The organism is Mycobacterium scrofulaceum (assembly GCF_001667885.1).
GTDB lineage: Bacteria > Actinomycetota > Actinomycetes > Mycobacteriales > Mycobacteriaceae > Mycobacterium > Mycobacterium scrofulaceum_C.
The window spans coordinates 55505-163929 of record NZ_LZJW01000057.1 but is presented as its reverse complement, the minus strand read 5'-3'; the positions used below and the strand labels follow the sequence as shown (position 1 = coordinate 163929).

The window sequence follows — 108425 nt, the reverse complement described above, 5'->3', positions numbered from 1 at the left end:
AACGCGCAGCGATCCATCGACGAACGGGTGCTGCCGGCCGTCCTGCTGTTGAAGGCCGTCGGCGTCGCCGCGCAGCGGTTCGGTGAGTTCAACGGGTTCTGGCGGGAAGACGGGTTCGAGCCCGCCAACGGCGTCCACGTCGGGGTCGGGATCTCGCTGCGCGGCGACGCCGACGGCCTTCAACAGCAGGACGGCCGGCAGCACCCGTTCGTCGATGGATCGCTGCGCGTTCCTCGTCGTCAGCCACGACAGCGACTTCTCCAGCCTGATTTCTTCGGCCAGGTAGTAGTGCGGGATCTCCCGCTTGGACCGGCTCATCGCCGCGGCGATCGACTTGCGCATCTGTGTCGCGCGGTCGGCCGCGGTGGGCTTGGTTCCCGGCTGCGCGACGGGCTTGGGCGCGGCCGGCTTGGCCGCCGCGGCGTGCTCGACGTCGTTGATGGTGACCGCCCCCTGCGGGCCGGTGCCCGTCACCGCCTCGATGTCCACGGACAGCGACGTCGCCAACCGCCGCGCGGCGGGCGACACCCAGCGCCGGTGGCCCGGGGCGGCGGTGGGAGCACGCGAGGGGGGCGGCGCCGTCGGCGGCGCGGTCGCCGGTTTGGCGGCGGCCTTCGGCGCCGGGCGGGGCTTGGGCTGCTTCTCGGCGGGCTCACCGGGGGCCGTCAGGGTGGCCAAAGTCGTTCCCACCTGGACGGTTTCGCCCACGGGCACGACGAGTTCGTCGACGATGCCCTCCTGCCAGCATTCGACTTCGACCGCGGCCTTGGTGGTCTCGACGATCGCCACGACCTGGCCGCGCGTCACCTTGTCCCCGGGCTTGACCAGCCACTCGTTCAGGGTGCCTTCATCCATGTCCGAGCCGAGCGAGGGCATCTTGAACTCGATCACGACTGCTCCCCGAACAGGCTCTGCACGGCGGCGACGATCTTGGCGGCCTGCGGTAGGGCCGCCTCTTCCAGGTGCTTGGCGTAGGGCATGGGCACTTCGACGCTGCACACCCGGGTCACCGGCGCGTCCAGGTCGTAGAAGGCGCCCTCCATCACGCGCGCGGTGACCTCCGCGGCGAGGCTGCCGGTGCGCCAGGCCTCGTCGATCACCACCGCGCGATGCGTCTTGCGTACCGACTCGAGGACGGTGCCTTCGTCGAGCGGGCGCAGGACGCGCAAATCGATGACCTCGCAGTCGATTCCGGTCAGCGACAACTCGTTGGCGGCGTCGAGGGCCTTCGGCAGGCAGCCGCCGTAGGTGATCAGCGTGACGTCGGTGCCGCCGCGCCGGACGGCCGCCCGCGAGATGTCGGTGCGCGTGAGGACGTCGACGTCGGTGGAGGTGTTGTAGAGCTGAACGTGCTCGAAGATCACCACCGGGTCGGGGTCCTCGAGCGCGGGCGCCAGCATGCCGTACGCGTCCTCGACGGTCGCCGGGGCCAGCACCTTGATGCCCGGGATGTGGGCGTACCACGGTTCGAGGCTGTGCGAATGCTGCGCGGCGAGTTGGCGACCGGCCCCGGTCGCCATGCGCACGACGATCGGCACGGAGAACTGCCCGCCGGACATATGGCGCAGGGCCGCAGCGGTATTCACGATCTGGTCGAGTGCAAGCAGGCTGAAGTTCACCGTCATGACTTCCACGATCGGCCGTAAACCGCCCAGCGCCGCGCCGATTCCGATTCCGACGAAGCCCAGCTCCGACAGCGGCGTGTCCCGCACCCGGTTCGGGCCGAATTCCTCCAGCAGCCCCTTGGAGGCCGCATACGTGCCCCCATAACGCCCGACGTCTTCCCCCATCACCACGACGCGCGGGTCGTCGCGAAGGGCGTCACGCAGGCCGTCATGCACGGCGGTGCGGTAGCTGGTCTTCATCGCGCCGGCTCTTCCGTCAGCACGTCGCGCTCGAGATCCGCGACGTCCTCCCACGTTCCGGCCTCGGCGAACGCCACCGCGGCCTCGATCTCGGCGACGGCCGCGTCTTCGATCTCGCGCACGTCGGCGTCGGAGAGGGTGCCGTCGCCCACGCACTTGTCGGTGAACGCCTGGATCGGGTCGCGCTCACGCCACCGCTCGACTTCGGCCTTGTCCCGGTACAGTTCGGGGTCGAACATCGAGTGCGCGCGGAACCGGTAGGTGCGGAACTCGATGAAGAACGGGCCGCCGGTGTCGCGGACATGGTCGACGCCCCGCTGCGCGGCCGCATGGCACGCCTCGACGTCCATCCCGTCGACCGCCAGCGTGGGTACCCGGTACGCGGCCGCCTTTACGGTGAGGTCGGTCTGCGACTGGGCGCGGTCCAACGCGGTGCCCATCGCGTAAAGGTTGTTCTCGCAACAGAACAGCACCGGCAGGTTCCACAGCACCGCCATGTTGAGCGACTCGTGGAACGCGCCCTCGGCCACCGCGCCGTCACCGAAGTAGCAGGCGGTCACCCGCTTCTGCTGCAGCATCGCGTCGGCCAGCGCGATGCCCACCGCGAGCGGCAGGCCGCCCGCGACGATCGCGTTGCCCCCGTAGAACCGCTTGGTCGCGTCGAACAGGTGCATCGAACCGCCGCGACCGCGCGAGCAACCCTCCTGCTTGCCGAACATCTCGGCCATGATCGAGGTCATCGGGATGCCCCGCAGCAGCGCGTGGGCGTGCTCGCGATACGTCGCACCGACCGCGTCGTCGTCGGCCAGCGCGCGCAGCGACCCGGCGGCCACCGCCTCCTCACCGACGTAGAGGTGCAGGAATCCACGAATCTTGGCCGCGCTGTACAGTTCCGCGCATTTCTCCTCCATGCGCCGCACCCGGATCATGTCGGACAACAGCTCATGGGCCAGCTTCACGGTGGTCATCGGCGCCACTCCTCCTCATCGCTTCGTCCCCCTCGTCGCTGCGCGACTGGGGGCACCCCCATTGCATCGTCGCCGGCGCGGGTCATGATGGCACCCCCTCGGCGTGCTGGACGGAGCGCTGCTCGATGGTGGAGATATCTCCCTCGGGCAGCCCTAGTTCGCGGGCCTTCAGCAGGCGCCGCATGATCTTGCCGCTGCTGGTGTGCGGCAACGAATCGACGAATTCGATCTCCTTGGGCGCCACCGTGGCCCCGAGCCGTTTGCGGGCGTGGCCCATCAGTTGCAGCCGCAGGTCTTCGTCGGCCACGACGCCGTTCTTCAGCGTGACGAAGGCCTTGACCATCTCGCCGACCGTCGGGTCGGGTATGCCGATGACGGCGGCCTCGGCGACGGCGGGGTGATCGGTCAGCGCGCTTTCGACTTCGAACGGACCGATCAGGTGCCCGGCGGACTTGATCACGTCGTCCTTGCGGCCGACGAACCAGAAGTAGCCGTCGGCGTCCTTCTTCGCGAGATCCCCGGACAGGTAGAGCCCGTCGGCGAAGGCGTTGCGGTAGCGCTCTTCGGCGTTCAGGTAACCGCGGAACATCGACGGCCAGCCCGGCCTGAGCGCGAGTTCGCCCTCGACCCCGGGTTCGTCGACGACCTCGACGGGCCCGTCGTCGTCGCGGCGCACGATGAACGCGTCCACCCCGGGCAGCGGGCGGCCCATCGATCCGGGCTTGATGTCGAAGGCGGGCGTGTTGGCGATCATGATGCCGCCCGTCTCGGTCTGCCACCAGTTGTCGTGAATCGGCAGGCCCAGCAACCGCTTTCCCCACCAGACCGCCTCGGGGTTGAGCGGCTCACCCACGCTGGCGATGAACCGCAGCCGCGGAAAGTGGTAGCGCGCGGGCAGTTCCGGCCCGGCCTTGATCAGCATCCGGATGGCGGTCGGTGCGGTGTACCACACCGAGACGCCCTGGTCCTGCAGGATGTGGTACCAGCGTTCGGCGTCGAATTCGGCCTCGTCGACGATGGACGTGACCCCGTGCAGCAGCGGGCTGATGATGCCGTAGGACGTGCCGGTCACCCAGCCGGGATCGGCTGTGCACCAATAGGTGTCGTCGGGGTGCAGGTCGAGCGCGTACAGGCCGGTGACGTAGTGCATCACGACGGCGCCGTGCACGTGGATGGCGCCTTTGGGTGTGCCCGTGGTGCCGCTGGTGAAATGCAGCAGTGCCGGGTCGTCGGCGGTGGTCGGCTCGATCGTCGAGTTCTCGTCCGCCGCGTCCACCCACTGCCAGAAGTCCAGCGTCCCCGGCGGTGCGCCGCCGTCCCGGCCGTCGCCCACGACGAAGACGTGCCGCAGCGACGGCAGCCGGTCGCGGATCTTGGCGACCTTGCGCTGATAGATCGCCCTCGTCGTCACCAACACGTCGGCCTGCCCGATGTTGACCCGGGTGGCGATCGGCTCCGGACCGAAGGCCGAGAACAATGGGGAGACGACGCTGCCGTTGCGCAGCGCGCCCATCATCGCGATGTAGAGCTCGGGCGTGCGGCCCATCAGCGTGAAGACGCGGTTGCCCTTGTCGATGCCCAAGGAGCGCAGCGCGCTGGTGAACCGCCGGGCGAGCCGGCCGAGTTCGGCGTAACTGAGGTCGTGGGTGGCGATCACGCCGTCCCAGGGCCGATCCGGGACGAACCGCAGGGCTGTGCGCGTCGCGGCCGGGCCCGCGGTGTGGCGATCGACGGCGGCGTAGGCGATGTTGCACAGCCCGGGCCCCATGCCCTCGCACGGATCCGGCACGTCGGACCAGCGGAACCGGGCGCGCTCGTGCTCGTAGTCCGTGAGGTTGGGCCGAACGGAAAAGTCGGTTGCCGTTTTGCGGATGACGTCCATAACAGGGTCCTCGGGTAGCGCGGTCGCCTTCATCGTTTGCCCCGGGGCATCACCGCAATAGAGACAAAGGTCATCAGTCCACCCCCGGGCCCAATGACCCGACGGTGGGGACCAAGGACCCTGGCGCGCGCCGCCCGGATGCCCGAGGGTCCAGGTAGGAAAGGAGGGGCGACGAGCGATGACCCCGACAATGGTCGACACCAAGGTGCTCACCAGGGCGGTGGAGCTCGCCTGCCGGGCCCCCTCGCTGCACAACACCCAGCCGTGGCGATGGGTCGCCGGCGGCCCGACCGTCGACCTGTTTGCCGACCCGGACCGCACGGTGCCCTCGGCCGACGGCTCCGGCCGCGAGTCGATCATCAGCTGCGGCGCGGTGCTCGACCATTTCCGGGTCGCGATGGCGGCCGACGGGTGGGGGACGGGCGTCGACGAGTTTCCCAATCCCAACAACCTGGACCACCTGGCCTCGGTCGACTTCTTCGCGACCGACTACGTCGCCGCCGCGCGGCGCGATCGCGCCGCGGCGATTCTGCGGCGCAGGACCGACCGGCGACCGTTCGGCGCACCGCGGGACTGGGCGTCGTTCGAGCCGATGTTGCGCAGCGCCTTCGACCCCGGCCTGGTGTCCCTCGACGTGCTGGCCGACGACGCGCGGCCGCGGCTGGTCGAGGCGGCGCGCCTCACCGAGGCGCTGCGCCGCTACGACGACGTCTACCACCACGAATTGCGTTGGTGGACAGCGCCGGGCCGGCACGACGACGGCATTCCCACGGCCGCGCTCGTCAGCGACGCGCAGCGCCGCGCCGTCGACGTGAACCGACGGTTTCCCGCCGACGCGAACGCCCGGCCGGCATCGGCGGGTCTGCAGGATCAAGCGGAGGTGCTCGTCCTGTCCACCCCCGGCGACACCCGCGCGGACGCGTTCCGGTGCGGCCAGGCGCTTTCGGCGATCCTGCTGGAATGCACCATCGCCGGGCTGGCGACGTGCACCGTGACCCACGTGACGGAGCTGCCGGCGAGCCGCGACATGGTCCGCGAGCTGATAGCCGACCCCGAAGCGGTGCCCCAGGTTTTGATCCGGGTGGGGACCGCCTTCGCCGGCAAGGGCGGCCCGGAACCGACGCCGCGGCGGCCCCTCGGTGACGTGTTGGAGATACGCCGCTAGGGCGGCTTGAGATTGTGGCGCAACGGTTTCGAAGGGAGTCGACGATGATTGCCGATGCCGGGGACTGGCTCGTCATCAAGAGCGGCACGATCGGGCGCCCGGATCTGCGCGGGCTGATCACCTCCGTGCGTTCCCCCGACGGTGAACCGCCCTACCGGGTGCGGTGGCTGTCCACCGGAGAGGAGGCGACCGTCTTCCCGGGCCCGGACGCCATCGTCGTCACCGCGGCCGAGCAGCGGGCCGCCGACGAGCGGGCGCGGGCGCGATTCGCCGCGATGCAGGCCGCCATCCGGGATCACACCCGAGTCGGATGAACAGTCAAATGCCTTCTACCACTGACGGATGCCCGTCGATCACCGACGCGGACGTCGACGAGCTCGCGTTCGAATTCCTGCACTCGCCCTACGCAGGCGACACCTACGTCGACTGGTGCCTGGACCAGCGTCTGGACGGCTTCCTGCGCCACCGCGACCTGGCGCGGCTCACCCAGGACGGCGACGCCTACGGCCTCATCCTCAACCGGGTCATGGCCTACATGGCCGAGTTGCGCCGCAAGCGCTGACCCGACGAACGACCCGCAACCCTGGGACTTCGGTCCCTACCGCCGATTACGGCGGACTGGTCGGATGAAAGTCGTCACTGGTGACAGGGATCGAGGAGATTTCCCATGACTACCCTTCCCGTCCGCCGCCGTGCGGCAGGTCCGATCCACCGGGAAGTGACCGCGGTGCGCGATGACCAGAGCAGCTGACGCGACCCGGCGCTCGCCGCGCCGCGTATTCCGCGACCGGAGCGAGGCCGGCCGGGTGCTGGCCAACCTTCTTGGGGCCTACCGCGACCGGCCCGACGTGATCGTGCTGGGCCTGGCACGGGGCGGCATACCCGTCGCGTGGGAGGTGGCGGCGGCGCTGCGCGCGCCGCTGGACGCCTTCATCGTGCGCAAGCTCGGCGCGCCCGGGCACGAGGAGTTCGCGGTGGGCGCACTGGCGAGCGGGGGCCGCGTCGTGGTCAACGACGACGTCGTGCGGGGCCTGCGCATCACGCCGCAGGAGTTGCGCGCGGTCGCCGAACGCGAGGGCCGGGAGCTGATTCGGCGCGAGGCCGCCTACCGCGACGGGCGCCCACCGGTGGACGTGGCCGGCAAGACGGTCATCCTCGTCGACGACGGATTGGCCACCGGCGCAAGCATGTCCGCGGCGGTGCAGGCGCTACGCGAGGCCGAGCCCGCGCACATCGTCATCGCCGTGCCCGCGGCCCCCGAGTCGACGTGCCGGGAATTCGCCGGGCAGGTCGACGATGTGGTGTGCGCGAGCATGCCGACGCCGTTCCTCGCGGTCGGCGAGTCGTTCTGGGATTTCCGCCAGGTCACCGACGACGAGGTCCGCGGGCTGCTCGCCACGCCGACCACCGAGGCGCCGCGGGGCGCCGGGGCGCGGACGCCGGCCGAGGTGATCGGCCGGGTGGCCGTCGACGCGCCGGCGGGCGTCCCGCCGCGCGCAGCGCTGGAGGAGCTCATCGGTGACGCTCGCATCGTGCTGATCGGCGAAAGTTCGCACGGCACACACGAGTTCTACGAGGCCCGGGCCGAAATCACCAAGTGGCTGATCGAGGAGAAGGGTTTCTGCGCCGTGGCGGCGGAGGCGGATTGGCCAGACGCCTACCGGGTGAACCGTTACGTTCGCGGCATCGGCGACGACACCGACGCCGACGAGGCGTTGAGCGGTTTCGAGCGCTTCCCGGCCTGGATGTGGCGCAACACCGTCGTCCGTGACTTCGTCGAGTGGCTGCGCGCCCGAAACCGCCTGCACCAGAACAACGCTCAGCGGCAGGCCGGCTTCTACGGCCTGGATCTCTACAGCCTGCACCGGTCGATGCGGGAGGTGATCGGCTACCTCGACAAGATCGACCCCAAGGCCGCCGCGCGGGCGCGGGAGCGCTACGCCTGCTTCGACCACGCCTCGGCGGACGACGGTCAGGCGTACGGCTTCTCGGCGGCCTTCGGCGCGGGCCCGTCGTGCGAGAAGGAGGCGATCGATCAACTCGTCGAGATCCAGCGCAACGCGCTGGCCTATGCGCGCCGGGACGGTCTGCTCGCCGAGGACGAACTGTTCTACGCCCACCAGAACGCGCAGACGGTGCACAACGCCGAGGTGTACTACCGGGCGATGTTCAGCGGGCGGGTCACCTCGTGGAACCTGCGCGACAAACACATGGCGCAGACGCTCGAGGCGCTGCTGACGCACCTGGACCGCCACCACGATGAGCCTTCGGCGCGAATCGTGGTGTGGGCGCACAACTCCCACGTCGGCGACGCGCGCGCCACCGAGGTGTGGGCCGACGGCCAACTCACGCTCGGTCAACTGGTCCGGCAGCGGCACGGCGACGACTCCCGCCTGCTCGGCTTCAGCACGTACGCGGGTACCGTCACCGCCGCCAGCGATTGGGGTGGCATCGCCGAACGCAAGGTGGTCCGCCCGGCGCTCAACGGCAGCGTCGAAGAACTCTTGCATGAAACGGGCAGGGCGGCGTTCCTGGTGTCGCCGCACCTCGACCCGGCGGCCGCCGAGCCGCTCGGCGCGGTGCGTTTGGGCCGCGCCATCGGGGTGATCTACCGGCCCGAGACCGAACGGCAGAGCCATTACTTCCACGTCCGGCCCGCCGATCAGTTCGACGCGATGATTCACATCGACCGGACGCGGGCGCTGGAGCCCCTGGAGGTCACCAGCCTGTGGATCGCCGGCGAGACGCCGGAAACGTACCCGAGCGGCCTCTAGGCCGGGTGGTGATGGAGATGGGGATGCCGGCCGAGCGGGCGCTGAGCCGACGAATCGTCACGCTGACCATGAATCCGGCGCTCGATATCACCACGAGCGTCGGCGTCGTGCGGCCGACCGACAAGTTGCGCTGCTCGGCGACGCGTTACGACCCGGGCGGCGGCGGCATCAACGTCGCGCGGGTCGCGAAGGTTCTTGGCAGCCCGGTGCTGGCGGTGTTCCCGGCGGGCGGGTCGCACGGTGGTCTCGTCACCACCCTGCTCGGCGAGGCGGAGGTGCCGTTCCTGCAGATCCCGATCGCCGCCCAGACCCGCGAGAGCTTCACCGTCAACGAGACCAGCACCGGCCAGCAATACCGGTTCGTCCTGCCGGGGCCCGAGCTCAACACCTTCGAGCAGGAGCAATGCCTCGAGGAACTGCGGGCGGCCGCGCAGTCGGCGGAAGTCGTTGTGGCAAGCGGCAGCCTGCCGCCGGGCGTGCCGGCCGACTACTACCAGCGGGTCGCCGACATCTGCCGGGGGCTGGGCGTCAAGCTGATCCTGGACACCTCCGGCGGCGGCTTGCAGCACATCTCTTCGGGCGTGTACCTGCTCAAGGCGAGCGTGCGCGAGCTGAGGGAGTGCGTCGGCCGCCGGCTCGCCACCGAGGCCGAGCAATTGGCCGCCGCCCACCAGCTGATCGACAGCGGCCACGCGCAGGTCGTCGTGGTGTCCCTGGGGTCCTACGGCGCGCTGCTCGCGACACGCCATGCGAGCCAACGCTTTCCGGCGGTCTCGATGCGAAGCGGCAGCGGCGTCGGGGCTGGCGACGCGATGGTCGCCGCGATCACGGTGGGTATCACGCACGGGTGGCCGCTCACCAAATCCGTTCGTTACGGGATCGCGGCGGGCGCGGCGATGCTGATGACGCCCGGGACGGCGGTCTTCGAGCGCGTCGACGTTGAGCGGTTGTTCGAGCTCGTCGCCGAACCGGCGGAGGTGGGGCCGAACGACTTCGCATCTGAGGCCTAACGGCCCCTGTAGCGCGGGCATCGGCGCAATAGCCTCGAAACCGAATGGAACGATCAGGAGCCGACATGAACCAGCTGGACGCCAAGGCCGTGGTGGTGGGCGTCAACGGCTCGAAGGCCGCGGTCAACGCCGCGAAGTGGGCGATCGACGAGGCGATCGGCCGGCAGCTGCCGCTGCGCCTGGTCTATGTCATCCCCCCGCGACGGGGGCGCGCCGGGTCGGGCCCCACCTCCGAATGGGAGGTCGAACGCGGCGAAATCGCGCTGTCCGAAGCGGAGTGCGCCATTCACGGCGAGCGCAAGGCGGTCGAGATCGAGACCGCGATCGTCTCCGGGGACCCCGCGCAGGCGTTGATCGACCAATCGCAGGACGCGGCCCTGGTCTGCGTCGGCACCGCCAGGCGGGGATGGGCGTCCGACGGGCTGTTGGGCCCCACCGCGGCGGGTCTGGTGGCCCGCGCGCACTGTCCGGTCGCGATCATCCGCACCAATCCGGACGGATCGCCGACCGAACTCGGCGTGATCGCCGTCGTGCTCAACGACGATCCCGACAATGACGAGGTGGTCCACCACGCCATGGAGGAAGGCCGGCGCCGCCACGCCACCGTCCGCCAGATCGACCGGCGGCTGAACAGCTGGGTCCGTCGGTATCCGGACGTCCACGTCCAGACCGTCGCCGCGGGCACCGGCGCCAAGCCCAGCGAAAAGCCCGGCGGCACAATCGAACTCGCGGTGGTCGGCAGTGCCGACGCGGACGAGATCGCGGGGCTGGTCACCCCGAATTGCCATCCGATCGTCGGCTACCCCGACTGCTCGGTGCTCGTGGTCCGCCACTGAGATGGCAGCGACCGCGCGAACCAAGTCGATCGTCGCCGGTATCGATGGTTCCAAAGCGGCGGTCCGCGCGGCCCTGTGGGCGGTCGACGAAGCGGTGAGTCGCGAGGTTCCGCTGCGTCTGCTCTACGCGACCGAGCCCGGGGACGGCGAACAAACGGCCGAGCTCGCGGTCGGCCAGGCGGTGACGGCGATCCGGGCCGCGGGCAAGCCGGTGGCGATCGAGACCGAGATCGTGCACGGACCCGCGGTCGGGTCGCTGATTCGCTCGTCGGCGTCGGCGGCCATGGTCTGCGTGGGGGCCGTCGGGCTGCGCCACTTCCAACCGGGCCGGGTCGGCTCCACCGCCGCGGCGCTGGCCGTCTCGGCGCACTGCCCGGCGGCGATCGTCCGCGGCCGCGACGATCACCGCGCGCATTCCGCGGAGAAGGCGGTCGTCGAGATCGAGGGGTCCCCGGATTCGGTGCTGTTGAGCGCCGCCGTCGACGAGGCCCTGCTGCGCGGTGCGGCCCTGCAGGCGGTCGTGTCGCGGCGAACCGCGCCGACGGAACACGAGGGCGCCGAGGCCGATCGCCGGGCGCTGGCCGATCTGGATCGGCGGCTGGCCCGCTGGAAGCGACGCCACCCGCAGCTGCGCGTCGAGTCCGTGGCCATCCACGCGGGCCTGCTCGGATACCTGGCCGCCCCGCAGGGGCTGGTGGGATTGGTGATCGTCGACGCCCACAATCGTCAGCAGGTGGCCGAACTCGTCGGGCCGATGGGCAGCTCGGTGATGCAGGACGCCGGTTGTTCGCTGTTGGTCGTGAATCGGCAACATTTGTGAGCTCGGGCGATGATGAATATGTGGTATTGAGGACCTACCACCGGCGGAAGGGTTCTTGATGGTCAAGGTTTTCCTGGTCGATGACCACGAGGTCGTCCGGCGCGGCCTAGCCGACCTCCTGGCCTCGGACCCCGAGCTCGAAATCGTCGGGGAGGCGGGCTCCGTCTCCGAGGCGAAGGCGCGGATCCCGGCGCTGCAGCCCGACGTCGCGGTCCTCGACGTGCGGCTTCCGGACGGCAACGGCATCGAATTGTGCCGGGACCTGGTGTCCGACCACCCCGACCTGCGCTGCCTCATGTTGACGTCATTCACCTCCGACGAGGCGATGCTGGAGGCCATCCTGGCCGGCGCCAGTGGCTACGTGGTCAAGGACATCAAGGGCATGGAGCTGGCCCACGCCATCAAGGAGGTGGGTGCGGGCAAGTCGCTGCTCGACAACCGGGCGGCGGCGGCGCTGATGGCGAAGCTTCGTGGCGCGGCTGAGCGCGAAGACCCGCTTTCCGGGCTCACCGAGCAGGAGCGAACACTGCTGGGGCTGCTCAGCGAGGGCCTGACCAACAGGCAGATCGCCGCCCGGATGTTCCTCGCCGAAAAGACGGTGAAGAACTACGTGTCGCGGCTATTGGCCAAGCTCGGCATGGAGCGCCGGACCCAGGCGGCGGTGTTCGCCTCCAAGCTGGACCAACGGCCCGGCCATTCCCACCCGCCGACGGACGCGCCGGCCGACTAGACGCCGTACGCAAGGCGTTGCGTCTTCGACGGCATCTCTTCGCTTGGGCGCTTGACAAATAGCGACTACGCTGATCTTGCCGTCTGACATTGAGCAAAAGTGTCGGGGAGGTTTGACGGGTTGACAAGCGACGACACCGGCTCGGCATTCGCCGGACTCGGCCAGCGTGGCCTGGTCGGCAGGATGCACGAGCAACTCGACGAGTTGCTGGCCGCGCGCGACCAGATGGAGCTGCTGCTCCGGGTCATCGTCGAGATCGGTGCGGGCCTCGACCTCGACGCCACGCTGCACCGGATCATCGGCGCGGCGCGCAAGCTGACCTCGGCCCCGTACGGCGCGCTGGCCATCCGTGACGGTGAGGGCGACCTGGTCTCGTTCGTCCACGAGGGCATGGACCCCGAAACGGCGTCCCGCATCGGGCACCTGCCGTTCGGCAAAGGCCTGCTCAGCCTGTCGCTGCTGGACACGCCGGCGCTGCGCATGGCGGATCTGACCACCCATCCGGCCGCCGCCGGGTTCCCCGAGCACCACCCCCCGATGCGCGCCTTCCTGGCGGTGCCGATCACCATCCGCGGCACCGTGTTCGGCAACCTCTACCTCACCCACGTCGATCCCGAGCGGGTGTTTTCCAACTCCGACGAGGTGGCCGCCCGCGCGCTGGCCTTTGCCGCCGCGGTCGCGATCGACAACGCGCGGGTGTTCGAACGCGAGCGGACGGCCGTCAAGTGGATGGAGGCCAGCCGCGAGATCACGACAGCGCTGCTGTCCAGCGCCGCCCCGCACCGGCGCCCGCTGCAGCTGATCGCCGAACAGGCCCGCATCCTGACCGACGCCGAACAGGCGATCGTCCTGGTCCCCGGTGACCCCGACCTGCCCGACGACGAGGTCGACACGCTGGTGGTCTCCGCGGCGGTCGGGCTGCACGCCGACGAGGTGATCGGCCAACGGGTCCCGGTGGACGCGTCCACCAGCGGCACCGTGTTCCGCTCCGGCGAACCGCTGATCACCGAGACCTTGCGGTACCCGATCCAGGCCTTCACCGACGTCGGGCAACGCCCCGCGATCGTGATGCCGCTGCGCGCCCGCGACGAGGTCGTCGGTGTCATCGCGATCGCCCGCGGCGCCGACCAGCCGCCGTTCGACGACAGCTACCTCGATCTGGTCAACGACTTCGCCACGCACGCCGCGATGGCGCTGGTGCTCGCGTCGGCCCGCGACGACGCGCGCCAGCTGACCATCCTGGCCGAGCGGGAACGCATCGCACACGACCTGCACGACCACGTCATCCAGCGGCTGTTCGCCGCCGGCATGGACCTGCAGGGCACGCTGGCGCGGGCGCGCTCCCCGGAGGTCGCCGACCGGCTCAACCGCACCCTCGACGATCTGCAGACCATCATCGAGGAGATCCGCACGACGATCTTCCAGCTGAAATCGCCGCTGGATAAGAACGTCGACTTCCGGCGCCGCATCCAGCAGGTGGTCGCCGACCTCACCGAGAATCGCGACATCGTCACCACCGTGCGCATGCACGGACCGATGACCGCCGTCGGCGGTGAGCTTGCCGACCACGCCGAAGCCGTGGCCGCGGAAGCCGTCAGCAACGCGATGCGGCATTCCGGCGGGTCGCGGCTGACCGTCGAGATCAGCGTCGCCGACATGTTCGTCCTCGACATCGTCGACAACGGCTCCGGCATCCCCGACGGCAACACGCGCAGCAGCGGCCTGACCAACATGAGGCGCCGCGCCGAACAACTGGGCGGCGCCTGCGAGATCACCGGCCCGCCCGAGGGCGGCACCCGGGTGCACTGGGTCGCCCCGCTCATCGATCAGTAACACCCCGGCGGCGGGACCAAAGGGGGGCGGCCCTCGGGTCTAACGGCCCTGCCCGGCCCGGCCGCCGCGGATTACCGTCGGTGGGGTGAGTGATCGGTCGGTGGACGTCACGGAAACTGCTCAGCTGCTTGACGGACGCGTGGTGTCGTTGCGCCCGTTGACCGCCGCCGACACCGAGGCCGTTTTGGCGCTGCACGAGCACCTGTCCGATCATGACCGGTATTTCCGCTTCTTCACGCTACAGCTGTTGCCGCTGCACGAGCTCGTCGCGAAACAGACCGAGCCGGCGGACGGGTGGTTCGCCCTCGGCGCCTTCGACGCCGACCGTCTGATCGGCGTGGCGCACTGCGTCGCCGTCGACGATCCACGGGTGGCGGAGGTGGCGATCGTGGTTGCGCACGAGGATCATTCGGTGGGCGTGGGCACGGCCCTGCTCAAGCACCTGGCCCCGGTCGCCCGGGCACACGGCATCGAACGGTTCATCGCCGACGTCCTCACCGAGAACCACCCGATGCTGACGGTCTTCTTCGATCTCGGCTGGCCTTGCCGGCCAATCGGTTACGGCTCGGTTCGCCATCTCGAGATCGAGCTGCCCGACGACAAAGGAGCGGGACAATGACGCAAGGCGCGAAGAAACACGGCGTACTGGTGTGCGTCGACGGTTCGGGGGCATCCGACGCCGCCGTGGCCTGGGGGACACGGGAGGCCCTGATGCGTGACCTGCCCATCACGCTGGTGCACGCGGTTCCCCCCGTCGTGGTCGGCTGGCCGGTGGGACAGCTGTACGCCGACATGCCCGACTGGCAGCAGGACAGCGCTCAGCACGTGATCGACCAGGCCCGCAAGACGCTCAATGCCAGCGCCGGCGGCGCCAAACCGCCCGAAATTCGCACGGAGACGGTGTATTCGGCCATTGTCCCGGCGCTCGTCGAGGCCTCCAAGGACGCCCGCATGATCGTCGCCGGCAGCCAGGGGCTCGGCGCGGTGGGGCGCCTGCTGTTGGGCTCGGTGAGCGCGGGACTCGTGCACTACGCCCACTGCCCGGTCGCCGTCATTCACTCCGCCGACGGGGCGGTGCCGGATCCCGCCGCGCCGGTGGTGCTCGGCATCGACGGATCTCCCGCGTCGGAGGACGCGACCGCCCTGGCCTTCGACGAGGCCTCCCGCAGGGGGGTGGGGCTGGTGGCCGTCCACGTTTGGAGCGACGTGGGGGTGTTCCCGATCCTCGGCATGGACTGGCACGACCGCGAGATCCAAGCACGCGAAACCCTGGCCGAACGCCTGGCCGGCTGGCATGACCGCTACCCCGACGTGCACGTCGAGCGAAAGTTGTTCTGCGACAAGCCTTCCGAATGGCTGCTGAAGGAATCCGAGCACGCTCAACTGGTGGTGGTCGGCAGCCGCGGCCGCGGCGGATTTCCGGGAATGTTGCTCGGCTCGGTGAGCTCCGCCGTGGCGCAGTCGGCGCGAGTGCCCGTGTTGGTTGTCCGTTGACCGAAGACGCCGTGCCCGTGAAGGAGGCTGGACATGATCGAACTGCTGCCGGACATGCCGGAGAACGTGATCGGCATCCGGGTGTCGGGCCGGCTGCGCGGCGACGAGCTGCGCGACTTCAAGCCCGAGATCGAGCGGGTGCTACAGACGGGCGAGGTCCGGATCGTCGAGGTGATCGCCCCCGACTACGAGGGATTCGGGCCGGGTGGTTTCCTCGAGGACATCAAGCTCGGTTTGGGCACCGTGCTGCCGCACCATGCGGCGTTCAAGCGGATCGCGGTGGTCTCCGACAAGGACTGGGTCGCCCACGTCCTGCATGCCGTGGCGTGGATGGTCCCCGGCGAGTTCGCCATGTTCTCGCTGGACGAGCTCGACAGCGCGGCCCAGTGGGCGGCCGGGTAGTTCGCCGTCAGCCCCGCACGACGAGCACCGAGCACCCCGCGTTTCCGCTCGGGTGCGCGGTGATCGGCCCCACGATGCGGGCGACCTTGCCCGCATCCTCGCCGCCCACCACCGCGAGCTGAACGGGTTCGGTTGTGTGCGTGAGGAATTCGGCCGCGCCGCGCCTGGCCGCGGCGGGCTGGACGTGCACGTCGCGGTGCTGCGCCACCCAGGGGCCGAGTCGCTGGTTCAGCTGGCTGTACGGAATCTCGCCGAGTCCCCACCGCCAGACACCCATCGCCAGGATCGGCGCCGCACGCAGGCGCGCCTCGCGGAAGCCGTGCTCGAGCACGGCGTCGTTGCTCTCGCCCACCGCGACGGCGACGAATCCGCCGTCCGGCTCGGCGCCGTGGCGGATCACGGCCACCGGGCAGTGCGCCTTGTGCGCCAACGTGTCCGCGGTCGAGCCCAGCACCTTGCGGGCCACCCAGCCCGTGCCCACCGAGCCCACACAAACCATTGCCGCGTCGCGCGATTCGTCGATCAGCGCGTCCTCCGAGGAACCGCGCACGATGTCGCATTCGACCTTCACCGGCTGATCGGTGGCCTGAAGCGCCGCGTCGGCGGCGCGCAGCGCGGATTGGGCGTATTCCACGTCCAGGCTGTCGTCGTCGGCGTTCCGCCGGGGGATGGCGTGGATCAGCCGAAGCGGGACGTCACGGCTGACGGCCTCTGCGGCGGCCCACTTGGCCGCATTGATCGCGGCGTCCGAGCCGTCGATACCCACCACGATCCGCTGCTGCGGATTGTTCATCGCGTCCTCCTGGAGACTGGCCGGCGGGCCCTGCGGGCCCGGCACTGGTCACGTTATGGGGGCGCGGCGCGGTTCAGCAGGGTCGTTCGGCCCCCGTTCGCGGGCATAGGTCACCGGCCTCAGGCGACCTCGACCGTGCGCCCGGGCAGCAGCTGGTGCACGCGGCCGCGGCATTCCACCGTGACCGATGCGCTGTTGCCGGCCTCGGAGGTCAGTTCGGCCGCCCGCCCGCTGACTCGAAGGTGCAGCCGCTGGCCGCGATAGACGAACGGAAACTCGATCGGGTCCAGCGCGTTCGGCCATTGCGGGCTCAGGATCAGCCGGTCGTCGCGGGTTTCCAGTCCGGTGAAGCACCGTTGCAACAGATCGATGCTGCCGGCCATCGCCGCCAGGTGGATGCCCTCCGCGGTGGTGCCGCCCTGGATGTCGACGATGTCGGAGGCGAGCACCTGCACGAAGTACTTCATCGCGTGGTGCCGGTTGGCGCGGGTGAGCACCCACGAGTGGACCAGGGCGGAAAGCGTCGATCCCTCCGAGGTGCGCGCGAGGTAATAGTCCACCGTCTCCGGGATCCGCTCGGGCGCGAAGCGGTAACCGAGCCGGCCGAACAGGGCCAGCAATTCGTCCGACGACAGCAGGTAGAACAGCATCAACACGTCGGCCTGTTTGGACGCCTTGTAGTTGTTCACGCTGTCGTTCTCGGCCTCCAGGATGCGGTCGAGCCGCTGGATGTTGCCGTACCGCTGCCGGTATTGGTCCCAATCCAGTTCCGCCAGTTGGGAATAGCCCTCGAACTGGCTGATGACGTTGTCGTGGAAGGGGACGTACATGCGCCGCGTCACGTGATCCCACCGGCCGAGCTCGTCGCTCGTCAGGCCGATCTTGCCGACGAGGTCCAGGCGGTCCCGCAGCGGCAGCAGGTCCAACGCATCCATCGCCCGCAGGATGGCCCAGACCGCCATGACGTTGGTGTACGCGTTGTTGTCGATGCCGTCGTATTCCTTGCCGGGATAGCCCGAATGGAACTCATCGGGCCCGACGATGCCCTTGATCGTGTAGCGGCCGCGGGACTCGTCGAAGCTGGCCAGCCCCACCCAGAACCGCGCGATCTCGACCAGCATCTCGGCGCCGTAGTCGACGAGGAACTGCCGGTCGCCGGTCACCTGGTAGTGCTGCCAGGTGTTGTAGGCGATGGCCAGACCGACGTGGTGTGCCCGGGCGCTGGCATCCGGATTCCAGCGGCCGGACTCCGGATTGAGGTGCACTTCCTGGCTCACCTCGCGCCCGTCGCTGCCCGACTGCCAGGGGTACATCGCGCCCAGATAGCCGGCCCGGTGTGCCGCCCGGCGGGCCTCCGGCAGCCGCCGATACCGGTAAATCAGCAGCGAGCGTGCCACATTGGGCATGCGCACGCTCAGCACCGGGGAAACGAACAGCGAGTCCCAGAAGACGTGTCCGCGGTAGGCCTCGCCGTGCAGGCCCCGGGCCGGCACCCCGGCGTCGAGTTCGGCGGTGTGCGGTGAGAGCGTCTGCAGCAGGTGCACGAGGTGCAACCGCAGGATCCGCAGCGCGTCGGCGCCGTCGGTCAGGCCGATGGCGCACTGTTCCCACAGCAGGTCCCAGGACCGGGCGTGCTGACGATGCAGCTCGGCGTAGCGGCCGGCGGCATCGAGGTGCAGCTGCGCGGTGCTCGCCGGCTCGGATATCGCGTTGTCCCGGCCGGTGAAGACGGCAGCGATTTTCTCGCAGCTGACGGATTGGCCCGCGGCCACCGTCACCTGGATGTCGTGACCGCCGCGGTCGGGTTCGGCCACGGTCGTGTACTGCGCAGCGGCCCGGACGTCATCGCACCACACGGTCGTGCGGGCGGCCACCGCGATGGCGATGCGCGACTGCGAGGTTTCGGTCCGCAAAATTACCGACTCGTCGGCGAATTCGTCGATCGCCGGTGAGGTGAGGTGCGTGCTGGACAGCGACCGGTAGCGCTCGACCATGGTGTTGCCCACGCTGCCGTCCAGCAGGGACCGGAACTCGACGGTGCCAGACCAGTTCTCCGCGAGGATGGTGGTCTGCATGGCGAGCAGATGCGGTTGGTGCATGGACGCGAACCGTTGCTGGGTCATTGTCGTGATCCTGCCCGCACCGTCGGTGAATCGCAGCGTGCGCGTCAGCGTCGCGTGCCGCAGGTCGAATGTCTGCCGGTAGGACAGCAATTCGGCGTCATCGATGTGAAACCATGGCCCGCCGTTGATCCGGAACGTCAGGGGCAGCCAGTTGGGTAGGTTGACGAGGCTTTCGTTCTCGATCGTCCGGCCGGCGACGCGGTCGGCCAGCGTGTTGTAGACGCCCGCCGCGTAGGTCCCCGGGTAATGCGCCTCGGATGCGGTCGCCTCGGGCGCGCAGCCGCGGGTGGCGACATAGCCGTTGCCGACGGTGCACAGCGTTTCGCGCAGCCGCTCGTAGGCCGGATCGTAACCCTCATAGACCAGTTGCCACGCGTCGTTCGGCGCGGACGACGCCTCGTGCAGGTCGTCGCCCAGCCGCCGGACGAAGTCGCGCACCGCGGACGGATTCGCCAGGCTGGCGAACGCCGCGGACGGGCGATCCCCGTCCTCGTTGTGCCGCACCGCGATTCCCACCCCGTCGAATTCGACCGCATCGAAGGCGTCTTCGTCGGTGATGTCGTCGCCGACGTAGATCGGCAGCACCGCGCCGCCGGCCGATCCCTGGATTTGGTCGAGGATCCAGTTGAGCGTCGCGCCCTTGTCCCAGTCGATGCTGGGGCGAAGTTCAATGACCCTGCGGCCCATCGTGATTCGCAGACATTCCGACCGCGCGAGCTTGCGCACCGTCGCGATCACCCCGTCGACCTGTTCCGCGTCGACGTGGCGGTAGTGGACAGCGACCGCGAACCTCTTGTGTTCCAGGTGGATCCCCGGGACGTCGGTGAGCAGCTCCGTCAAGCGGTCGGCCGCCCGCGACAGCGCGTCGATGGCGCCGAGGGCGTCGGCGTTCTCGTGGTGGGTCCCGTCGGGTCCGACGAGCTCGAAGCCGTGGCTGCCCGCGTACCAGATCCCGTCGACCCGCACGCGGTCGCGGAGATCATCCAGGTCGCGGCCGCTGATCACCGCGACGGGGCACTCCACCGCGAGCGCGCGCAGCGCCTCGGGCGCGCCCTCGACCGGCGCCGCGGCCGCCGGGTGGGCGACGATCTCGGACAGCGTGCCGTCGAAGTCGAGAAACACCGCCGGCCGCCGGCTGGCCACCAGTTCCTTCAGCTGGCTGTAGACACCCATCGCGTCAGCGATGGCCGACAACGGGGCACCCCCGCGCCGCACCGTGATTCCGGCGAAGTCGGCGACGACGGTGTCCGCCCCGTGGGACAGCAATTCGTCTCCGCCGCCGTTGCGTTCGAGGCCGATGACCAGGCCGAAGCCGTGGTCCCGGCCGGCCGCGATTCCCGTTGCGTCGCAGTCGACAAGGACGCAGCGGACCGGCCGCACCCCTAGGCGGGCCACCGTTACGGTCAGCGCCGCATCGCCCTTCGCGGCGGATTCGGCCGGGCAGACGGCGACGCCCACCAATTCGTCAATTCCCGCGGCGCGCAACAGGGGCGCGCAGTCGCGGCCCGAGGAATAGACGGCGGCGGCGATGCCGGCCTCGCGCAGCCGCCGCAGCAACACGGCGGTCGAATCGCGGGCCTCGACGACGCCGGGTGCGGTCTGTTCGATTACACAGTCGAGTCCGAGGATCACCGCGTCGTGGTAACGCCCGTCCACGGTGACAGGCCATTCAGTCACGTCTCTGACGATGTGCCAGGGCCCGGGGCCCGTCAAGGCTCGGCGGCGCAGGGGGGCCTCATGGCCATGCGGTTGGTGACTAAAGCCTCATGATCGACGGTCGGTCGCGCCATAGCGTTTTGGGGGAGGAGAGGGAGAACATCATGTCCGCACTCGCAAACCGCCATGGCATCGTCGTCGGAATCGACGGATCGCCGGCGTCGAACGCCGCCGTCTGTTGGGCGGCCCGCGACGCGGCGCTGCGACACGTTCCGCTGACCGTCGTCCACATGGTGAACGCGATGGTGCCGATGTATCCGGCCCTTCCGCTGTCGACCGGCGTGGCCGTCTGGCAGGAAGAGCAGGGGCGAGAGGTCCTCGAGCAGGCGGTCAAGATCGCCGAGGAGGCCGTCACCACGGGCCGCAAGGTCGACGTCCGAAGCGAGCTGCGGTGTGCGCCCCCGGTGCCCACGCTGGTCGAGATGTCCAAAGAGGCCGAGCTGGTCGTCGTCGGCAGCAACGGACGCGGGGCGGTGGGCAGGCTGCTGCTGGGGTCGGTGAGCAGCAGTGTGGTCCGCGGCGCACGCTGCCCGGTCGCGGTCATCCGCGACGAGGATCCGCTGATGGAACATCCCCAGCAGGCCCCGGTGCTGGTGGGCGTCGACGGCTCACCCGCCTCCGAGGTGGCGGTGGCCGTCGCGTTCGACGAGGCGTCGCGCCGCGGCGTCGCGCTGACGGCGCTGCACGCGTGGAGCGACGTCGACGTCTTCGAATTGCCCGGGGTGGACTGGTCGGCGGTGAAGGGGGAAGCCGAGCGGAGCCTGGCCGAACAACTGGCCGGCTGGCAGGAACGGTATCCCGACGTCACCGTGCACCGGGTCGTCGTGTCGGACCGGCCGGCCCGGCAGCTCATCGAACAGTCGGAGTCCGCCCAACTCGTCGTCGTGGGCAGCCACGGCCGGGGCGGCCTGTCGGGCGTGCTGTTGGGTTCGGTCAGCAACGCCGTCGTCCACTCGGTCCGCATGCCGGTGATCGTCGCGCGGCCGTCCTAGGCCGCGCCGCCGACGTGCCGTATCTCGACCTGCACGAAACCCACACGGGCGTCGTCATTCTCGCCGGTGAGCGCGCCTACAAAGCCAAGAAGCCGGTGCTGACCGACTTTCTCGACTTCCGCACGCCGCAGCAGCGCGAGCGTGCCTGCCGCCGCGAGGTCGAGCTCAACAGCCGGCTCTCGCCCGAGAGCTACCTCGGCGTCGCCCACCTCACCGACCCGCTCGGCGGGCCGGCCGAGCCGGTCGTGGTCATGCGGCGCTACCGCGACGAAGACCGCCTCGCGCACCTGGTGGCCCACGACACCGAAGAGTCCGTGCACCGCGTGCTGGACGCGGTCGCGGCCGTGCTGGCCGGCTTCCACGAACGCGCCGAGCGAGGCGAACGGATCGACGCGCAGGGTCGCGCCGCCGCGATCGAGGGACGCTGGCGAGAGAACCTGTCCGAATTGGAACGGTATGCGGCCGAATCGATTCCGGAGATCTCGCCCGACGACGTCGCCGAGCTGCAGCGCCTGATGGCCCAGTTCGTCGCCGGGCGCGCGTCCCTGTTCGCGCGGCGCATCCGCGAGGGGCGCATCGTCGACGGGCACGGCGACCTGCTCGCCGACGACATCTTCTGGGTCGGCGGCACCCCGGCGCTGCTGGACTGCCTGGAATTCGACGACCGGCTGCGCCACGTCGACTGCATCGACGACGCCGCCTTCCTCGCGATGGACCTGGAGTTTCTGGGCCGCAAGGACTTCGGCGACTACTTCCTGCAGCGCTACGCCGAGCGCGCGGGCCGGGCGGCGCCGCCGGCGCTGTCCGACTTCTACATCGCCTACCGGGCCGCGGTGCGGGCCAAGGTGGACTGCGTCAGGGTTTCGCAGGGCAGCCCGGGTGCGTCCGAAGACGCCGCCCGCCATGTGGCCATCGCCGTCCGGCACCTGCGGGGCGGCACCATTCGGCTTGCGCTCGTCGGCGGCAACCCGGGCACCGGGAAGTCCACCGTCGCGCGCGGGCTGGCGGAATGGTCTGGCGCGCAGGTGATTTCCACCGACGACGTACGCCGGGAGCTTCGCGACTCGGGCGCGATCGCCGGTCGGCCCGGCGTGCTGAACGCCGGGCTCTACAGCCCCGACCAGGTCGCGGTGGTCTACGACACCGCCCTGGGCCGCGCGCGGCAGTTGCTGAGCGAGGGGCGCTCGGTGATCCTCGACGGGACCTGGCGCGACCCGCGGACGCGCGATCGGGCTCACCGGGTGGCCGCCGAGACGCATTCGGCTCTCATCGAATTCGTGTGCTCGGCGACCGCCGACGTGGCGGCCGACCGGATCAAGACCAGGCCCGCGGGCAATTCGGAGGTGACGCCGGAGATCGCCGCCGCCCTGGCCGCCGGGCACGCCGACTGGGACGGCGCGCACCGGATCGACACCTCGCGGCGCCCCGACCTCGTCGCTCGCGAGGCGCACGACCTCTGGGCGCGCGCGACGTAACAGCGGAGGTTCCAACGTCCCGGCCGTCGGGGACCAACGGCCCTGCCCGCACCCGGCGCTTCGGGCATACAGTTTGGCTCACCGAAATCGACGAGATGGTGCAGATGGACGCGAAAGTGCCGACCGAGCAGGTCATCCGGGACGCGGTGACGCTCGCGTGCCGCGCGCCTTCGCTGCACAACAGCCAGCCGTGGCGGTGGGTGGCCGACGGCACCAGGCTGCAACTGTGGGCCGACCCGCGCCACGCGATGCACGCCACCGACCACACCGGTCGGGAGCTGATCCTGAGCTGCGGCGCCGTCCTCGACCACCTGAGGGTTGCCATGGCCGCCGCGGGCTGGGAAAGCGTCACCGAACGCTTTCCCACCGAGGGCAGACCGGATCACCTCGCGACTGTGGGCTTTTTGCCGGTGGAGAACGTGACGCCGCAGTGCCGGCTGCGGGCCGATGCGATCCTTCGCCGCAGCACCGACCGGCTGCCTCTGGGCGCGCCTTCCGCGTGGCCCACCCTGCATTCGGCCCTGAGCCGCGCGGTGACCCCGTACGACGTGTCGCTCGACGTGGTCGACGACGAGGAGCGGCCGAGGCTGGCCGAAGCGTCCCGGCTCACCGAGCAATTGCGGCGAAGCGACACGTCCTACCTGACCGAATTGCGTTGGTGGACCTCGCCCTTCGAGGCTAACGCCGACCACGTACCCGAGAGCGCCCTGCTGTCCAGTTCCGAGGCCGCGCGCGTCGACATCGCCCGCGCGTTCCCGCCGGCGGGTGGGGGCCGCCGCCGCGCCTCGATCGAGGCGGACCACTCCAAGATCGTGGTGCTGTCCACCCAGCACGATGCGCCGGCCGAAGTGCTGCGCTGCGGTGAGGCGCTGTCGGCGGTGCTGCTCGAATGCACATTGGCGGGCATGGCCACCTGCACGCTGACCCACATGACGGAGCTGTCGTTGAGCCGCGACATCATCCGGCAGATCACCGGCGGCTCCGGCGAGCCGCAGCTACTGATCCGGGTCGGCCGGTCACCGGGCAAGGACCCACACGCGAAACCCACCGCCCGGCGTCCGGTGACCGAAGTCCTCGAGATGCGTGGGTGACCGACGTGCGAAGAACGATGCCAAGGAGGTGCCATCGATGACCAGGCACTGGCTGGTGATGGAAACGGACGGGGAAGGGGAGGCACCCTTTGTCGCGCGTGTCGCGGCCGCGGGCCGGCATCTGCCGGGGACCCACCTGACAACCGACCAGCTCATGGCGTCCACCCGCCATCGCACCCACATCGACCTGGAACGGCTGACCGGAATCCGCGAACGCCGCGTGTCGGTGGGCGACGAGGATTCCTACACCTTGGCCACTTCGGCGGCGCTGAACTGCCTGGCCACCGCGCAGCAGGATCCGGGGGAGCTGGACGTGGTGATCAGCTGCAGCATCACCAAGTTCCGCGACGGGCTGACCCAGTGGCTCGAACCGACCATGAGCAGCGCCGTGGCGCGCGGGATCGGGGCGGTGAACGCGATGACGTTCGACGTCTCCAACGCGTGCGCCGGAATGCTGACGGGCACAACGATCTTGAACAACTGGATTCGCCAGGGCGTCGTCGAGCGGGGACTCGTCGTCAGCGGCGAGTACATCTCGCAGCTTTCCAACAATGCCGCTCGGCACATCCGCAACATCATGAGCAAGGAGCTGGCCTGCCTGACGCTGGGCGACGCCGGCGCGGCGCTGCTGCTGGAGCGGGCGCCGGCCGGTTCGGCCGGCATCGCCCTGGCGGGCTTCACCACCGTCGCCGACTACAGTCGGCTCTGCCTGGCGTATCCGCAGGGGGACGACCCGGGCGCTCGGATGTTCACCAATTCGCGCGCCATCCAGAAGGCCGCGATCGCGAACACTCCGCTGCTGTTGAGCGAAGTGCTTGACACCGTGGGCCTTTCCATTCACGACATCGACCACGTCATCACCCACCAGACGTCCGCACGCGCCATCCGCAAGGGAATGGCCCGGATGTCGGAGGTGTTCGGCGACAGCCCGCGCCACGACGCGGTCATCACCGTCGACCGCTACGGCAACACCGCCTCCACCACCCACACGGTGGCGCTCGTGGAGGAGCTCGAGGCCGGACGGATCAAGCCCGGAGAGCGAATCGCGTTGCTGGCCTTGGCTTCCGGGCTGGAAATCGGTGTGGTCTTGTTGACCCTGGACGAGGATGTGGTGAGCCGCTATGGGCACGGTGATTGATCGGATCGACGTCTCGCATCCGCGACTGCGGGGGCGCCACAGCGCGTTGCACCTGGCCGTCGTCGCCGCCAAGGATTGCCTCAAGCGGGCCGGATGCGATGCCGCGGACCTCGACCTCGTCGTCAACGCCGGCATTTACCGCGACCGCAACCTCGGTGAGCCGGCGCTCGCCGCGCTGATCCAGGACGACATCGGCGCCAACCCGGAGGACCCGCACGCGGGCGCCCACGGCACCTTCTCCTTCGACATCGCCAACGGCACGTGCGGGCTGCTGACGGCGCTCCAGATCGTCGACGGGTTCATGCGCAGCCGCGCCATCCGGCGCGCGCTGGTGGTCGCCAGCGACGCCGACCCCGGGCACGGGATGAGCGAGCACTTCGGATTCTCGGCCGCCGGCGCGGCGATGCTGTGCGGCTGGTCCGACGGCGACTACGGCCTCAGCCGGGTCTCCTGGGTGCGCGACCCGAGTGAGGTGGGCGACGAAACGTTCACTGCCACGGTCGGTTTCGCCGACGTCCGCAATGTCCTGCGCTTCTCCGAGTCGGCGACGATGGATGAGCGCTTCGCCGCGGCGGCCGGGCGTGCGGTGTCGGCGTGCCTTGCCGAGCAGTCGGTGCGGCTGTCCGACGTGGACGCGATCGTCGCGGCCCCCGCCCGGCCCGGATACCGTGCCTCGCTGGCCGCCCGGCTGGGCGTGCCGGTCGAGGCGATCAGCGTCGCCGAAGACGAACACATGCACACCGCCGCCCTGGCCGCCGCGTTCGGGCAGCGGGCCGAGCGGTTGCCGGCGGGCGCGCGGGTGCTGTTCGTCGCGGCCGGGGCCGACGTCGTCGCCGGCGCCGCCCTCTATCGTCAGCCACCGCGGCCCTGAGCGTCTCCGCGACCTTCGGCGAGATTGCGCTCAGGGTCGTGGATGCGCCCTCACCCACAGCCGTTACGGCAATCTCGGCGCGGGTGGCTCACTGCAGTTGCACCGCTCGCTCGAGATCCAGGATCTGCCGGGTGGTCTTGACCACCACGTCGGGGTTCAGGCTGATCGAGTCGATGCCGCAGCGAACCAGGAACTCGGCCATGTCGGGATAGTCCGACGGCGCCTGACCGCACAACCCGGAGTGAATCCCGTTGCGGCGGCAGCCCTCAACCGCCAGCCGGATCATCTCCTTGACCCCCTCGTCGCGTTCGTCGTAGTCGAAGGCCACGATCTCGCTGTCCCGGTCGACGCCCAGGGTCAGCTGAGTGAGGTCGTTGGACCCGATGGAGAACCCGTCGAAACGCTTGGCGAACTCGTCGATGAGGATGACGTTGTTGGGAATCTCGCACATCGCGTACACCTTGAGCCCGTTCTCCCCGCGGCGCAGGCCGTGTTTGGCCATCTCCGCCAGCACCAGGTCCGCCTCGGCCACCCGGCGCACGAACGGCACCATCAGCACGACGTTGGTCAGCCCCATCTGTTCGCGCACCCGCTTCATCGCCCGGCACTCCAGCGCGAATCCTTCGGCATAGGCCGGGTGCGCGTAGCGCGAGGCGCCGCGGAAGCCGATCATCGGGTTGCTCTCGGCCGCCTCGAAGCTGCTGCCACCGACCAGGCTGGCGTACTCGTTGGTCTTGAAGTCCGACATCCGCACGACGACGGGCTTGGGCCAGAAGGCGGCGGCGATGGTGCCGATCCCTTCCGACAGGCGCTCCACGAAGAACTCGGCGCCGTCGGAGTAGGCGTACGTCAGCGTGTCGATGGTCCGCCGGGCCTCGGGGTCGTCCACCCGGTCGGGGTGCAGCAGGGCGAGCGGGTGCACCCGGATGTACTCGCTGATGATGAACTCCATCCGGGCCAGCCCCACGCCGTCGTTCGGCAGAAACGACGTCTTGAACGCCAGATCCGGGTTGCCGAGGTTGACCATGACCTCGGTGTGCGGGCGCTCCTGGTCGGACACCTCGGTGTGGTCGACGCGAAAGCCCAACTCGCCGCGGTAGACCCGCCCCGTGTCGCCCTCCACGCACGACACCGTGACGAGCTCGCCGTCGGGCACGCTCGTGGTGGCGTCACCCGCGCCGACGACGGCGGGGATGCCGAGCTCGCGGGCGATGATCGCCGCGTGGCAGGTGCGGCCGCCGCGATTGGTGACGATGGCCGCCGCGATCTTCATGATGGGTTCCCAGTCGGGCGTGGTGATGTCGGCGACCAGCACGTCGCCGGGCTGGAACTCCGACAACTTGCCGAGGTTGTCCATCCGCCGGGCGATGCCCGTGGCGACCTTCTCGCCGACCGAGCGGCCCTCGGCGAGTACGTCCTTGCGCTGGGCGCCCTTGCCCTCGAGCACGTAGCTTTCGATCACCGTCTTGCTGCGCTGCGAGGCCGCGGTCTCGGGGCGCGCCTGGACGATGTAGAGCCGCCCGTCGAGACCGTCCTTGGCCCATTCGATGTCCATCGGCCGCCGGTAGTGGGCCTCGATGGCGCAGGCGTAGCCGGCCAGCTCGAGGACGTCGTCGTCGGTGACGCAGAACCGGGCCCGGTCGGCCCTGGGCGTGGGGATGTTGCGGGTGGTGTTCTTCGTCTCACCCTCGACGAAGATCATCTTGACCGCCTTGTCCCCGATCAGCCGGCGCAGCACCGCCCGGTGGCCGGCCTGATACGTCGGCTTGTGGACGTAGAACTCGTCGGGGTCGACGGCGCCCTGGACCACGTTCTCGCCGAGCCCGTAGGCGCCCGTGATGAATACGACGTCGTGGAAGCCGGATTCGGTGTCCAGGGTGAACATCACTCCCGACGAGGCGAGGTCGGAGCGCACCATCTTCATCACGCCGATCGACAGCGACACCTTGAAGTGGTCGAAGTCCTGGTCGATCCGGTAGTGGATGGCCCGGTCGGTGAACAGGCTCGCGAAGCACCGCCGGCAGGCGTCCAGCAGGCTCTCGGTGCCCTTGATGTTGAGGAAGGTCTCCTGCTGGCCGGCGAAGCTGGCGGTCGGCAGGTCTTCGGCGGTCGCCGAGCTGCGCACGGCCAGGCTGACGTCTTCGCCGTACTCCTCCTGCAGCTGCCGGTAGGCGGCCGTGATCTCGGCGGCGAGCTCCGGGGGAAGCCCTGCGCCGTAGACGATTTCACGCGCCCGCTTGCCCTTGCGCGCCAGCGCGGTGACGTCGTCGGGGTCGAGGTCGTCGAGCGCGGCGTGCAACGCGTCCCAGGCGCCGGCGCGGTCCAGCACGTGCCGGTAGGCCTCGGCGGTGATCGCGAAGCCGTGCGGTACCCGCACGCCCTGCCCGGTGAGCTTCTGGAACATCTCGCCCAGCGAGGCGTTCTTCCCACCGACCAGCGGGACGTCGGAGATGCCGATCTCCTCGAAGAAGCGGACGTAGGTGAAATCGCTCATGGTGTTCTTCCTCCGGTGGATTGCATCGAAACGCTTCGCAGATAGCGCTGTTCGCTTTCGCGCGGTCCGGACGTCGGCGGTCAGCTGCCTCCAGGCGTGCTCGAACGTGCGGTCAGGTCCGTGCCGGATGCGGCGGCGAAAGCATCTGCCTCGCTGCTCAATTGCCCTCCTGTCACCCCGCTCACGATATGCGCGGGCGCGCGCGACCACAGCCGCCGTTTGGCCTCAGTAGTTGAGGACTTACGGCCCTGCCAGCGGCGCAGTGTGGCGCGGAAAGTAACACCGTGGACCAATTGACCGCTCTGGACGCCGGTTTCCTGGAGGTCGAGGATTCCGATCCACACGTCAGCCTCGCGGTGGGCGGGGTGTCGATCGTGGAGGGGCCGGCCCCGACGTACGAGGAGTTCTTCGAGTCGTTCGCCGGACGGGTCGCGACGATCCCGCGCTGCAGGCAGGTCCTGCGGACCCATCCGCTCGACCTGCGACCGCCGAACTGGGTGGACGACCCGCACTTCGACCTCGCGCGCCATTTGCATCGCATCGCGCTGCCGCATCCCGGTGGCGACGCGGAGCTGTTCGAGTTGATCGCGTCGTTGATGGAGCGTCGGCTCGATCGCGAGCGCCCGCTGTGGGAGTGCTGGATCATCGAGGGGCTCAGCGCAAATCGCTGGGCGGTGCTGACCAAGATTCACCACTGCGTCGCCGACGGCATCGCGACGACGCAGCTGCTGTCGAAGTTCAGCGACGACGGCGACGGCGACACCTTCGCCGCCGACGTCGGCGCCGGCCGGAAGCCGGCCCGGTCGGGTCCGGCCAAGGTGGGCCTCAACCCGTTGAGCTGGGCGAGCGGCATCGGCCGCAGCGCGTTCGGCGCGGTGACGGCGGCCGAACACGCGGCGATCGGCGCGGCCGAGCTCGCGGCCGGGCTGCTGCACCCCGCCCCCGAATCGTCGCTACGCGGGCCGGTGACCACGATGCGGCGTTACAGCGCGGCCCGCGCCCGGTTGGCGGACATGCACAAGGTGGCCCGGACCTTCGGGGTCACGCTGAATGACGTTGCGCTGGCGGCGATCACCCACAGTTATCGCGGCGTCTTGCTGGCGCGCGGGGAGCAGCCGGGCCCCGACTCGCTGCGCACCCTCGTCCCCGTTTCGGTCCGCGCGGTGGACCACTTCAACGTCGCAGGCAACCGGGTTTCGGCGATGTTGCCGTTGCTGCCGGTCGACGAGGCGGACCCGGTGCGGCAGCTGAAGCTGGTGCACGATCGGCTCGCTCACGCCAAAGCCAGCGGGCAGAGCGAAGGCGGCAGCGCGATGGTGGTGGCGGCCAGGCGCACCCCATTTGCGCTGTCCGCGTGGGCCATTCGGCTGCTCTCACGGATACCCCAACGAGCGGTGGTGGCGCTGGCGACCAACGTGCCCGGGCCACGGAGCCGACAGCGGCTGATGGGCCGTCGGGTGCTGGAGTTGTTGCCGATCCCGCCGATCGCCCTTCAGGTGCGCACCGGCGTCGCGATGCTCAGCTACGCCGACACCTTCGTCTTCGGCATCACCGCCGATTACGACACCGCACCCGACATCGACGCGCTCGCCGGCGGCATCGAGGAGGGCATGGCGCAACTGGTCGCGGCCGCCCGCAAGAAACGCCGCAAGTCGTCATGACCCGTCGGGTCGGGCGACGCGCTGCTGCGCGGTGAGCAGCAAGTGGTCGAACTCCGCCCGGGCGCCCAGGCGCGCGCCGGCGCGGCGAAAGTCGTCGGCGATCTGCTCGGCGAGCGGGCGCAGCTTGATATTGGCTTCCTGGGACAGCCATTTCAGCAATTCGAAAGCCGCGTCGTCGCTGATGCCGTAGACCAGCATCAGCATGCCCTTGGCCTGTTCGATGCCGGCCCGGTTCTCGCTGATCGCGGCGAGCTTCTCGCTGACCAGCTCCTCCTTCGACTGGCCCGGGGCCGGCGTGACGTCGATGTAAAACCCGTGCGTTCCCACCACGTCGCCGTCATCGTCGAAGATCCGGTCGCCCACCACGACGACGTGGTGCACGTTGCCGGCGGTGTCGACGATGCGATGGCGCGTGCTGAACGCCTGTCGGGCGTGCACGATCTGCTCGATGGTGGCCGCGACCTGGCCGCGGTCGTCCGGATGTTTGTGCGAGAGCACCAGGTCGGTGGTGGGCGTGACGGTCCCGGGCTCATACCCGTGCATCCGCTGCACCTGCTCCGACCACTCCCAGTGCTGGTCGGTGAAGTGGAAGCGAAACCAGCCGGCTGGTTGCGCGGCCCCGCCGACCAGCGCCTCTTCGACGCTGGCCGTCTGGCCGTCGAGTTCCCACTTCATCTCGCACCCGCCCATGCCGTTGTGCCCGCGGTGGGCGGCGGCCCGTGTGCACGACACCAACTCCGACCGCCGCCCCCACCGGGCGATCAGGCGTTGATGACCTCGCGCTGCGAGGCGTTCTCGTTGATGGCCGTCTGGGCGTCGCCCCGGCCGACGGTGATCTTGCGCGGCTTGGCCCGCTCGGCCACCGGAATACGAAGGCGCAGAACACCTTCGCGGTATGACGCCTCGATCTTGTCGGTGTCGAGGTTGTCACCGAGGACCAGCTGCCGACTGAACACCCCGCGGGGGCGCTCGGTGGCCAGCATCTCCCGGTTGGGGTCCAGGGCCGGCCGCTCGGCCCGCACGGTCACGACGTTGCGCTCGATGTCGATGTCGAGCGAGTCGGCGTTGATGCCGGGCAGGTCGAACTCGACGACGAATTCCTCGCCTTGGCGCCACGCGTCCATCGGCATCACCGCCGGCCGGGCGGCGGTGCCGAATACCTGGTGCGCGAAGCGGTCGAGGTCACGGAACGGATCGGTACGCATCAGCATGGTGGTCACCTCTCACTCCAATCTAGGCTGTGGTCTGGCAATTACCTATGTCCAATGACATAGATTTCATATATCACTATCGACACAATCACGCAAGTATGGTAGATAGATTTTCTGAGCCCACAGCTTCTTCGAGGAGACGCGTGATGACCGACCAACGCGGCGATTTCGGCGCCCCGGCGCCCAATCACGGCGTGTACGGCATCTCGGTGGCCGCCGAACTGTCCGGGATCGCGGTGCAGTCGTTGCGCCTGTACGAACGATATGGGCTGATCACCCCGGCGCGAAGCGATGGCGGGACCCGGCGCTACAGCGCCGACGACCTGGCCCGGCTCAAACGCATCAGCGAGCTGGTCGACTCCGGGGTCAACCTGGCCGGCATCGCCCGCATCCTCGAGCTCGAGGACCACAACGCGACGCTCTCCGCCGCCAACACCGACCTGCGGTCCACCAACCGGACGTTGCGGAAGGCCGCGAAAATCGGGGATTCTCCGCGTCAGACCGCCGAACTCTGCGACGAGGACGCTTAGGGCGCCCGCCGATTGCCTTCACCGACTTCGGGTACCCAGCCAGCTGTCCCTAGTGAAGGAGAGGCAATGGCAGAGGTGGCGGAAGCCAAGAGCCAGGTGGTCGACGGCGCACGGCGCGAAGCGGACGAGTACCGCGGCGACGAGCCCCGGCCGCTGGGTGGCTACCTGGCGGTGCTGGCGATCTACGCCACCGTGGTGGCCGTCGCGACCGTGGCCGCGCTGCTCACCGGGCGCACGTTGCCGACGCGGTGGCGCATCCAGGACCTGGTCACGGTGACCCTCGGCACCCATAAGCTCTCGCGGACCCTGACCAAGGACGCGGTGACGAGCCCGTTGCGGGCGCCGTTCACCCGCTTCGCCGGCAGCGGCGGGCCGGCCGAGGTCATGGAGGAGGTCCGCGACGAAAGCCCGCTCCGGCACAGCCTGGGCGAGCTGCTGACCTGCCCGTTCTGCCTGGACATGTGGGTGGCGACCGGCTTCGCGATCGGCCTGGTGTTCGCCCCGCGGTACACCCGCCTGGTCGCCGGCGTCTTCACCGTGTTGACCGGCGCCGACTTTCTGCAGCTCGTCTACGCGATGGCGCAGAAGGCGGCCGAAGGCTGACGCGCTCAGCCGGTCTTCGGCATCGGGATGCCCTCGCTCGCCGCGAATTGCGCGTCCTCCTCGGACGCCAGCCCGATGGAGACCACCGACCGGTCGAACAGTAGGTCCGTCAGGTAGGCCAGTGCGACCGCCCATCGGTTGACGCCCCGCGGAATCGCGTACAGGTGGTACGACCGGGTCACGAATTTCGCGGGCAGCCCGGACAGGTGGATGTTCAGCGGGTTGGCCACCGCGTGCCACGGTCCCAGGTCGACCACCAGCCCGAGGTTGCGGTGCTTGTACTCCTTGGGGCTGCCGTAACCGAGGCTGGCCGCCACGTTGCGGGCCAGCACCTTGCCCTGCCGAGTCGCGTGCTGGGCCGTCGGCGGCGTGATCTTGCCCGGCTGGGTCAGGTCGGGAACGGCGGCCGCGTCGCCGGCCGCGAACACGTCCGGGTGCTCCGGCACCGAAAGATCGGCCCCGACGTTGAGCCGGCCCCGCTCGGTGGGCAACCCCAGCTCCTGGATCAACGGCGCACCCGTGACACCGGTCACCCACGCGACAGTGCGGGTCTCGACGCGCGAATCATCGCTGAGCACAACGTGATCGGCGTGCGCCTCCTTGAGCGTCACGCCGAGCCGGACGTCGATGCCGCGCCGGCGCAGCACCTTCTGCGCGGCGTCGCCCAGTTTCTTGCCCACCTCCGGCATCACCTGCTCGGCGAGATCGAGGAGCAAGAACTTGACGTCGGCGGGGTCGAAGCGCATCTGCTTGGCCGCCGCGTCGGCCAGCGCGCGCAACTGCGCCACCAGCTCGGTGCCGGAATAGGAGGCGCCGACCACGACAACCGTGCGCCGGGCCGCCGCCACCCGCGGGTCGTCCTCGATGTTGGCCAGCTCGAGCTGCTCGACGAAATGGTCTCGCAGGTAAAGGGCCTCGGCGGTGGTCTTCAACCCGCGCGCGCAGGTCGCCAGCCCGGGCACGTCGAACAACCGCGTCACCGATCCGGGCGTGAGCACCAGCCGGTCCCAGGACATCGTGTGGCTGCGTTCCTCCGGGTCGCACCAGGTCAGCGTGTGCCGGTCGAAGTCCACCCCATCCACGCGGCCGCGCACGGCGTGCACGCCCTTGAGGGTGTTGGCCAGCGGGATCGCGACGAACCGGGCGTCGACCACCCCGCCGGCGACGTCGGGCAGCAACGGCGTGTACAGCATGTAATCCACCGGGGAGATGATCGTGATGTCGACCTCCGCGCGCCGTCGGCGCAGAATGCGGGCCAGACGGTGTGCGCAAGTGAAGCCGGTGAAGCCGCTGCCAACGATCACGATTGAGGTCACCAATCCGAGTGTAGGACGGCTTGCCCGCAGAGACCCGCGGCGTCGCGCCGTGATATCGGCGACAGCAACGAAATCTGTTTGGTGCCAGCACATTACGCGTGTTCGCTTTGGACGGAAGATAATCGCGCCGTCCCCGTAGCGGGCACGACCGGGGTTGCGCTTCGTAAAATGGCTCCTAGACTTCGTTTTGTGGGTTGACGCACCGCAACGCCGTTCGCACGCTTGAATGAACGAGGCGTCGCTCTCGCGCAGCAGCGTGCGCGGGGTTCGTAGCCCAGGGGGCAGACCTTCGAGAGGGGGCGCCATGCAAAACGGCAATGCGGTCGTGGTCACTCAGCTGGCCGAGCTGGTTTCCAGCCTCGAACGCCGGGAAACCGACACCAGCGCGGGGCTCAACCAACTCATCGATAACAGCGTCCTGCACGTGGCGGGCTGCCAGTACGCCGGCATCACCCTGGCCGAGCGGAGCAAGTCGGTCATCAACGTGGCCGCCACGCACCGTTACCCGATCCTGTTGGACGCCATCCAGAACCGCTACGGGGAGGGGCCGTGCCTGGATGCCGCCTGGCGGCACCACGTGATGCACGTCGACGACCTCACCGAAGACGAACGGTGGCCGCGGTATCGGCGGTACGCGATCGAGCAGACGCCGATCCGGTCCATCCTGTCCTACGAATTGTTCGTGGACCGCGGCACCCTGGCCGCGCTGAACTTCTACGCCGACTCCCCGCACGCGTTCCCCGACGACTCGGTGGAACTCGGCGGCGTCTTCGCCACGCACATCGCGCTGGCGTGGTCGGTGTTGCGCCGCCAGGACCAGTTCCGCAGCGCCCTGGCGTCGCGGGACATGATCGGTCAGGCCAAGGGAATCATCATGGAGCGGTTCAACCTCGACGCGGTCGAGGCGTTCGAGCTGCTCACCCGCCTCTCGCAGAAATCGAACACCCGGCTCACCGACATCGCGAAGTCGCTGATCGACAACGAACACCCCCTCAAGCGCCGGCACCACTGACGCCGCGTTTCGGTCCGAGCCAGGCGGGTATGCGCCACGCACATGAAGGCTGTCACGTGGCACGGCAAGCGCGACGTACGAGTGGAGTCGGTGCCCGACCCGAAGATCGAGAAGCCCACCGACGCCATCATCGAAGTCACGTCGACCAACATCTGCGGGTCGGACCTGCACCTCTACGAGATTCTCGGCGCGTTCATGAAACCGGGGGACATCCTCGGACACGAACCCATGGGCATCGTACGCGAGGTCGGCGGCGAAACCGGTGACCTGCGGGTCGGGGACCGGGTCGTCATCCCCTTCCAAATCTCCTGCGGCACTTGCTACATGTGCGATCAGCGGCTCTACACCCAGTGCGAGACCACCCAGGTGCGCGAGCAGGGCATGGGGGCCGCGCTGTTCGGCTACTCCGAGCTCTACGGTGAGGTCCCCGGCGGCCAAGCCGAACTGCTTCGCGTCCCACAGGCTCAGTTCACCCACATCAAAGTCCCTGTGGGGCCGCCGGATTCGCGATTCGTCTACCTGTCCGACGTGCTGCCCACCGCCTGGCAGGCGGTGGCCTACGCCAACATCCCGGACGGCGGCACCGTCACCGTGCTCGGCTTGGGCCCCATCGGCGACATGGCCGCGCGCATCGCCGACCACCTGGGCTATCGGGTGATCGCGGTCGACCTGGTGCCCGAGCGTCTGGGCCGCGCCGCGCAGCGCGGCATCCACACCATCGACCTGGGTCGGCTCGACTCCCCGCTCGGGGACGCGATACGGGACCTGACCGACGGACGCGGTTCCGACTCCGTCATCGACGCGGTGGGCATGGAAGCGCACGGGTCCCCGGCGGCCAAGTTCGCCCAGCAGGCCACCGGCATGTTGCCGGACTTCATCGGCAAGCGGCTCATGCAGACCGCCGGCGTGGACCGGCTCAGCGCGCTCTACTCCGCCATCGACATCGTCCGCCGCGGTGGAACGATATCGCTGATCGGCGTGTACGGCGGGACGGCCGACCCCCTGCCGATGCTCACCCTGTTCGACAAACAGGTGACCCTGCGGATGGGCCAGGCCAACGTCAAACGGTGGGTGGACGACATCATGCCGCTGCTGACCGACGACGACCCGCTCGGCGTCGACACCTTCGCCTCCCACGTGCTGCCCCTGGACCAGGCCCCGCACGGCTACGAAATCTTCCAGAAGAAGCAGGACGGGGCGGTGAAGGTCATGTTACGACCTTGAAAACCGTTTAGCGGCAAGGCCTTCCGAACCACCGTTTGGGGCAGGCCCCCGTAGGGTATTGATTGCGCCATGACATCCGCAGAAGCCACCGCCCCCACGCCGACCGGAGAGGTGTGGCCGGGCCGCGCCTACCCCCTGGGCGCCACCTACGACGGGGCGGGCACCAATTTCGCCGTCTTCAGCGAAGTCGCGGAGCGGGTGGAGCTGTGCCTGTTCGACGCCGACGGCAACGAGAGCCGGGTTCCGCTGCCCGAGATCGACGGCTACATCTGGCACGCCTACATCCCCAACATCGAACCCGGCCAACGCTACGGCTACCGCGTGTACGGCCCGTACGACCCGCAGAACGGGTTGCGGTGCAACCCGAACAAGCTGCTGGTGGACCCGTATTCGAAGGCCATCGACGGCAGCTTCGAGTGGAACCAGGCCCTGTTCAGCTACAACTTCGGCGACCCGGACAGCCGCAACGACGACGACTCCGCCGCGTTCATGCCCAAGTCGGTGGTGATCAACCCCTACTTCGATTGGGGCAACGACCGGCCGCCGGACCATCAATACGCCGACACGGTCATCTACGAGGCGCACGTCAAGGGGCTGACGCAGACCCACCCCGACCTCCCCGAGCAGTTGCGCGGCACCTACGCGGGCGTGGCGCACCCGGTGATCATCGAGCACCTCAAGAGCCTGGGCGTCACCGCGATCGAGCTGATGCCCGTGCACCACTTTGCCAACGATTCCACCCTGGTCGACAAGGGCCTGTCGAATTACTGGGGCTACAACACGATCGGCTTCTTCGCGCCGGACTTCAAGTACTCCAGCTCGACCTCGCCCGGCGGTCAGGTGCAGGAGTTCAAGGCCATGGTGCGGGCGCTGCACGAGGCCGGCATCGAGGTGATCCTCGACGTCGTCTACAACCACACGGCCGAGGGCAACCACATGGGCCCGACGTTGTCGATGCGCGGCATCGACAACGCCGCGTACTACCGGCTCGTCGACGACGACAAGCGGTACTACATGGACTACACCGGGACCGGCAACAGCCTCAACGTCGGGCATCCGCACGCCCTGCAGCTGATCATGGACTCGCTGCGCTACTGGGTGACCGAGATGCACGTCGACGGCTTCCGTTTCGACCTCGCCTCGACGCTGGCCCGCGAGTTCTACGACGTCGACCGGCTGGCCACGTTCTTCGAACTGGTGCAACAGGATCCGACGGTCAGCCAGGTCAAGCTGATCGCCGAGCCGTGGGACGTCGGGCCGGGTGGCTACCAGGTCGGCAACTTCCCGCCGCAGTGGACGGAATGGAACGGCAAGTACCGCGACACCGTGCGCGACTTCTGGCGCGGGGAGCCCTCGACGCTCGACGAGTTCGCCTACCGCCTGTCGGGGTCCGCCGACCTCTATGAGCACACCGCGCGCCGGCCGGTGGCCTCGATCAACTTCGTCGTCGCCCACGACGGTTTCACGCTGCGGGACCTGGTCTCCTACAACGAGAAGCACAACGAGGCCAACGGCGAGAACAACAACGACGGCGAGAGCCACAACCGGTCCTGGAACTGCGGCGTCGAGGGGCCGACGGACGACCCCGAGGTCAACGCCCTGCGCGCGCGCCAGCAGCGCAACTTCCTCACCACGCTGCTGCTGTCGCAGGGCGTCCCGATGATCTGCCACGGCGACGAGCTGGGCCGCACCCAGAACGGCAACAACAACGGGTACTGCCAGGACAACGAGATCACCTGGATCGATTGGTCCAAGGCCGACAACGGCCTGCTGGAGTTCACCCGCATGGTCACGGCGCTGCGCGCCAATCACCCGGTGTTCCGCCGGCGCCGGTTCTTCTCCGGCAAGCCGCTCGGCCGCCGCGGCCAGGACGGGCTGCCCGACATCGCCTGGTTCACCCCCGAGGGCACCGAGATGACCGAGGAGGACTGGGGCGCGGGATTCGCGAAGTCCGTCGCGGTGTTCCTGAACGGGCATGGCATCCCCGATCGCGACGCGCGGGGGCAGCGGGTGCTCGACGACTCGTTCCTGATGTGCTTCAACGCCCACTACGAACCGATCGAATTCACTTTGCCGCCAAAGGAATTCGGCGCCGCCTGGCAACTCGTGGTGTTCACCGGTCCGGAGGAGGAGACGCCCGCGGAGGAGGTGCCCGGCGGGGGCACGCTCACCGTGGACGCACACACCGCCGTGGTGCTTCAGGCCCCTGACGGGGGCTGACCCGCCCGGGTGACCGGGGACCTTTCGCCCACGCTTTGGTTACTTTGTGCCCTCAGGCATCGGATGCCTTCCCGCGCACACTGTTCGTTGCGCCGCCCCGGGAGGAAGGGACCGCCGATGGACAGGCCGAGTTGCGACGCGTGCCTGAACGACGTGGCCTGGTGCCGGCGGATTGCCGTGCTGGTGGTGTTCACCCTCGCGACGTTGACGTGGGTGGGTTGGGCGGCCGGCATCGATCCGCTGACCCGGATCTATCGGGCCTGGCCGCAGATGATGCCCTGGACCGGTTTGTGGCTGGTGGCACTCGGTGCGGCCATCCTCTTGCAGTCGGGTCGCCCCTCGAGGGGGCGGGTGTGGGCCGGGCGCGGCCTGGCCGTGGTCGTGGGTGCCCTTGCCGCGATCACCCTCGTGGAATACGCCACCCGCGGGGTGCCCGGCCTGGACCTGATGTGGTTCGGCGACGCGGTGCGCGCCTCCGGACAGGTGTGGCCCGGCCGGCCGAGCCCGCAGACGGCGACCTCGGCCGTGCTCCTGGCAGCCGCCGCGGCGCTGACCCGGGTGGACCGCGGGACCCGCTTGGTCTGGCCCGCGTGCATGGCGGCGGGCGGGGCCATCCCCTTCGTCACGGTCGGGGCCTACCTGTTCAACGCCTTGGCGCTGGTGGGTTACTCGCCCGGAACCGGCCAGGCGCTCATGACGGCGCTCGCGCTGTTGCTGATCGCCGCGGCGACGGCGCTGGCACGCCCCGACCGGTTTCCGGTGGCCTGGCTGCTCGCCCGGCCCGACAGGTCGTCGCTGCTTCGGTTGGTGGGTCTGCTGGCCGCGCTTCCGATCGTCGTCGCGGTGTCGCGGCCGATATTTCTGCGGCTCGGGCTTGCCGAACCCGCGGACTGGACCTTCTCGATCCTGCTGGGCACCCTGATCGTCGGGGTGATCATGTTCGCATTCATCCAGAACGAGCAGCGACTCCTGATCGAAAAGGAGATGGTCAGCAAGGAGCGCGCCGAGGCCGAGGCCCGCTACCGCATCCTCGCCGACAACGCGGTGGACATCGTCGTACACCTGCGCGACGGCGAGGTCGCGTGGATCTCGCCGTCGGTGGAGGCCGCGTTGGGCCGGCCACCGGAAAGCTGGACCGGTTTGGATCTGGACCGCGAGATCCATCCGCGGGACGTTGAGACGGTCAGGGCCGCGCTTGCGAGGGTCGCGACCGGCGAATCCGTCCGGCAACGGTTCCGGGTGCGCTCCGCCGACGGCGGATACCACTGGGTGGAGGGGCACGGGAAACCGTACGTCGACGCCGAGGGCAACATCGACGGCCTGATCGCGGCGGTGCGCATGATCGACGAGCAGGTCGAGGCGGAGCAGCGCCTCGAGCGGTTGGCCCGGTTCGACACCCTGACCGGTTTGGTGAATCGGGCCGAGGCCCTCGGCCGGCTCGCCTGCGCGCTGGAGGAACCGCAGCCGGCCGGAACGTATGTGGGCGTGTTGTTCTGCGACGTCGACCATTTCAAGGAATTCAACGACACGTGGGGACACGGCGTGGGCGACCTGGTGCTCGCGACGCTGGCGGCCCGAGTGCAGGACAGCGTCCGGCGCGGTGACACCGTGGGCCGGACCGGCGGCGACGAGATCCTGGTGCTGTTACCCGGCGTCGGCAGCATCGACGAACTCGGCCGGATCGCCGAGAAGATTCGTCGTCGTGCCGCCGAACCCATCCACGCATCGGGCAAGACGTTCTCCGCGACGCTGAGCATCGGCGCCACGCTCGCCCTTCCCGGCGACTCGGTCGACACGATCACGGCCCGCGCGGACGAGGCCATGTACCGCGCCAAGCTGGGGGACCGGAACACGGTCGTGCGGAATTAGGCAGCAGCCCACAAGGACAGTCGTGGTGGACGCCTCGAGCGGGCTCGGCCGCCGTCGAGGGGCTGAGAAATAGCGGCGCGCGCCGATCCGATGACCTCGGCGTGCGTCCTCGCGCAGAATATGCTTCTGCTGCTTAACCATTTCTCTGCCGCGTAACCGCAAGACGTCTTCGCCGGGTGAGGGGGGTGTGGGTGGATCGGTCGGGCTCCAGCGTGCGCCTGGAAACCGCGCTGCCCCGGTTCGCTCGGGCGATCGTCATGATTGTCCTGACCGCGGCCGCAGTCGCCTGGGTGGGCTGGAGCACCGGCGTGGATCCACTGACGCGGCTGTATCCGACCTGGCCGGTGATGACGCCCTGGACGGCGTTGTGTCTGGGTGCGCTCGCGGCGGCGGTGCCGGCGCAATCGGGTCAGCCCTCTCGCGCCCGGGTGTGGGCCGGGCGAGTCTTGGCTATCGCGGTGGCTGTCGTCGCCGTCGTCGTGCTTGCGGAGTTCGCCACCGGCCGATCGTTCGGCCTGGACGAGGCCTGGTTTGGCGATGCGGTGCGGATGCGGCAGGCGTCCTGGCCAGGGCGTCCGAGCCCGCAGACGGCCCTGTCGCTGCTGGCGGTCGCCGGCACGGTGATCCTGATACGCCTGAATCGCGGTACCCGCCTGCTCTGGCCGCTCTGCGTGGCGGCCGGTGCGGTCATTCCGTTCGTCACCGTCGCGGCATACCTGTTCGACGCTTTGGCATTGGTGGGGGTGTCGGCCTCGACCGGTCAGGCGATGGCGACCGCCTCGGCCCTGCTGCTGCTCCTCGTGGCCGCGTCGTTGGCGCGCCCCGACCGGCCTCCCCTCTCGTTGATTTTCGACCGGCCGGACTGGCGCTCCGTGGTTCGCTTGGTGGGCGTTGTGGCCACCTTCCCCCTTGTTGTGGCGCTGTCCAGAGCGACGTTTTTGGCCCTCGGTCTGCACGGCGAGCATCAGGAGTGGACCCTGTCGATAGTGGTGGGCACGCTCGTCGTCGGGGCGGTCACGTTCTACTTGAGCCAGCGTGAGCAGCGAGAGCTCCTACAAAAAGAGCTGGTGAGCAAGCTGCGCGTCGACGCCGAAAACCGCTATCGGATCCTGGCCGACAACGCCGTAGATGTCGTCGTCCACCTGCGCAACGGTGAGGTTGCCTGGATATCGCCGTCGGTGGTAGCCGCGCTCGGCGGGCCGCCACAGCGGTGGATGGATGCCGGCTTCACCAGTCGCATCCATCCCGAAGACCGCGAAACCGTCGAATCCGCGCTGCAGCGGGTCGCCGACGGTGAGACGCTCATCCAAAGGTTCCGGGTGCTGTCCGTCGATTCCGGGTACCGCTGGGTCGACGGCCACGCGAAAACGTATGTCGACGCCGACGGCAGGACCGATGGTCTTATCGCATGGTTGCGGCTTGCGGACGATCAAGTCGAAACGGAGCGGCGACTCCAACGGCTGGCCCACTTCGACACGTTGACCGGCCTGGCAAACCGCGCCGAGATCATGGGCCGCCTCGAGGCTGCGCTCGCAGAGCCACAGCCTTCCGGGACCTACGTCGGCATTTTGTTCTGCGACATCGACCACTTCAAAGAGATCAACGACACGTGGGGGCACGGCGTCGGCGACATCGTGCTGGCCACCCTGGCGGCACGGATTCGCGACAGCGTGCGCAGCCAGGACGCCGTGGGACGCGTGGGAGGCGACGAGATATTGATCGTGCTGCCCGGTGTGCACGGTGCCGACGAGGTTGCCGAGATCGCCGACGGAGTTCGCCGCAACAGCGGCGAACTCATCGACGTCGGCGGCAACACGATTCGCACCACCCTGAGCATCGGCGCCACGATCGCCGTTGCCGGAGAGCCGGTTTCGTCGGTCACCGCCCGTGCGGACGAGGCGATGTACGAGCAGAAGCGGGCCGACCGCAATGCCCTCACCCGATTCTCGGTCGAGCGATCGTTGCGGCGGACACGCCACGCTTGACGCGCCCGGCGGTGACATGTTGAGCGACTGCTCGATACGCTGTGCCTGCATCAGCTCGTTACAAGAGAGGGCACATATGTCAAGGACAGTTGTGGTGGGCGCCTCGAGCGGGCTCGGCCGCTGCATCGGCGTCGGCCTCGCCGAGCGGGGCGATCAGGTCGCGCTGCTGGCCCGGCGCCGCGAGCGCATCGAGTCGGCGGCCAAGGAGGCCGGCCCGGGCGCGGTCGCCATCGAGTGTGACGTCACTGACGAGGCGTCGTGCCGGTCGGCGATCGCCTCCGCGGCCGACGCCCTCGGCGGCATCGACAACATCGTCTACACCCCGGCTGTCGGCCCGCTGGTCCGCATGGTCGACACCGACGCCGCCACCTGGCGGCGCATCTTCGACACCAACGTGATCGGCGCCGCGCTGGTGACCGCCGCGGCGCTGCCGCACTTGACGGTCTCGGCCGGCAAGGCGGTCTACCTGTCCTCCGACGCGGGCACCTTCGGGCCGCCGTGGCCGGGCCTGGGCGCGTACGGCGTCAGCAAGGCCGCCCTCGAGCGGATGGTGGACGCGTGGCGGGCCGAGCATCCCGACATCGGGTTCACCACCTTCATCGTCGGCGAGTGCCCCGGCGGCGAGGGGGACGCGGCGACGGGCATGAACATCGGCTGGGACATGGACCTCGCCATGAAGGCCGTCCCGCTGTGGGCCTCCCGCGGCTGCATGCCCGGCAAGCTGATGCCCGTCGAGGATCTGATCGACGTGGTGCACACCATCCTGCGGACCAACTCCGCGACGTCGATGCCCGTGGTGGTGGCCCGGGGCGCGCCGGCCAGCCCCGCCGCGTTCGCCGACTCCGCGCAGTCCTAGCGGCGATCGCGAGCGCGGGCGGAGCCCGGGCGCTGCGGGTCGCCGCCGTCGGTCCTAGCGGCCCAGCTTCTCGCGGACCAGGTCGGACAGGAAACGCCCGGCCGAGGTCGGCCGGAAGGCGCGGGCCGCCCCGGTGAGCGCCTCGCGGGCGTCGGGGGGCAGGTCGATGTCGGCGGCGGCGACGTTGAACTCCAGCTGCTCGACGCTGGACGCGCCGGGGATCGCCACGACGCCCGGGTAACTGATCAGCCAGGCCAGCGCGACCTGGGCGGGCTTGGCACCGACGGTGGTCGCGACGTCGCGCAACGTCTGCAACAGGGGCTCGACGCGGCGCAGGTTCTCGGTGCCGAACAGGGAATTGAGCGCCCGAACGCCACCGGGCCTGTTGTCCAGGCCGTATTTGCCGCCCAGCAGCCCCTGCTCGAGCGGGCTGTAGGCGATCACGACGCGGTTCTCCCGCTCGGCGAACGGCACCAGGTCCTCCAGCGGCCCGGCGTGGGCCAGCGAAAAGTGCACCTGATTGCTGACGACCGGCCGGCCCAGCGCGGCGTCGGCCTTCTGCCACCGCGCCAGCGAATAGTTGGAGACGCCGACCGCGCCGATCTTGCCGGCGTCGAGCAAGTCGCGCATGCCCGGCATGATCACCGTGTCGGGGACCAGCGGATTGGACTGATGAATCTGGTAGAGCGGGATGCGGTCGAGGCCCAGCCGCCGCGCGCTGGCGCGCTCGCGCTGCTTGACCACGGCGGGGAACGGCGCCACGGGCATGATCTTGCTGGCCACCGCGACGTTGGCGCGCTCGTCGCCGAGCGCCTCGCCGAGGATCCGCTCGCTCTTGCCCAGCCCGTAAACCTCGGCGGTGTCGAACAGCGTCACCCCCAGCGCCAGGGCGCGGCGCACGATGTCACCCGCGGCGCCGGAGGCGTAGCTGTCCCCGTAACCCCACTCCCGTGACCCGAACTGCCAGGTGCCCAGGCCGATCCGGCTGACCCGGCCCACTCCGTCGACGTCGACATACCTCATGGGCCCACCCTAGCCAGGCAGCTTTCCCAGCACGTAGTTGGCGATGCCCAGGCCGCCCAGCCGCGGCTGACCGCTGTCCGTCGTGCCGCTGCAGGACACCATCAGGTCGACGATCACGTTGGCCTTGGCCGCGATGACGCGGGCCGACCGGATCTGCACTCCCCGCGGCGTCAGATCCTGGGTGGTGACGCCGTTGCCGGCGTCGGCGGGTGCGCCCACCGAAAAGGTGAGCGACTCCCCGTTGCGGGGCGTGAGGGTCACGGTCGAGCCGCCACATTGGCGCCATCCCGCCAGCAACGCCGCCAGCTGCGCCCGGGCGGCGGCCGGGTCGTGGAAGGCCACGACCGCCTCGATGACCTGGGTGGATTTCAGGAAGCTGCGCGAGTCGCGGAACTCCGCCGCGCGGTATCCGGTGACACCGGCACCGGCGTAGGCGTCGGGCGTTCCTGGCGCGATGCTGCCCCAGCATTCCGGCCGGTCGATGGCCCCCTCCGCGCTGGACTGGCCCAGGTTGTCCCACGTCTGGCCGGCTTCGAGGTTCTGGTCGGAGGTGATGTTGCGCAGGGCGTCGGCGCCTGGCAGCAGCGCCGCCAGGTCGTCGGGCGCGACCGGACCCGGGGGCGCCGGGGGTGCCGCGCCGGTTGTCGGGGCGGGCTCGGCGGTCTGGGTCGACGGGGCGGCGCCCAGGGTGGCCCACGCGACGACAGCGACGACGGCGAGGGTCATGAACGCGTACGACAGCGCCAGCCCCACCCGGGCGCGGTCCCGGCCGAGTTCGCCGGTGCGGCGAATCTGCGCCAATCCCGCGTGTCCGAGGATCGCCCCGACGGGCGCGAACACGAACGCGAACACCAGCGACAGCGTCGCCAGCACGTTGACCGGCGGCCGGTAGGGCACGGCGGGCGGGGGCGCGAAGACGGGCGGCGTTTCCACCGGGGATGGCGCGGGCGGAACCCGGCCGAGCGGGTCGTAGGTGTACGGATTCTGCCAATACGGGTCCTGCGGGTTGGTCACGCCAGCGCCTCCTTACCGGCCAACCTGCCCGAAATGTAGCCGAAGCCGGGGCGTCAGAGGCGCGGCTTGGCGACGCCGACCACGTAGGGCACGTCGGCGAGGGTCAGGTACACCCGGTGGGGCCCGATCGCCATGCCCGACAGGGACGCGGATTGGGCCGCGGGCGGCAGCCCCGCCCGGTAGTCGATCGCGCGGATCACCGGGATCGTCCCCGTCGGGAAGCCGGTGAAGCTCGCCGTCTCCAGCACCACCACCTCGTGGTCCGTGGCGGCGTAGATCCTGGTGTCGTCGGTGCCCAACGCGCGGATCGGCGCCGGCAGCCGGGTGCGGGCCAGCACCGTGAGCCCCTCCCCGCCGCGGCGGGAATCCACGGCGTACAGCGTGGCGTCGTCGTGGCCGGCCACGTAGCTGCGCGTCACCGCGGCGCCGTCGCCCGCCGAGACCGCGACGTTGATCCGCAAGGACCCGCGCTCCGCTGGAGGCGACGAAGATCCTTGGTAATGGCGGATTCCGGACGGCGCATAGGCGTGGTAATCGATCTCGCGGCCACGATTGGCGCCGTCGATGGTGTCCGCCGGGTCGCCGGCGATCCGCGCGGTGGGTAGCTTGCGGTCACCGTACTGATCCACCGGTGTCACCGACGTTCCGTCCGCCGATAGCGCGAGCAGCGTGCGCAACCCGGCGTCTTCGGACAGATACGCCGGGGCGGGTCCGGCGTCGAAATCGCCGATCTGGCGCAGGCTTTCGAGGTCGACCTCGGCGACCCTGCCGCGCTCGGGCTGCGGCACGAACACGATGCGGTCGTCCCGCTGGCTGATCTGCAGGTTGCGCCCGGCCGCCATGGGCGCCGACAGCCGCGTCCTGGCGTCACCCGGGCGGTCGCCCGCGCTCACCTCGGCCACCCGCTGATCGCCCGTGAGCGCGACCAGGGCGTGCGTCCGATACGACCACACCGGCTCACGCAAGGGCGCGGCGACCGACCACAACACGACGTCGGGCGCGCTTTCCAGCGACGCCCCCGGCGCCGCGCAGCCGGCCGTCACGACCAGCGCGCCCATGATCGCCGCACGACTGCGCATTCCGGCCACAAGCGTTCTCCTCGTTCGCGACTTGATGAGGAACTACCCACTGGTGGACGGCCGTACCGTTTGGTCGCCGAATTCGTCGGGTAGCCGAACAGGAGCGCGCAACAGCCCGCGCGCGGAATGAAATGGGAAGGACATCATGGCTCACAACGCCATCACGTCGCCCACCGATGTGGTCGACTTTCTTGTCAGTCAGCACCAGCAGATCAAATCGTTGTTCGCCAAAACCTTGGCGGCGTCGGGCGAAGAACGCGAAAAGGCGTTCGTCGAACTGCGCCGACTGCTGGCCGTCCACGAAACGGCCGAAGAAGAAATCGTGCACCCGCGGGCCAAGCGGAAGCTTTCGGACGGCGCCGCGGTGGTCGACGAGCGACTGCACGAAGAGCACGAGGCCAAGACGGTCTTGCAGAAGCTGGAGAAGCTCGACGTGGACAGCGCGGAGTTCACCAGCCTGCTGACGCAGCTGCGCGAGGCGGTCGTCGAGCACGCCGAGCACGAGGAGCACGACGAGTTCTCCAAGCTGGGCCAGGAATTGAGCGGCGAGGAGCTGGAGCGGATGGGCCGCGCGGCCAAGCTCGCCGAGGCGATCGCGCCGACGCGGCCGCACGCCGGAGTCGAGTCGCAGGCGGCCAACCTGGCCGCGGGACCGTTCGCGGCGATGCTCGACCGGGCCCGCGACGCCATCGTCGGGAAGGGTTAGCACGACTCACTGGGGTGCCCCCGCTCGAAGGTCGACGTGAGCGGGGGCGCCCCAGCCCGGGGTAGGTAAGGGAGCGCCATGACCGCCACCAAGGCACCGGGTGCCGCGCGGTACCTGCCCGAGGAGCCGGGACTGGAATCGCTGCGGGCCGCGGCCGAATGTTGCCGCGGTTGCCCGCTTTTCGCCGACGCCACCCAGACCGTCTTCGGCCGCGGGCATCCCGGCGCGCCGATCATGCTGGTGGGTGAGCAGCCGGGCGACCAGGAGGACCGCGCGGGTGAGCCGTTCGTCGGGCCGGCCGGGCGACTGCTCGCCCGGGCGCTGGAAGACGCCGGCATCGATCCCGCGCTGACGTACGTGACGAACGCGGTCAAACACTTCAAGTTCACCCGCAAGGGCGGCAAGCGGCGGATTCACCAGAAGCCGGGACGCACCGAGGTGGTCGCCTGCCGGCCCTGGCTCATCGCCGAGATCGAGGCGGTGCGACCGCAGGTCGTCGTGTGCCTCGGCGCGACCGCGGCACAATCCTTGCTGGGGGCCGACTTTCGCGTCTCCACCCAGCGCGGCCAACAGATGCGGTTGCTCGCCTCCGTCGTCGACGTCGAGCCCGAGCCGACCGTGGTGGCGACGGTGCATCCGTCGGCCCTGCTGCGCGACCGCAGCGATGGACGCGAGGAGGCTTACCGGCTCTTCGTCGACGATCTGCGCGGCGCCGCCTCGTCGAGTCGCTGACGCCTCCCTCTCATCCCTTCTTGTGCGGCATGAACTCCTGTGCCTTGGTCTTGAGGCCGACCTTGACGAAGCCGACGCGGTCCTCGTCACCGGAGAGCACGGCGGCCGTGGCCGACTTGAACTGATCCCAGGTGGCGTGCGGCGGGATCGGCGGCATGTTCGGATCGGTGAACACGTCCAGCACGGTGGGGCGGTCCGCCGACAGCGCGTGACGCCAGGCGTCAGCGAGCTCGTCCGGGTCCTTGATGGCCATCGCATTGAGGCCCAGGCTGCCCGCGAAGGCCGCGAAGTCGACATCCGGAAGCGCTTGGGACTCATGGAATTTCGGGGAGCCGGCCATGGCGCGCATCTCCCAGGTGACCTGGTTGAGGTCGTTGTTGTGCAGGATAGCGATGACCAAGCGCGGGTCCTCCCACTCCTGCCAGTACCGCTTGATCGTGATCAGCTCGGCCATGCCGTTCATCTGCATGGCGCCGTCACCCACGAACGCGATGACCGGCCGGCGCGGGTTGCCGAACTTGGCGCCGATCGCGTACGGCACGCCGGGGCCCATCGTGGCAAGCGTGCCGGACAGTGAACCCCGCATCTGGCCACGGAAGCGCAGGTTGCGGGCGTACCAGTTGGCCGCCGAACCGGAGTCGGCCGTCACGATGGCGTCGTCGGGCAGCTGCGGGGAGAGCTCGGAGTACAGCCGCATCGGGTTGATCGGGTCGGCGCTGACGTGGGCTTCCTTGTCCATCGTCTCCCACCAGCGCGCAACGTTCTTTTCGATCGTCTCCCGCCAGGACCGGTCGTCCTTGCGCCGCAGGTGCGGAATCAGAGCCCGCAGCGCGGATTTCGCGTCGGCGACCAGGTTCACCTCGTACGGGTAGCGCATCCCGATGAGCCGGCCGTCCACGTCGATCTGCACCGCTCGGGCCTGCCCGAATTCCGGCAGGAACTGCGTGTACGGGAAGCTGGAGCCCACGGTCAGCAGGGTGTCGCAGTCGCGCATCAGCTCATAGCTGGGCCGCGTGCCGAGCAACCCGATCGAGCCGGTGACCCAGGGCAATTCGTCGGAGAGCACGTCCTTGCCCAGCAGCGCCTTGGCCGCTCCGGCGCCCAGCAGGTCGGCGACCTCGCTCAGCTCTTCGTGTGCCCCGCGCGCCCCGGTGCCGGCCAGGATGGCGACCTTCTTGCCCGCATTGAGGATGTCGGCCGCGCGCGCGACGGCCGCGTCGTCGGGTGCGATCTCCGGATATTCGATGCCGAGGCTGGAGGGCACCATCTTGAACGCGTGCCCGGGCGGGGAGTACGGCAACTCCTGCACGTCGCTCGGGATGATCAACGCCGTCGGGGCGCGCTGAGTCATGGCGATCCGGATCGCCCGGTCGAGCACGTTGGGCAATTGCTCGGGGACGGTAATCATTTGGACGTAGTCGCTGGCGACGTCCTTGAACAGGTTCAGCAGGTCGACCTCCTGCTGGTAATTGCCGCCCATGGCGGTGCGGTTGGTCTGCCCGACAATGGCCACCACCGGAACGTGGTCGAGCTTGGCGTCGTAGAGGCCGTTGAGCAGGTGGATGGCGCCCGGTCCCGACGTGGCCGCGCACACCCCGACCCGGCCGGTGAATTTGGCGTAGCCGACCGCCTCGAACGCGCTCATCTCCTCGTGGCGCGACTGAATGAATTTCGGCTTGTTGTCCGCGCGGCCCCACGCGGCGAGCAGCCCGTTGATGCCGTCACCGGGGTAACCGAACACATGCTCGACACCCCAGGCGCGCAATCGCTCCAGCAGGTAGTCCGAGACCTCTTGCTTAGCCATTGGTGTTCCTCCTAGACAGACGGTTTTCGATGACGATTCGCTACCTACGCCGGCCGACGCTAAAGCCACGGGCGCGTGCGGTTTGCTGCGAAGGCCCACGGCCGTCCGTTTCGACCGCAGTCTGGCGTGAATGGGCACGCTGAAGCGCTTCCCACACGAGGGGCATACCCACGATCGCCGCCGTTATTCGTCGGGTTTCCTGTGAACGCGCCGCCGGCGCCGCCGTTCGGCTAAAAGCCGTGCGCCGCAGCGTTTCCGGCGTAGCTCGGACCCGGACGCTCCGCGATGCTCGAAACGAGGTGGGCCCTAATGTCCTGCGCCGCGGCCCGTAACCGGGATTCGTCGATGGCCGCGACGCCGGCGGGCAGTTTGCGCACGCAGTCGGGCTCGACGCCCGCGGCGACCGTGTTCGGCCCGCGGTCGGCCTCGCGGACGGCGGGGGTCAGCCCGGCGGAGCCGGCGCCCGCCGCGCCGACGAGCGGCCCGCTCATGCGTTCTCCCGCAGGATTTGCCGGCTCGCGGACAGCACCCGCGCGACCGTGATCAACAGCAGGCCCTCGTGCGGCACGGCGGCGTGCGGATCACCGACCCCGCCGGTCCACAGCGCGACGTGCGGCGCCGGGCCGCGCGGGCCCCACCGGGCGGGAGCGGTGGGCCCGAACAACACCACCGACGCCGTGCCGGTCGCGGCGGCCAGGTGACCCAGGCCGGTGTCCCCGCAGATCACCAGCCGGCTGTCCGACACCAGGGCCGTCAGCGCGGGCAGGTCGAGCAGCCCGGACACCACCGCCGTGCGGGGCAGACCGGCCTGACGGGCAACCTGGTGCGCGAGATCGAATTCGGCGGCGGACCCGGTGATGATCACGTCGTAGCCGTCGTCGCTGAGCGCCGCGGCGACCTCGGCGAAGCGGTCCACGGGCCACTGCCGCGCCGGCGCGGAGGCGCCGGGATGGATCACGACGGCGCCGGTCTGGTCGAACGGAATACCCTCGGGCCTTGGTATCAGGACATCGGTTGCGTCGCAAGGGATTCCGGCCCATTCGAGCAGCGTGCACCAGCGGTTCACCTCGTGCACGTCCGGGCGCCATGGCGGTCCCTTGAGGGTGGGATGGCGTGGATGGCAGTGGGTGAGCACCGCCTGCGGCGCCCAGGCCAGCAGGTGGTCGATGCTTTCCGGTCCGCAGCCGTGCAGGTTGATGCCCAGCGCGGGCGGGCGCGGCAACGGCTGCACGTCGCCCAGGCAGCTGGTGGGCAGTAGTTCGTCGATCGCGCCGGTGAGCATGGCCAGCTCGCGGTAGCGGTCGGGGGCGGCGAGCATGACGCGCGCCCCCGGGTAGCACCGGCGCAGCCCACGCAGCGCGGGCACCGCCGTGAGCAGGTCACCGAGACCCAGGGCGCGCAGCACGACGATGCTGTCGGCCCCGTCGGGGCCGGGATCGAGCGTCAAGGCCACGAAGACTCCGTGGAGGCGCACACCACGAGCTCACGCACCTCACACCCGGCGGGCTGGGAGAGGGCGAACAGCACCGTCTCGGCGACGTCGGCGGGTTGGTTGAGCTTGGCGTCCGCCGGCGGCTTGTATTGCTCGGTGCGCCCCTCGAAGAACGGGGTGTGCATGCCGCCGGGGATGAGCAGCGTCACGCCCACCTGGCCCGCGAGTTCGGCGGCCAGGGCGCGGGTGAAACCGACGACCCCGAATTTTGACGCGCAGTAGGCGGTGGCGTCGCCGACCGCCTTGATGCCCAGGGTCGAAGCGCAGGTGACGATGCGCCCCTGGGTCGCGCGCAGGTAGGGCAGGGCCGCCCGGATGACGGCCGCGGTGCCGACCAGGTTCACGGCGATCACCTGCTCCCACTCCTTGGCCGGAACCTGTTCGAGCGTGCCGCAGGAGTCGATGCCGGCGGCGGTGAAGACGCCGGTGAGCCGGCCGCCGGCCTGATCGGCCAGCGACTCGACGGCGGCCGCGACCGCGCTGGTGTCGGCGAGATCGCAAGCGGCGTAAGGCACTTCGGATGCGGGGGGTTTCTTATCGATGACCAGCGGCAGGCCGCCTCGCCGCGCCACGGCCGCCACCGCGGCCGCTCCCAGCCCCGAGGAGCCGCCGGAGATCAGTACACCGCCGAGCGAGGGTGACGTCATATCAAGACCTTTCGGTTGTTGGGCGGCGGGAACTCGCCGCGGCGATCAAACGGGAGGACGAGTAACCCGCCACCGTGGGCAGGATGATCACCTCGCCGCCGTGGCGATACACCACGTCGGCCTCGGGCAGCTCGGCGGCGACGTAATCGCCGCCCTTGACCCAGATGTCGGGGCGCACCGTTTCCAGCATTCGTTCCGGGGTCAGGCCGTCGAAGATCGCCACCCCGTCGACGCAGGCCAGTGCGGCCAGCACGCGGGCGCGGTCGACGTCGCGCATCACCGGGCGTCCGGCGCCCTTCAGCGCGCGCACCGACGCGTCGGAATTGACCAGCACGATCAGGGCGTCGCCGAGTTCGCGGGCCTGCCGAAGCAACCGGATGTGCCCGGTGTGCAGCAGGTCGAAGCATCCCCCGGTGGCCACCACCACGCGTCCGTCGCGGCGCAGCCGCGCGGCCAGCGCGACCGCGTCGATCGGGTCCTCGGCCCGGGTGCCCTCCCCGAGCATGCCGGAACCGTTGGCGGGCAGCGGGGTTGATACCGCGGCGGCGCCGCCGGCGGCGACAAACCGGGCCGCGTCGGCGACCGCCGCCTGCACCGCCGCGACGGGGTCGGCGCCGCCGCCCAGGGCCACGGCCGCGGCGACGGCGAATCGGTCCCCGGCGCCGCACACGTCGGCCGCCCCGGCCGCCGATCCCGCCGGTATGCCGACATGCCGTGCGGTCGGTCCGGGACCGTACACGCGTGCACCCTGGGCGCCGCGGGTGATGCACACCGCGCCGGCCTCCCATCTGCGCAGCAGCGTCTCTCCGCCGTCGCCCGCCGTGGCGGGGCCGCAGAAGTGGCGCGCCTCTTCATGATTGGGCGTGACCAGCGCGCACCCGGGGACCGGCGCGGCGCCCCGCGGGTGCGGGTCCCACACCAGCGGGACGCAAGCCGCCGCTTCGGTCAGCGCCGCCCGGATGGCCCGCAGCGCGGTGACGCCCGCGCCGTAGTCGGCCACGCAGATCGCCCGGGCACGGGTCAGGGCCTGTGCGGCCTCCGCGGGGAGCGGGCCGTCGACCGGGGCGGCGTCTCCCCGATCCACGCGCAGCATCGACTGACCGCGCGCCCGAATCCTTGTCTTGGTCACGGTGGTTCCGCTCATCGGCAACGGCAGGACGCTGACCCCGGCGGCGGCCAGCAGGTCGTGCAGCCGTCGTCCCGCGTCGTCCGCGGCGATGCCCGTGATCAGCACCACCGGGGTCTCGGTCCTGGCCGCCAGCAGCGCCGCCAGGCCGGCGCCCCCGGGCCGTTGCACCTGGCGTTCCGCGTCGACCACCGGCACCGGCGCCTCCGGGCTGAGCCGGGACGCGGAGCCCAGGATGTCGACATCGAGTATCGAATCGCCGACGATGACAAGGGGTTTGGCGCTCACGATGCTTCCCGTCGCAGCAAGACGTTGTCGAGCGCCACGCACAGCCCGTGCACGAGCATCAGGTGGATCTCCTGGACGGTGGCCGTGCTGGCGGCGTCCACGCAGATCGCGTCGTGGCACATGGCGGCCAGCTCGTTGGGCCCGCGGCCGGTCAACGCCCACGTCACCATGCCCGCGTCGTGCGCCGCCTTGACCGCCGACACCACGTTTCGGCTGGCGCCGCTGGTCGACAGCGCCACCAGTACGTCGCCGGGCCTGCCGTGCGCCCGCACGCCACGCGCGAACACCTCCTCGTAGCCGTAGTCGTTGCCGATGGCCGTCAGCGTTGAGGTGTCGGCGTGTAACGCGATCGCCGACAGAGGATTTCGTTCCTGCTGGAAGCGTCCGACCAGTTCGGCGGTGAGGTGCTGCGCCTCGGCGGCGCTGCCACCGTTGCCGCACGCCAGCAGGCGGCCGCCGCCGGAGAGCACCGCGGCCAGATGCCGGCCCCAGCCGCGCAGGCGGGTCGCCTCACCGCCGTTGCGGCCCACGGCCTCACGCAGCGCCGCGAAGTGCGCCTCGATCATGGCTGTCCTCCTTCTCGCACCGCGTCGAGCAGTTCGGCATCGGTGATGCGGTCCAGGCAGGGGTGGCCCGGCACCGGGCAGACCCGGGCCCGGCTGGCGCGGCACGGCGCGGACTGGTCGCCGAGGAGGCGCACCCGGCGGGCGTAGGGGCGCCACTGGGTGGCCGGCACCACCGGGGCGAACAACGACACGACCGGGGTGCCCACGGCGGCGGCCAGGTGTGCCGGCCCGGTGTTGGGAACGACGACCACCCGGGCCGCCGAAAAGACCGCCGCCAGTTCGGCGAAGCTGGTCCGCCCCCCGAGGTCCAGCGCCCGGCCGTCGGCGACGGCCGCCGTCAGCTCGGCCTCGTCCGGGCCGCCGGTGACCAGCACCCGATATCCCGCGCCAATCAGCGCCGCCACCATCGCCGCGCTCCGGGCGGGGCTTGGCCGCCGCGCCGGCACCGCGGCGCCGGGATGAAAGACGACGAACGGTTGGCGCCCAATGGTTTCCGCCAGCCCGGGGGGCAGCGGCTCGACGGCCCGGATGCGCAGGGCGCCGTCGTCGCCGGGCGGCAGGCGGCAACCGGCGGCCTCCGCCAGCGACAGCGCCCGTTCCGGTTCGGGGATCCCGTCGGGCACCTGGTGGCGCAGGTCGAGCAGGGTGCCGGGGTAGTCGACGCAGATCGCGCCCACCCAGGGCACGCCCGCCATCCGGGCCAGCAGCGCCAGCGGCAGCGGGGATTGATGGAACGACGTGAAGATGTACATCTTGGCGGGCGCGATGTCGCGCAGCTGCTTGATCAGCGCGTCGGCGTGCGCGGCGGTCAGCTCGGGCGCCGCGAAATCCACCCAGGGCGCTTGCCATTCGACGATCTCGTCGACCCCGACGAGCAGTTCTGCGGCGTCCCGGCCGCGCGGCCCGACCAGCATGGTGACGCGCTCGTGGTGGGCGGCCACCGCGCGCACCGCGGGGCCGGTGATCAGGACGTCGCCGGCGCTGTCGAGGCGAGCCACCACCGCCGTGCTCATCGGCACTCCCGGAGCACCAGAGACACGGCGTCGTCCAGCGTCGCGGCCACCCGGGCGTGGGCCCGCGCGTGGTCGATCTCTCCGATCAGGGTGCGGCCGGTCGGCACCAGCACCGCCCCGGCGCCGGCGGCCAATGCGGCCTGCACGTCGCCCCCGATGTCGCCGATCAGCACGCACCGCTGCGGCGGCACCGCGAGCGCTTCGGCGGCCGCCAGCACCAGGCCGGGCCGCGGCTTACGGCACTCGCAGCCGTCCGCTTCGGCGTGCACGCACACCTGCCACGAATCGAACGGGCCGAGAAGCTGATTCACCCGGGCGTTGACCGCGGCAAGCTGATCCGGACTGATCAGCCCGCGCGCCACGCCGGACTGATTGGTCACGACGGCCAGCAACAGGCCGCGCCGGCGCAGCCGCTCCAGCGCGCTCTCCGCCCCGGGGGTGGGCCGCACGCCCTCGGGGTCGTTGAGGTAGGGCCGGTCGACGATCAGGGTGTCATCGCGGTCGAGGAGCACGGCGAGCGGCGGATCGCGCCGCGCGTGGCGAAACGCCCACTCGCCGGCGAGCCGGTGCGCGACCGCGACCGGCGGGATGACCGCGCTGGTCACCGAAAGGCGCGCGGCCTCAAGGGAATTCCGTGGCCCGGCGAGCCAGCGCCGGGCGGTGAACTCCGCCGTCAGCAGCAGCCAGGCCCCCGCCGCGGCGCACGCGACGCGGCCGCGGCCCGACAGGCCGGCCACCACGGCGGCGCCGCCGGCCAGCGTGGTGCCCGCGTGCGCCGGCATCCTGCCCGGTCCCTCGCCGACCATGGCCCGCCACGCGCGGCCGTACTTGCGGCGCATCAGCGCGTTGTCGCGGTTGCCGACCTGAGCGCGCACGCTCGACCACCAGGTGGACGCCGCCACGGGATGGGTCGAGGCGCGCTCCCCGCGCACGATCGCCCCGCCGGCCGCCACGATGCGCACCGCAAGGTCGGAATCCTCGCGGTAGGCCCGCGGGAACCGGTCGTCGAAACCGCCGACCGACACCAGCATGTCGCGGCGGTAGGCCATGTCGGCGGTGATCCATTGCGCCTGGGAGAGCCGCAGGGTGCGGCGCTCGTCGTCGGTGGGTCGTCGGGATCGTCGCGCGGGAACCTCGATCACGGCCTGCGAGCCGGCGGCATCGGCGGCCTCGGCGGCCTTGAGGTCGATGGCCAGCGCCGACTTCCAGTCCGGGCCCGGCTCCACGTCGTCGTCCAGAAAACACACCCACGGCGTGCCGGTGGCGCGCCAGCCCACGTTGCGCGCCGCGGCCGGCCCGCGGCCACCGCTGCGCAGCACCCGCACCGGCAAGTCACCGCCCACCGAAAGCTCGCCGGCGGGCCGCGGCCGGTCGTCGACCACCACCACCTCGGCGGGCCCCGGACCGGATCCGCGTTCCAGCGCAATGAGCAAGCGCCGCAGCGAGTCTCGTCCGACGGTCGGTATGACGATCGCGTAGCCGGCTGTCATCGGCGCCGCCTGACCACGTACGAGCCCAGCGCGAGCACGTCGATCGGGGAACTGCCGAACACCTCCAAGGCGTCGCGCGGGCTGTCCACCATGGGCCGCCCCGCGGTGTTGAAGCTGGTGTTGACCACCACGGGGACGCCGGTGCGCTCGGCGAAGCGACTGATCGTCGCGTGCAGCCGCGGATCCGCGGCCGCGTCGACGGTCTGGATCCGGGCGGTGCCGTCGACGTGGGTGACCGCGGGGATGCGGTCGCGCCAGTCCTCGGCGACATCGTGGACGAACAGCATGTACGGGCTGGGAAGCGGCCCGCGGGAGAAGATTTCGGCGGCGCGCTCCGCCAGCACCATGGGCGCGACCGGCCGGAACTGCTCGCGGCCCTTGACGGCGTTGAGGCGCTCGAGGTTGGCGGCGCGGCGCGGATCGGCGAGCAGCGACCGTCCGCCGAGAGCCCGCGGCCCGAACTCGGCGCGGCCCTGAAACCAGCCGACCAACTGGTTGTCGGCGAGGGCGTCGCCGATCGCGGCGGCCACATCGTCCGGGCGCTCGTAGCTGACGGCCGCTTCCCGCAGCATCGCCTCGATCTGTTCGTCGGACCACCCGCGTCCCAGCAGTGCCGACGGCATCGGCGCGATCGGTTCGCCGAACGACGCGGCCAGGCTCAGCGCCGCGCCGAGCGCCGTGCCGGAGTCGCCGGACGCGGGCTGGACCCACACCCGGTCGAACCCGCTCTCGGCGTGGATGCGGGTGTTTGCAACGCAATTGAGCGCCACGCCGCCGGCCAGGCACAGCGCGTCGCCATCGGCGCGCTCCCGCAGCCAGGCCACCAGGTCGAGCAGCACGTCTTCGATCACCCGCTGCACGCTGCAGGCGAGATCGGCGTGCACCGGCTCGAGCGCCTCCTCGTGCGGCCGGCGGGGTGGCGCCAGTTCCTTCCACGCGATCGGTTCGGTGCGAAAGCCGCCGTCACCGCAGGCGTATACGCGCTCACGAAGCCGCTCGGCGAAGCGCGGCCGGCCGTAGGACGCCATCGCCATGACCTTGTACTCGTCGCTGGACCGCGCGAAACCCAGGTGTTCGGTGAGGCTTTCGTAGAGCAACCCCAGCGAGTGCGGCAGCTGCTGGGAGGCCAGCACGTCGAGCTTGTGGTCGCGGTACACGCCGGCCAGCATGGAGGTGCGTTCGCCGCGGCCGTCCACCACCAGCACGGCGGTGTCGGGGTGCGGGGAGGCGAGCGCGGTCGATGCCGCGTGCGCGACGTGGTGGCGGACGTGGCGCACCGCGGCCGGATTGAGGCCCGGCACGGCGGAAGCCAGAAACCGGGGTGCGCGCTCGGCGTACATCGTGCGCAGGTCCTCCCAGTCCTGGTCCAGGCCGCGCGGGTCGGTCGGCTCTTCGTACATCAGGGCCGGGTCGTACGAGTAGCCGATCGCGTCGATCTCTTCGGCGGCGACGCCGGCGTGCGCCAGGCACCAGCGGATGGCGGCGGTGGGCACCTCCCAGGTCGAGAAGGGGACGGCCTGCTTGCCGTGCTTGCGGCGGGAGAACCGCTCCTCTTCGGCGGCGGCCACTACCCGGCCGTCGACCACCAACGCCGCGGCGGGGTCGTGAAAGACCGCATTGACACCGAGAATTCGCACCATTCCTCCTACAGCGCCAGCTGGTCGGCGGCCAAAACCAGGGCTCGGTCCGGGTCGTCGGCCGTCGCGCGGAACCACGCCACCGTGGCGGCCAGCCCGGTGCGGTAGTCCACCCGCGGCTCCCAGCCCAACCGGTCGCGGGCGACGGTGATGTCGGGGCAACGGCGCTGCGGGTCGTCCTCGGCCGGCGGGGTGAACTGGATGGTCGACCTGCTGCCGGCGAATTCCCGGAGCAGCTCGGCGACCGCCAGCACCGTCAGCTCGGTCGGGTTGCCGATGTTGACCGGGCCGCTGAAGTCCGCGCGTGCCAGGGCGATCAACCCCGCAACGGTGTCGTCGACATAGCACAACGACCGGGTCTGCAGTCCGGTGCCGGACACGGTCAGCGGCTCGCCGCGCAGCGCTTGATGGCAGAACGTGGGCACCATGCGACCGTCGTCCGCCCGCATGCCCGGGCCGTAAGTGTTGAAGATGCGCGCGACCCCCACGTCCACCCGTCCGAGGCGGTGATGGGCGAACGTCAGGGCCTCGGCATACCGTTTGGCTTCGTCGTAGACGCTGCGCGGCCCGTTCGGATTCACGTTGCCCCAATAGCTTTCGGGCTGCGGATGCACCTCAGGATCGCCGTAGACCTCGCTGGTGGATGCGAGCACGAAGCGGGCGCCGCCGCGTTCGGCGACCTCCAGTGCCGTCGCGGTGCCCGCCGAGCCCGCCCGCAGCGTCTCGATCGGTCGTCGCTGATAGTCGATCGGCGAGGCGGGCGAGGCCAGGTGGAACACCGTGTCGAAAGAGGTGCCGACGCTGTCCACCAGCGACCGATCGCAGACGTCGTGCCGCACGAATCGGTATCCAGGAAGCCCGGCCAACCGGTCCGTCGCGGCCGGTGAGCTGGTTGTCAGGTCGTCGACGCTGACCACCTCCACGTCGGCGTCGAGCAACCGGTTACACAGATGGGCACCCAAGAAGCCGGCGCCGCCGGTGATCAACACTCGCGAAAGCGCACGCATCGAGCTCTCATACCCGTGATCCTTCCGGCGAAACGGCGTTTCATCGGGCGCTTTTCGGGTAGCTGCACCAGTCATGGCGACCAAGCCCCTAACTTCTTTTGTCATTGCGACGCGGGACCGCGCGCACGAACTGTGCAACGTGCTCGACCGCCTGCTGGACACGACCGCGTGTCCGATCATCGTGGTGGACAACGCTTCTCGCGACGATTCCGTGCGCGACGTCACACGTATCGCGGCCCGGTCGGGCGGCCGGGTCACGGTCATACCGTTGGACCGCAACGAGGGAGCGGTCGCACGCAACGTCGGTGTGGCGCGATGTGGCACGCCGTATGCCGCCTTCTGTGACGACGACTCGTGGTGGGAGCCGGATGCGGTTTCGACCGCCGAAGGTGTATTCGAAAGGTTCGGCACCGTAGCGGTTTTGGCCGCGCGCACGGTGATGTGGCCGCAGCAGCGCGACGACCCGTTCGTCGCCAAACTGGCCGACTCTCCGCTGGGCAGGGACCCCGACCTGCCCGGCCCCTCGATCCTGGGGTTCCAGTCCTGCTCGGCTGTGGTGCGCAAGTCGGCGTTCGAAGCGGTCGGCGGGTTCAGCCCGATCCTGCATTTTCGCGGTGAGGAGAGCCTGCTGGCCTGGGATTTGGCCGCCAACGGCTGGGATCTGTGCTTCTGCCCCGCGTTGGTGGCGTACCACCAACCATCGGAAACGCGGTCGCCCAGCAGCGTCCAGCACGCGCGCGAGGTGCGCAACGCCATGCTCACGGCGTGGCTGCGCCGACCCGCCGGCCGGTGCGCCGGCGCGACCGCCACGTTGGCCTGGGCCGCCGCCCGTGACACGGCCCACGCGCGGGCGTTGCTCGAGGCGCTGGCCGCGCTGCCTGCCGCATTGCGCGCACGCCGGCGCCTGCCGGACAACGTCGAGCGGTCGCTGCGGATGCTGGAAAAAGCCTGAGCCACAAGGTCACCCGGAGCGTTTGCTTGGGGCGCTCACCTCGCGCCGAACCGGTGCCAGCTTCTCGTAGATGCGTTCGGTGTCGGCCGCGACCCGGTCCCAGGTGTAGCGCGAGCGGGCACGCTCGCGACCGGCCGCACCCAGTGCCACGCGCCGGGCGTGATCGCGGAGCAGGGCGGCGATGGCGTCGCCGAGGCTGACCGGGTCTTTGGGCGGCACCAGCCGCCCGGTGACGTCGTCGACGACGGTGTCGCGGATCCCGCCCACCGCGGTGGCAGCCACCGGCACACCGCAGGCCATCGCCTCCAGCGGCACGATGCCGAACGGCTCGTACCAGGGCGTGCAGGCCACCACGTCCGCGGACCGCAGCAACGCGGGCATCTCGTGGCGGGTGACGGCGCCGAGCAGCCGGACCCGGTCGGCCACGCCCAACTGGGCGGCCAGCCGTTGCAGGTGCCGCGCCTCGGGGTCGGCGGCGAAATCCGACTTCGCCGGGCCGCCGACGATCACCAGCTCGGCGCCCGGGACGCGCGGCAAGGCCCGGATCAAGGTGTCAAACCCTTTGCGCGGCACCAGCCTTCCGACCGAAACGATGCGGGGTTGGTCGCCGCGCGGCGCGACGGGACCGCCCGGGGTGAACGCGTCGATGTCGACCCCGCAGGGCACCACGGAGGTTCGCGACCGTGCGCGGCCCATGCGGACCAGCTCGAAGACTTCGTCCGTGCTGGTGGCCGCCACCCAGTCGGCGTCGCGGGCGATCCCGGCCTCCACGCTGACGCGGCAGTCCGGGCTGGTGTCGTCGAGTCCCTGATGCAGCCGCTTGATGAGGCCCAACGCGTGGAACGTTTGCACGGTCGGGATGCTGTGCGGCCGGGCCGCGCGCTGGATGGCCACCCCCGACATCCAGAAGTGGCCGTGGGCCACGTCGGGGGGATCGGCCACCCACCGCGCATCCAGGTAGCGCGCGAACGCGTACATGTACTGCAACAGTTGGTCTTTGGGTAATACGCGGGGCGGTCCCGCCGGAACGTGCACGACGGAGTAGCCGTGCTCGGTGTCGACGCACTCCGGCAAGTGCGGGTCGTCCCGGCGGGTGTACACCACCACGTCATGGCCGCGCCGGGCCAGCGCGGAGGACAGCTCGGCGACGTGGACGTTCTGGCCGCCCGCGTCCACGCCACCGAGGTGTGCCAGCGGGCTGGCGTGTTCGGAGATCATCGCGATCCTCATGCGGGCTCCCTTCCGATCATCTGCATTGCTCCTCGATCACTTGGTCCCAATCGGCGAGAAAACGCCCGAGTCCGAACCGGGCCGAGGCGAATTCGCGCGCCGCCTTACCGGCCGCGGCCGCGGTGGCCTGGTCGTTCATAAAGTCGCGCAGGCCAGCGCCCAGCGCGTTGACGTCGGCGCTGACAACGCCCGCCTCGCAAGGGATTACGAACGGGGCCATCGTCGTGCCGACGGCAACCGCGGGCATCCCGAGAAACATCGCCTCGATGAGCGAGAGCCCCAGCGAGGTCCAGCGGGCGGTATGCAGGTAGACCCGCCTGCGGGCGATCCGATCCCAGAGCGCCGGCGCGGCGACTTGGCCGCGGCCGATGACGCCACCGCGGTCGACGTGGAGGTCTTCAGTGCCGATGCCCCACACGTCGATCTGCGCGTACGCCGACAACGGTTCCAGCAGGTCGGCGCCGACCACGCGGTTGCGGCGCAGTGGCTCGTTGATCATGGTGGCCGCCCTGAGGATGTCGCCGGTGTAGCGATGGCCCGGGTCGGCGATGCCATGGTCGATCACCCGGGTCGGGGCCCGGCCGTTGTCCCACATCAGGCGGTTGAAGTCGGTGACGTGAACCAGCGGGATGTCGGTGCGGTCGGCGACCACGTGGCGGCTCTGTGTGGGGCTCGGCCGCGGCGCGTTGTGCTCGACGTAGACGGCCGGAAGCTCGGACCCGGGCCGGCGGCCCGCCCAGTGGGCGACCAGCGCGGCCTCGTGCGGGCGTTGCAGCACAACCAGATCGATGTCTTCGCGGCCCAACTCCTCGAGCGGAACCTCCCGCGCGTTGGGCCAGGACCGTCCCGCGAGCCCGATCCCATCTTCGCCGCCGTCGCCGGCCACCGGCACCAGGTAGTGGTGGCCTCCCGCCACGAACGACTGCGTCCAGGAACCATGGACGTGCCACACCAGCACATTCTTTGCTCGTCCCGGGCCAGCCATGGCGAGCGAAATACCCTATAGGTACTTCGTTAAACGGTGCTTCTCCGGGAGAAGCACTTCGTCCCGCGGATCCGGCGGGCCGCCGCGATCATCGGACCTTGGCGGCCAGTCGAATTGACCCACAGTCGCGCGTCTCGGTGCTACACCCAGTCGTGTCCGAGAAGCGAAATGTCAAGGACGTGCGACGAAAAACCGCGGGCGAGAAGCGGTTTGCCGACGGCCGGGTCAGGCGCTCTTGGGCAGCGCGGAGGTCCCCGAAGCGCTGTGGCCCTTCGCCACTCGACGGATCAGCATGCGGGTGGCCTTGTCCAGGATTTCCTGAGCCGCGTCGGGATCGCGCGCGCGTTCGGCGCGGCGCGTCGCCGCGGCGATCGTCAGCCCCTGCTCGTAACCGGTGACCACGCGGGGATCCACGTACGAGCCGCGGGCCACCGCCGGGGTGTTGCCGAGCTCCTCGGCAACCTCCTTCATGACGGCGGACTCGACGCGCTTGGCCACCCGCTGCGAGACGGCCGGATCGGCGTCGGCGAACGCCGTGGCGGCCAGCACCGTGCCGTGCCAGGTGCGCAGGTCCTTGACCGTGAATTCGTCTCCGACCAGTTCCTTGAAGCGGGCGTTGAGGTCGTTGGATCGAACGTCGACCCATCCGGTTGCGGTGCGGCACGACAGCAATCGCGCGGTCCGGTCGGGCCGGCGCATCAGCGCGCGCACCGCCCGAACCACCTCGGGGTCCTCGATTTCCACCGTGCGCCGCACGCCGCTCTTGGCGGGGAAGTCGAATGCCACCGCGTCGCGCCGGACCTGTACGTGCTCACAGAGCAGGGTGGCCAGCCCGTACGACTCGTTCTCTTCGGCGTACTGCTCGCTGCCGGCACGGAAATAGCCGCGATCGAGCAGCCGCAACGCCACCGCGAGCACCCGCTTACGGGTTAAGCCGCTGCGCCGCAGGTCTTTTGCGATGACGGTACGCCAGTGTGGCAAGCGCGTGGACAGTTCCAGAACCCGGTCGAACTTCTCTTCGGCGCGTTCCTGCTGCCATGCCGTGTGGTAGAGGTACTGGCGGCGGCCGGCGGCGTCCACGCCCACGGCCTGAATGTGGCCATTGGGATGCGGCGAGATCCACACGTTCTTCCAGGCCGGCGGAATCACCAGATCCTTGATGCGCTGCAGGGTTTCGGGGTCGGACAGCAGCTCTCCGTCGGGCCCGTAATACGCGAAACCCTTGCCGCGGCGCTTGCGCGCGATCCCCGGCTTGTTGAGCACACTGCGACGCAGCCGCATCTTCCCCTCCAGTCACGTTGACTGGACAATTACCCGCCGTGCGGGCCATTCACACGTGAAGAGAAACGACCCGCCACAACGTCGTGGCGGGTCGCTTCGAGCCGGGATCAACCGGCCATGAATTCCTGGTAGGCCGACTCCAGCGTCGGGGGCAGGGCCTTGACGTTGCACTGCCGTTCCGTGTCGCCGATCGGTGCCAGGATGCCGCGCAGGTCGAAGTACTCCTGGGGGTGCGCGGTGAAGTAGCCCCGCAGGTTCGACTCGGCCTCCGGGCGCGGCTGGCCGTAGGCGGCCCTGACCACGTCGTTGGCTCCGGGGTGCGCCGACAGGTACTGCTCAGCCGAGCCCTGCACGGACGAAACGGTCGCGTTCACCCCGCCGGGGCTGCAGTCGGGCGCTGCGGCCGCCGACGGCGCGCCGACGACACCCATGGTGATCCCCCCGAGCAGGCAGCCGGCACTGATGCCGGCCAGACGCCGGCGCGCGACAATACTGCTGATTTTCATGATCAGTTTGTCCTTCGAAATTGCGAATTGATTCTTGCCAGAGAGGCTCCCGATCCTCGAAAACCAAAGTAGCGGAAGTCAGAAGTGGTCGTGTTTGCCCGCGCGGGCGGAAGGAGCGCGAAACGATCGATGCGGCCACGGAACGCGGGCGTTCACTAAGCGAACGGTCAAATCCGCCCGGCGATGCTGAGAATTCTTAGGGAAACCGCCGCAATTCTTAAGGATTCGTGACCAGGATCGTGACGGAATCGTGACCTGGAGTCACCGCCGCCGAGCGCCTTTCAAACGCCTCGGATCAATTGAAGCGCATCGGCGACCGAATCGACCAAGGGCAGGCCGAGGCCGGTGACCACGCGGGTGAGCCGCCGCAGGGCGGCACCGCCGACCACACTGCAGTGCAGCCGGGCGAGCCGGCACTCGTCCTGGACGTGCAGCAGCACGCGAAGGCCCGCGCTGCCGAGGTAATCCACGCGGCTGAAGTCCAGAATCAGCGGGGCTCGCAGTCGCACGAAGCGGCGGATCGCCGCGGCGAGGAGGTCGGCGTTGGACGCGTCTATTTCGCCGCTGATGCGGAGGACGTTGGCCTGGCCGTGCGCCTGCACGTCCAGTCGTGCCCCGGCGCAATCGATTTCATAACAGTGGAGTCGTTGTTCGTAGGGTTGAGTAGTCATATCGTCGCCCGTCGAATGGGGTGAGTGGGGGAGCGACCGGTGCCCACGGCCGCTCGCGCGAGGCAGCTGTGGATTCAACCTGAGGTGACCATAACCCCACCGCCCCCGGCTGCGTGGGAAAAATGACGTCGCCGGTCGGTGACCTGGCGTGGCCAGCCCTGCCGACCAGCGCGTTCGGTGCGGAATGGCCCGCGCGCCGCGGGCAACTCTTCGTTTTCTGGCTTCGTCGGTCAGGTCCGGGAGAAATCCGGCCTGTGCAGCGTCGCACCGTCGCCGTCGGTGCTCGCCGGCGGCACCGTCCGGAGCCAGGTTTCGACGTCGGGCCCGACGATCACCGCGCGCTCGGGGGCGAGCAGCGCTCCCGCGGCGAGCGCGGGAACGGCGGGCTGCACCACCCGCACCGGGCGGTCATCGCCTTGCTGGGCAAGGACTTTCGAGGTGAGCTCGGGCAACCGGATGGCATCCGGACCGGTGATGGTGCGCGGCGTGTGCGTCTGTCCGAGGGCCGCCTCGACGAGAACGTCGGCGACAGTGTCGGCCGCGATGGGCTGTATCAACCAATCCTCCACGAGGACCTCGTGCCCGTCACAAATCACCGGCCCCGCGGGGCCGGTGGCGGATTCATACCACTGGGTCGAATTCACGATCGTGGTCGGCACCGGGCCCTCGAGCAGGATCTCTTTCGCCGCCCGCTTGCCTTCGAAGTAGGGCAGCCCGTCGAACACCGGATCGTCGATGCCGGCGATCGCCGACATCACCACGCGCTGGACGCCGCGCGCGGAGCAGACACCCATGACGTTGCGGGCCGCCAGCGCCTCGGTGGTGGCGGGGTGACCGTCGTGCGGTTCGGGGTTGGCGACGTCGATCGCGACATCGACTCCTTTGAGCGCCCGGTACAGGCTCTCCCCGTCGAGCACGTCGACGCCGTGGGTGCGGGAAACCTCCACGACCGCGACGCCCCTCGCCTTGAGCCTGGCGACGACGCGGGAGCCGGCGATGCCGGTTGCCCCGATCACGGCGACGGTGGTCAAAACTTCACCCGCTTTCGTTGGTGGTCGCTCATTACTACCCACGCAATCGCGTTCCAAACGATCGATTCCGGCGGCGAAACCGCCTCGTGATCGCGCGCACACCGGCAAGCGCGTTTGACGGGACGGCCGACGGGAACGCCGTATGGGCGAGATGCACAGCAACCAAAGGGAGGTTGATCCATGGGGGATCAGAAGAGCGGACCACAGGAAGCCGTCACGGGCGCCGTCGAAGGCCTGAAGGGCAAGGTCAAGGAGGCCGGCGGGGCCGTTCTCGGCCGCAACGACATGGTCGAGGAGGGTCAGGCCCAGCAGGACAAGGCCGACGCTCAGCGCGACGCGGGCAAGAAGGAAGCCGAAGCCGAGTCGGCACGGGCCGGCGCGGAGGCCGCCGAAGAGCGCCAGAAGGAAAACCAGTAGCACGCTGACGAAGGGGTCCGGTCCCGGCAGGGCCGGGCCCCTTTTGCGCTTCATGGTGGTTTCAATCCGCCCGGCCCGGTTATACCTGGCTACGACCGGATGAACGAGGTGGAAGATGGGCCTGAGCGATCGCGTCTTGAACATCGTCGCGTTTCTGCGCGCGGGCTATCCGGGTGGCGCGCCCGCCCTCGGCTACGCGCCGGTGTTGGCGCTGCTGCCGCGACGGGTGTCCGACGATGAGGTCCTCACCATCGCGACGAAACTGCTGGCCCCCGAGCGTCGTTGCGTCAGCAACGTGGACGTCGGCGTGGAAATCACCCGGGTCACCGACGCACTGCCGTCGGTGGACGAGATCGAGCGGGTCAAGGGCCGGCTGAGCGCACTGGGATAGCCGACCCGCCGAATCACGCGCGTTCGAGGTCGACGACCAGCGGCCGGTGATCGGAAATGTCCATGGGCTCGGCGATGACGGCCTTGCCGCGCAGGCGGCGATCGTCGGTCAGGATGTGATCAAGCTGGCGGTTGGGGGCGTGCGCGGGGAAGGTCGCGGCGGCGGCCAGCGCCCGCATGCCCGACCAGCGCCGCACCGTCTTGGGTGTCATGTTGAGGTCCCCGGTCAGCAGCCGCGGGCCGGGAAAGCCGCGCAGGTCGTGCACCAGCCGGCGCAGCTGACGCCGGTTCCAGCCGGGCACGAAGGACAGGTGCGTGTTGGCCACCGTCAGCTCGCCCATCGGGGTGTCCAGCCGCGCGATGACCGCCGCCCTGGGCTCCTCGTCGACCACCATGACGCGGTTGGGTCCCGGAAGGTACATGGGAAAGCGCATCGGAATGCGGGGCAGCCGCACCACCTGCCAGCTGGCCACCGGATACCGCGACAGCAGCGCGATTCCGTAGGCTGCCGTCCCCGGTTGTTCGCGACCCGTGGCGGCCATCCAGGTCGCCCCGGGCGTTCCGGAGATCGCGGCCACGAACCGGTGCTCGACGGCACCCATGGCCTCGGCCGCCACCGCGGTGAGGTCGGCCCGCTCGGACCGCGGCTGATCGCAGTCGACCTCTTGCAGGCTGAGCACGTCGGGATCCAGGCGGCGCACGCAGTCCCGCAGCCGCTGCACCTCCACCCCGTCGCCGACGGTGCGGCCATGCAGGATGTTGAAGGTCGCCACGCGCATAGGGTTACTCTTACCCACTTTCACCGGTCGGGCAGTCACGGGCGCGGTCAGCGGAAGACGACTTCTCCGACGGCCAGCAGCCGCTGCAGGACGAACGGCGGCAGAATGGGCGGTGTGTCATCGCGCCCAGGTCGCAATTGGCTCCGATAGCATTGCGCTGCTTGGCGTTTGCGATTCACGGCCAATCCGGGTGCGGGGACCGAGCGGGCGCGGTCCCACGGCACCACGGGGTCACCCGGCGTGGCCCAGTGCCACATCCAGACTGGATATTCCAGCAAGGTGACGCCGGTGCGCACGCATGCCGCGGCGGCCGCGCGTCCCACCGCCTCGTAGTCGGGATGCCCGTCACCCCGCCAGGTGGCGGCACACCAGGTGCCGGGTCCGGCGGACCGCAGTATCTCGGCCAGGCCTTCGGTCAGCCGGTCCTCGTGGTCGGCCAGCTCGCCGTCGGGCAATCCCAGCCGCAGAGGCTGGGCGACCCCCAATATGCTTGCGGCCCTGCGTAGTTCGTATCGACGGGTCGTCGACAGCCGAATCCGGCCGGATATCGTGACGCCGGACTGGGCGGCGCCCCCGTCGCTGACCGACACCACCCGGACGTCGACACCGGACGCGCTCAGCGCCGCGATCGTCGCACCCAGGCCGAGGGTCTCGTCGTGCGGATGGGTCGCCACGACGATCAGGCGGCGGCACCCGGTGAGATCGAGCGGCGGCAGGGGAGCGCGCTCAAAAGCGGCCAGCCACAAGGGTGCGGGGGTGCCGCCGTGCGTCAGTGGCTTGGCCGCGAAGCGGGCGCGGTTGCTGATCGGCGCGGTCCTCATCGCGGCCTCAGCCCTGGCAACCGGCGAGCCGACCGAGCTCGGCGAGATCGCGCTCGGCGTGGCTTTGCCGAATGTAGATGCTCAGGTCGGCGACGCGCTGGGCGTGCCGGCCATCCTGGCAGAGCGGGCCCGGCCCCAGCGCGCGGCCGGTGCGGGTGATCGCTTCGTCGACCGCGTGTTCCACCACCGTGCGGACGCGGCGGGCCAGCAGTTGAGCGGTGCCGGCCCGATCGAAAGGGTCGGAGTCGACTTGGGCCGCCGCGGCGGCCAGGATCGCGTCGCTGGCGGCCAGCGCGGCGTCCACGGCGCCCAGGTGTGCCAGCGAATAGGCGTCGGCGGATTCGCTTTTGGCGCAACGGTATAGGGGATCCGCGACGCGGCGGGCACCCCCGAGCCAACAGGCGGCCACACCGATCGCGCCGTGCCAGAACCCGGGCCGGTTCACGTAGTCGCCGGGATCGCCCACCGCGACGGCGTGCGTATTGGTGAACTGCACGGGCCGGGTATCGCTGCCGGCCATGCCGGCGTTCCACCAGGTGCTTGGCAACGGTTTGACGCTCGCGTCAGTCACCTGCACGGCGAACAGGCCCCGGGTTCCGTCCTCGAGGCGGGCGGTCACCAGGGCGTGGGTGCAGAAGCCGGCGCCCGAGCACCATACCTTGGTGCCCGACAGCGTGAAGGCGCCGTTGATGTGGGTGGCGGTGAGCACCGCGTCCGGGGATTCAGCCGCCCATACTCCCCATAGGTGGCCGGATTCCGGCGGTTTCCCGCCCAATTCGTGAAGTATCGCCACGGCGTCGAGATGTGATTCGGCGACCCTGGCCGCCACGATGTTCTCTTCCGCGAGCGCTGAAAGGCGTTGCCAGCGTTCGGCGGTGCGTCCCGATGCGGGCAGTGGCAGCTCGAGTCGGCCCGACTCCAGCCAATGCCTGACCAGTCCCGCCGTCACGCGCAATCACCCGCCGCCGATCTCCCCAGTTGCCCGAGGTGGTGAGCAGACCCGTGTGGCGCCCGAGCCAGGGTCCGCGCCGACGTGCCGGCGGAAAGTTCGGTGTGGCGAGGAAAGCGGTACGCGCCGCACAGGTGAGTCAGCTCCGCCCGGTCGTTGCGGGCGGGGATCATGACAGCGGCTTCGTAGGCGCTGAGCCAAGCAGTCGACACGACAAAAGACTTGCCCAATTGGCCGCATGTTAAACGGTCTTAGCAATTCGCGGGCGCGTTAGTGCAGGTTGTAGGGGCCGCCAGTGGGGTATGACCTAGGCACCATGACAACGATCAAAACCCACGTCGATGCACCCCCGTCCAGCGCACAGCTGCGGGAGGCGCTGCGCGGTGCGGCGTCGGCGCTGAAGGAGAACGGCCCGCCCTTCGCGTTGGCGGGCAGTTACGCGTTGTGGGCGTATGGCGCCCCGGAGCCCACCCATGACGTGGACCTGGTGGTGGCCGAGTCCGACGTGGACGAGGCGGTGGCGACGCTGCGCGGTGCGGGCTTCACCGTTGAACGCCCGCCGGAGGACTGGTTGTTCAAGGCGCGCACCGGGGACACCGTCGTGGATGTGCTGCACCGCCTCAACGGCGTGCGGGTGGACTCGTCGACGCTGGACTGCGCCGAGCAGCAGGACGTGCTGGCCATCAGGATGCCCGTATTGCCGCCGACGATGGTGCTCATCCAGCAGCTGCGGTCCCTCGGCGAGCATTACTGCGACTTCGCCAAGCTGCTGCCGGCCGTGCGGGCCGTCCGTGAGCAGCTGGACTGGGAGCGGATCCGGGCGCGCACCGCCGACAACGATTACGCGGTCGCGTTTCTCGTGCTGGTCGAGCGGCTCGGCCTCACCGCTCAGTGATTGCGCAGCTTGGCTACCAGTTTGTCTTTCGTGAGGCTCGAATAGCCTGACATGCCAAGCTCTTTCGCCCGCTTCCGCAACTGCGGAACCGTCCAGTCCTGATAGGACCCCGACTTCCCGCCCTTGCGCGAAACCGAGGACTTGCCGCGCGCGGCGGCCGCATTGGAGATTCGGGCGGCCTTTTCCTTGGAGTCGCCCTGCTTGCGCAGGTCCTTGTACAACTTTTCGTTCTTGATCGACGAGTTCGGCATGATTCACCCTCCTGTCCACGATCAGACTTCTGAAGAGTGCCCGCCGTACCCGCACCGAAAACCCCAGGTATTGAGCGTGGCCGGCGACTATCCCGCACCGAGTTGAATACCTACCATTGAGGCGGGTAGTCGAAAGTGGTGATCGGGGCGACTGGCGAGAACGGCGAATTGCGCGGCGTGGTGGCGATTGGCGCCTCCGCGGGGGGAGTGGAAGCGCTGTCGAGGCTGGCGGCGGGGTTGTCCCCGGACGTGCCGTACGCCTACCTGGTGACCCTGCACATCCCCGCCGGCGCGCCAAGCGTTTTGGCTCGCATCGTCGACCGCAGTGGTCCGCTGCCCGCCGTGACCGCCGAGCATGGCGCCCCGCTCCGACCCGCCCACATTTACGTGGCCCCGCCCGACCGCCACCTGCTGGCCGCCGACCATCGGTTGGTGCTGTCGCAGGGTCCGACCGAGAACGGGCACCGGCCGGCGATCAACGCGCTCTTCCGCTCGGTCGCCCTGGCTTTCGGTCCCCGCGCGATCGGCGTCCTGCTGTCGGGCGTGCTCGACGACGGGGTGCTGGGCTTGGGTGCCATCCGGTCCCGCGGCGGCACCACGATCGGTCAATCACCCGACGACGCGTTGTTTCCCGCGATGCCGGTCAACGCGCGCGACGCGGGCGTGCTTGATCGCGAGGCGGCGGCCGCGGACATCGGGGCCGTCCTCAAGGAGTTGTCGCACCAATCGTTGAAGGACCTGACCATGGAACGCGACGCAGCGATGGAACTTGAGAATCGGATCGCGATGATGTCGCGATTCTCGACCGACTTCGACACCCAGCAGCTGGGCGCCCCGTCCGGGTACACCTGCCCGGACTGCAACGGCTCGCTGGTGTCCATCAGCGAGGGCAACTTCCGCTGCCAGGTGGGGCACGCCTGGACGGCCGACGCGCTGCTCGCCGCGCGGGACAGCGAGGTCGAGGGCGCGCTCTGGGTGGCCCTGCGCAGCCTGCAGGAGAAGGCCCGCTTGGCGCGGCAACTGGCGGAGAAAGCGGGGACCGGTCCGCTCAACGTGCGCTACACGGGCCTCGCCGAAGAAACCGAGCGGGCGTTGCAGGTGCTCAGCGACCGGTTGTCGAGCGGTGGTGATCCCGATGGTTGAGCGGAGCCCGTCCATCCGGGTCGACACAGATCCACAACACGATGTGCCGGTCCTGGTGGTGGACGGCGTGCTCGACAGCTCCACGTACCGGGGCCTGCGCGACACCGTGATCAAGGCCGCGCTGGATGAGCCGCGCGCGGTGATCGTCGATGTCGACCGGCTCCGCGTGCCGACGGACTCGGCCTGGACCGTTTTCACCAGCGCCCGCTGGCACGTCAGCACCTGGCCGGACGTACCCATCCTGCTCGTGTGCCCGGAACCGTCGGTCCGGCGGGCGATCATCGGGGCCGGCGTGGCCCGCTACGTGCCCGTCCACCCGAGCCGCGAGCGGGCGATGGAAGCCGTCCGCAGCCGGTCGCTACAGGGCAGGCGCCGCGCGCGCACCGAGCTGCCCCGCTCGGACGGCACCCTCGGGATGGCCGGGGCCGTCGTCACCGACTGGCTCACCGAATGGCGTCAAAGCGAGGCCATTCCCATCGCGACCACGGTGGCCACCGTCTTCATCGAAAACGTGCTCGACCACACCGACAGCGCGCCGGTGCTGGTGGTCGAGAGCTATCGAGAGACCGTCACCGTCGCCGTGGAGGATGGCAGCGACCAGCTGCCCGTCCGGCACGAGGATGCCCGGCGCGGCGCCGAGATCGTGTCCGGTCTGGCCATCGTCGCGGCGCTGTGTCGGGCGTGGGGTGCCACCCCCACGTCGTCGGGTAAGACCGTCTGGGCGATGGTCGGTCGCGAGGATCGAATCTGACGGCCGCGAGTAATGTTCAAAGTCTTCGGCCACGCTCGATGCGGACGGGACTTGAATGGATGGCACGACCGATGAGGCTTTCGAGGCCCTGCTGCGCTACATGCGGGACTCTCGCGGCTTCGACTTCACCGGGTACAAACGCACGTCGCTGATGCGCCGCGTCCGCCACCGAATGGATCAGGCGGGCTACACCACCTTCGAGGAATACCTCGACTTCCTGCAGGCCAGTTCGGACGAATTCGCCGCGCTCTTCAACACCATCCTGATCAACGTCACCGCCTTCTTCCGCGACCCGGAGGCGTGGGAGTACATCGCCTCCGAGGTCATCACCAGGATGCTGGCCGAGCGCGGTCCCAGCGATCCGATCCGGGTCTGGAGCGCCGGATGCGCGTCCGGCGAGGAGGCCTACACGCTGGCCATGTTGCTGGCCGAGGCGCTGGGACCCGAGGGCTTCCGGCAGCGGGTCAAGATCTACGCCACCGACATCGACGAGGACGCGCTGACCGAGGCGCGCGCCGCCTCGTATGACGCCAGGGCCGTCGAGGCGGTGCCACCCGAGCTACTGTCGCGCTATTTCGAACAGGTCAACGGCCGCTACGTGTTTCAGAAGGAGCTGCGCCGCGCGGTGATCTTCGGGCGCAACGATCTCGTCAAGGATGCGCCGATCTCCCGTGTCGACCTGCTGGTGTGCCGCAACACGCTGATGTACCTCAACGCCGAGACGCAGCGAAACGTTTTGGGCCGCCTGCATTTTGCGCTCGCGCCGCAGGGCACGCTTTTCCTCGGGCACGCCGAGATGTTGCTCAGCCACGGGGACCGGTTCACGCCGCTGGACCTCAAGCACCGCATCTTCCGTAAGGCGATCGGAAGCCACAGCGGCGTGGAGCGCTACGACCCGGCCGGGGCGTTCTACGAGCGCAACATCGACCTGACGGGCCTGACGACCGTGCGCGACTTGGCTTTCCGCGCCAGCCCGGTGGCCCAGATCGTGGTCACCGGCGAGGACACCGTCGCGATGATCAACCAGCAGGCCGAGACGCTGTTCGGGCTCTCGGCCCGCGACATCGGCCGCCTGCTGCGCGACCTCGAGGTGTCCTACCGTCCGGTGGAGCTGCGCGCCTATCTGGAGCAGGCCAAGGTGGAGCGGCGCTCGGCGCGGATCCAGGACGTGAAATGGCAGCGGCCGGGCGCCGAGACGGTGTGGTTCGAAATCCACGTCAACCCGCTCGTCGACGCCGAGAACGGGCTGCTGGGCGTGTCGATCGTGTTCTTCGACGTCAGCGCGACGCGAGCCCTGCTGGACAAGGTGGTCCAGACCAACCGCCAGCTGGAGGTGGCGTACGAGGAGCTGCAGTCGACCAACGAGGAACTCGAGACCACCAACGAGGAATTGCAGTCCACCGTCGAGGAATTGGAGACCACGAACGAGGAGCTGCAGTCCACCAACGAAGAGCTCGAGACGATGAACGAGGAGCTGCAGTCCACCAACGACGAACTGCACACCATCAACGACATGTTGCGGGAACGCAGCCTCGAACTGGACGAGGCGAAGGTGTTCCTGGATTCGCTGGTCGACTCCGTCCAGATGGGCATGCTGGTGGTGGACCGCGAGATGAAGGTGATCCTGTGGAACCGCGGCTGCGAAGAGCTTTGGGGTCTGCGGTCCGACGAGGCGGTGGGAACCGCGCTGACCGCCTTGGACATCGGCCTGCCCATGGACGGCGTGCGGCCGTTGATCGGCAATGCGTTCGTGGACGCCGACGGCTCCGGTGAGACGGAAGTGGACGCGATCAACCGCCGAGGACGACCGACCCGGGTGCGCGTCACGTGCACGTCGTTCCGGTCGGGCAAGGGGACGGTCGGGGGCGCCCTGTTGCTCATGGAGGTCGTGAGCTAGCCGCGTCAGTGCCCCCACCGCGCGGCCGCCTCCTCGGCCGCCTGGTGCGCCAACTGCGCGCGGCGCCGCGACTCCGCGGCCCGGCGGCGGGCCGTTGCCACCGTGTCGGCGGTGGCACCGCGCCCAGCGGAGAGGTCCCTGCGTCGACGGCTGAGCTCTTCGGCGCGCTCTCGCGCGAGGTCCGCCCGGCCCGCCGCGGTGTTCTTCGGGTCCTGATCCGATGGCGCCGGTGCGGCCGCGTCGCCTTCCTCCATTGGGGCTTGCCGCCACACACCCCGACCTTCGTCGGGCAGTGGCGCGCCCTTGGCGACCTCCGTCAGCACCCGGCCAATTCGGTGAATCGGCAACACCACGTCGGCCCCTGCGCGCGCCGATGCCACCGGCATCGACGAGTGCTGGGCGGTGTCCGGACTCTCCGCGATGACGATCGCGCCGGCCCGCTTCATCGCCGCGGTGCCCGCGGCCCCGTCCTGCCCGGATCCCGACAACACCACCGCAACGCTGCGCGGTCCGTACGATCTGGCAACCGACCGCAGCAGGACGTCGAAGCGGCGCACCCCCAGATCCCTGATCGCGCGCAGATGACAGCGGCCGTCCGGCGTGATCTCGAGATGCATACCCGGCGGACAGACCACCGCCTGACCCGGGCAAACCGGCCGCCCGTCGCGTGCCCAACGGACTTGCTGCGCGGTCTGGCGCCGAAGAATCGCCGGCAGGACGCTGTCGTGGTCGCCGAGGTGCTGCTGCACGACGATGGCGGCCGGAAAGTCGCCCGGCAGATCACTCAGGACCGTCGACAGGGTGTCCAGACCCCCCGCCGACGCCAGCAGGACTACCACTTCGACGGCGGGCCGGTGCGGGTCGCTCGCCACCCCCTAAGTCTTCCAAACCGACGGCCGCGCCACAGTCCGGCGAGCGATCCGGTCCCCCTGCGCTATCCGCGATGCGAAACGGCGGCGCGCCAGGCGAAGCCGCCGCACCGCCGTAGTTTCGCGGATACCGGGCCGGGTACGCCCCCACGCCATGGAGACCCGAGGGGGTAGGAAGTGAGGATCGCGATCGTCAGCGGCGACGACATCGTCGGCGACGACCCCCGGCAACTGTCCGCCGCGCTGGCGGCGCGTGGGCATGAGGTCACCGAGTTCGTCCGGGGCAAGGGCCGCGGGCGTGCGGTAACCGGCGCCGACGGCCACCGCACCCTATCGGTGCCGGTCGGTCCCCGCGCGCCGAAGTCGGCCTCCGACGTGCTGCCGTACGTCGGCGACTGGGCGGGCGCGCTCTCGCGCGAGTGGTCCGCCGAGGCCCCCGACGTGGTCCACGCGTACGGCTGGCTCGGCGGTCTGGCCGCCCAACTGGCCGCCCGGCGACGCGAAATACAAACCGTCCAGAGCTTCCTGGGGCTGGCCACCACCGGTGCGGCGCCCGAACCGGGCGGCGCGTCATCGGAGGGCGAACGGCTGCGCGTCGAACCGCTGCTGGCGCGCAGCGCGACCTGGGTGACGGGTGAGAGCTCCGATGACGTCGATGCGCTGAGCCGGTTGCGCCGGAGCCGGGCCCGTGTGTCCGCTTTGACGAGCGGGGTGGACGTGGAGCGGTTCAACTCCTGCGGCCCGGCGCTGGCCCGGACCGACCTGCATCGCATCGTTTGCCTGGCGCCGAACCCCATGCCCTGCAACGGCTTCGACATCGTCATCAGGGCGCTGGCCAGGGTCCCGGCCACGGAGTTGGTGATGGCGGAGACGGAAGCCCCGAATCCTGAGTACGACGAGACGCGGGCCCGGCTGCAACGTTTGGCCGCCGAGTTGGGGGTGTCCGACCGAGTCCAGTTCGCCGGCGCCGTTGCCGGTGATGAACTGCCGATGCTGCTGCGCTCCGCCGATGCGGTGGTGTGCACGCCGAGACAGCCTCCGCGCGCCACGGTGGCACTACAGGCGATGGCCAGCGGCGTGGTGGTGGTGGCTTACGGTGTCGGTGTGCTCAGGGACGCCGTGGTCGACAATGTCACCGGGCTGGTGCTGCGGCCGGGAGGAGCACCCGGCCGATTGTCGACCACGTTGAGAAGCCTTCTGGCACACCGGTTTCAGTGCGAAAGCATGGGCTCGGCGGGTCGCAGCCGCGCACTGTCCCGTTACGCCTGGGACCGGATCGCGCTTGACTGCCTCAACATCTACCAACCGTCGGCTTCCCCGACTTGGTTGCCGCAACGCTTGCAGTCAACGGCCGTACGGTGATGCAATGAGGGCAGCGCGCGAAGCCCTGGGGGAGCGCCGACTATGACCGCCTTGACGAGCGTTACCGATAACACCGGCCCCGGTGAGGTGGCCGGTGCGGTGGGCTGCCTGCCCGTTGCGGGCCAAGCCGATCGCACGCGCGGTGATGCGGGGCGGCGCGTTCGCGGTCCGGCTTCGGCGCTTCGACATGATCAGTTCCGCACCGTCGAGCCACAGGCCGCGCGGGAGTTCTTCGCCGGCGCCTACAATCCCGCCTGGCGCGTCGCCGGGCTCACGAGCCGTTCGGCCGTTTCCCATCGGCGGTGCGAAGCGGGGGCTGTGACAGTCGACGACGTGATGATCCAGGGACGCGTCGCGTTGGAGATTGCGGCCTCGGACAGCATCATCGTGATCCAGCCCCGCGGGGGCTCGATGAGCGTTGCCGGGGGGCCGCCCGTCACGGTGGATTTCCCGGTGCTGGTCGCCCAAGGCATGCCATGCGTGTTGCAGTGCAACGGCGCCCGATTCGACGTGGTGAGCCTCGCCGCGGATGTGCTGCATAAGGTCGCCGCGGATTGGCATGCGCCGCTGCCCAGGCAGATCCACTTCCTGGATTGGCGTCCGCGTTCGCGAGCGGCCGTGCGGGCGTGGCACCGGGCGCTGGATTACGTTGCCCTGACCCTGGCGGGCCCGGATACCGCCCACCAGCCACTCGTGGTGGCGGGGCTGGCCCCCTTGCTGGCCGGCGCGCTGGTGGAATGTTATCCATCCAACGTCACGGAGCTTGACCTGGCCAACGAACCCTCGCTGCCCGAAACGCTCAAGGACGCAGTGTCTTTCATCCATCGGCACGCCGCCGGGGATGTCAGCATCAACGACGTCGCGGCCGCGGTGCACCTCACGCCCAGGGCGGTGCAGTACCTCTTCCGCCGCCAACTCGGCAGCACGCCAACGGAATACATTCGCCGCGTTCGCCTCAGCCGGGCCCACCAGGAATTGTTGGCCGGCACGCCGTCCCACACCACCGTCACGGAGATCGCCCAGCGTTGGGGATTCGCGCACACCGGCCGATTCGCGGTGCTGTACCGGCAGACGTACGGCCAGAGCCCGCACACCACCCTCCGGCACATGACCGCGGGGTCGTGACCGCGACACGCCGCTGAACCGCAGCTCAGACCGCCGCGCGAGAGTATTTCGCCAGGTCGCCAGATCAACACGCCGAACAATGTTTTTCGCACGGCGAGCCGTAGGCGAAAACGCCAGGTTGAAGGCGAATCCCGCCCGCGCGGCCCGCGTTCGTCGCCGCGGATGCGTACCGGCGGCCGCCATTGCCGGTAGGCTTGGGTCAGGTTGAGTCCCCAGCTGCCGTTATCTACGGGCGCCAAACGGACACCGTCGTCGCTCGCCCTGCCTTATCAAGCCTGAAGGGCGCATCTCACATGACTGTTTTACCCGATCTACGTACACCCGATCGACATCGGCCAGAGCTGCTCGGAGAACCCCGCAGCCGCTACCAAATCGATTGCGCCGGAGCGCAAATCCATGTGCACGCCCGCAGCGCCGCCACGGTCCTGCGCATCGACGGTGAAGTCGACGCGGCCAACACCGACCTGATCGCGGAAGCGATCCGCCGTTTCTCGCGGCTGAGGGCCCCGCTGATCCTCGACCTCACCGGCCTGGATTTCCTTGCCGGTTCGGGCCTTCGAGCGCTGCTCACCCTCAACGAGGAGCATCGGCAGGCCCAGCTGCGGTGCAGCATTGTCAGCGGCGCGGCGCTGCGCCGGCTCACGCGGGTGCTGCCCGACCACGCCCTGCCCATCGCCGACTCGGTCGAAGCGGCCCTGGCGCACATCGAAGGTGCCACCATGGCCCGTCGGCGCTTGGTTTCGGGCCCCGCTCGGCAGCACGAGCCGCAGCGCGACGCGGCGACGCGGCTGCGCGGGATCGCGTCCTAACGGCCGAGCCGGTGCATGAGCTGGTCCGCGGCGTAGCGGCCGCTGGCCATCGCGCCGTGGACGGTGGCCGGGTTGTCGACGCCGACCGCCTCACCGGCCAGGTACAGCCGATCGCCGATCGGTTCCTGCAGCCGGCGCCGGTCGTCGAGGCCGGAGCCGGGCGCATGAAAGGAGTAGGCGCCGCGCGCATATGGATCGGCGCTCCAGTCGGACGTCTTGACCTCCACGGGCACGGCGTTGCCGAACAGGCGGCGAGCGATGGGCTGCGCGGTGGCCAGCAGATCGCGCGGGGACGAGGACTCCACGGTCCGACCGCGGCTACCGGCGTTGAACGCCAACACGATTGGGCCCGCCGCCGCGGACAGGGTGAACCATTGGGCCCACGCGCCGCTCTCAGCGGCGAGGTACTGGTAGAAGGCGTTGTCCACCGACCAGCCCCGGCGGTCGAAACGAAAGAAACTCTTGGACAGCACCCCGAAACCCAGGGCGTCCACCGCGTGGCCGTGGCGGCCCGCCAGGGGCGGATCGAAGGCGATGGCGCGGGCTTTCAACACGCCCAGCGGTACGGTCACGATCGCGGCGGGACCCTGGAACGAACGATCGTTAGCGCGCACCACGACGAAGTCGTCGCGTTGCACGATCCCGGTCACCGGCGTGTTCAGTTCGACCTGAAGCCCGCCGGCGAGAAGCTTCGGCAGGGCGTCATAGCCGTTGGTGATGACGTCCTGATCGCCGCCGGTGTAATCGCCCTCGTCAAAACTGATGGCCGACAGCTGATCCGCGTCGGCGGCGAATTCGTCCTCGATCTCGGTGGTGAGGTAGAAGGCCAACTGGGCGCGGTCGGCGTCCGAAAGGCCTTCGGCGCCGGCCGCGGCGTTGACGGCGGCCGCCAGGCTGCCGCCGCCGAATTGGTAACGTGCCTGTTCCACGAACGCGCGCCACGGCGTCGGGTCATAGTCCAGCGGTGGGAGTTTGGGATCGACGACCAGCTTGGCCCAGCCGTAGTAGTCGGTCGGGACCATCTCGGCCCCCGCCTGCCGCGCCAGCCCCAGCAACGGGTTGTCCGCCGTGCCGTGGATCCACGACGCGCCCATTTCCAGCGGTGCGCCCCAGTCACGGTCGGTCAGGATCCGGCCGCCGACGCGGTCCCGGGCTTCGATCACCCGGACCGGCCATCCCGCGTCTACCAGCACGCGAGCGGCGGACAGGCCGGCCATGCCGGCGCCGACGACGAGGATCGACCGGGTGTCCGTTGGGGGCGGTCGCGTGGGCGGCGGACGCCGTGGGCCGCAGGCGGCCATCAGTCCGCCGCCCACCACACTGGTGGTTGCCGCGATGAATTCCCGACGGGACATCGGGTACACGGGTGTTAGCGTCTCATATGGGGAACGGTTTGCCGGATTAACCGAATCCGAACGGACGATTGGGATAAACTTCCGACAGTCCTTAACTGCGGCGACGAGGCCGGGTTGAATGGGGGAGCGGCGATGAGTGCTCGGCGGTCGGCTCGGGCGATGGACCCCTATCCCGAAGTGTTGCCCCCCAGCGAGACCGTGAGCGTCCGTGCCACCGACGGCACCCGGCTGCACGCCGAGGTGTTCGGGCCTGCCGACGGCTATCCGATCGTCCTGACCCACGGCATCACCTGCGCCATCCGGGCCTGGGCCTACCAGATCGCCGACCTGGCCAACGACTACCGGGTGATCGCGTTCGACCATCGCGGGCATGGGCGCAGCGGTATGCCGCGCCGCGACGGATTCAGCCTGAAACACCTTGCCTCGGACCTCAATTCGGTGCTGGACGCGACGCTGGCGCCGCACGAGCGCGCCGTGCTGGCCGGGCATTCGATGGGGGGCATCACCATCGCCGCGTGGTCGGCCCGGTACCGGCACATGGTGCGCCGGCGCGCCGACGCCGTCGCGCTGATCAACACCACGACCGGGGATTTGGTCCGTAAGGTGCAGTTGCTGTCGGTTCCGCACGGCCTGTCGCCCGCCCGCGTCGCCGCCGCCCGCGCGCTGATCAACGCGTTCGGCGGGTTCCCGATCCCGAGCGCCGCCCGGATCCCGAGCCGCTACCTGGTCGGCATGCTGGCGGTGGGCAAGGAGGCCGACCCGGGCGTCGCCAGGATCGTCCACCAGTTCTTCGAACAGACGTCACCCGCGGGGCGCGCCGGCTGCGCCAGGATGCTGGTCGCCGCCTTGGGATCGCGATACCTGGAGCTGGACGGTTTGACCGTCCCGACGCTGGTCATCGGCAGCGAACGCGACCGGCTGACCCCGATCGGCCAGGCCCGCAGGATCGCGGGCACGGCGCCCAACGTCGTCGGCCTGGTCGAGCTGCCCGGCGGCCACTGCTCGATGCTCGAACACCCGCGTGAGGTGAATCGGCACCTGCGGGCGCTCGCCGAATCGGTGGCCCAGGACGTACGGATCAGTTCATAGCAAGGCGGTGATCTCGGCGGCCGCCCGCTGGCCGGACCGCACGGCGCCGTCGAGGAATCCCGTCCATTCGTCGGCCGTCTCGGTGCCGGCCCAGTGAATCGGGCCGACGGGCTCGCGCAGGAACGGCCCGAACCGTGTCCACGATTTCGGAGGAACCGCGGCAGTGGGCCCGCCGGGCGCGAATTGTTCAGCGCCCCAACGGTGGTCGACGTAGTCGAGCGGTTTGAGCGCGTCGTCGCCGAACAACCTGGCAAAGCAGTTCAACGCCGCGTGCCGACGTTGGTCGGGGGCCAGCTCGTCGAACTCGCGCGCGTCGACGAACCCCATCAGGATGCCCGGCCCGTCGGCGTGCGGGCTGACGTCGAAGGTGATGAAGACCGGGCCCGTGTCGGACAGCGCCTGGCCGGAGAAGCCGTTGGCCCGCCAAAACGGTGTGGAGTACGCCGCATAGGCCTTGCTGAGCCGGCCCTGCGGCCAATGTTGGGCGAGTTGGTGATATTCGGCCGGCAGCGGGGGAGCGAACTCGATCGATGCGCGATGGGCGGGCGGCACCGCGACCACCACGAATCCGGCCTCGGCCTGGCCGACGTCGGTGGTGACGGTGACGCCCGCGCCGTGCCGGTCGATGCGGCTGACCGGCGCGCCCAGCACGACGCGCGTGCCGAGCTCGGCCGCCGCCGCCTCGGCGATCTGCTGGGTGCCACCCGGAAAACGGTCCTGCTGCGCACCGTTTTCGACGTCGAGCAGCCGGTCCAGGCCGCCGGCGGCGTGCGTGTAGCGGGCCGCGTGCAGCATCGACACCTCGTCGGGCTCACACCCCCAGGTCACCCGGGACACGATCGCGAGCAGGTCACGTGACGACGCGGTGGCATGCACCGAGCGCAGCCAGTCGCCGAGTGAGACGTCGTCGAGCTCGCGCGCCCGGCGCGCGTCCCACGGGGCATCGACCGGGATGCTGCGGGCGATCCGGTCGAATTGCCAACGCAACCGGCCGATGTCGAGCAGCCCGGTCAGCGAGAGCTTCGGAATGGTCCCGCGGTAGGAATGCGTCCAGCCGCGCCAGTGGATCACGTTCTTGCCGTCGTGGTGGGTCGGAATGGTGGGGACGTCGAGCTCGGCCGCCAACGCCAGGACCGCGTCCTGGGTGGGTCCGACGAAGGTGCCGCCCAGATCGGCGGGCAATCCCGCCACGCTGCCGGTGAAGGACCGACCGCCGACGCGGTCGCGACCCTCGAAGACCACCACGTCATGGCCTTGGCGGGCCAACTCGCGCGCCGCGGCAAGCCCCGCAAACCCCGCACCGACCACGACAACGTCGACGATCCACGGCGGATTTGGCACGGGGAACAGTCAACCGCAATTCGCGTGGTTTCGTGCGGCAAACGCCCGACACCCGCGAACGTCGTTCGCATCACGGCGACGGCAAACATTCGCTGACGTCGGCACATTGGCTACGCTGCGTCCACGTGATTGCCACCGCCTCGGCACTTGAAACCCGGCAGAACCTGCGAACGGTAGCCCTAGGCAGCATGGTCGGCACCACCATCGAGTGGTACGACTTCTACCTCTACGCCACCGCCTCCGCTTTGGTCTTCAAGCCGCTGTTCTTCCCGCATGTGTCCGCGACGGCGGGGACCCTGGCGAGCTTTGCGACCTACGCGGCCGGATTCGGTGCCCGGCCGCTCGGCGCGATCGTCTCCGGGCACTTCGGGGACCGGCTGGGCCGCAAATCCGTGTTGGTGGCCGCGTTGCTCGTGATGGGTCTGGTCACGACAGCAATCGGCCTGCTGCCGACGTACGCCGAGGCGGGTCTGGTGGCCCCGGTCCTGCTGGCGGCGCTGCGGGTACTGCAGGGGCTTGCCGTGGGGGCTGAGTGGGGCGGCGCGGCCGTGTTGTCGGTGGAGCACGCGCCGCCGGGCCGGCGCGGGTTGTTCGGCAGCTTCACCCAGCTCGGCTCACCGGCAGGCATGCTGCTCGCGACGGTAGTGTTCTACGTGACCCGCAGCGCGACCGGCGCGGCCGACTTCTTGGCCTACGGATGGCGAATTCCCTTCCTCTTCAGCGCCATTCTGGTGGTGCTCGGGCTGTTTCTGCGCTTGAAGCTCACCGACGCGGAGATCTTCGAACGGCTCAGGGAGGTCGACGACCTGGCGCGGGTGCCGGTGCTCGAGGTGCTGCGCACCCAACCGCGCAACGTGCTGATCACGACGGGTCTGCGCCTGTCGCAGATCGCACTGTTCGTACTGCTGACCACGTATTCACTTAGCTACCTTCAGGATTCGTTCGGCAAGGGCAGCTCGATCGGCCTGATCGCGGTGTCGATATCGTCGGCCCTCGGGTTCCTCAGCACCCCCGGCTGGGCGCTGCTGTCGGACCGGGTGGGCCGGCGCCCGCCCTACCTGTTCGGCGCGCTCGCCGGCGTCTTGGCGCTCACGTTGTTCTTCGTGGCGGCCGGCAGTGGCTCGTCGATCGCCGTCGTGGCCGCAGTCGTCTTCGGCGTCAATGTCGTTCACGACGCCATGTACGGCCCGCAGGCCGCGTGGTTCGCCGAGCTCTTCGACACCCGGGTGCGCTACAGCGGCTCATCGCTGGGCTACCAGATCGGCGCCGTGCTGTCCGGGGGCTTCGCGCCGCTGATCGCCGCGTCGCTGCTGGCCGCGGGCGGTGGCCGCCCCTGGTTGATCGTCGGCTACTTCGCGGCGCTGGCGGCCCTCACCTTCGCGTCGGCCTACGTGGCGCGCGAAACCGGCACAGATCGGGCGAGCCTGTGAGCAGGATCTACCTCAACGCCTTCGACATGGCCTGCGTGGGGCATCAGTCGGCGGGATTGTGGCGCCATCCCGACGATCAGGGCCACCGCTACCGCGAACTCGGGTATTGGACGGACCTGGCGCGCATCCTGGAGGCCGGCGGCTTCGACGCGCTGTTTCTCGCCGACGTGCTGGGCGTCTACGACGTGTACGGCGGCTCGCGGGACGCGGCGGTGCGCGACGCCGCGCAGTTCCCGGTCAACGACCCGACTGCCGCCGTGTCGGCGATGGCGGCGGTCACCGACACCCTCGGCTTCGGTATCACGCTGTCGCTGACTTACGAGCAGCCCTACGCGTTGGCCCGCCGGCTGACCACCCTCGATCACCTCACCGGCGGGCGGGTGGCGTGGAACATCGTCACCTCGTACCTGGACAGCGCCGCGCGCAACCTGGGCCTGGACGCGCAGATCCCGCACGACCGACGCTACGAGATCGCCGAGGAGTACGTCGAGGTCTGCTACAAGCTGTGGGAGGCGTCTTGGGAGACCGACGCCGTGGTGCGCGACGCGCGGCGCGGGGTGTTCACCGACCCGGCGAAGGTGCACGACATCGAGCACAAGGGCCGCTACTTCTCGGTGCCCGGCCCCTTCCTGTGCGAGCCGTCGCCGCAACGTACCCCGGTGCTGTTCCAGGCCGGCGCGTCGCCGCGCGGCGTCCGGTTCGCCGCGGCCCACGCCGAGGCGGTGTTCGTGTCCGGGCCGACGCCGCAGATCGTGCGGCGCCCGGTCGCCGCCCTGCGCGGCGCCGCCGCGGAGTTGGGCCGCGATCCGCGATCGATCAAGGTGTTCACCATGGTGACCCCCGTGGTCGCCGAGACCCGCGCGGCCGCCAAGGCCAAGCTGGCCGACTACCGGCGCTTCGTCAGCGCGGACGGCGCGCTGGCCCTGTTCGGCGGCTGGACGGGGGTCGACCTGGCCGAGCTGGACCCCGACGAGCCGCTGCGCTACGTCGAGACTGACGCGAATCGCTCCGCGCTGGCCTCCTTCACGACCGCCGACCCGGACCGCGCCTGGACCGTCCGGGAACTGGCCGACGAGATCGGCATCGGCGGCCGCGGGCCGGTGCTCGTCGGTTCGCCGGGGGAGGTGGCCGACGAGCTCGAACGCTGGGTCCGGGAGGCCGACGTCGATGGGTTCAACGTGGCCTACGTCACGACACCGGGCACCTTCGTCGACTTCGCGAAATACGTTGTGCCCGAACTGCGTCACCGCGGACGGGTGCCGGAGGCCGTGCCCCGCTCCACCCTGCGCGAGCGGCTGGGCGGGGCCGGACCGTTGCTGCCCGCCGACCATCCCGGCGCGGCGTATCGGCGTTGACCGGTCCGCCGGTCCGTCCCCACCCACTGTTGCAATCACCGCGTGAACCCGCCGCCGAGAATCTCCCGGAACTCCTCGACGTTCGCGGGCTGCCTAGGGGGCGACCGTCAGCCAGTCGGCGAATCCGGACGGGTCGTGGCGGCCGAGCGCGCCGTGCTCGTAGAGCCCCCAGCCCTCCACCGGCTCGCGGTCGCCGTCGCGGCACACCGCCCGACCGACGTGGTCGATGACCCCGAAACCCGACCGCGCGACGATCGCCGGGTCGGTCATGTCGTAGGTGAGGCGTTCGACGAACTTCTCGCCCTTCCACATGCCGTGCAGCCAGTCCGAGTCACCGCCGTAGCCGCCGCCGACATGGATGGGCACCGGCAGCTTGGACTCCACGTCGAAGTGGACCGGGGTGCCGTCGGGCGCGGTGGCGTCGATCGTGGCCCCGGTGGGGATCCGGGTGCCGGAGCGGTAGTGGATCTTGACCCGCGGCCAGCCGAGTTGCTCGACGCGTCCGTCGCGCCAGACCCGGGTGCAGTCGTTGAGCGAGCGGAAGCCGTCGGGGGCTTCCTGAATGATCAGCACGATCGCGAAGTCGTCGAACGCCATCGGCACGTACAGCCACCACATGCCCTCGAACGGCGGATCCGCCGGCCGGCCCGCGGGCTCGGGCTCGCCGATCGGCCGGATGCCCCACGACCGGTCGCGGCTGCCGAGCCAGGTCCCGGGGTCGACGGCGATCTCCTCGCCGTCGATGGCGATGCGGCCGCTCCAGCTGCCGAGCTGAGCGAACCGCTGGGCGTCCAGCGTCACCCGGTTGCCGGACCGCATCAGGTGCGGCTGTTCCTGCACGACGTCGAACAGGCCCTCCCAGGTGAGATCGGCTGCGATGCCTTCGGTTTCATCGAGGACCAACCGCAGTTTGTGCAGCGGTTCGAGGACCTCGATCCGATAGCCGTTGACCTTCTGGTTGAGCCGATCTTGGTCGATGGCGTCACTCAGGTGCACCGCGGTCTGGGTGTCACCGCGCCGGACGAGGAAGAACGCGTCCTTGACCCCGAGGTTGGGGTAGTAGCCGATGCCGCTGATGACGAAGATGTTGCCGGTGCGGTCATGGGCGTTGAAGTAGGAGCGATCGTAGAAGTTGCGGTCCGAGGAACCCGGCCACGCGATCGGCTGCGGGATCTGGTGTACCGGGAACTCGTCGAGCGGTCCGAGCATTAGTGGTCCTCTCCGGTAAGGCCCTCGCCGATCAAACGTCGCATCAACCCGGCGTGGTAGAACAGCGACTCGACATCGTCGGGTTTCTCGGTTTCGCCGAAGTGCACCCGGCGCGCGCCGGTGCGCATGAACACGCAGGCCCACATGACGCCCGAGTAGACGTAGAACCAGCGCAGGTCGCCCACTTCCACGCCGGTCAGCCGTTGGTAGGTGGCGCGAACGTCGTCCTCGCGCATCACCTCCGGCAGGCCGGGCAGCCCGGCCAGGCCGGTCAGCTCTTGAAACACCATGTGGGCGTAGATCATCCACGCCACGTCGAGCTCGCGCGGCCCGAGCGTGACCATTTCCCAGTCCAGCACCGCCACCGGCTGGAAGTCGCGGTACAACACGTTGCCCACCCGGGCGTCGCCCCACAGCAGCACCGGCTCGCGCCCGGCCGGTTCGGCAGGCCAATGCTCCTCCAGCCACGCGAAGGTCCGTTCCAGCAGCGGCGAGCGGCCGATGTCGGGCACCGCGAAGTCATACCAGGATCGCACCCAGTTGAAGTGCCGGCGCAGCGCGGTGTCACCGTCTTGCCCGTCGGACAGGAAGCCAAAGGTGTTCTGGGCGTTCGGGATTGAATGCAGTTTGGCCAGCACGCCCACGGTCGCGTCCTGCAGTTCGCGTTGGCGTTCGGCGGGCGCGTCGGCGAACCAGTTGTTGCCGAACGTGTAGGGCATGACGTCGGGCGGCACCACACCGTCGACGTAGTCCATGACGAAGAAGGGCGTGCCCAACACCTCGCCGGTCGGCTCGAGCCAGCGCACCGGCGGGACGGGGACGTCGGTGAGTTCGCCGACCTTGCGGATCACCTCGAATTGGTGGTCAAGCCGATAGCTGGGGAAGACCTGCACGTCCTCGGGGGCGGGCGCGACCCGGGTCACCAGCTTCTGCTCGATGGGCTCGCCGTCGTGCTGCCAGCGGGCGGTCAGGATGATCGTTTCCGACGACATGCCCGTCGAGTCGACGCCGCTTTCGACGGTGACCTGCGGGTTCGCTCCGGCGGGCAGCACGGTCGAGAGCCACTTCGACATCACCGCGGGCAACGTCGTGACGTCTCGGCTGGAGCGCTGAAGCCGGTCGACCTTGTCGAGCACGGGTTCATTGGCCACGGGTGCCTCCATTCCTTGAGACTTGGTTCTCGTTGAGACCTCGGCGCGGCAATTACGATACGGTAGGTAGCGTTATGAAAGCAGACCCGTCCGCCATTGACAAGGCCCCCGGCGCCGGCCGGCCCCGGGACCCGCGCATCGACTCGGCCATCCTATCGGCCACCGCGGAACTGCTTGTCCAAATGGGTTATTCAAACCTGAGCCTGGCGGCGGTCGCCGAGCGCGCGGGAACCACGAAATCCGCGCTGTACCGGCGGTGGTCGAGCAAGGCCGAACTGGTGCACGAGGCGGCCTTCCCGGTGGCGCCGACCGCTCTCGAGGCGCCGGCCGGGGACATAGCCGCCGACATCCGGATGATGATCGAGGCCACCCGCGACGTCTTCACCACCCCAGTCGTCCGGGCCGCGCTGCCCGGCCTGGTGGCCGACATGACGGCCGATCCCGCGCTGAACGCCCGGGTGATGTCCCGCTTCGCGGACCTGTTCGCGACGGTGCGGGTGCGGCTCAGTGACGCCGTCGACCGGGGCGAGGCGCATCCCGATGTGGACCCGGACCGGCTGATCGAGCTGATCGGGGGGGCGACGATGCTGCGCATGCTGCTGCGCCCGGAGGACGCGCTCGACGATGCGTGGGTGGAGCAGACGACCGCCATCCTGGTGCACGGGGTGACGCGATGACGGGGCGCCTGTCCGGGCGGGCCGCGATCGTCACCGGCGCCAGCCGCGGGCTGGGCCGGGCGATCGCGCTGGCTCTCGCCGCCGACGGCGCCGCCGTGGCGGTGGCCGGGCGCACCGAGCAGGTGTGGGACGAGCGGTTGCCCGGCACCATCGGCGAGACGGTCGCCGACATCGAGGCGGCCGGCGGGCGCGCGGTTGCGGTCCGCGCCGACCTGACCGACCGGGACGACATCGCGCGACTGGTATCCACCGCGCGAGAAGCTTTGGGGCCCATCACGATTCTGGTGAACAACGCGGCCTTCACCGCTCCCGGCCGTCCGCCGGCGGCGGGTGCCGAGCAGCGCCCCAAATCTGCCAAGCCCGCGAGCGGCGCCGCCAAACCCGGGTGGCCCGGGTTCGTCAGCGTCCCGCTGACCGCGTACCGTCGGCATTTCGAGATCGCCGTCTTCGCCGCCTACGAGCTGATGCAGCTGGTCTGCCCCGACATGTTCGAAGCGGGTGGCGGGGCGATCATCAACATCACCTCGATCGCATCGAGGATTCCCGGCGACGGGCCGTACCCGGACCGCGGCGGCGGGGTGCTGCCGGGGTACGGCGGGTCGAAGGCGGCGCTCGAGCACCTGACGCAGTGCGCGGCTTACGATCTGGCCGATCACCACATCGCGGTGAACGCCCTGTCGCCGTCGAAACCGATCCTCACGCCCGGGCTGGCCTACTATGCCCGCGAGTTCGACGAGACCGCCGCGGCCGACGAATTCGCCCGGGCGGCAATAGAATTGGCGTTGGTCGATCCCGCAAAGGTTACGGGGCGCACGATCGGCCATCTGCAGGTGCTCGACGGCAGCTTCCGCCCCTTCCAGCCCGACTAGGCGGGCTTGGTCGCCGTGACGCCATTGATGATCACGGCGTGCAGGCGCTGCCATTTGGGAGACCGGAATCCCGCTTGTAACAGCAGGCGCTCGGCGCGGCGACGGGTGCGGGCCTTTCCGTGCCGGCCGAGGGCGAGGGTCGGCAGCAGCCAGAGCGAAAACCGGTCGACGAGCACCAGGCGTCCGCCGGGCCGCAGCACCCGCGCGCATTCCGTCAGACCGGCCAGCTGGTTGGACCAGTGATCGAATGATGTGGTGCTGACGACCAGATCGAAGACGCGGTCGGCATAGTTGATGTCTTCGGCCACTCCGCGGTTGAAGCTCAACCGCGGGTCGCGGCCGAGAGTCCTTGCCACGGCGACCATCTGGGGGGCGGCGTCGATCCCGCTGAGGTGCTTGGCGTTCGGGTAGCGGCGGGCCAACAGCCCCAACAGGTAGCCCGTGCCGCACCCGACGTCGAGCACATACTCGGGAGCGGCGACGGTCGCCACGGCCAGGTGTGCGGTGCGATCGGCGATCTCGTGGTGCAGCCGGCCACGCCAGCCGCGGTCGTAGTCCGCGGCGCGTTCGTCGAACGCGGCGACATCCCGATGCGGCGGCACCCGCTGAGTGTCTCACCGGGCCTGCCGCTTGGCGAGCAGCTGCACCCCGACCGGAACCGGCGGCGTCGATCGCGCCGAGAGCGGCGCCGATCCGCCCCCGCGCCTGTTCGGCGCTCATCCGGAAACCCATCCCACCACCCTATCGAACACATATTCGAATCCCACCGGGCGAATCGTGATCTGTGGATGAAGGCCGGACTGTGGATAACCCCCGGTCCGGCGTGCCAGGATGAGGCATAGCCAACCGGTCGAGTGGTGTGCCAATGCCTGGTGTGGACAAGGCCACGGGGCGCGTCGTCGCCCTGATCGTGCTGCTGCTCGCCGTCTCGGCCGCCCTGCGCGGTTACCTGCCCGCCCCACCCCACGGGCCGCGGGGCGAGGCCGCCGGCAGCGGTGCGGCGGCGATCATCGTGGTGGCGATCCTCGGGGCGGCATGCACACTGGTGGCGATCGCGGTCATCGCGAGGCTGCGGGACCCGCGCGCGGCGGCACCGCAGGCCGGCCAGCTGTCCGAGATGCTCGGCACCGGCAGGGGCCGGCCGAGCTGGCGGGTCGTGCTGATCGGGCTGGCGATCATCGTCGCCTGGCTGTCGATCGTGCTGGTCGGGTCCCGCCTGTTGTCGTCCCACCCCGTCGGCCAGGCGCCGCCCGCACCGGCGAGCGGCGCTCCGTCCGCCGAGCATGCCGACGCCCCGGCGCCGCGGCGGCCACATCCGCCGAACGGGGACATGTTCGGCGTCCTGCTCGCCGCCACCGTCCCCATGATGTTGATCATCGCCACCGGGACGATCGTCATGTCGCGGCGCCGGGCCGGCGCGGCCACACCGGGCGCCGTCGCCGATGACTTGGTGGAATCCGCGGCGCCGCCCACCCGTTCGGAATCGCTGGCGCGGGCGGCCGAACGCGGCCTGGCCGAGATGACCGACCTCAGCCGCGAACCCCGCGAGGCGATCATCGCCTGCTACGCGGCGATGGAGCGCGAGCTCGCCAACGTGCCCGGCGCCGCCCCGCAGGACTTCGACACCCCGACCGAGGTGCTGGCTCGGGCGGTCGAGCACCGTGCGCTGCACGCCGACAACGCCGTGCAATTGGTGAGCCTGTTCGCCGAGGCGCGCTTCAGTCCGCACGTCATGAACGAGGGCCACCGCGACGAGGCGGTGCGGGTGCTGCAGTTGGTGCTCGACGAGCTGAGATCCCGGAGTCCCGCATGAGAAAGACTCTGGCCCTTGGCGTCTGCCTGATCGTCGGGATCGAGCTGCTGGCGCTGATACTTCAGGACCGGCGGTTGTTGCTGGCCACCTCGGGTGGTGCCCTCGCGCTGGTGTTGCTCACCGTGCGTCGGGTGCTGGGCCGCGGCATGCAGAACGAGGGTGAAGCGGAGCCCGACGACCTCGGCGACTCGTTGCGCCGCTGGCTGTCCAACACCGAGACGACGATCCGCTGGTCGGAGTCCACCCGGGTGGACTGGGATCGGCACCTGCGCCCCATGCTCGCGCGCCGATACGAATTGGCCACGGGCGAAAGGCGATCCAAAGACCCCGTGGCGTATCAGGCGAGCGGTCAAATGCTCTTCGGGAGCGAACTGTGGGAATGGGTTAATCCGAACAACGTTGCGCGGACCGGTGACCGGCGGCCCGGTCCCGGCCGCGCGGCCCTGGAAGAGATTCTGCGAAAGTTGGAACAGGTATGACGCTGCCGGCGGCAACAACCACAGCGCGCTGCGAGGCGGTGCTCGACGAGATCGAGCGCGTGGTAGTGGGAAAGCGTTCCGCGCTCACACTCATCCTCACCACGGTGCTCGCGCGGGGCCATGTCCTGATCGAGGACCTGCCCGGCCTGGGTAAGACGCTGATCGCCAGGTCGTTCGCCGCCGCGCTGGGGCTGCAGTTCACCCGCGTGCAGTTCACCCCGGACTTGCTGCCCGCCGACCTGCTCGGCTCGACCATCTACGACATGCAGTCGGGCCGCTTCGCCTTCCGGCCCGGTCCCATCTTCACCAACCTCTTGCTCGCCGACGAGATCAACCGCACGCCGCCCAAGACGCAGGCGGCGCTGCTGGAAGCGATGGCCGAAGGCCAGGTGAGCATCGACGGCGAAACACACCAGCTGCCAAAGCCGTTCATCGTACTCGCCACCGACAACCCGATCGAGTACGAGGGCACCTACCCGCTGCCGGAAGCGCAGCTCGACCGGTTCGCCATCCGCCTGGAACTGCGGTACCTCTCCGAGCGCGACGAGACCGCGATGCTGCGGCGCCGCCTCGAACGCGGCTCGAACGAGCCGACCGTCAGCCAGGTGGTGGACGCCCACGACCTGCTCGCGATGCGGGAATCGGTCGAGCAGGTGACCGTCCACGAAGACGTGCTGCACTACGTGGTTTCGCTGGCCAACGCCACCCGGCACCATCCGCAGGTGGCGGTGGGCGCCAGCCCCCGCGCCGAACTCGACTTGGTTCAACTCGCCCGCGCCCGCGCGCTTCTGCTCGGGCGGGACTACGTCATTCCTGAGGACGTCAAGGCGCTCGCCGTCCCGGCGGTCGCACACCGAATCACCCTGCGCCCGGAGATGTGGGTGCGAAAAATTCAGGGCGCCGACGTCGTGGGTGAGTTGCTGCGCCGCCTGCCGGTGCCGCGGACCGGCGGTCAGACTGACTCCGGATGAGCGCGGCGTGACCGCTCGCGAGGTCGAGTTCCGCTGGGGCGCATCGCCATTGACGCGGGCCATCGCGACGTGCGCGGGGTTGGCGCTGGCGGTCGCGGTGATCGGCGCGCGGTGGCAGCTGGTCGCGTTCGCCGCACCGCTACTCGGCGTGCTGTGCTCGATCAGCTGGCAACGACCCGTGCCGACGGTCCGCGTGCACGGCGACCCGGATTCGCAGCGTTGCTTCGAGGATGACCGGGCGCGGCTGCGCATCTGGGCGACGGAAGCCGGCGAGGCGACGGGAACCTCCGCAGTCGAGCTGACGGTTCCGGCCGTCGAGGGGATGCAGTTCGAAGTCCTCGACGCCGATTCCCGGGACGCCACAACGGTTGCGGCGACGGCGCAACGCTGGGGCCGGTACTTCATCCGGGCCCGGGTCGACGCGGTCGCCCGGGGTGGGCTGCTGTCCGGGACGGCCGTCGTCGACGCGGCGGAAGTCATCGTGTTTCCGTTGACTCCGCCGCAGCCGACGCCCATCCCGCAGACCGAGCTGCTCGACCGCCTGGGTGCCCACCTCACCCGGCACATCGGCCCGGGCGTCGAGTACGCCGACATCCGCCCCTACGTGCCCGGAGACCAACTGCGCGCGGTGAATTGGCCGGTGAGCGCGCGCCGCGGCCAGCTGCATGTCACGCAACGCCTGACCGATCGCGCGGCCGACGTGGTGGTGCTGATCGACACGTACCGGCAACCGGCGGGCCCCGCGACCGCCGCCACCGAACGCGTCGTGCGCGGCGCCGCGCAGGTCGTGCAGACGGCCCTGCGGCACGGTGACCGCGCCGGGATCGTCGCCCTGGGCGGCAATCACCCGCGCTGGCTGGGCGCCGACATCGGGCAGCGCCAGTTCTATCGGGTGCTCGACACGGTGCTCGGCGCCGGCGACCGATTCGAGAACACCACCGGCACTCTGGCGCCGCGCGCTGCCGTCCCCGCGGGCGCGATTGTCATCGCGTTCTCCACGCTCCTGGACACCGAATTCGCGCTCGCGCTGATCGATCTGCGCAGGCGCGGCCATGTCGTCATCGCCGTCGACATCCTCGACAGCACCCCGTTCGAGGGCGAGCAGGATCCGTTGGTGAACCGGATGTGGGCGCTGCAGCGGTCCGCCATGTACCGCGACATGGCAACCGTCGGCGTCGACATCGTGTTGTGGCATCAGGACGGCGGATTGGAGCAATCCATGGGTGTGCTGCCGGACCGCCGCCGGCGGGTGCGGGGACGGCTCCGTGGCTAGCGGCGACGCGGGCGCGGTGCCGCGGCTGTGGGCCCCGGTGTTCTCGGCCGCATTCGGTTTGCTGATGGTGGGCCTGGCCGCCGACGGCTCGCACGGCCCGGCGGTGGCAGCCTGGGCGGCGGCGCTGATCGCGGTGGTCGGGGGAGCGGTATTTCGCCCCGCCGCAACCCTTGCAGTCTTGCTGTCGGTGGCCACCATCGCGCTCAACGATCCCCCACCGGTGTTCGTCGCACTGTCCGGCCTATGCGCGGCCGCATACCTGGTCTGCCGCCACGCGGCCGGCCGGGGAGCCGGGGCGGTGCTGGGCAGCTGGCCGACGGTCGTTGGGGCCGTGGGCTTTACGTTCGCCGGATTGGTCGCAACGTTGTTCCCGCTGCAACTGCCGTGGTTGCCGTTGGCCGCGCCGCTGGCGGCGCTGGCGGCCTACGTGCTGGCCGTGCGCCCGTTCCTGAACTGAGTTCAGTGCAGCAGTTGGGCGGCGTGATCGGCCAAGTCGAGCAGCGGTTGCGGGAAGATGCCCAACGCCACGGTGATCACGGCGCACACGGCGATCGCCGCCTTGCTCAGAATGCCCGGCGCCACCACATGCGGGGTGTCGTCGGTCGCCTCGGTGAAGAACATCGACACGATCACCCGCACATAGAAGTAGGCGGCGATACCGCTGGCGACCACACCGACGATTACCAGCGGCGCCGCGCCGCCCTGCGCCGCGGCCTTGAACACGGCGAGCTTGCTGACGAAGCCGCTCGTCAGCGGGATACCGGCGAAGGCCAGCAGGAACATCGAAAACATCACGCCCACAATGGGTGAGCGCTGCCCGAGCCCCGCCCAGTGTGACAGCGTGGCGTCCTCGACGCCGTCGTCGTCGCGGATCAGGCTCACGATGGCGAACGCGCCGACGGTGCTGAAGCTGTAGGCCAGCAGGTAGAACAGCGTGGACGAGAGGCCCGCCTGGTTGTCGGCGATGACGCCGGTGAGGATGAACCCGACGTGGGCGACCGACGAATAGGCCAGCATACGCTTGACGTCGGTCTGGTTCACCGCGGTGATGGTGCCCACCGCCATGGTGAGAATCGAGATGGTCCACAGCACCGGTCGCCACTGGTCGTGCAGCGGCGGCAGCGCGACGTAGACCACCCGCAGCAACGCGCCGAAGGCCGCGACCTTGGTGGCCGCCGCCATGAACCCGGTGATGGGCGTGGGCGCGCCCTGATAGACGTCGGGAATCCACGAATGGAACGGCACCGCACCCACTTTGAACAGCAGGCCGACGGCCAGCAGCGCGACACCCACCAGCGCCATCGACGTGTCCCCGTGTGCCGCCAGCGCATCCCGGATGCCGGTCAGCAGCAGGGTGCCGGTCGCGCCGTACAGCAGCGCCACGCCGTAGAGGAAGAATGCCGACGAGAACGCGCCCAGCAGGAAGTACTTCATCGCGGCCTCTTGGGACAGCAGGCGCCGATGCCGGGCCAGGCCGCACATCAGGTACAAGGGCAGCGAAAGGACCTCGAGCGCAACGAACATCGTCAACAGGTCGTTTGATGCCGGGAACACCATCATGCCGCCGACCGACAGCATCAACAGCGGGAACAGCTCCGTCTGCGCGGCCCCGGCCCGCTCGGCGTCGCGCTCGGCGTCGCTGCCGGGAACCGCGGAGGCCTGCGGGGTGAACGAATCCAGGCCGGCCGGGCGGGCGGCTCCCACACCCGCGGCAACCTTGCTCTCCGTTTTGGCTTGGGTGCGTTCGGCGATGAAGATCACCGCCAGCGCCGCGACCAGCAGCACCGTGCCCTGCAGGTACAGGGTGGTCCGGTCGATGGCCATGGCGCCCAGCACGGTCGCACGGCCGGAGGCCGGAATCGACTCGGCCACCTCCACGGTCGCCACGAACGCCGCGATCAGACCGGCCAGGGCCAACGTCACCTGCGCGCCGTAGCGAACCCGCCTGGGCAGGAACGCTTCCGCGAGGACTCCCACCACCGCGACGCCGAACACGATGAGCGTCGGGCAGAGCAGGAAGTACTCGATGCTGGGGGTGGGGAGGGTCATCATCGCGGTCCTTCGGCTGTCCGGGGTGCGCGGTTGACGGCCGGCACGCTCGGCGCGGGATCGTGCTGTCCGATCGTGGTCATCGTGTTTTCGACGGCAGGGTTGATGATGTCGAGCACCGGCTTGGGGTAGACCCCTAGGACGAACAGCAGGGCGATCAACGGTGCCACCACGACCAATTCGCGCGCCCGCAGGTCACCGATCTTCTCGTTGCCGGTGGCCACCGGGCCGGTCATCATGCGCTGATAGAGCCAGAGCATGTAGATGGCGGACAGCACCAGCGCGGTCACACCGAACGCGGCGGCCAGCCAGTACCGATTGAAAGTGCCCAGCAGCACCAGGAATTCGCTGATGAACGGCGCCAGTCCCGGCAGCGACAGGGTGGCCATGGCCGACACGAGGAACGTGCCGGCCAGGATGGGCGCCACCTTTTGCACCCCGCCGTAATCGGCGATCGCGCGGCTGCCGTGCCGGGAGATCAGGAATCCCGCGATCAGGAACACCGCCGCCGTGGACAGCCCGTGGTTGAGCATGTACAGCGTCGACCCGCTCTGTCCCTGGCTCGTCATCACGAAGATGCCCAGGATGATGAACCCGAAGTGGGAGATGGAGGTGTAGGCGATCAGGCGCATGACGTCGGTCTGCCCGATGGCCACGATCGCCCCGTAGATCACCCCGATGACGGCCAGAACGATGATCAGGGGGCGGAAATACGTTGAGGCGCCGGGGAAAAGCTGCAGGCAGTAGCGCAGCATGCCGAAGGTGCCGACCTTGTCCATCACGGCCATCATCAGCACCGCGGTCGCCGGGGTGGCCTCGACGGCGGCGTCGGGCAGCCAGCGGTGGAAGGGCCATAGGGGCGCCTTGATGGCGAAGGCGAACATGAAGCCCAGGAACAGCGCTTTGAACACCGCGGAGTCGGCGCCGTAGCGGCCGGAGGCCACGCCCGCCACGATCTCGCGGAAGTCGAAGGTGCCCGAACCGTGCTGCGCGGTCACCACGTACAGCCCGATCACCGCGGCCAGCATGATCAGCCCGCCGAACAGGTTGTACAGCAAGAACTTCACCGCCGCGCGTGACCGGCCCGGACCGCCGCCGAAGCCACCGATCAGGAAGTACATCGGGATGAGCATGGCCTCGAAGAAGACGTAGAACAGCAGCACGTCGAGCGCGACCACGGAGATCAGCACCATCGACTCGATCGCCAGCGTCAGGGCGACGTAGGCGTGCACGCCGCGAGGGCTGCGCTCGCCGCTTCGCGACGAGTCGTCACCATCTCCGTCGTTCCAGCCGGCCACCTGCAGCACCGGGATCAGCACGGCGGTGAGCAGCACCAGCACCACGGCGATGCCGTCCACGCCGAGGGAGTAGGTGGCACCGAACGCCGGGATCCAGGAATGGCTTTCGACGAATTGGTAAGTGCTGCCACCGGACTTGAAGCCGAGGGTGACGACGATCGCGACGGCCAGCGTGAGGATGCCGAAGACCAGCCCGGTCCACTTGGCGAGCCGGCGCAGCCCCGGTGGCAGCAGGATGACGAGCACCGAGCCGGCCAGCGGCACCAGCCACAGGACACTCAGCCACGGAAGGTTATTCACCACAGTTTCACCGCCAGAATCAGCGCGATCACCAGGACCGCGCCCGTCAGCATCGACAATGCGTAGTTGCGGGCGAAGCCGGTCTGCAGCCCCCGCAGGCGATTCGAAGTCCGGCCCACCAGGGCGGCCAGCGCGTTCACCGAGCCGTCCACGCCCGCGTTGTCGACATCGACCAGCGCTTGGGTGAGTTCGGCTCCGGGGCGCATGAACACCTCCTCGTTGAAGGCGTCGCCGTAGAAGTCCCTGCGCGCGGCCGTCGTGACCGGCGACACGGAAAGCGGGGCCACCCGGGGGATTTCCGCGTTGGCGTACAACCGGTAGGCCACCGCGATCCCGATCGCGACGACGCCCAGCGCCAGGGCGGTGTTGACCCACACCGGGACGGCGCGGGTGACCTCTTCGTGTTTGCCGACGACCGGCTCGAGCCAGCGCTGCAGGGTGCCCCGCCACGCCAGTAGCCCACCCGAGAACACCGAGCCGACGGCGAGCAGGATCATCGGCCAGGTCATCAGGCCGGGTGCCTCGTGGGGATGAGTGCCTGGGCCCCAACGCTTTTTGCCGAAGAAGGTCATCAGCATCACGCGCGTCATGTAGAACGCGGTGACGCCGGCGCCGAGCAGCGCCGCGCCGCCCAGCACGTAACCGCGGGCGCCGCCGGCGCCCAACGCGGCCTCGATGATGGCGTCCTTCGAGAAGAAGCCCGCGAACGGCGGCACGCCGATGATGGCCAGATAGCCCAGGCCGAAGGTGGCGAAGGTGACCGGCAGCGCCGCTCGCAGACCGCCGTAGCGGCGCATGTCCTGTTCCTCGTGCATCGCGTGGATCACCGCGCCGGAGCCGAGGAACAACCCGGCCTTGAAGAAACCGTGGGTGAGCAGGTGCATGATCGCGAACGCGTAGCCGGCCGGGCCCAGCCCGGCGGCCAGCACCATGTAACCGATCTGGCTCATCGTGGAGGCCGCCAACGCGCGTTTGATGTCGTCCTTGGCGCAGCCGATGAACGCACCGAGTAGCAACGTGACCGCGCCGACGACCACGACGGCGGTTTGCGCATCGGGCGCCAGGTTGTATAGCGGGTTGGACCGCACGATCAGGTAGACGCCGGCGGTCACCATGGTGGCGGCGTGGATGAGCGCGGACACCGGGGTTGGGCCCTCCATGGCGTCACCCAACCAGGCCTGCAGCGGGACCTGCGCGGACTTGGCGCAGGCGCCCAGCAGCAGCAGCAAGCCCATCGCCGTCAGCGCGCCGCGGCCGGCGGCGGGTGCGCCGGCGAACACCCCGGCGTAGGAGAGCGTGCCGAAGGTGCTGAACATCAAGAACATTCCCAGTGCCAGCCCGGCGTCACCGACGCGGTTCATCACGAACGCCTTCTTGGCGGCCGTGGCCGCCGTGGGCTTGTGGTACCAGAACCCGATCAGCAGGTAGGACGCCAAGCCCACGCCTTCCCAGCCGACGTAGAGCACCACGTAGTTGTCGGCGACCACCAGCAACAGCATCGAGGCCAGGAACAGGTTGAGGTAACCGAAAAACCGTCGCCGATCCGGGTCTTCGGCCATGTAGGCGACCGAATAGATGTGGATGAGCGACCCGACTCCGGAGATCAGCAAGACGAAACACACTGACAGCTGGTCGATTTGCAGGCCGAGGTCCACCTGCAGCTGGCCGACCGGGATCCAGGTGTACACCGTCTGGTGGATGACCCGGTCCTCGGCGCCGCGGCCGAGCAGTTCGCTCAGCAGGCTCACGCCGACGCCGAACGCCGCGAGCGCGGTGGCGCAGCCCAGCCAGTGCCCCCACGGGTCGGTGCGTCGGCCGCCGAACAACAGGATCGCGGCACCCGCCAGCGGCAGCGCCACCAGCAGCCAGGTGTAGTGAGTCATGTTGGCGTTATCAGCCTTTGAGTAGGTTCGCGTCGTCGACCGACGCCGATTTGCGGGCACGGAAAATCGTCATGATGATGGCCAGACCGACGACGACCTCACACGCGGCCACGACCATCGTGAAGAACGCGATCATCTGCCCGTCGAGGTGGCCGTGCATCCGCGCGAACGTGACGAACGCCAGGTTGACCGCGTTGAGCATCAGCTCGACGCACATGAACATGACGATGGCGTTGCGCCGCAACAGCACACCCGAGGCTCCGATGGTGAACAGCAGGGCCGAAAGGTAGAGGTAATTGGCCGGATTCACGACGTGCCACCTTTGATCGCCTGCCGGGAGGGAGTCGCCTTGCCGTCGGCGCCGCGGCTGCGCAGGATCGGCGACACCGACAGCTCCGAGTAGGACCCGTCCGGCAGCAGCGCGGCCACGTCGACGGCGTTGTGGCGCGCGTAGACGCCGGGGCTGGGCATCGGGGTCGGGTGTCCGCCGGGCTGGAATCGCTCCTGCGACAGCTCCCGCTGCGTCTTGCGGCGCTCGAAGCGTTCGCGGTGGGCCAGCACCATCGCCCCGATGGCCGCCGTGATCAACAGGGCGCTGGTGAGTTCGAACGCCCAGAGGTAACGGGAGAAGATCAGCGCCGCAAGCCCTTCCACGTTGCCGTTGGAGTTGGCGGTGGTCAGCCCCGCGAAGCCGCCGGTCGCGGCGGTGCCGATCGCGGCGATCAGCAGGACGCCGAAGCCGATCCCCGCCAGCACCGCGGCGATGCGCTGGCCGTGCAGCGTCTCCTTCAGCGATTCCGCGGAGTCCACGCCGATCAGCATCAGCACGAACAAGAACAGCATCATCACCGCGCCGGTGTAGACCACGACTTGGACGACACCCAGGAACAGCGCGTCCTGGATCATGTAGAAGACCGCCAGGATGATCATCGTCATGGCCAGGAACATCGCCGAGTACACGGCGTTGACCGCGAGCACCACCCCGATGGCGCCGATCAGCGCCAGCGCGCCCAGCACCCAGAAGGCCACCGCTTCACCGGTGGAGGTGCGGACGATGGTGTCGGAGGCCAGCAGCTGGCCCGTGAACCCAGTCACCGGGATTCCCCGGCCTTCTCGGCGTCGCGCAGCCCGTCCGCGGTGACATTGCCCTGGTAGTAGTCCTTGTCGGTGGCGCCGGGCGCCCGGGGGTGCGGCGGCGCGGTCATGTCGGGCAGCAGGGGGGCAAGCAGCCGGTCCTTTTCGTAGATCAGGTCGGCGCGGTTGTCGTCGGCCATCTCGTAGTCGTTGGTCATCGTCAGCGCGCGGGTCGGGCAGGCCTCGATGCACAGGCCGCAGCCGATGCAGCGCAGGTAGTTGATCTGGTAGACCCGGCCGTAGCGTTCACCGGGCGAATACCTGAGCTCCTCGGTGTTGTCCGCGCCCTCGACGTAGATCGCGTCGGCGGGGCAGGCCCACGCGCACAGCTCGCACCCGATGCACTTCTCCAGGCCGTCCGGGTAACGGTTGAGCTGGTGCCGGCCGTGGTAGCGCGGCGCGACGGGACCCGGCTTCTCCGGATACTCCTCGGTGACGTTCTTTTTGAACATCGATCCGAACGTCACGCCGAAGCCGGCCACGGCGTCCAAGAATTTAGCCACGTGCTTTCTCCTTGCTCGCCGCCGCCAGGGACTTCATCGGCAGCGGCGGTGTCGGGAATACGGGTATGGAGGTCTCTCCGGCAGGCAGCTGTTTGGCCTGGCGGCGGAGCTGTCGCTCCAGCGCGCGAATGCCCGGCGTGGCGAACGGTTTTCGCAACAACAGCACCAGCGCCGTGGCGAACACGATGCTGCTGACCACCAGCACCGGGGTCCAGTGCGCATACCCCTGGTTCTGCATGGTGCGGATCACGGCCGCGATCAGCACCCAGACCAGCGAGGCGGGGATCAGCAACTTCCAGCCCAGCGCCATGAACTGGTCGTAGCGCAGGCGGGGCAGCGAGGCCCGCAGCCAGAAGTAGATGAACAGGAAGGTCCACATCTTGGCGGTGAACCAGAGCACCGGCCACCATCCGGTGTTGGCGCCCGCCCACATGTTGATCGGCCAGGGCGCGTGCCAGCCGCCGAAGAACAACGCGGTGGCCAGCGACGAGACCGTCATCATGTTGACGTACTCGGCGAGCATGAACATCGCGAACTTCAGCGACGAGTACTCGGTGTGGAAGCCGGCGACCAGCTCGCCCTCGGCTTCGGGCAAATCGAATGGGGCGCGGTTGGTTTCACCGACCATCGAGATCAGGTAGATCACGAAGGACGGCAGCAACAGGAACACGTACCAGACCCGGTCCTGCGCGGCGACGATCTCGGACGTGGACATCGAGCCGGCGTAGAGGAACACCGCCGCGAACGACAGCCCCATCGCCACTTCGTAGGAGATGACCTGGGCGGTGGAGCGCACGCCGCCCAGCAGCGGGTAGGTGGACCCGGATGCCCAGCCGCCCAGCACAATCCCGTACACCCCGATCGCCGACAACCCGAGAATGAACAGCACAGCGACCGGCAGGTCGGTCAGCTGCAGTGGAGTGCGGTGGCCGAACACCGACACCACCGGGCCGAACGGGATGAACGCGAACGCGGTGAACGCCGGGATCGTCGAGATGACCGGCGCCGCGAAGTAGACGAACTTGTCGACCCCGCCGGGCGTGATGGTCTCCTTGAGCGCCAACTTGATTCCGTCGGCCAGGCTTTGCAGCGTGCCCCACGGTCCCGCCCGGTTGGGGCCGGGCCGAAGCTGCATCCAGCCCAGGATCTTGCGTTCCAGCAGGATCGCGACCAGCACGTTGAGCATGAGGAACACGAAGATGGCCAGCGCCTTACCCAGCACCAGCCACCAGGTGTCGTGTCCGAATGCGGACAAGGTGCTCGCCGTCATGATCCCACTCCGATTTTCACTGTGCTGCCCAGCGTTACGCCCAGCTGCCGCTGCACGGCGCAACCCGGCGAGTTCAGCGGAAGCCACACCACCCGGTCGGGCATGTCGGTGATGACGAGCGGCAGGCTGATCGATCCGCGTGGCGTGCTGACCGTCACCGCGTCGCCGTCCGCGGCGCCGATTTCAGCGGCCGTGTCGGCCGACAGCCGGACCGCGGATTTGCGCGCGGTTCCGGCCAAATGCGGTTCACCGTCTTGCATCCGGCCGTTGTCGAGCAGCATCCGCCAGCCGGTGAGCACGGCCTCGCCGGCACCGGGCTGGGCCGGCTGCGGCGTCGCGACGGACGGGCCGCTCGCCCAGCCGCCGTCCCAGGTGCCCAGCCCGGCCAGTTCGGTGCGGGCCGCTTCTGCGGTCGACAGCCCCAGATAGACGCCCATCTCCTCGGCCAGTGCGTCGAGCACCTGGTGGTCGGACTGGCTGGCTTGCGCGATGGTCCCGCGCAGCGCCGGCTCGAAGGGGCGGTAGCGGCCCTCCCAGTTGACGAAGGCGCCGGCCTTCTGCGTCGTCGGCGCGACCGGAAACACCACGTCGGCGCGATCGGTCACCGCGCTCTGCCGCAGCTCCAGGCTGACGACGAAGCCCGCGGAGTCCAGCGCGGCCAGCACCGCCTCGGGGTCGGCGAAGTCGTCGGGTTCGACACCACCGACCAGCAAGGCGCCGAGCGTCCCGTCGGCGGCGCCGGCCAGGATGCCCTCGACGTCACGCCCTGCGGCGGAAGGCAATTCGGAGACGTGCCACGCCGCCGCGATCTGGGCGCGGGCCGACTCGTCGTCGAGTGGGCGGCCGCCGGGCAGCAGGGTGGGCAGCGCGCCGGCCTCCAGCGCGCCGCGCTCGCCGGCTCGCCGCGGCACCCACGCCAGCCGGGCCCCGGTGGCTTCGGCGAGCCGGGCCGCGGCGGACAATCCACCGGGCGCGGTGGCCAGCCGTTCCCCGACCATGATGACCGCGCCGGGTGAGGAGAGCAGGTCGCCCACCTCACCGCTGGCCAGGCCGTCCAGCGCCGCGGCCTCGCCTCCGGGAGCGGTCTTGATCAGATGTCCGGACATCTTCGTCAGCGCCCGGGTGGCGAACGGCGCGACCGCGTACACCGGCAGCCCGCGCTTGCGGGCGGCCTTGCGCAGTCGCAGGAACACGATGGGGGACTCGTCTTCGGGCTCGAAGCCGACGAGCACCACCACGGGCGCCGATTCCAGGTCGGAGTAGCTGACGTTGCGCCGGCCCGCGATGTGCGACGCCAGGAAGTCGGCCTCCTCAGCCGAGGTCGGGCGGGCGCGGAAGTCGATGTCGTTGCTGTCCAGGACGATTCGAGCGAACTTCGAGTAGGCGTAGGCGTCTTCCAGCGTCGCCCGGCCGCCGACCAGTACACCCGTGCGCCCGCGGGCCGCCTCGAGGCCCCGGATCGCCGTGGCTATCGCGTGCGACCACGACGCGGGCACCAGAGCGCCGTCCGCATCGCGGATAAGGGGCGTGGTGATCACGTCCTGCTGGGTCGCGTAGGTGAACGCCCACCGGCCCTTGTCGCAGTTCCACTCCCCGTTGACCTCGGGGTCGTCGCCGGCCAGGCGGCGCAGCACCTTGCCGCGCCGGTGGTCGGTGCGCTGGGCGCAGCCGGACGCGCAGTGCTCGCAGACGCTGGGGCTCGACACCAGGTCGAACGGGCGGGCGCGGAAGCGGTAGGCCGTTCCGGTCAGCGCACCGACCGGGCAGATCTGCACCGTGTTGCCCGAGAAGTACGAATCGAACGGCTCGTTGGCGTAGATGCCGACCTGTTGCAGGGCTCCCCGCTCCTGCATGTCGATGAAGGGGTCGCCGGCGATCTGCTCGGAGAACCGGGTGCAGCGGGCGCACAGGATGCAGCGCTCACGGTCCAGCAGCACCTGCGCGGAGATGTTGATCGGCTTGGCGAAGGTGCGCTTGACGTCGGTGAAGCGAGAATCCGTGCGGCCGTTGGACATCGCCTGGTTCTGCAGCGGGCACTCGCCGCCCTTGTCGCACATCGGGCAATCCAGCGGGTGGTTGATGAGCAGCAGCTCCATCACGCCGTGCTGGGCTTTGTCGGCGGCCTCGGAAGTGAGCTGCGTCCGCACGACCATGTCGTCGGTGGCCACGGTGGTGCAGGACGCCATCGGCTTGCGTTGGCCCTCGACCTCGACCAGGCACTGCCGGCACGCCCCGACCGGCTCGAGCAGCGGGTGATCGCAGAACCGCGGGATCTGGATGCCCATCAACTCGGCCGCGCGGATCACCAATGTGCCCTTGGGCACGCTGATTTCGTTGCCGTCGATGGTCAGCGTGACCATTTCCGGTGGACGTACCTCGTCACCGGTCTCGGTTTTGGCGGCACTAGTCAAAGTGTCAAGCCTTTCCGTTCGGCGTCAGCATGGAGTCTCTGGGGTCGAACGGGCAACCACCGCCCTCGACGTGGGCCACGTATTCGTCACGGAAGTATTTGATCGACGACATCACCGGGCTGGCGGCGCCATCGCCCAACGCGCAGAACGACTTCCCCAGGATGGTGTCGGAGATATCCAACAGCTTGTCGATGTCCTCGCTGGTGCCCTCGCCGGTCTCCAGGCGCGTGTAGATCTGGTCCAGCCAGAACGTGCCCTCCCGGCAGGGGGTGCACTTCCCGCACGATTCGTGCTTGTAGAAGTACGTCCAGCGCCGCACCGCCCGCACCACGCAGGTGGTTTCGTCGAAAATCTCCAGCGCCTTGGTCCCCAGCATCGAGCCGACACCGCCCACGCCCTCGTAATCCAGCGGCACGTCGAGGTGCTCGTCGGTGAGCAGCGGGGTGGACGATCCGCCGGGGGTCCAGAACTTGAGTCGGTGCCCGGCCCGCACGCCGCCGGCATAGGCGAGCAGTTCGCGCAGCGTGATACCTAGCGGCGCCTCGTACTGGCCGGGGCGCGCCACGTGCCCGGACAGCGAATACAGCGTGAAGCCAGGCGATTTCTCGGTGCCCATGGACCGGAACCAGTCGACGCCGTTTCCGATGATGGACGGCACGCTGGCGATCGTCTCGACGTTGTTGATCACCGTCGGGCAGCCGTAGAGTCCCGCCACCGCGGGGAACGGCGGCCGCAGCCGGGGCTGCCCGCGCCGGCCTTCCAGGGAATCCAGCAGCGCGGTCTCCTCGCCACAGATGTAGGCGCCGGCGCCGGCGTGCACCACCAGCTCCAGGTCGTACCCCGAGCCGTTGATATCGCGGCCCAGGTATCCGGCGGCGTAGGCCTCGGCCACCGCGTTCTGCAGGCGCCGCAACACCGGCAGCACCTCGCCGCGCACGTAGATGAACGCGTGGCTGGCCCGGATCGCGTAGGCGGCGATGATGACGCCCTCGACGAGCACGTGCGGCGTCGCCAGCATCAACGGAATGTCTTTGCACGTACCGGGTTCCGACTCGTCGGCGTTGACCACCAGGTAATGCGGCTTGGCGGCCGCGCCGGTGTCGCCCTGCGGGATGAACGACCACTTCGTGCCGGTCGAGAAGCCGGCGCCGCCGCGGCCGCGCAGCCCGGAGTCCTTGACGGCGGCGATCACGTCGTCGGGCGACATGGCCAGCGCCTTCTTCATCGCCTCGTAACCCTCGTGGCGGTGGTAGGTCTCCAGGGTCCAGGATTCGGGGTCGTCCCAGAAGCGGCTGATGACCGGCGTGAGCGGCGTGGCCTGGGAGCTCGTCATGACTGGCGCCCCGGGGGATTCGGCGCCTGCATGCCGTGTTCCTTCGCCACCTTCAGGCCGGCCAGGGTGGCCTCGCCCGCCCCGCCCTGGCCTTGGTCGGGGCGTTCGTCGGGCAGGCCGGCCAGGATGCGGGACGTCTCGCGGAAGGCGCACAGCGGGGCGCCCCGCGTGGGCGGCTTGGGTTCACCGGAGCGCAACGAGTCGACGAGTTCGCGCGCCGACTCCGGCGTTTGGTTGTCGAAGAACTCCCAGTTGACCATCACGACGGGGGCGTAGTCGCAGGCGGCGTTGCACTCGATGTGCTGCAGGGTGACCGAGCCGTCGGGGGTGGTCTCGTCGTTGCCGACGCCCAGATGTTCCTTCAGCGCGTCGAATATCGCGTCGCCGCCCATGATGGCGCACAGCGTGTTGGTGCAGACACCGACCAGGTAGTCACCCGTGGGTCCGCGGCGGTACATGGTGTAGAAGCTCGCCACCGCCGACACCTCGGCGCCGGTCAGTCCCAGCTGCTCCCCACAGAACTCGAGGCCCGCCGGGGTCAGATAGGAATCCTCGGCCTGCACCAGGTGCAGCAACGGCAACAGCGCCGAGCGCTTGTTGGGGTAGCGGCCGATGATCTCCTTGGCGTCGACCTCCAGCCGGGCGCGCACCTCCGGCGAATACGACTGCGGCGCACCCTCGACCACGAACGCGTTGGGCTCCTCGGGCGGCGGCCCGAGCCGGATGAAGACCGGCTGTCCCTGCGGGCCCGTCACCGGTCCACCCCACCCATGACCGGGTCGATGCTGGCGACCGCGGTGATCAAATCGGCCACCATGCCGCCCTCGCACATCGCGGCGACCGACTGCAGGTTGGTGAACGAGGGGTCCCGGTAGTGCACCCGGTAGGGGCGGGTGCCGCCGTCGCTCACCATGTGCACGCCCAGCTCCCCGCGCGGCGATTCCACCGCGGTGTAGACCTGGCCCGCCGGGACCCTGATGCCCTCGGTGACCAACTTGAAGTGGTGGATCAACGCCTCCATGGAGCTGCCCATGATCTTGGCGATGTGCTCCGGCGAGTTACCCATGCCGTCGGGGCCGACCTTCAGGTCGGCCGGCCATGCGATCTTGCGGTCCTCGATCATGGTCGGGCCGGGCTTCAGCTTGTCCAGACACTGCTCGATGATCTTGATCGACTCCCACATCTCGTTGACGCGAATCATGTAGCGCCCGTAAGCATCACACGTGTCGGCGGTCACCACGTCGAATTCATAGTTTTCGTATCCGCAGTACGGTTCGCTCTTGCGCAGGTCGTGCGGCAACCCCGTGGCCCGCAGGATCGGGCCGGTGATGCCCAGCGCCATGCACCCGGTCAGGTCCAGGTAGCCGATGTCCTGGGTGCGCGCCTTCCAGATGGCGTTTTCGTTGAGCAGGCCGCCCATTTCGCGCAACACCTGACGCAGCGGCTTGAGGGCCTCGGCGACATCGGATTCCGCGCCCGGCGGCAGGTCCTGCGCCACGCCCCCCGGCCGGATGTAGGCGCTGTTCATGCGCAGACCGGAGATCTTCTCGAACAGGGTCAGCACGATCTCGCGGCCGCGGAAGCCGACGAACATCGGCGTCATCGCGCCCAACTCCATGCCGCCGGTGGCCAACGCGACCAGGTGCGAGGAGATCCGGTTGAGTTCCATCATCATCACCCGGATGACGTTGACCCGCTCCGGTATCTGATCGGTGATGCCGAGCAGCTTCTCCACACCCAGGCAGTACGCGGTCTCGTTGAAAAACGGTGACAGGTAATCCATTCGGGTCACGAAGGTGACGCCTTGGGTCCAGTAGCGGTATTCCAGGTTCTTCTCGATCCCGGTGTGCAGGTAGCCGATTCCGCAGCGGACCTCGGTGACGGTCTCGCCCTCGATCTCCAGGATCAGCCGAAGCACCCCGTGGGTCGACGGGTGCTGGGGACCCATGTTGACGACGATCCGTTCGCCGGGGTCGGCGTTGCGTGCGGCGTCGACGATCTGGTCCCAGTCCTGGCCGCCGGCGACCAAGACGGTTTCCGGGCTTCCGGCGCCGCCTCCGCCGTTGGTCGAGTCAGTGATTGTGCTCATCAGTTGTACGCTCTCCGCTCGTCGGGCGGGGGTATCTGTGCGCCCTTGTATTCCACCGGGATGCCGCCGAGGGGATAGTCCTTGCGCTGCGGATGGCCGTGCCAGTCGTCGGGCATCTCGATGCGGGTCAGCGACGGGTGTCCGTCGAAGATGATGCCGAAGAAGTCGTAGGTTTCGCGCTCGTGCCAGTCCGTCGTGGGATAGACGCCGAACAGCGAGGGGATGTGCGGATCCTCGTCGGGCGCAGTCACTTCCAGCCGCACGCGGCGGTTGTGCGTGATCGACTGGAGCGGATACACGGCGTGCAGTTCGCGGCCCGTCTCGTTGGGGTAGTGCACCCCGCTGACGCCCAGGCACATCTCGAAACGCAGCTCCGGGTCGTCGCGGAGGCGCTGGGCCACCTGGGGGAGCGCCTCGCGGCGCACGTGCAGGGTCAGCTCGTCGCGGTACACCACGACTTTCTCTATCGCGTCGGAGAATTCGACGTCGGCGGTTTTCAGCGCGTCGGCCAGCCGGTCCACCACGGCGTCGAAATAGCCCCCGTACGGGCGCGGCGAGCTGCCCGGCAGCACGACCTCCCGGACCAGCCGTCCGTATCCGGTGGTGTCGCCGCTGCCGGTGATTCCGAACATGCCGCGGCGAACGTTGATCACCTCACCGTCGGCCCGGGGCGGGCCGGCCCCTTCGGTTGCCGCTTGCTTCGGGTCGTGGTCGGGTGAGCTCATCGCAGCAGCCCGCGCATCTCGATCGTGGGCCTGGCCGACAGCGCGGCCTGCTCGGCCTCGGCGATGGCGGTTTCCCGGTTGACGCCCAGCGGCATTTCCTGAATCTTCTCGTGCAGCTTCAGGATTGCGTACAGCAGCATCTCGGGCCGCGGCGGGCAGCCCGGCAGGTAGATGTCGACCGGGACGATGTGGTCGACGCCCTGCACGATCGCGTAGTTGTTGAACATGCCGCCGGACGAGGCGCACACACCCATGGCGAGGACCCATTTCGGCTCGGCCATCTGGTCGTAGATCTGCCGCAGCACCGGCGCCATTTTCTGGCTCACCCGACCGGCCACGATCATCAGGTCGGCCTGCCGGGGCGTGGCCGAGAACCGCTCCATGCCGAACCGCGCGATGTCGAATCTTGGCCCGGCGGTTGCCATCATCTCAATGGCGCAGCAGGCCAACCCGAATGTCGCCGGCCACAGCGAGTTCTTGCGGACATAGCCCGCCACCTTCTCGACCGTCGACAGCAGAATCCCGCCGGGCAGCTGTTCTTCGAGACCCACGTCTACCTCAATCCCACGTCAGGCCACCGCGGCGCCACACATAGGCGTACGCCACAAAGACCGTGAGCATGAACACCACCATCTCGACCAACGCGAACGTTCCCAGCGCGTCGTAACTGACCGCCCAGGGATACAAGAACACGATTTCGATGTCGAAGACGATAAAAAGC

The 108425-nt window shown here is 69.5% G+C and carries 101 protein-coding genes (1 of these 101 cut by a window edge); 48 read left to right on the top strand and 53 right to left on the bottom strand.

The features are described 5' to 3' along the window. From A5681_RS07805 to acsA, 4 genes are all read right to left on the bottom strand, one after another. Nucleotides 1-891 (bottom strand): biotin/lipoyl-containing protein (locus tag A5681_RS07805; RefSeq protein ID WP_197498531.1); only part of this gene is annotated, 891 nt, incomplete at its 3' end. Next, the gene (locus tag A5681_RS07800; protein ID WP_067271622.1) at nt 888-1865 is read right to left on the bottom strand and encodes an alpha-ketoacid dehydrogenase subunit beta; all 978 of its coding nucleotides are present in this window, start codon (nt 1863-1865) and stop codon (nt 888-890) included. The genes A5681_RS07800 and A5681_RS07805, both read right to left, overlap by 4 nt. Continuing rightward, nucleotides 1862-2833: a pyruvate dehydrogenase (acetyl-transferring) E1 component subunit alpha gene (pdhA, locus tag A5681_RS07795; RefSeq protein WP_067271699.1), complete on the bottom strand. Its 972-nt coding sequence runs from the start codon at nt 2831-2833 to the stop codon at nt 1862-1864. The genes A5681_RS07800 and pdhA overlap by 4 nt, the downstream gene beginning before the upstream one ends. An 82-nt stretch (nt 2834-2915) precedes the next feature. Further along, nucleotides 2916-4715, bottom strand: a complete 1800-nt coding sequence (acsA, locus tag A5681_RS07790; RefSeq protein ID WP_067271619.1) for an acetate--CoA ligase — start codon at nt 4713-4715, stop codon at nt 2916-2918. Nucleotides 4716-4893: 178 nt separating this feature from the next. Here acsA and A5681_RS07785 point away from each other — a divergent pair, with 178 nt between their 5' ends. The 12 genes from A5681_RS07785 to A5681_RS07730 all read left to right on the top strand — a co-directional run bounded on the left by A5681_RS07785 (nt 4894) and on the right by A5681_RS07730 (nt 15779). Beyond that, nucleotides 4894-5880, top strand: coding sequence for an Acg family FMN-binding oxidoreductase (locus A5681_RS07785; protein WP_067271616.1), 987 nt, complete (start codon nt 4894-4896; stop codon nt 5878-5880). Between the two features lie 44 nt (nt 5881-5924). Continuing rightward, a complete protein-coding gene (locus A5681_RS07780) occupies nt 5925-6194 on the top strand; it encodes a DUF1918 domain-containing protein (protein WP_067271613.1) in 270 nt (89 codons plus the stop codon). Nucleotides 6195-6202: 8 nt separating this feature from the next. Beyond that, entirely contained in the window at nt 6203-6442 is a 240-nt protein-coding gene (locus A5681_RS07775; RefSeq protein ID WP_067271610.1) for a hypothetical protein, read from the top strand. Between the two features lie 172 nt (nt 6443-6614). Then, on the top strand, nt 6615-8654 hold the full coding sequence (locus A5681_RS07770) for an erythromycin esterase family protein (protein ID WP_067271608.1): 2040 nt from the start codon (nt 6615-6617) through the stop codon (nt 8652-8654). Between the two features lie 17 nt (nt 8655-8671). Further along, entirely contained in the window at nt 8672-9664 is a 993-nt protein-coding gene (locus A5681_RS07765; protein WP_067271695.1) for a 1-phosphofructokinase family hexose kinase, read from the top strand. A gap of 65 nt (nt 9665-9729) precedes the next feature. Next, on the top strand, nt 9730-10500 hold the full coding sequence (locus A5681_RS07760; protein ID WP_067271606.1) for a universal stress protein: 771 nt from the start codon (nt 9730-9732) through the stop codon (nt 10498-10500). A gap of 1 nt (nt 10501) precedes the next feature. After that, a complete protein-coding gene (locus A5681_RS07755) occupies nt 10502-11320 on the top strand; it encodes a universal stress protein (protein WP_067271604.1) in 819 nt (272 codons plus the stop codon). Nucleotides 11321-11378: 58 nt separating this feature from the next. Then, nucleotides 11379-12050 (top strand): hypoxia response regulator transcription factor DosR/DevR, encoded by a 672-nt coding sequence (gene dosR, locus A5681_RS07750; RefSeq protein ID WP_067271600.1) that lies wholly within the window; start codon nt 11379-11381, stop codon nt 12048-12050. Nucleotides 12051-12233: 183 nt separating this feature from the next. Next, the gene (locus tag A5681_RS07745) at nt 12234-13883 is read left to right on the top strand and encodes a GAF domain-containing sensor histidine kinase (protein ID WP_197498539.1); all 1650 of its coding nucleotides are present in this window, start codon (nt 12234-12236) and stop codon (nt 13881-13883) included. An 85-nt stretch (nt 13884-13968) separates the two neighbouring features. Then, nucleotides 13969-14502 (top strand): GNAT family N-acetyltransferase, encoded by a 534-nt coding sequence (locus A5681_RS07740; RefSeq protein ID WP_197498530.1) that lies wholly within the window; start codon nt 13969-13971, stop codon nt 14500-14502. After that, nucleotides 14499-15377 carry a universal stress protein gene (locus A5681_RS07735; protein WP_067271593.1) on the top strand — a complete coding sequence of 293 codons (879 nt, stop codon included), beginning with the start codon at nt 14499-14501 and terminating at the stop codon, nt 15375-15377. The genes A5681_RS07740 and A5681_RS07735 overlap by 4 nt, the downstream gene beginning before the upstream one ends. Nucleotides 15378-15410: 33 nt before the next feature. Beyond that, nucleotides 15411-15779 carry an STAS/SEC14 domain-containing protein gene (locus A5681_RS07730; protein ID WP_067271590.1) on the top strand — a complete coding sequence of 123 codons (369 nt, stop codon included), beginning with the start codon at nt 15411-15413 and terminating at the stop codon, nt 15777-15779. Nucleotides 15780-15786: 7 nt separating this feature from the next. On the opposite strand, the gene A5681_RS07725 is transcribed toward A5681_RS07730, so the two are convergent. Both A5681_RS07725 and otsB read right to left on the bottom strand, forming a co-directional pair. Beyond that, nucleotides 15787-16572: a universal stress protein gene (locus tag A5681_RS07725; protein WP_067271587.1), complete on the bottom strand. Its 786-nt coding sequence runs from the start codon at nt 16570-16572 to the stop codon at nt 15787-15789. A gap of 119 nt (nt 16573-16691) precedes the next feature. Next, nucleotides 16692-20372 carry a trehalose-phosphatase gene (gene otsB / locus A5681_RS07720; protein ID WP_231996237.1) on the bottom strand — a complete coding sequence of 1227 codons (3681 nt, stop codon included), beginning with the start codon at nt 20370-20372 and terminating at the stop codon, nt 16692-16694. Nucleotides 20373-20515: 143 nt separating this feature from the next. Here otsB and A5681_RS07715 point away from each other — a divergent pair, with 143 nt between their 5' ends. From A5681_RS07715 to A5681_RS07695, 5 genes are all read left to right on the top strand, one after another. Further along, on the top strand, nt 20516-21403 hold the full coding sequence (locus tag A5681_RS07715; RefSeq protein WP_067271689.1) for a universal stress protein: 888 nt from the start codon (nt 20516-20518) through the stop codon (nt 21401-21403). Between the two features lie 14 nt (nt 21404-21417). Beyond that, entirely contained in the window at nt 21418-22878 is a 1461-nt protein-coding gene (locus tag A5681_RS07710; protein ID WP_156737888.1) for an AAA family ATPase, read from the top strand. A 104-nt stretch (nt 22879-22982) separates the two neighbouring features. After that, nucleotides 22983-23969: an Acg family FMN-binding oxidoreductase gene (locus tag A5681_RS07705; RefSeq protein WP_067271682.1), complete on the top strand. Its 987-nt coding sequence runs from the start codon at nt 22983-22985 to the stop codon at nt 23967-23969. A gap of 37 nt (nt 23970-24006) precedes the next feature. Next, nucleotides 24007-25107, top strand: a complete 1101-nt coding sequence (locus tag A5681_RS07700; protein ID WP_067271680.1) for a 3-oxoacyl-ACP synthase III family protein — start codon at nt 24007-24009, stop codon at nt 25105-25107. Further along, complete coding sequence (locus A5681_RS07695) at nt 25091-25978, top strand: 3-oxoacyl-ACP synthase (RefSeq protein WP_067271585.1); 888 nt, start codon at nt 25091-25093, stop codon at nt 25976-25978. Before A5681_RS07700 ends, A5681_RS07695 begins: the two co-directional genes overlap by 17 nt. Nucleotides 25979-26066: 88 nt before the next feature. Here the strand turns inward: A5681_RS07695 and ppsA are convergent, their stop codons facing one another. After that, on the bottom strand, nt 26067-28472 hold the full coding sequence (gene ppsA / locus A5681_RS07690) for a phosphoenolpyruvate synthase (protein ID WP_067271582.1): 2406 nt from the start codon (nt 28470-28472) through the stop codon (nt 26067-26069). 284 nt (nt 28473-28756) lie between these two features. Between ppsA and A5681_RS07685 the strand changes: the two genes are divergently transcribed. Beyond that, nucleotides 28757-30133, top strand: a complete 1377-nt coding sequence (locus tag A5681_RS07685; protein ID WP_067271580.1) for a WS/DGAT/MGAT family O-acyltransferase — start codon at nt 28757-28759, stop codon at nt 30131-30133. Here A5681_RS07685 and A5681_RS07680 read toward each other — a convergent pair. Continuing rightward, nucleotides 30128-30808, bottom strand: a complete 681-nt coding sequence (locus tag A5681_RS07680; protein ID WP_067271677.1) for a PAS and ANTAR domain-containing protein — start codon at nt 30806-30808, stop codon at nt 30128-30130. The two genes, A5681_RS07685 and A5681_RS07680, sit on opposite strands and share 6 nt — an antisense overlap. 86 nt (nt 30809-30894) lie before the next feature. Beyond that, nucleotides 30895-31344, bottom strand: a complete 450-nt coding sequence (locus A5681_RS07675) for an Hsp20/alpha crystallin family protein (RefSeq protein ID WP_067271674.1) — start codon at nt 31342-31344, stop codon at nt 30895-30897. A gap of 146 nt (nt 31345-31490) precedes the next feature. On the opposite strand from A5681_RS07675, the gene A5681_RS07670 reads away from it, so the two are divergent. Continuing rightward, on the top strand, nt 31491-31874 hold the full coding sequence (locus A5681_RS07670) for a MerR family transcriptional regulator (RefSeq protein ID WP_067271577.1): 384 nt from the start codon (nt 31491-31493) through the stop codon (nt 31872-31874). 66 nt (nt 31875-31940) lie between these two features. Next, nucleotides 31941-32477, top strand: coding sequence for a DUF1360 domain-containing protein (locus A5681_RS07665; RefSeq protein ID WP_067271574.1), 537 nt, complete (start codon nt 31941-31943; stop codon nt 32475-32477). Between the two features lie 5 nt (nt 32478-32482). Here the strand turns inward: A5681_RS07665 and A5681_RS07660 are convergent, their stop codons facing one another. Then, nucleotides 32483-33793, bottom strand: coding sequence for an NAD(P)/FAD-dependent oxidoreductase (locus A5681_RS07660; protein WP_067271670.1), 1311 nt, complete (start codon nt 33791-33793; stop codon nt 32483-32485). A gap of 304 nt (nt 33794-34097) precedes the next feature. Between A5681_RS07660 and A5681_RS07655 the strand changes: the two genes are divergently transcribed. The 6 genes from A5681_RS07655 (at nt 34098) to A5681_RS07630 (ending at nt 42959) form a co-directional block, all read left to right on the top strand. Further along, entirely contained in the window at nt 34098-34805 is a 708-nt protein-coding gene (locus A5681_RS07655; RefSeq protein ID WP_067271571.1) for a GAF and ANTAR domain-containing protein, read from the top strand. A gap of 42 nt (nt 34806-34847) precedes the next feature. After that, nucleotides 34848-36029 (top strand): zinc-dependent alcohol dehydrogenase, encoded by a 1182-nt coding sequence (locus tag A5681_RS07650; protein ID WP_067271568.1) that lies wholly within the window; start codon nt 34848-34850, stop codon nt 36027-36029. 69 nt (nt 36030-36098) lie between these two features. After that, complete coding sequence (gene glgX, locus A5681_RS07645; protein ID WP_067271565.1) at nt 36099-38249, top strand: glycogen debranching protein GlgX; 2151 nt, start codon at nt 36099-36101, stop codon at nt 38247-38249. Nucleotides 38250-38366: 117 nt separating this feature from the next. Continuing rightward, nucleotides 38367-40118 (top strand): diguanylate cyclase domain-containing protein, encoded by a 1752-nt coding sequence (locus tag A5681_RS07640; RefSeq protein ID WP_067271561.1) that lies wholly within the window; start codon nt 38367-38369, stop codon nt 40116-40118. Between the two features lie 191 nt (nt 40119-40309). Further along, a complete protein-coding gene (locus A5681_RS07635; protein ID WP_067271668.1) occupies nt 40310-42103 on the top strand; it encodes a sensor domain-containing diguanylate cyclase in 1794 nt (597 codons plus the stop codon). A gap of 76 nt (nt 42104-42179) precedes the next feature. Next, entirely contained in the window at nt 42180-42959 is a 780-nt protein-coding gene (locus tag A5681_RS07630; RefSeq protein ID WP_067271559.1) for an SDR family oxidoreductase, read from the top strand. 54 nt (nt 42960-43013) lie between these two features. Here the strand turns inward: A5681_RS07630 and A5681_RS07625 are convergent, their stop codons facing one another. Genes A5681_RS07625 through A5681_RS07615 form a run of 3 tightly spaced genes read right to left on the bottom strand, consistent with a single transcriptional unit; the run spans nt 43014 to nt 46075 of the window. After that, the gene (locus A5681_RS07625) at nt 43014-43982 is read right to left on the bottom strand and encodes an aldo/keto reductase (RefSeq protein ID WP_067271557.1); all 969 of its coding nucleotides are present in this window, start codon (nt 43980-43982) and stop codon (nt 43014-43016) included. 9 nt (nt 43983-43991) lie between these two features. Further along, entirely contained in the window at nt 43992-44996 is a 1005-nt protein-coding gene (locus A5681_RS07620; RefSeq protein ID WP_067271553.1) for a sensor domain-containing protein, read from the bottom strand. Nucleotides 44997-45049: 53 nt separating this feature from the next. Next, complete coding sequence (locus tag A5681_RS07615) at nt 45050-46075, bottom strand: hypothetical protein (RefSeq protein ID WP_067271551.1); 1026 nt, start codon at nt 46073-46075, stop codon at nt 45050-45052. 145 nt (nt 46076-46220) lie between these two features. Between A5681_RS07615 and A5681_RS07610 the strand changes: the two genes are divergently transcribed. Then, nucleotides 46221-46781, top strand: a complete 561-nt coding sequence (locus A5681_RS07610) for a hemerythrin domain-containing protein (protein WP_067271547.1) — start codon at nt 46221-46223, stop codon at nt 46779-46781. A 78-nt stretch (nt 46782-46859) separates the two neighbouring features. Then, nucleotides 46860-47513, top strand: a complete 654-nt coding sequence (locus A5681_RS07605) for a UdgX family uracil-DNA binding protein (protein ID WP_067271543.1) — start codon at nt 46860-46862, stop codon at nt 47511-47513. Between the two features lie 10 nt (nt 47514-47523). On the opposite strand, the gene A5681_RS07600 is transcribed toward A5681_RS07605, so the two are convergent. The 10 genes from A5681_RS07600 to A5681_RS07555 form a co-directional block, all read right to left on the bottom strand. After that, on the bottom strand, nt 47524-49317 hold the full coding sequence (locus A5681_RS07600; RefSeq protein WP_067271541.1) for a thiamine pyrophosphate-requiring protein: 1794 nt from the start codon (nt 49315-49317) through the stop codon (nt 47524-47526). A 230-nt stretch (nt 49318-49547) separates the two neighbouring features. Beyond that, entirely contained in the window at nt 49548-49808 is a 261-nt protein-coding gene (locus A5681_RS27060) for a hypothetical protein (protein ID WP_067271538.1), read from the bottom strand. Next, complete coding sequence (locus A5681_RS07590) at nt 49805-50770, bottom strand: glycosyltransferase family 9 protein (protein WP_231996236.1); 966 nt, start codon at nt 50768-50770, stop codon at nt 49805-49807. Before A5681_RS07590 ends, A5681_RS27060 begins: the two co-directional genes overlap by 4 nt. Further along, nucleotides 50761-51456, bottom strand: a complete 696-nt coding sequence (locus A5681_RS07585; protein ID WP_067271536.1) for an SDR family oxidoreductase — start codon at nt 51454-51456, stop codon at nt 50761-50763. The genes A5681_RS07590 and A5681_RS07585 overlap by 10 nt, the downstream gene beginning before the upstream one ends. A gap of 1 nt (nt 51457) precedes the next feature. Next, nucleotides 51458-52873, bottom strand: a complete 1416-nt coding sequence (locus A5681_RS07580) for a PfkB family carbohydrate kinase (protein WP_067271659.1) — start codon at nt 52871-52873, stop codon at nt 51458-51460. Beyond that, entirely contained in the window at nt 52867-53436 is a 570-nt protein-coding gene (locus tag A5681_RS07575; RefSeq protein ID WP_067271534.1) for a D-sedoheptulose-7-phosphate isomerase, read from the bottom strand. The genes A5681_RS07580 and A5681_RS07575 overlap by 7 nt, the downstream gene beginning before the upstream one ends. Further along, nucleotides 53433-54449, bottom strand: coding sequence for a glycosyltransferase family 9 protein (locus A5681_RS07570; RefSeq protein ID WP_082968240.1), 1017 nt, complete (start codon nt 54447-54449; stop codon nt 53433-53435). The genes A5681_RS07575 and A5681_RS07570 overlap by 4 nt, the downstream gene beginning before the upstream one ends. Continuing rightward, complete coding sequence (locus tag A5681_RS07565; RefSeq protein WP_067271532.1) at nt 54446-55939, bottom strand: HAD-IIIA family hydrolase; 1494 nt, start codon at nt 55937-55939, stop codon at nt 54446-54448. The genes A5681_RS07570 and A5681_RS07565 overlap by 4 nt, the downstream gene beginning before the upstream one ends. Further along, on the bottom strand, nt 55936-57576 hold the full coding sequence (locus A5681_RS07560; RefSeq protein WP_067271656.1) for a carbamoyltransferase: 1641 nt from the start codon (nt 57574-57576) through the stop codon (nt 55936-55938). Before A5681_RS07560 ends, A5681_RS07565 begins: the two co-directional genes overlap by 4 nt. Before the next feature lie 8 nt (nt 57577-57584). Further along, nucleotides 57585-58658 carry an NAD-dependent epimerase/dehydratase family protein gene (locus tag A5681_RS07555; RefSeq protein ID WP_067271529.1) on the bottom strand — a complete coding sequence of 358 codons (1074 nt, stop codon included), beginning with the start codon at nt 58656-58658 and terminating at the stop codon, nt 57585-57587. On the opposite strand from A5681_RS07555, the gene A5681_RS07550 reads away from it, so the two are divergent. Further along, a complete protein-coding gene (locus A5681_RS07550; protein ID WP_067271527.1) occupies nt 58657-59535 on the top strand; it encodes a glycosyltransferase family 2 protein in 879 nt (292 codons plus the stop codon). The two genes, A5681_RS07555 and A5681_RS07550, sit on opposite strands and share 2 nt — an antisense overlap. Before the next feature lie 9 nt (nt 59536-59544). On the opposite strand, the gene A5681_RS07545 is transcribed toward A5681_RS07550, so the two are convergent. From A5681_RS07545 to A5681_RS07520, 6 genes are all read right to left on the bottom strand, one after another. Then, entirely contained in the window at nt 59545-60765 is a 1221-nt protein-coding gene (locus A5681_RS07545) for a glycosyltransferase (protein WP_067271525.1), read from the bottom strand. 16 nt (nt 60766-60781) lie between these two features. Continuing rightward, complete coding sequence (locus A5681_RS07540) at nt 60782-61750, bottom strand: glycosyltransferase (RefSeq protein WP_067271523.1); 969 nt, start codon at nt 61748-61750, stop codon at nt 60782-60784. Between the two features lie 225 nt (nt 61751-61975). Beyond that, nucleotides 61976-63031: a DNA topoisomerase IB gene (locus A5681_RS07535; RefSeq protein ID WP_067271520.1), complete on the bottom strand. Its 1056-nt coding sequence runs from the start codon at nt 63029-63031 to the stop codon at nt 61976-61978. A 107-nt stretch (nt 63032-63138) separates the two neighbouring features. Then, nucleotides 63139-63537 carry a heme-binding protein gene (locus A5681_RS07530; RefSeq protein WP_067271517.1) on the bottom strand — a complete coding sequence of 133 codons (399 nt, stop codon included), beginning with the start codon at nt 63535-63537 and terminating at the stop codon, nt 63139-63141. 281 nt (nt 63538-63818) lie between these two features. Beyond that, a complete protein-coding gene (locus A5681_RS07525) occupies nt 63819-64208 on the bottom strand; it encodes an STAS domain-containing protein (RefSeq protein ID WP_067271514.1) in 390 nt (129 codons plus the stop codon). A 230-nt stretch (nt 64209-64438) separates the two neighbouring features. Further along, the gene (locus tag A5681_RS07520) at nt 64439-65239 is read right to left on the bottom strand and encodes an SDR family oxidoreductase (RefSeq protein WP_082968239.1); all 801 of its coding nucleotides are present in this window, start codon (nt 65237-65239) and stop codon (nt 64439-64441) included. 180 nt (nt 65240-65419) lie between these two features. Here A5681_RS07520 and A5681_RS07515 point away from each other — a divergent pair, with 180 nt between their 5' ends. Together A5681_RS07515 and A5681_RS07510 are read left to right on the top strand one after the other, a co-directional pair. Further along, on the top strand, nt 65420-65656 hold the full coding sequence (locus A5681_RS07515) for a general stress protein CsbD (RefSeq protein WP_067271511.1): 237 nt from the start codon (nt 65420-65422) through the stop codon (nt 65654-65656). Nucleotides 65657-65771: 115 nt separating this feature from the next. After that, on the top strand, nt 65772-66047 hold the full coding sequence (locus A5681_RS07510) for a DUF3349 domain-containing protein (protein WP_067271508.1): 276 nt from the start codon (nt 65772-65774) through the stop codon (nt 66045-66047). A 13-nt stretch (nt 66048-66060) separates the two neighbouring features. Here the strand turns inward: A5681_RS07510 and A5681_RS07505 are convergent, their stop codons facing one another. From A5681_RS07505 to A5681_RS07495, 3 genes are read right to left on the bottom strand one after another with little or no spacing between them, the layout of a single operon-like run. Beyond that, complete coding sequence (locus A5681_RS07505; protein ID WP_067271507.1) at nt 66061-66825, bottom strand: endonuclease/exonuclease/phosphatase family protein; 765 nt, start codon at nt 66823-66825, stop codon at nt 66061-66063. 47 nt (nt 66826-66872) lie between these two features. Further along, nucleotides 66873-67646 carry a PIG-L deacetylase family protein gene (locus A5681_RS07500; protein ID WP_067271505.1) on the bottom strand — a complete coding sequence of 258 codons (774 nt, stop codon included), beginning with the start codon at nt 67644-67646 and terminating at the stop codon, nt 66873-66875. Between the two features lie 7 nt (nt 67647-67653). Beyond that, a complete protein-coding gene (locus tag A5681_RS07495; RefSeq protein WP_067271499.1) occupies nt 67654-68595 on the bottom strand; it encodes an acyl-CoA dehydrogenase in 942 nt (313 codons plus the stop codon). Nucleotides 68596-68911: 316 nt separating this feature from the next. Between A5681_RS07495 and A5681_RS07490 the strand changes: the two genes are divergently transcribed. Continuing rightward, nucleotides 68912-69490, top strand: a complete 579-nt coding sequence (locus A5681_RS07490; RefSeq protein WP_067271496.1) for a nucleotidyltransferase family protein — start codon at nt 68912-68914, stop codon at nt 69488-69490. Here A5681_RS07490 and A5681_RS07485 read toward each other — a convergent pair. Beyond that, nucleotides 69484-69741, bottom strand: a complete 258-nt coding sequence (locus tag A5681_RS07485) for a DUF7218 family protein (protein WP_067271494.1) — start codon at nt 69739-69741, stop codon at nt 69484-69486. The two genes, A5681_RS07490 and A5681_RS07485, sit on opposite strands and share 7 nt — an antisense overlap. A 135-nt stretch (nt 69742-69876) precedes the next feature. Here A5681_RS07485 and A5681_RS07480 point away from each other — a divergent pair, with 135 nt between their 5' ends. Genes A5681_RS07480 through A5681_RS07470 form a run of 3 tightly spaced genes read left to right on the top strand, consistent with a single transcriptional unit; the run spans nt 69877 to nt 73532 of the window. Then, the gene (locus A5681_RS07480; protein ID WP_067271491.1) at nt 69877-70884 is read left to right on the top strand and encodes a chemotaxis protein CheB; all 1008 of its coding nucleotides are present in this window, start codon (nt 69877-69879) and stop codon (nt 70882-70884) included. Continuing rightward, on the top strand, nt 70877-71635 hold the full coding sequence (locus A5681_RS07475) for an STAS domain-containing protein (protein ID WP_067271650.1): 759 nt from the start codon (nt 70877-70879) through the stop codon (nt 71633-71635). The genes A5681_RS07480 and A5681_RS07475 overlap by 8 nt, the downstream gene beginning before the upstream one ends. Before the next feature lie 55 nt (nt 71636-71690). Continuing rightward, entirely contained in the window at nt 71691-73532 is a 1842-nt protein-coding gene (locus A5681_RS07470) for a CheR family methyltransferase (RefSeq protein WP_067271488.1), read from the top strand. Nucleotides 73533-73537: 5 nt separating this feature from the next. On the opposite strand, the gene A5681_RS07465 is transcribed toward A5681_RS07470, so the two are convergent. Next, nucleotides 73538-74404: a chemotaxis protein CheB gene (locus A5681_RS07465; RefSeq protein WP_067271485.1), complete on the bottom strand. Its 867-nt coding sequence runs from the start codon at nt 74402-74404 to the stop codon at nt 73538-73540. A 174-nt stretch (nt 74405-74578) separates the two neighbouring features. Between A5681_RS07465 and A5681_RS07460 the strand changes: the two genes are divergently transcribed. The 3 genes from A5681_RS07460 to A5681_RS07450 all read left to right on the top strand — a co-directional run bounded on the left by A5681_RS07460 (nt 74579) and on the right by A5681_RS07450 (nt 77697). Then, nucleotides 74579-75763, top strand: a complete 1185-nt coding sequence (locus A5681_RS07460) for a glycosyltransferase (protein ID WP_067271483.1) — start codon at nt 74579-74581, stop codon at nt 75761-75763. A 42-nt stretch (nt 75764-75805) separates the two neighbouring features. Next, nucleotides 75806-76888, top strand: coding sequence for a helix-turn-helix transcriptional regulator (locus tag A5681_RS07455; RefSeq protein ID WP_067271480.1), 1083 nt, complete (start codon nt 75806-75808; stop codon nt 76886-76888). A gap of 398 nt (nt 76889-77286) precedes the next feature. Next, a complete protein-coding gene (locus A5681_RS07450; RefSeq protein WP_082968238.1) occupies nt 77287-77697 on the top strand; it encodes an STAS domain-containing protein in 411 nt (136 codons plus the stop codon). Here A5681_RS07450 and A5681_RS07445 read toward each other — a convergent pair. Further along, a complete protein-coding gene (locus tag A5681_RS07445; protein ID WP_067271644.1) occupies nt 77694-79052 on the bottom strand; it encodes a flavin monoamine oxidase family protein in 1359 nt (452 codons plus the stop codon). The genes A5681_RS07450 and A5681_RS07445 overlap by 4 nt on opposite strands. A gap of 132 nt (nt 79053-79184) precedes the next feature. Between A5681_RS07445 and A5681_RS07440 the strand changes: the two genes are divergently transcribed. Continuing rightward, nucleotides 79185-80141, top strand: a complete 957-nt coding sequence (locus A5681_RS07440; RefSeq protein ID WP_067271478.1) for an alpha/beta fold hydrolase — start codon at nt 79185-79187, stop codon at nt 80139-80141. Here the strand turns inward: A5681_RS07440 and A5681_RS07435 are convergent. Next, the gene (locus A5681_RS07435) at nt 80136-81482 is read right to left on the bottom strand and encodes a flavin monoamine oxidase family protein (RefSeq protein ID WP_067271476.1); all 1347 of its coding nucleotides are present in this window, start codon (nt 81480-81482) and stop codon (nt 80136-80138) included. The genes A5681_RS07440 and A5681_RS07435 overlap by 6 nt on opposite strands. A gap of 188 nt (nt 81483-81670) precedes the next feature. Here A5681_RS07435 and A5681_RS07430 point away from each other — a divergent pair, with 188 nt between their 5' ends. Both A5681_RS07430 and A5681_RS07425 read left to right on the top strand, forming a co-directional pair. After that, nucleotides 81671-82912 carry an MFS transporter gene (locus A5681_RS07430; RefSeq protein WP_082968237.1) on the top strand — a complete coding sequence of 414 codons (1242 nt, stop codon included), beginning with the start codon at nt 81671-81673 and terminating at the stop codon, nt 82910-82912. Further along, entirely contained in the window at nt 82909-84267 is a 1359-nt protein-coding gene (locus A5681_RS07425) for an LLM class flavin-dependent oxidoreductase (RefSeq protein ID WP_067271474.1), read from the top strand. The genes A5681_RS07430 and A5681_RS07425 overlap by 4 nt, the downstream gene beginning before the upstream one ends. A gap of 93 nt (nt 84268-84360) precedes the next feature. On the opposite strand, the gene A5681_RS07420 is transcribed toward A5681_RS07425, so the two are convergent. Continuing rightward, nucleotides 84361-85476 carry a hypothetical protein gene (locus A5681_RS07420; RefSeq protein WP_067271471.1) on the bottom strand — a complete coding sequence of 372 codons (1116 nt, stop codon included), beginning with the start codon at nt 85474-85476 and terminating at the stop codon, nt 84361-84363. Then, the gene (locus A5681_RS07415) at nt 85476-86627 is read right to left on the bottom strand and encodes a phosphotransferase family protein (protein ID WP_067271638.1); all 1152 of its coding nucleotides are present in this window, start codon (nt 86625-86627) and stop codon (nt 85476-85478) included. Before A5681_RS07415 ends, A5681_RS07420 begins: the two co-directional genes overlap by 1 nt. Nucleotides 86628-86701: 74 nt before the next feature. On the opposite strand from A5681_RS07415, the gene A5681_RS07410 reads away from it, so the two are divergent. Next, nucleotides 86702-87304 carry a TetR/AcrR family transcriptional regulator gene (locus A5681_RS07410; protein ID WP_067271468.1) on the top strand — a complete coding sequence of 201 codons (603 nt, stop codon included), beginning with the start codon at nt 86702-86704 and terminating at the stop codon, nt 87302-87304. After that, nucleotides 87301-88173: an SDR family NAD(P)-dependent oxidoreductase gene (locus tag A5681_RS07405; protein WP_067271465.1), complete on the top strand. Its 873-nt coding sequence runs from the start codon at nt 87301-87303 to the stop codon at nt 88171-88173. The genes A5681_RS07410 and A5681_RS07405 overlap by 4 nt, the downstream gene beginning before the upstream one ends. On the opposite strand, the gene A5681_RS07400 is transcribed toward A5681_RS07405, so the two are convergent. Then, the gene (locus A5681_RS07400) at nt 88170-88775 is read right to left on the bottom strand and encodes a class I SAM-dependent methyltransferase (RefSeq protein ID WP_067271462.1); all 606 of its coding nucleotides are present in this window, start codon (nt 88773-88775) and stop codon (nt 88170-88172) included. The genes A5681_RS07405 and A5681_RS07400 overlap by 4 nt on opposite strands. A 263-nt stretch (nt 88776-89038) precedes the next feature. Between A5681_RS07400 and A5681_RS07395 the strand changes: the two genes are divergently transcribed. From A5681_RS07395 to A5681_RS07375, 5 genes are all read left to right on the top strand, one after another. Continuing rightward, a complete protein-coding gene (locus A5681_RS07395) occupies nt 89039-89986 on the top strand; it encodes a DUF4129 domain-containing protein (protein ID WP_067271459.1) in 948 nt (315 codons plus the stop codon). After that, a complete protein-coding gene (locus tag A5681_RS07390; RefSeq protein WP_067271455.1) occupies nt 89983-90465 on the top strand; it encodes a hypothetical protein in 483 nt (160 codons plus the stop codon). The genes A5681_RS07395 and A5681_RS07390 overlap by 4 nt, the downstream gene beginning before the upstream one ends. Next, entirely contained in the window at nt 90462-91436 is a 975-nt protein-coding gene (locus A5681_RS07385) for an AAA family ATPase (protein ID WP_067271450.1), read from the top strand. Before A5681_RS07390 ends, A5681_RS07385 begins: the two co-directional genes overlap by 4 nt. Before the next feature lie 7 nt (nt 91437-91443). Next, the gene (locus A5681_RS07380; RefSeq protein ID WP_067271447.1) at nt 91444-92709 is read left to right on the top strand and encodes a DUF58 domain-containing protein; all 1266 of its coding nucleotides are present in this window, start codon (nt 91444-91446) and stop codon (nt 92707-92709) included. 64 nt (nt 92710-92773) lie between these two features. Then, nucleotides 92774-93166, top strand: a complete 393-nt coding sequence (locus A5681_RS07375) for a hypothetical protein (RefSeq protein WP_231996240.1) — start codon at nt 92774-92776, stop codon at nt 93164-93166. 2 nt (nt 93167-93168) lie between these two features. On the opposite strand, the gene nuoN is transcribed toward A5681_RS07375, so the two are convergent. The 14 genes in view from nuoN to A5681_RS07305 are tightly spaced (at most 17 nt apart) and all read right to left on the bottom strand, a layout consistent with a single transcriptional unit that may run on beyond the window. Further along, complete coding sequence (nuoN, locus tag A5681_RS07370; protein WP_067271441.1) at nt 93169-94758, bottom strand: NADH-quinone oxidoreductase subunit NuoN; 1590 nt, start codon at nt 94756-94758, stop codon at nt 93169-93171. Next, nucleotides 94758-96356 (bottom strand): NADH-quinone oxidoreductase subunit M, encoded by a 1599-nt coding sequence (locus A5681_RS07365; RefSeq protein WP_197498538.1) that lies wholly within the window; start codon nt 96354-96356, stop codon nt 94758-94760. The genes nuoN and A5681_RS07365 overlap by 1 nt, the downstream gene beginning before the upstream one ends. Continuing rightward, nucleotides 96353-98239 (bottom strand): NADH-quinone oxidoreductase subunit L, encoded by a 1887-nt coding sequence (gene nuoL / locus A5681_RS07360; RefSeq protein WP_067271435.1) that lies wholly within the window; start codon nt 98237-98239, stop codon nt 96353-96355. The genes A5681_RS07365 and nuoL overlap by 4 nt, the downstream gene beginning before the upstream one ends. A gap of 10 nt (nt 98240-98249) precedes the next feature. Further along, nucleotides 98250-98549 carry an NADH-quinone oxidoreductase subunit NuoK gene (nuoK, locus tag A5681_RS07355; RefSeq protein ID WP_007168303.1) on the bottom strand — a complete coding sequence of 100 codons (300 nt, stop codon included), beginning with the start codon at nt 98547-98549 and terminating at the stop codon, nt 98250-98252. Next, a complete protein-coding gene (locus A5681_RS07350; RefSeq protein ID WP_156737890.1) occupies nt 98546-99313 on the bottom strand; it encodes an NADH-quinone oxidoreductase subunit J in 768 nt (255 codons plus the stop codon). Before A5681_RS07350 ends, nuoK begins: the two co-directional genes overlap by 4 nt. 17 nt (nt 99314-99330) lie before the next feature. Continuing rightward, complete coding sequence (gene nuoI / locus A5681_RS07345; protein WP_067271427.1) at nt 99331-99876, bottom strand: NADH-quinone oxidoreductase subunit NuoI; 546 nt, start codon at nt 99874-99876, stop codon at nt 99331-99333. After that, nucleotides 99869-101131, bottom strand: coding sequence for an NADH-quinone oxidoreductase subunit NuoH (gene nuoH / locus A5681_RS07340; protein ID WP_197498537.1), 1263 nt, complete (start codon nt 101129-101131; stop codon nt 99869-99871). The genes nuoI and nuoH overlap by 8 nt, the downstream gene beginning before the upstream one ends. 11 nt (nt 101132-101142) lie before the next feature. Next, nucleotides 101143-103557, bottom strand: coding sequence for an NADH-quinone oxidoreductase subunit G (locus A5681_RS07335; RefSeq protein WP_067271421.1), 2415 nt, complete (start codon nt 103555-103557; stop codon nt 101143-101145). A 4-nt stretch (nt 103558-103561) separates the two neighbouring features. After that, entirely contained in the window at nt 103562-104890 is a 1329-nt protein-coding gene (gene nuoF / locus A5681_RS07330) for an NADH-quinone oxidoreductase subunit NuoF (RefSeq protein WP_067271419.1), read from the bottom strand. Then, nucleotides 104887-105645, bottom strand: coding sequence for an NADH-quinone oxidoreductase subunit NuoE (nuoE, locus tag A5681_RS07325; RefSeq protein ID WP_067271416.1), 759 nt, complete (start codon nt 105643-105645; stop codon nt 104887-104889). The genes nuoF and nuoE overlap by 4 nt, the downstream gene beginning before the upstream one ends. After that, nucleotides 105642-106979: an NADH dehydrogenase (quinone) subunit D gene (nuoD, locus tag A5681_RS07320; RefSeq protein WP_067271413.1), complete on the bottom strand. Its 1338-nt coding sequence runs from the start codon at nt 106977-106979 to the stop codon at nt 105642-105644. The genes nuoE and nuoD overlap by 4 nt, the downstream gene beginning before the upstream one ends. After that, nucleotides 106979-107704, bottom strand: a complete 726-nt coding sequence (locus tag A5681_RS07315) for an NADH-quinone oxidoreductase subunit C (RefSeq protein ID WP_067271411.1) — start codon at nt 107702-107704, stop codon at nt 106979-106981. Before A5681_RS07315 ends, nuoD begins: the two co-directional genes overlap by 1 nt. Further along, nucleotides 107701-108255: a NuoB/complex I 20 kDa subunit family protein gene (locus tag A5681_RS07310; protein ID WP_067271408.1), complete on the bottom strand. Its 555-nt coding sequence runs from the start codon at nt 108253-108255 to the stop codon at nt 107701-107703. The genes A5681_RS07315 and A5681_RS07310 overlap by 4 nt, the downstream gene beginning before the upstream one ends. A gap of 7 nt (nt 108256-108262) precedes the next feature. Further along, nucleotides 108263-108425, bottom strand: the 3' portion of a protein-coding gene (locus tag A5681_RS07305) for an NADH-quinone oxidoreductase subunit A (protein ID WP_067271405.1). The gene runs 215 nt beyond the window's last position; 163 of the gene's 378 nt are visible here — the last part of the coding sequence; its start codon lies off the right edge, out of view — the gene reads right to left on this strand; the stop codon is at nt 108263-108265.

Bases quoted from the DNA above. Each gene is read 5' to 3' on its own strand.
- A5681_RS07800 (WP_067271622.1), bottom strand. From the start codon at position 1,865: ATGAAGACCAGCTACCGCACCGCCGTGCATGACGGCCTGCGTGACGCC.
- pdhA (WP_067271699.1), bottom strand. From the start codon at position 2,833: ATGACCACCGTGAAGCTGGCCCATGAGCTGTTGTCCGACATGATCCGG.
- acsA (WP_067271619.1), bottom strand. From the start codon at position 4,715: ATGGACGTCATCCGCAAAACGGCAACCGACTTTTCCGTTCGGCCCAAC.
- A5681_RS07785 (WP_067271616.1), top strand. From the start codon at position 4,894: ATGACCCCGACAATGGTCGACACCAAGGTGCTCACCAGGGCGGTGGAG.
- A5681_RS07780 (WP_067271613.1), top strand. From the start codon at position 5,925: ATGATTGCCGATGCCGGGGACTGGCTCGTCATCAAGAGCGGCACGATC.
- A5681_RS07775 (WP_067271610.1), top strand. From the start codon at position 6,203: ATGCCTTCTACCACTGACGGATGCCCGTCGATCACCGACGCGGACGTC.
- A5681_RS07770 (WP_067271608.1), top strand. From the start codon at position 6,615: ATGACCAGAGCAGCTGACGCGACCCGGCGCTCGCCGCGCCGCGTATTC.
- A5681_RS07765 (WP_067271695.1), top strand. From the start codon at position 8,672: ATGGGGATGCCGGCCGAGCGGGCGCTGAGCCGACGAATCGTCACGCTG.
- A5681_RS07760 (WP_067271606.1), top strand. From the start codon at position 9,730: ATGAACCAGCTGGACGCCAAGGCCGTGGTGGTGGGCGTCAACGGCTCG.
- A5681_RS07755 (WP_067271604.1), top strand. From the start codon at position 10,502: ATGGCAGCGACCGCGCGAACCAAGTCGATCGTCGCCGGTATCGATGGT.
- dosR (WP_067271600.1), top strand. From the start codon at position 11,379: ATGGTCAAGGTTTTCCTGGTCGATGACCACGAGGTCGTCCGGCGCGGC.
- A5681_RS07745 (WP_197498539.1), top strand. From the start codon at position 12,234: ATGCACGAGCAACTCGACGAGTTGCTGGCCGCGCGCGACCAGATGGAG.
- A5681_RS07735 (WP_067271593.1), top strand. From the start codon at position 14,499: ATGACGCAAGGCGCGAAGAAACACGGCGTACTGGTGTGCGTCGACGGT.
- A5681_RS07730 (WP_067271590.1), top strand. From the start codon at position 15,411: ATGATCGAACTGCTGCCGGACATGCCGGAGAACGTGATCGGCATCCGG.
- A5681_RS07725 (WP_067271587.1), bottom strand. From the start codon at position 16,572: ATGAACAATCCGCAGCAGCGGATCGTGGTGGGTATCGACGGCTCGGAC.
- A5681_RS07715 (WP_067271689.1), top strand. From the start codon at position 20,516: ATGTCCGCACTCGCAAACCGCCATGGCATCGTCGTCGGAATCGACGGA.
- A5681_RS07705 (WP_067271682.1), top strand. From the start codon at position 22,983: ATGGACGCGAAAGTGCCGACCGAGCAGGTCATCCGGGACGCGGTGACG.
- A5681_RS07700 (WP_067271680.1), top strand. From the start codon at position 24,007: ATGACCAGGCACTGGCTGGTGATGGAAACGGACGGGGAAGGGGAGGCA.
- A5681_RS07695 (WP_067271585.1), top strand. From the start codon at position 25,091: ATGGGCACGGTGATTGATCGGATCGACGTCTCGCATCCGCGACTGCGG.
- ppsA (WP_067271582.1), bottom strand. From the start codon at position 28,472: ATGAGCGATTTCACCTACGTCCGCTTCTTCGAGGAGATCGGCATCTCC.
- A5681_RS07680 (WP_067271677.1), bottom strand. From the start codon at position 30,808: ATGAAGTGGGAACTCGACGGCCAGACGGCCAGCGTCGAAGAGGCGCTG.
- A5681_RS07675 (WP_067271674.1), bottom strand. From the start codon at position 31,344: ATGCTGATGCGTACCGATCCGTTCCGTGACCTCGACCGCTTCGCGCAC.
- A5681_RS07670 (WP_067271577.1), top strand. From the start codon at position 31,491: ATGACCGACCAACGCGGCGATTTCGGCGCCCCGGCGCCCAATCACGGC.
- A5681_RS07665 (WP_067271574.1), top strand. From the start codon at position 31,941: ATGGCAGAGGTGGCGGAAGCCAAGAGCCAGGTGGTCGACGGCGCACGG.
- A5681_RS07655 (WP_067271571.1), top strand. From the start codon at position 34,098: ATGCAAAACGGCAATGCGGTCGTGGTCACTCAGCTGGCCGAGCTGGTT.
- A5681_RS07650 (WP_067271568.1), top strand. From the start codon at position 34,848: ATGAAGGCTGTCACGTGGCACGGCAAGCGCGACGTACGAGTGGAGTCG.
- glgX (WP_067271565.1), top strand. From the start codon at position 36,099: ATGACATCCGCAGAAGCCACCGCCCCCACGCCGACCGGAGAGGTGTGG.
- A5681_RS07640 (WP_067271561.1), top strand. From the start codon at position 38,367: ATGGACAGGCCGAGTTGCGACGCGTGCCTGAACGACGTGGCCTGGTGC.
- A5681_RS07630 (WP_067271559.1), top strand. From the start codon at position 42,180: ATGTCAAGGACAGTTGTGGTGGGCGCCTCGAGCGGGCTCGGCCGCTGC.
- A5681_RS07625 (WP_067271557.1), bottom strand. From the start codon at position 43,982: ATGAGGTATGTCGACGTCGACGGAGTGGGCCGGGTCAGCCGGATCGGC.
- A5681_RS07615 (WP_067271551.1), bottom strand. From the start codon at position 46,075: ATGCGCAGTCGTGCGGCGATCATGGGCGCGCTGGTCGTGACGGCCGGC.
- A5681_RS07610 (WP_067271547.1), top strand. From the start codon at position 46,221: ATGGCTCACAACGCCATCACGTCGCCCACCGATGTGGTCGACTTTCTT.
- A5681_RS07605 (WP_067271543.1), top strand. From the start codon at position 46,860: ATGACCGCCACCAAGGCACCGGGTGCCGCGCGGTACCTGCCCGAGGAG.
- A5681_RS07600 (WP_067271541.1), bottom strand. From the start codon at position 49,317: ATGGCTAAGCAAGAGGTCTCGGACTACCTGCTGGAGCGATTGCGCGCC.
- A5681_RS27060 (WP_067271538.1), bottom strand. From the start codon at position 49,808: ATGAGCGGGCCGCTCGTCGGCGCGGCGGGCGCCGGCTCCGCCGGGCTG.
- A5681_RS07585 (WP_067271536.1), bottom strand. From the start codon at position 51,456: ATGACGTCACCCTCGCTCGGCGGTGTACTGATCTCCGGCGGCTCCTCG.
- A5681_RS07575 (WP_067271534.1), bottom strand. From the start codon at position 53,436: ATGATCGAGGCGCACTTCGCGGCGCTGCGTGAGGCCGTGGGCCGCAAC.
- A5681_RS07570 (WP_082968240.1), bottom strand. From the start codon at position 54,449: ATGAGCACGGCGGTGGTGGCTCGCCTCGACAGCGCCGGCGACGTCCTG.
- A5681_RS07565 (WP_067271532.1), bottom strand. From the start codon at position 55,939: ATGACAGCCGGCTACGCGATCGTCATACCGACCGTCGGACGAGACTCG.
- A5681_RS07550 (WP_067271527.1), top strand. From the start codon at position 58,657: ATGGCGACCAAGCCCCTAACTTCTTTTGTCATTGCGACGCGGGACCGC.
- A5681_RS07555 (WP_067271529.1), bottom strand. From the start codon at position 58,658: ATGACTGGTGCAGCTACCCGAAAAGCGCCCGATGAAACGCCGTTTCGC.
- A5681_RS07545 (WP_067271525.1), bottom strand. From the start codon at position 60,765: ATGAGGATCGCGATGATCTCCGAACACGCCAGCCCGCTGGCACACCTC.
- A5681_RS07540 (WP_067271523.1), bottom strand. From the start codon at position 61,750: ATGGCTGGCCCGGGACGAGCAAAGAATGTGCTGGTGTGGCACGTCCAT.
- A5681_RS07535 (WP_067271520.1), bottom strand. From the start codon at position 63,031: ATGCGGCTGCGTCGCAGTGTGCTCAACAAGCCGGGGATCGCGCGCAAG.
- A5681_RS07530 (WP_067271517.1), bottom strand. From the start codon at position 63,537: ATGAAAATCAGCAGTATTGTCGCGCGCCGGCGTCTGGCCGGCATCAGT.
- A5681_RS07525 (WP_067271514.1), bottom strand. From the start codon at position 64,208: ATGACTACTCAACCCTACGAACAACGACTCCACTGTTATGAAATCGAT.
- A5681_RS07515 (WP_067271511.1), top strand. From the start codon at position 65,420: ATGGGGGATCAGAAGAGCGGACCACAGGAAGCCGTCACGGGCGCCGTC.
- A5681_RS07510 (WP_067271508.1), top strand. From the start codon at position 65,772: ATGGGCCTGAGCGATCGCGTCTTGAACATCGTCGCGTTTCTGCGCGCG.
- A5681_RS07505 (WP_067271507.1), bottom strand. From the start codon at position 66,825: ATGCGCGTGGCGACCTTCAACATCCTGCATGGCCGCACCGTCGGCGAC.
- A5681_RS07500 (WP_067271505.1), bottom strand. From the start codon at position 67,646: ATGAGGACCGCGCCGATCAGCAACCGCGCCCGCTTCGCGGCCAAGCCA.
- A5681_RS07490 (WP_067271496.1), top strand. From the start codon at position 68,912: ATGACAACGATCAAAACCCACGTCGATGCACCCCCGTCCAGCGCACAG.
- A5681_RS07485 (WP_067271494.1), bottom strand. From the start codon at position 69,741: ATGCCGAACTCGTCGATCAAGAACGAAAAGTTGTACAAGGACCTGCGC.
- A5681_RS07475 (WP_067271650.1), top strand. From the start codon at position 70,877: ATGGTTGAGCGGAGCCCGTCCATCCGGGTCGACACAGATCCACAACAC.
- A5681_RS07470 (WP_067271488.1), top strand. From the start codon at position 71,691: ATGGATGGCACGACCGATGAGGCTTTCGAGGCCCTGCTGCGCTACATG.
- A5681_RS07455 (WP_067271480.1), top strand. From the start codon at position 75,806: ATGACCGCCTTGACGAGCGTTACCGATAACACCGGCCCCGGTGAGGTG.
- A5681_RS07445 (WP_067271644.1), bottom strand. From the start codon at position 79,052: ATGTCCCGTCGGGAATTCATCGCGGCAACCACCAGTGTGGTGGGCGGC.
- A5681_RS07440 (WP_067271478.1), top strand. From the start codon at position 79,185: ATGAGTGCTCGGCGGTCGGCTCGGGCGATGGACCCCTATCCCGAAGTG.
- A5681_RS07430 (WP_082968237.1), top strand. From the start codon at position 81,671: ATGGTCGGCACCACCATCGAGTGGTACGACTTCTACCTCTACGCCACC.
- A5681_RS07420 (WP_067271471.1), bottom strand. From the start codon at position 85,476: ATGCTCGGACCGCTCGACGAGTTCCCGGTACACCAGATCCCGCAGCCG.
- A5681_RS07410 (WP_067271468.1), top strand. From the start codon at position 86,702: ATGAAAGCAGACCCGTCCGCCATTGACAAGGCCCCCGGCGCCGGCCGG.
- A5681_RS07405 (WP_067271465.1), top strand. From the start codon at position 87,301: ATGACGGGGCGCCTGTCCGGGCGGGCCGCGATCGTCACCGGCGCCAGC.
- A5681_RS07395 (WP_067271459.1), top strand. From the start codon at position 89,039: ATGCCTGGTGTGGACAAGGCCACGGGGCGCGTCGTCGCCCTGATCGTG.
- A5681_RS07390 (WP_067271455.1), top strand. From the start codon at position 89,983: ATGAGAAAGACTCTGGCCCTTGGCGTCTGCCTGATCGTCGGGATCGAG.
- A5681_RS07385 (WP_067271450.1), top strand. From the start codon at position 90,462: ATGACGCTGCCGGCGGCAACAACCACAGCGCGCTGCGAGGCGGTGCTC.
- A5681_RS07375 (WP_231996240.1), top strand. From the start codon at position 92,774: ATGGTGGGCCTGGCCGCCGACGGCTCGCACGGCCCGGCGGTGGCAGCC.
- nuoN (WP_067271441.1), bottom strand. From the start codon at position 94,758: ATGACCCTCCCCACCCCCAGCATCGAGTACTTCCTGCTCTGCCCGACG.
- nuoL (WP_067271435.1), bottom strand. From the start codon at position 98,239: ATGACTCACTACACCTGGCTGCTGGTGGCGCTGCCGCTGGCGGGTGCC.
- nuoF (WP_067271419.1), bottom strand. From the start codon at position 104,890: ATGACGAGCTCCCAGGCCACGCCGCTCACGCCGGTCATCAGCCGCTTC.
- nuoD (WP_067271413.1), bottom strand. From the start codon at position 106,979: ATGAGCACAATCACTGACTCGACCAACGGCGGAGGCGGCGCCGGAAGC.
- A5681_RS07315 (WP_067271411.1), bottom strand. From the start codon at position 107,704: ATGAGCTCACCCGACCACGACCCGAAGCAAGCGGCAACCGAAGGGGCC.